Raw genomic sequence first — 98,582 nt, 5'->3', positions numbered from 1 at the left:
GCCTCCACCATCTTATGAATATGCCGTTGTAGCTCAACTGGTAGAGCAACTGACTTGTAATCAGTAGGTTGGGGGTTCAAGTCCTCTCGACGGCACCATTCACTGTAACGAATATGAATTGTCATGGAGCCGTGGTGTAGAGGCCTAACATGCCTGCCTGTCACGCAGGAGACCGCGGGTTCGAATCCCGTCGGCTCCGCCATTCATATTTTATCGTTATAGGGGACAAACTACTTTAAGTACATAAGGCTCGGTAGCTCAGTCGGTAGAGCAGAGGACTGAAAATCCTCGTGTCGGCGGTTCGATTCCGTCCCGAGCCATTGAGATGGTTGTGCTGCCACAACGCAGTACGGTTATCTCGCATCTGGAGGCTTAGTGAAGTGGCTAAACACGGCAGACTGTAAATCTGCTCTCTCCGAGTTCGGTGGTTCGAATCCATCAGCCTCCATTTCCCTAAGAGCCATTAGCTCAGTTGGTAGAGCACCTGACTTTTAATCAGGGTGTCGTAGGTTCGAGTCCTACATGGCTCACTTTTATAAGTGAAAATCAGAAGGCCGTAAGGTCTTTTTTTTATGGGGCGACCGAGAGGTTGCCCCTTATATATTTCCGGTTTGTTGCCTATATCCGTCCATCCGTCAGAAGCGCAAGAGCCGCCCCTGCCAATATTACAAAAAGCCTCCCAATCGGGAGGCTTTTGTCTTACCATTCGGATGTTATTTCAGTTTCTCAGCGACCGATTGCATTTTCTGCGTCATAGAAGCAGCTTTATCGCGCCGGTCATCGATTTTGATCGAGGTGGAGACGCGCTCAGCACCGTTCTTGAAAGGCACTTCATGAACGGCCCGAATCACTTCCAGGATGCGATCCAGAGGGCCTTCCAGAATGGTCCCCATAGGGGTCATTTCAAAGATGATGTCCGTGTGCTTCTCCAGCTCTTTGTGCAGATCGGCGACATAACCGCTAAGGCTGGTGGTTGCTGTTCCGATGGGAATAATCGTGAATTCAGCTATGGCCATTATCGACCGCTCCTTTCATCATTTCAGCTACTTATCATTGTAGAGGAGTAGAGGAGCATAAACAAGTTGTCCATGAAGGCGTGTTTTACGTGCTGGGTGAGTTCCATAATGTAATCGGACGCTCTGGCCGCGAGCGCCGACACCAAGGGGAACGAGTCCCCTCAACGAGCCGGGTATCTTCCCAGCCCTAATTTCTGCATGCTGAACTTAGCGCTAGCGTAATCCTTCTGGTGATCCCGCGGGGGACCGGCACCCAGCACTACGACATCAGGAATTTGCAAGCACGCCTCCCGCGGCACCTGCGCCAACAATCAAGATATCGGCTTCCTGCGCGTATCTCCTTTTCACGGCTCCTTCACAGCCTCCCAAGGGTCGAGATGTCCCAGGTCCGCCCGAACATAGCCGCGAGGATAGGCGGGCCCGCCGTATCCAATTTCGGACCATATCAGCGGATGCGAATAGTAGGCTTCTATGCTGAACTGCAGTAGTTTTTGAAATAGTGCTTTCTGCGGGACGCCGTCCCATTTCTCCGTGTTGGGATATTCATTGCTGGCGATCTGCTGCATGATAAGCCGCTTGTTCGCCGAATCCAATTCGAAGAATGGCTTGCTGCTGTGAATCCATCCGGTTTCATCAATAGCTTCCAGACCATTGCGAACGAGTGTTCGAATCTCTGGAACGTTCTTCTCCCGGTTGCCCTCGCCTTGCCCCTTGGCTAGCACTTCGTCAATATGGGAGAGTACATAGCCGATAATATCCCCTCTGGAATCATCCATAAGGAGCGAGCACCAGGCGCGCAAAGTTTCCGCTTCAAGCGGTGTGATATAGCGATAGCGGTTTTCGCGTAATAATCGGGCGTTGACGATGGAGCGAGTGTGAGCGTCCCATTCATTTTGCTCATCCATAACATTATAAGACGGATAATGGCTTTGATTTGTCATCGTGAAATAAAACCTCCATATATGGCAGTAAGTCCAAACACGTTGAAGAAAGCGAACGGCAGCGGCATGATGACAGGCGACCCCATAAACCCTTTGTAAGACCTCCTGTGGGATGATTCGACCCTTGTACAATTATTTCCAATAATACGCAATTTATGAGCCTGAGGTACTTTCATCCTCATAGCGATTGCATGGTAGAGATTCCATGGGAAGAACGTTTTGGCACCATTACCAATCCTGCGTGCGAGAGGAAACATTTTAGGAATGAAAGGCTTCTGGAAATCATGGTAATCTTGTACTAGATTTTATGGCAATTCCCATTTATACAAACAATTGCGCACTGGAGGAAATAATAATGATAAAGCATCTTGCTAAACGAACACTTGGAATTACAGCTGCCGTAACGATCGCGCTATCTGCGACTACAGCGGTGTCCGCCTACGCGGCGAATGACGATATGGATGCGGTGTCTCTTGCCAAGAAATTGGTCGGCATCGATTATTCCAGAAGCAACGAAACGCCGTCAGCCGGATTCGATTCCTCCGGTCTGATTTACTATGTTTATCAAACGTTGGACTATTCGGTGCCTAGAACGCTAGCCGAGCAGTTTAAGATGAACAAAAAGTCGATCAACGATATCTCCAAAGCGGAGCCGGGCGATATCCTGTTCTTTGGCAGCGGGAAGACGCCGTCTTATGCGGGGATTTATGTGGGGCAAGGGAAGATGGTCATGTCCTCCCAGAGCAGAGACGAAGTCGTCACACGCAACGTCAACGATTATAAGAAGAGCTTCATTGGCGGGAAAAGCATTCTATCCGCTACGGACCGCTTGAAGGCGGAGCTTATTCTTGCGGCTCAAAAATACTTAGGTGTTCCGTATGAGTTCGGTGCGAAATACGGACAAACCAAAACGATGGACTGCTCTTCATTCGTGAAAACGGTGTTCGCCCAATACGACATAACGCTGCCGCGGGTATCCCGTAATCAGGCGAAGGAAGGGAAATACGTAAGTAAAAGCAATTTGGAGGCCGGAGATTTAGTTTTCTTCACAACCCCGGATTCCGGCAAAAGCATCGGGCATGTAGGCATTTATGTAGGTAATGGGAATATGATTCATACGTACGGTGAAGGCGGCGTCAAATTCACCTCCATCAATAAAGAATGGTGGGCGGATCATTATGTGACGGCTCGCCGGATTTTGGACTGATTCAAGGTCAAACCCAAAGAACCCTTCTGCAGCTGAGGCGCGGGAGGGTTCTTTCCCATTCGGGAGCTTACATATGGTACAATAGAGAGATAGAGATAGAAGAAGTCAGGAGTAAGGAGAGAGGCAAATGGATTGGGAGCGAATCAAAGAGCGTTTGGAAGCGGTTTTACAGACACCTATGTACATCGGTTTGATAGCTGAAGCCGATTGGCTGCACTTGGCGGAAGAGCAGGCCGAAACTCCGATCAGCTTCGTCCGGAGCGTTGAGCGCGGCCGGGAGGTGCTGTTTTATTTATCCAAGGAGCACAAAGATATCAGAGTTCTGCAAGTTCCTGGAGCCAAACTCACCCCTTCCGAGCGCAAGCTCGTAGAAATGACGGTCGAATCCAAACAAACGCAGGAGAAGAAGCAGCGAGGAGCTTACCAGTCGGAAGACGAACGAAAAGCCTATCAATTACGAGAATGGCTGCTGCAGCAGATGGAGCTTGGCGCCACCTATGCGGAGCTGCCGGATGCGCTAGCTTCACAGTCCTCTCTGTATTCAACGAAAATTCCACTGCTTCTCTACGGGGATTATTCGCAAAATCAAAGCGTGACCTATACGGAGTTGAAGAAGCTGCTGGAGTCTTTCTTCGAATCGGAAATTACGCTTATTCCTTTGATGGAGAAAGAGTGGCTGATTCTGGCGCCGGAAGGACTGCTGGCAAGCGGCAGTGAAGAAAGAGAAGGCGACGAAGAAGAGAGCGTTGAGCAGATTCTGGATGCGCTAGGCTCTGGCTTATATGAAATGCTGGCGAATGAGTGGATCGGAGAATGCCATCTGGCCATCGATTATCCGGTGAAGCCGGCGAAAGCGCTGTTCGCTACGATTCTCAAATTGAGAGAGACGATCATGCTCGGCCGTTCCTTCCATGTAGGCAGCTTTATTCATCTTCGATGGGAACTCCGCCTGGAGAAACTGCTGCATTTGATAGACGAAGAAGAGAAAAACGAATTCCTGGAGCAGGTGCTCCGCGGCACCGATCATGCGCTGGATGCGGAGACGGTGACGACGCTTGAGCATTTCTTCTCTCTGGACTGCAATGTGAGCGAGACGGCGAAGAAGCTGTATATTCATAGGAATACGCTGTTGTACCGGTTGGACAAGTTTAAAAATGAGACCGGATTGGATGTCCGGACGTTTAATCATGCGGTTTTGGTGCGTCTTGCTACTCTATTGTACAAAGTAACGAAAAGAAAGTGATTTTTTTGTAGGTATTGTGCATAGTCAGTCCGGCCTTCGTGGGGTAAGATGAATGTAGTTAATAGTTGATGAACAAGTAGTGTACATCGATAAACCGTAGGGGGAATGAAACCATGGCAGGCGTACGTTTAAATCATATCGTTAAAAAATATTCCGGTGCAGAAGAATCCACAGTTAAGGATTTCCATCTTGAAATTGAAGATAAAGAGTTCGTCGTATTGGTTGGAGCATCCGGTTGCGGTAAATCCACAACGCTTCGTATGATCGCAGGACTAGAGGAAATTACTGAAGGTGAACTGTACATCGGAGATCGCCTTGTAAACGACGTTGCTCCTAAAGACCGCGATATCGCGATGGTATTCCAATCCTATGCTCTTTATCCGCATATGACTGTTTATCAAAACATGGCATTCGGTTTGAAACTTCGTAAATTCAAAAAAGCAGATATCGATGCTCGCGTTCGCGAAGCAGCGAAAATCTTGGATATCGTTCACTTGCTGGATCGTAAGCCGAAGGCTCTTTCCGGTGGTCAACGTCAACGTGTTGCCTTGGGCCGTGCGATCGTACGTGAGCCGCAAGTATTCTTGATGGATGAGCCGCTCTCCAACTTGGACGCGAAACTTCGTGTACAAATGCGCGCGGAAATCACGAAATTGACAAAACGTCTTGGTGTTACAACCATCTACGTAACGCATGACCAAATCGAAGCTATGACAATGGGCGATCGTATCGTTGTTATGGATAAAGGTATCATTCAACAGGCTGCTACACCTGAAGAAATCTACAACTACCCTGTGAACATGTTCGTTGCAGGCTTCATCGGATCCCCGTCCATGAACTTCATGACAGGTAACTTGACGCAAGAAGGCGGCGGAATCTTCTTCAAAGCAGGTTCTGTTAACGTAGAAGTTCCAGCTGGTAAAGCACAAGTGCTGAAAGATAAAGGCTATGTAGGTAAAGAAGTGATTCTGGGTGTTCGTCCGGAAGACATTCACGAAGAGCCTGTATTCTTGGAAGCATCCCCGAACACTGTCTTCAACGTAAACGTTGAGTTGACAGAGAACTTGGGTCACGAAATGTACTTGTACCTGAACGGTATCGGTTCTAACACAGTCATCGCTCGTGTTGACGGACGTTCCGGCATCAAAGAAGGCACAAACGTGAAATTGGCTTTGGATATGAACAAAGTTCATTTCTTCGATAAAGAGTCCACATTGTCCATCTTGGTAAAATAAGTTGGATCAGAAAAGCCAGCCGATATCGGCTGGCTTTTTTTCTGTTTGGCAACGCGGCAGTTGATTTCAATATCGTATTCCTTTACGATGAAACTAATGGAAAGAAATGAAGACGAGCAGAAGGAACAGGTTGTGCTCAGGCAAAACGCAGAGGGGACAGGACAATGGCCAAAAAAGTGAAAGTTTCCGAATTGGTGGACCAGCTCCACATGGAGGTTCTTGCAGGCGAATCAGGACTTAAACGCGGTATAACGACCGGAGATCTGTACCGTCCGGGTCTGGAGATGGCGGGCTATTTCAATTACCATCCGCGGGAACGCATTCAGATGCTAGGAAAGACAGAAATCACCTTCATGGAAATGTTAACGACGGGGGTTCGCCGAAACCGCGTCGAGCAGCTGTGCGCTCCGGAAGAGACGCCTTGTATCATCGTAACGAGAGGGTTGGATGTTCCGGTCGAGCTGTTGGAGGAAGCGACGAAGCGCGATCTTCCGGTGCTTCGCAGCCAAATGTCGACGACGATCTTTGCAAGCAGACTGACGGGTTACCTCGAAAATAAATTGGCGCCAAGCACAACGATCCACGGTGTACTTGTCGATGTGTACGGCGTGGGCATGCTCATCACAGGCAGCAGCGGCATCGGGAAGAGCGAGACGGCGCTGGAGCTTGTCAAACGGGGCCACCGGCTGATCGCCGACGATGCGGTCGAGATTCGGCAAAACGGTGAAAAAGTGCTGACCGGCAACGCGCCGGAGCTGATCCGCCATCTGCTCGAAATTCGCGGTGTCGGCATCATCAACGTGATGACCTTGTTCGGTGCAGGAGCCATTCGGAATGTGAAGAAGATATCCGTTGTGGTAAAATTGGAAAACTGGCAGCAGGACAAGCAGTATGACCGTCTGGGATTGGACGAGGAATTGACACGAATCATCGATACGGATTTGCCGCTGGTCACCATTCCCGTACGCCCAGGTCGAAACTTAGCGGTGATCGTGGAAGTGGCCGCGATGAATTACCGGTTGAAGCGAATGGGCTATAACGCGGCGCTTCAATTTACGAATAAGCTGACGGAATCGCTGAATGAGGATTATGAGGACTTTGATTGATAGAAGCTGGACGCAGCTTACATTGTGAAGGAGTGAAACTATGCTAGAAAGCGTGGCGTTTTCCCTTGGACCGATTCATGTCCGGTGGTATGGCATTATTTTAGGTACAGCAGCATTGGTTGGATTGTTATTGGCCATTCAAGAAGGGAAACGATTCAAAATCGTTCCTGATTTTTTCATGGATTTATTGCTGATAGGCGTGCCTTCCGCGATTATTGGGGCAAGAATATATTATGTAGCCTTCCAATGGTCCGATTATAAGAACAACTTAGCGGAAATATTTATGATATGGCACGGCGGGATCGCCATTTACGGCGCGCTGATCGGGGCCATAATCGGGGTCTTCTTCTACGTCAGAGCCAAAGGCTACAACTTCCTGCGCATTGCGGACATTTGCGCTCCCGGCTTGATCGTGGGTCAAGCTATCGGACGCTGGGGTAACTTCATGAACCAGGAAGCGCACGGGGGCCCGGTGAGTGAGTCGTTTCTGCGCGACACGCTGCATTTGCCGAATTTCATCGTGAATCAGATGAATATTGAAGGTACTTTCTATCATCCGGCGTTTCTCTATGAATCGCTATGGAATATCGTTGGCCTGTGCGTACTCCTATGGCTTCGCCGCAGACCGTTCCTTCGGGCGGGAGAGCTGTTCTTCAGCTATTTCATCTGGTATTCCATCGGCCGTTTCTTTATCGAAGGCGTACGCACGGACAGCCTGGATTTCACAGGACCGACCTGGCTGGCATCGCTGCTCAACGCATTGTGGTCGCCGATGAAAGTCGTTTTTGAGCCGGGTGTCATGACCTATGGAGGAAATATAAGATTCTCGCAGCTGTTGGCGCTTCTGCTCGTGATTGGCATGGCGATTCTTATCATCGTCAGAAGGAAGAAAGGTTATGCGAACGTACGCTACGCAGATCCGATTGTTTCCTCGAAGCCGGCAAGCACGAAGAAAGAAGTTTCCGAACAAGAGATTGGACAGGATAAAGGAGCAGATTATGATTCAAACCGTACTGTTTGACTTGGATGGCACGATTGTCGATACGAATGAACTGATTGTACAGTCCTTTCTGCATAGCTTGGAGGGCGAAACGCCGGAGCCGGTAGGCCGGGAGCTGATCATTCCGAACATGGGCCGTCCCCTAGTGGAGCAAATGGAGTTTTTCTCCGGACGCAAAGAAGTCGAGGAGCTCATTAAGAAATATAGAACGTTTAATTTAGCCAAGCACGACGAGCTCGTGAAGGAGTTCCCGCATGTGCGGACCGTGATGGCGAAGCTGCACGAGAATGGCGTCAAAATCGGCATCGTGACGAGCAAAATCAGACAAACGACGCTAATGGGTCTGAAGCTGTGCGGACTCGACCCGTATGTAAGCACGATTGTGACCGTTGAAGACGTCAAAGAGGCGAAACCGCATCCGGAAGGTATCCTGGCTGCGATGGCAACGCTCGGCGGTTCACCGGAGACGACGCTGATGGTCGGAGACAGCCATTATGATATCGAAGCCGCGAAGAATGCGGGAGTCGTATCGGTAGGCGTCACCTGGTCATGGAAAGGGCGCTCCTACCTGGAGCAGTACAACCCGGATCATCTGATTGACGATATGTTCGATCTGCTGCCGATCGTTGGGCTCGCTTCGGATGTGGAGGCTCGTTGAGACAAACGGACAAATACCCGGTCGATGGACCTAACGCCCTATGGCAGATCTATCATACCGTCAGCAAGTGGAAGGCGATCCGCAATTTCGTATTCATCCAGATTACGCGGTATTCGCCTTCCCTGCGGATGAAAAACTGGATATACCGGAACATCCTCGGCATGAAGGTCGGCGAGCATACCGCTTTTGCGCTGATGGTTATGGTGGACGTCTTTTTTCCCGAGAAAATACATATCGGCAATAATACGATTATTGGGTATAACACGACGATCCTGGCGCATGAATATTTGACGAAGGAATATCGGCTCGGCGATGTGCGAATCGGCTCCAATGTGATGATCGGTGCGAATACAACCATTCTGCCTGGGGTCACAATCGGCGACCATGCCGTTATCGGCGCGGGCTCCGTCGTTCATAAGGACGTGGCGCCGCACACCTTCGTAGCGGGCAATCCGCTGCAGACGATACGTCAGTCCCCCAATGAGAATTGAGAGAGTTGTGCGCGTGCGAGCGTGCAGCTCTTTTTCTATGCCATTCGAGAAGGTAGCGAATCTTGGGAATACCGGGAACTGGCAATTGACGCTTCTTAAGGTTACATGTTAAAATAGCCGTACATTCTTTATTTTGGTAGCATGGTAGCACGTTAACGTACTAAAGTATCAAACGGAAAACAGGATGAAATTCCTAGATGTTGGGGTGAGACGGTGTCAAAGCCAAAAGTATTTGAAAAGCCGCTAGGGGTCAAGGATTACTTGCCCGAGGCGGTAACGAAACTGCGCAATATAGAATACCGCGTGCTGGCCTGTATGGAGCGCTGGGGTTACAACCAGATTCTGACGCCTACGCTTGAATATTACGATACGGTGGGAGTGGCGAGCTCCACGGAAGATAAGAAGCTGTTCAAATTGCTGGACCGCAAAGGGCAGACCTTGGTATTGCGTTCCGAATTGACGGCTCCGATTGCTCGTGTAGCGTCCTCCTTATTGAAGGAGCATTCCTTCCCATTGCGTCTTTCTTATCATTCGAATGTATTTCGGGCGATCGAGGAGGAGGCGGGCCGGGATTCCGAGTTTTTCCAGACCGGCGTGGAGTTGATCGGCGACGCTTCGTCCGAAGCGGATGCTGAAGTCGTAGCGCTGGCGATCGCTTCGCTGCAAGCCGCAGGCGTCGGCACATTCAAGATTGCCCTCGGCCATGTCGGCTTCTTGAACGGATTGTTCCAGGAAACCCTGGAAGGGCGCAGCGATGCACAGCTGAGCTTGAAGGAGCATTTGCTCGGACGCGATTATGTCGGGTACCGCGAAGCGATCAAATCGCTGGCCCTTACGCCGGAAGTGGAGCGTGAGCTCATCGGTGTCTTGAGGCTGAGAGGCGGAGACGAAATCTGCGCGCAAGCGCGGATGGTAACCCAGCATCCGATCGCACAGGATGCGATCCGACATCTTTGCGAAGTGTGGGATGTGCTGAAGGCCTACGGAGTCAGCGAGCATGTCGTCATCGATTTGACGATGATCGGCGATTTCTCCTACTACACCGGCATGACGTTCGAAGGCTATGCAGCCGACCTCGGTTTCCCGGTCTGCAGCGGCGGACGGTATGACAATCTGCTGAGCCAATTCGGGCGGCCTGCGCCGGCAACGGGCTTCGCGCTGAAGACGAACCGGATTCTTGAGGTAACGGGCGGAGAGGCAGTTCCTTCGCCTAAGCGGGTGCTGATCGGTTACGATGCCGAGCACCGGGAAGAGGCGCTTCGGTTAGCGAAGGCGAAGCGGAGCAGTGATGAAGCGGCTGTGGTCATTACGCAGCTTGTAGGCGATCAGGCAGCATGGAGACAAGCTATGGTGACGAAGCCGGACGGTTCGATTGAGGTGCAAGGCACATTGTATCAGGAAGTTATGACATTGATAGCGAAGTAAGCTCGGAAGGTAGGTTGGAACGGTGGAAGATATTCTTAAAGTAGCGATGCCGAAAGGGCGTATTTATAAACAGGCGGCGAAGCTTTTTCATAAGGCGGGACTGCCCATTCCGGAGGACCTGGAAGAAGGCCGCCGGCTCATTATTCCCGTACCGGAAGCCAGAATGGAGTTTATCCTGGCCAAGCCGGTCGATGTGCCCACATACGTCGAATACGGCGTGGCGGACATCGGGGTTGTCGGCAAGGACGTGTTGATGGAAGAGAACCGCAACGTTTACGAGCTGCTGGACTTGGGCATTGCACGCTGCCGCATGTCGGTCATTGGCTTGCCGGATTGGAAGCAAGTGATCAATCCGCGAGTGGCGACGAAGTATCCGAACGTCGCTTCGCAATATTTCCGCGAGCAGGGGCAGCAGGTCGAGGTCATTAAGCTGAACGGCTCCATCGAGCTGGCGCCGCTGATCGGCCTTGCCGACCGGATCGTGGATATGGTCGAGACGGGCCAGACGCTCAAGGAGAACGGACTCGTTGAGCAAGAAGAAATTTTTCAGATTACGAGCCGCCTGATCGCGAATCGGGTCAGTTACCGAATGAAGAACGATTCCATTCAGCGGTTATGCGATATGCTGCAGGCGGTGCTTCCTGCGCTAACGAAGGTCTAGATAGAGAGGAAGATAGCTATGCGGATACTACCCGCCTCCGAATTTGAATTGAAACGCGAGGTCGAATACGGTTCGCCCGAGCAGAACGAAACCGTCCGCCGCATCATCGATGAGGTGCGGCAGGACGGCGACGCCGCGCTGCGGCGCATGGCGCGGGAGTTCGACCGCGTCGAGGTCGCCGAGCTTCGCGTCAGCGACGAGGAGATCCAGGCGGCGTACACGCAGGTCGACGCCGGGTTCCTGACGGCGCTGCGGCAAGCCGCCGCCAATATTCGTGCGTTCCATGAGAAGCAGAAACGCACGTCGTGGATGGACCTGCAGCCGGACGGCAGCCTGCTGGGCCAAATCATCCGGCCGCTGAAGCGGGTCGGCTTGTATGTGCCCGGAGGGAAGGCGGCATACCCGTCCTCCGTGTTGATGAACGCCATCCCCGCGATCGTAGCGGGGGTGCCGGAGATCGCGATGGTGACGCCTCCGGCCACCGCCGGGGAAGAGGGCATCAACCCGCATATCCTCGTGGCGGCAGCCGAAGCGGGTGTGAAGGAGATTTACCGCGCAGGCGGAGCGCAGGCGGTAGCCGCCCTCGCCTACGGCACGGAATCGATCCAGCCGGTCGACAAGATCGTCGGCCCGGGTAACATCTACGTCGCGCTGGCGAAGCGCTTCGTGTTCGGTGTCGTCGATATCGACATGATCGCCGGACCGACGGACATCGTCGTGCTGGCGGATGAGCACGCCGATCCGGAATATGTGGCCGCCGATTTGCTGGCGCAGGCCGAGCACGACGAGATGTCACCGGCAATTCTGGTGACCCCGTCGCAGGAGCTCGCCGAGTCGGTGCGGCTGGAGCTGTGGCGGCAGCTGGACGTGCTGCCGAAGAAAGCGATCGCTGCGGTATCGACAGCAACCAGAGGCGCGATCCTCCTCGTAGACAGCTTGGACGAGGGCGTTGACGTCGTCAACCGCTTGGCGCCGGAGCACTGCGAGCTGCTCGTGCAAGAGCCGTTCAATCTGCTGCCGCGTATTGAGAACGCCGGCGCGATTTTCCTCGGCGCGTACAGCACGGAGCCTGTCGGCGATTATTTCGCCGGCCCTAACCACGTGCTGCCGACGAACGGCACGGCCCGGTTCTCATCGCCGCTGAATGTGGACGATTTCCTGAAGAAATCAAGCGTCATTCATTATAGCAAGGAAGCGCTCCTCGCGAACGGCGACATGATTATGACGCTGGCCCGCAACGAAGGGCTGGAAGGCCATGCGAGAGCGGTGGAAGTACGACTGAAGAAGGAAGGGAAATGAACCTAATGGCTGAACAGGACAATGCAAGAGTGCGCTCGGCGAGCGTAGCCCGCAAGACGAATGAGACGGACATCAAGCTATCGTTCCAAGTGGATGGAACAGGAATTTCGGAGATTGCGACGGATGTTCCCTTCTTGAACCATATGCTCGATTTATTCACGAAGCATGGCCATTTCGACTTGAAGGTCGATGCCAAGGGCGATATTGAAATCGACGATCATCACACCGTTGAAGATATCGGCATTTGCCTGGGACAGACGCTGCGCGAGGCGCTTGGCGACAAGAGAGGCATCAAACGTTATGCGAACGTGTTCGTGCCGATGGATGAGGCGCTGGCACAGGTTGCGATCGATATCAGCAACCGTCCGCATTTCGAATACCGCGCGCAATATCCAACCGCTAACGTAGGCAGCTTCGAAACGCAGCTTGTGCATGAGTTCTTGTGGAAGCTGGCGCTGGAAGCACGCATTACGCTTCATGTTATCGTTCATTACGGTCAGAACACACATCATATGATCGAAGCGGTGTTCAAAGCGTTAGGCCGTGCTATCGATGAAGCGACAACGATTGATCCTCGCGTGCAGGGGGTTCCTTCGACGAAGGGAGTGCTGTAGTCATGATCGCCATTATTGATTATGGAATGGGCAATTTACATAGCGTCAGCAAGGCGGTTGAACGCCTTGGCTATGAAGCGGTGGTGACCGGCGATGCCGAGCAGATTCTGGCTGCCCAAGGGGCGATTCTTCCGGGTGTCGGCGCATTCGGCGATGCGATGGACCAGCTGCGCGAGTCGGGACTGAATGAGGTTGTCCTGCGTTACGCGGAGTCCGGCAAACCGCTCCTCGGCATCTGCCTCGGCATGCAGCTGCTGTTCACTTCCGGCGAGGAGCATGGCAACCACGAAGGGCTGGGCCTGCTGCCCGGTTCCGTTGTGCGTTTCCGCGGTGACTATAAAGTACCGCACATGGGGTGGAACAAGCTGAGCTATCGGCACAGCGAGAGCCCGATTTTCCAAGGTGTTGAAGAGGGGCACGTATACTTCGTGCACTCCTACCATGCGAAGCCGGAGCGCGAGAGCGATTTGCTTGCGGTCACCGACTATCACCAGCCGGTGACGGCGATTGTCGGACGCGACAACGTATACGGCATGCAGTTTCACCCCGAGAAGAGCGGGGAGATCGGCATGCAGCTGTTGAGAAATTTCCTGGCTCTCTGCCAGTAAGGGGCATGACCGGCGAATGCGCCGCTTCCCCTCCTGAATGGCCGGGCTTGCAAGTTAACTAGGAGGTGCCATCATGTTAGCCAAAAGAATTATTCCTTGCCTCGACGTCAAGGACGGCCGGGTCGTCAAAGGCGTGAACTTCGTGAATTTGCGCGATGCGGGCGATCCGGTGGAACTGGCGGCGATTTACGATAAAGAAGGTGCGGACGAACTCGTATTCCTCGACATTTCGGCTTCGGTCGAAGGCCGTGCGACGATGGTGGAGGTTGTCCGCCAAACGGCAGGGGAGATTACGATTCCGTTCACTGTCGGAGGCGGCATCTCCAGCGTGGACGATATGAAACGCCTGCTGCGTGCAGGAGCGGATAAGATCGGCATCAACACGGCGGCGGTGCGTAATCCGCAGCTCGTCTCCGATGGTGCGCGCAAGTTCGGTTCCCAATGTATCGTCGTCGCCATTGACGCCAAGTACAATGCGGAGTGGGGCGAATGGGAAGTGTTCACGCACGGCGGGCGCAATGCAACAGGCATGAAGACGCTGGAGTGGGCGAAGCGCATGGAAGAGCTCGGTGCAGGCGAAATATTGCTGACCAGCATGGATGCGGACGGCACGAAGGACGGCTTCGATCTGAAGCTGACGCGCGCTGTTTCCGAGCTGTTGACCATTCCGGTGATTGCTTCCGGCGGAGCGGGCCGAACGGAGCACTTCTACGATGTGTTCACGGAAGGCAAAGCCGATGCCGGGCTGGCGGCGACGATTTTTCATTACAAAGAGCTTTCGATTCAAGGGGTCAAGGCTGACCTGAAAGATAAAGGGGTTGAAATCCGATGACATTTTCACTGGAACAGATTAAATATGACGCGCACGGACTTGTGCCTGCCATCGTGCAGGACGCGGTCAGCAAAGAAGTGCTCATGCTCGCCTATATGAACGGCGAATCCTTGCAGCGCACGATACAGACGGGCGATACTTGGTTCTGGAGCCGCTCCCGCGGAGAGCTGTGGAACAAAGGGGCAACCTCCGGTCACACGCAGAAGGTCAAAGCGCTGCGCTATGATTGCGACGCGGACACGCTGCTCGTACTTGTAGAGCAAACGGGACCTGCCTGCCACAATGGCACGTACACCTGCTTCACGCAAAGCATTCCGGTGGAAGGCGCTGCGCAAGAAGGTACGGAGCCGGCAGTCTCCGGAGATCGTTTCGCCATCCTTGGGGAGCTTGAGACGGTCATTGCCTCGCGCGACGCGGAGCGTCCGGAAGGGGCGTATACGACTTACCTTTTCGAGAAAGGTGTCGACAAGATCCTCAAAAAAGTGGGCGAAGAAACGGCTGAAGTCATTATCGCCGCCAAAAATAAAGACAACGACGAGCTTCGTTATGAAGCCAGCGATCTCATTTTCCATTTAATGGTACTTCTGCGCAATAATAAACTGCCTTTGGATGAAATTATGAGAGAGCTTAGAAAACGGCATGTCCAAAAATAAATAAGACGACCTGGAGTGATTCACGATGTTGATTGATTACCATACACATCATGTGCGCTGCGGTCATGCCTCCGGGGAGCTGGAGGAGTACGTCAAACGCGGCATCGAGATCGGGCTCACGCAATTAGGGCTTTCGGATCATATGCCGCTTTTGCATGTGGATCCGCAGACGTATTGGCCGGAGATGGCTATGCCGATGGAGGAGCTGCCCCGCTATGTCGAGGAGTGCCTGCATCTGAAAGAAAAATATAAGGACCAAATCGATATACGCGTCGGTCTTGAAGGCGATTATATCGAGGGCTATGAGAAAGAGATCGAGGCGATTATCAAGGCGTATCCTTGGGATTATGTGATCGGATCGGTTCATTTTCTGGGTGAGTGGGACATTTCGGACTTCCGGCAAATTGCAGGCTGGGAAGGCAAGGATATTTATGAGGTTTATATCCAATACTACGAGGCAGTGAAGAAAGCGGTTCGTACCGGCTTCTATGATTATATCGGTCATATCGACATGATCAAGCGGTTCGGCTATGTGCCGGATCGCGACACGTGGGAGCTCGAGAAAGCGGCATTAGATACGGTGAAGGCATGCGGCCTTGCCATCGAGCTTAATGCATCGGGCCTTCGTCACCCCTGTAAAGAAATGTTTCCCAGCCGCCGTATGCTCAAATACTGCCAGAAGGTGGGAATTCCCGTAACGCTGGGATCGGACGCCCATCAGCCGGAGCGGTTGGCCCAATATTTGGATGAAGCGAGATCGCTGCTCAAAATGATCGGATTTAACGAAATAGCCACATTTCATGCACGAAATCGACATCTTGTGACTTTTTAAATTCGACACCTTTCATGTATAATGAGTAGGGCGTGAACAATTTTATTTAATGAACCTTCGGAGGTAACCATTAACCATGCATAGCGACAATGTTAAAATTTTTTCCGGATCTTCGAATCCGAAGCTTGCGGAACGTATCTGTAAAGAGCTCGGCCAGCCGCTTGGACAAATTAAACTATCCCGTTTCAAAAGCGGAGAAATCTACTGCCTTTACGAAGAGACAATTCGTAACTGCGACGTATTCCTGGTGCAAACCTTTTCCCATCCGATCAATGAACATATGATGGAACTTCTGGTCATGATGGATGCGGCAAAAAGAGCTTCTGCAAGAACGATCAACCTTGTCATCCCTTACTATGGTTACTCTCGTCAAGAACGCAAAGCCGCTCCGCGCGAGCCTATTTCCGCTAAACTTGTAGCCGACTTGTTCAGTGCGGCAGGCGCCAACCGTGTTGTTACGATTGACCTGCATGCGCCGGCCATCCAAGGCTTCTTCAATATTCCAGTCGATCACCTGACGGCTCTTGATGTCATCAGTGATTGCATCAAAAAGAAAAATTTGCATAACCCGATCATCGTTTCTCCGGATGCAGGCCGTGCTACGACTGCGGAGAAAATGGCCAACATCCTCGATGCGCCGTTCGCGATGATGATCAAGAAGCGCCCTGAGCACAACGAGTCCGTTATTACTCACGTAATCGGCGACGTTGTAGGCCGCACGCCGATCATTATCGAGGATTTGATCGATACGGGAACGACGATTGTCAACGTTGTGGAGAGCTTGAAAGAGAGAGGCGCGCTGGACGTTTATATTTGCGCGACGCACCCTGTCTTCTCCGGACCTGCTCTGCAGCGCTTGGATCACCCGAACATTAAGGAAGTTATCATTACGGATTCCATCGCGATTCCGGAAGGCCATTCGGATAAATTCAATGTGCTTTCCGTAGCGCCGCTCTTGTCCGATGCCATCCGCATCATTAATGACGGCGGTTCCTTGTCCTCCCTGTTCAAATACGGCGGCGTGTAGGCCCGATCTATCCGCTGTCCAAGCACGTTTTATAAAAGTAAGATCTTACCTTGGGATTATGTTTTTGGCTTCCCGGCGATCTATGGTATAATTTGAATGTAATCAAATTGCCGGGGGTGTCTTGCTATGGAAAAGATTAAGCGTGTGTCCGAAGCGCCAAAACCAAAAGTGATTTCAATTAACATGGATGCCGCATTCTTTTTCGAGAGAGCGGTTCAATCTTTGGATCGGTTTCATTATGATAAGGCATTGAAATATTTCCGGCGGGCTGCGGAGTACGAGCAGGATAATCCTGTGAATCACTGCAACCTTGCGGGAGTTCTCTCCGAAATGGGCAATTATGACGAGTCGAACCAAATTTTGCAGCATATCCTTGATACGATCGATCCCGAGATGACGGAATGTCACTTTTATATGGCGAACAACTATGCCAATATGGAAAATTTCGAGCAGGCAGAACAAGCATTGGTTCGGTATTTGGAAACTGATCCTACGGGACAGTTCATGGAAGAATCCGAAGAGATGATGGAAATGCTGAGCTACGAGCTTGAACGCCCCGCCCCTCTCACTAGCATCAAGAGTCGAGAAGGGCTCTTCGAGCATGATAAGGCCCGCGCCCTCCTGGAGGAGGGGAAGTTCGCCGAAGCCGTGAGGCAGCTGGAGAAGCTGGTTGAGAATCAACCGGAGTTCACTGCCGCGCGTAACAACTTGGCACTGGCTTATTATTACATGGGGCAGTTCGAGAAAGCGATGGAAACGATTCATGCTGTACTCGAAATCGATCATGGCAATTTGCATGCCTTGTGCAACATGGCCATCTTCCACCAGCATTTCGGCAATAAGCGGGAGCTGGCGGAGCTTACGGACCTCTTATGCAAGACGTATCCGTACCAGCAGGATCATGTGTTCAAGCTCGCTACGACGATGGGCATTCTTTCGCAGCATGAGAAAGCGTATCATCTGTTCAGGCGTCTGCTGAAAGCGGGGGACGGTACGGCCGATCCTTGTCTGTATCATTACGCCGCTGTGGCTGCCTGCCACATTGGCCGGTTCGATGAAGCATACCGGTATTGGAAGCAAGCTCACAAGCTGGATCCCGGCGCGGAAATCTCCAAATTTTATTTGGAGCAGCTGCGTACGCGCGAGAAGGTGGAAGGCCCGCTGACATGGAGCTACCATTACCATCTGCCCTTCGAAGAGCAGTTCCGCGTGCTGGAGAAATCGGCGCAGGGCATACCGGACCAACTGAAGAAAGATCCGCTTGTCCGCTCGTCCTTCTTCTGGGCGCTGCGCCACGGGGATATCGAAACGAAGCTTCAGGTCATTCAAGCTTTCGGTTTGATCGCCGACAACGAGGTGAAGGATGCCTTGCAGGACTTCATTCTGGACCGGGATGAAGATGACTACTTGAAGAAGGTTGCCATCTTCGTGCTGCGCAGCATGGGGATCCGGGAGTCTATCCCGGCTTATCTCGAGAATCAGGAGATTATGGTGGAGGCCTCGCCTTATTCGCCGCATTTGCCCGTCTGGGATGTGAAATGGCAGAACGTCATGGAGATGGCGCTCTCTCATATGCATAAGCGGTATGATATGGTGCAACAGTATGATTTGGAGATTCTATGGGTGGAGTTTCTGACGAAGCTGTATCCGTCCGTGCCGAAGATTCAGAAGTCCGAGGGTTGGGCGGCTGCGTTGGAATATTTGATCGCCAAGATGCATCGCCGCGCGATTTCGTATCAAGAAGTTTCGACGCGCTATGGCGTGACCGTTTCGACGGTGAGCCGGAATGTGAAACTCATTGACGATACTTGCGGTTTACGCGAGAAGATGGAAGCGATCTTCAACAAATTCACAAGTATTTGATCGCTTGGTCATGCCGTGACGCATGACCGGCTTTCATACATATAGGTATGCTTATTACAGATAGCTTTCCAATGGAGAGCATTTAGGAGGGAAACATATGTACAAAGCAGTCGTTGTAGGAACAGGACCATCCGGATTAACAGCAGCCATTTATTTAGCTCGCGCCAACCTGAGCCCCCTTGTCATCGAAGGACCGGAGCCAGGCGGCCAATTGACCACGACAACCGAAGTGGAGAATTTCCCGGGCTTCCCTGAAGGGATCATGGGACCTGAACTGATGGAAAACATGCGCAAGCAAGCGGAACGCTTCGGCGCTGAATTCAAAACGGGCTGGGTGAACTCCGTAGAGTTGACGAACCGTCCGTTCAAATTGCAAGTGGAGGGCTTGGGTGAAGTCGAGACGGAAACGTTGATCATTTCAACAGGCGCTTCGGCCAAATTGCTCGGCATCGGCAACGAGAAAGAGAATATCGGACGCGGCGTAAGCACATGCGCAACCTGCGACGGTTTCTTCTTCCGCGGCAAAAAGATCATCGTTGTGGGCGGCGGAGACTCCGCGATGGAAGAGGCGAACTTCTTGACTCGCTTCGCTTCCGAGGTGCGTCTGGTGCATCGTCGCGATGAACTTCGCGCCTCCAAGATCATGCAGGATCGCGCTCGCGGCAACGAGAAGGTGAAATGGGCGCTGAACAATACGCCGATTGAGGTTGTTTCCGGCGAGAAGGGCGTAACCGGCCTGAAAGTGAAAAATAACGTTACCGGTGAAGAGGAAATCATCGAAACGGACGGTATTTTCGTAGCGATCGGCCATTCGCCGAATACGAAGTTCCTGGGCGGACAAATCGAAACGGACGAACAAGGCTACATTAAGGTGAAGCCGGGGACGACCGAGACGAATATTCCCGGCGTGTTCGCATGCGGCGACGTGCAGGATACGAAGTACCGTCAAGCGATCACAGCGGCAGGCAGCGGATGTGCGGCAGCGCTGGAAGCTGAGAAATTCCTGGAAGGCCACATCGTACACGATTGGAGCCAATCGCTGTAAGACTTTGTACAGCAAACGTGGGAGGCTATGCTTTCCACGTTTTCTTATTTCCTCGGGAAATAGATGAATCTTGACCTGTCTACAGCCTTGTCTTATAGTTGAAAAAGGAGCTTATGCCCGAAAATTTTAAAGATTATTCATGAGGTGACCTTGCAATGTCAAATCAGATTTATATCGGTGTAGATTTAGGCGGTACCAATATTAAAGTCGGTATCTGCGACGAGCAGGGGAAACTGCTGCAAACGTTAGAAGGCCCAACAGGTGCGGAGAACGGTGCGGAGGCTGTTATCGAGCGTATTGCGCAGCAAGTGCGCCAAATTGTCGAAGAATCTCCGTTTGAGTGGGAGCAAGTGGCGGGAATTGGCGCGGGCTTGGCTGGATTCATGGATATTCCGGAAGGTTTCGTCAAATTTTCTCCCAATTTGCAATGGCATAACGTCCCTGCCAAGAAAATGTTGGAGACGCTTCTAGGCAAAACGGTAAAAATCGACAACGACGCGAATGTGGCAGCGCTTGGCGAAGCATGGGCCGGTGCTGGCGCAGGCATTCCGAACTTGGTTTGCTATACGCTTGGAACGGGTGTTGGCGGCGGTATCATTATTAACGGCAAAATCTATCAAGGCGCTGCCGGCATGGCTGGCGAGCTCGGTCATATGTCCGTTGTGCCGGATATCGAAGCTATTCAATGCGGATGCGGACAAATGGGCTGTCTTGAGACGGTATCCTCCGCAACAGGCATCGTGCGCATGGCCAAAGAAGCGGTAGAGCGCGGCGAGCGCACATCTCTTGCGCTGCATGAGAAGATTGAAGCCAAGCATGTATTCGATGCGGCGAAAAGCGGCGACGAAGTAGCCCTGCGCATCGTGAACCGCGCGGCTTATTATCTCGGACGCTCCATGGCGGCTATGGCTGTCGTCATTAATCCGAAGAGGTTCATTATCGGCGGAGGCGTATCCAAGGCAGGAGAGATTCTGTTCCAGCCGATTCGCGACACATTTAAGAAATTTACGCCGGAAACAGCGGCAGAGGGTGTTGAGATCGTTGCGGCAACACTTGGCAACGATGCAGGCGTCGTAGGCGCTGCCGGTCTGAATTTACGTTAGACATACATGCAGGGGTTCGCATGGCTAATGCGGGTACGTGTTAGCCTGCGAAAGCACTCCAAAGGAAGGTGTCGTTCATGGAAGAAAACCACCCTTTAGCGAAGCTGGTCATTATTACGGGGATGTCGGGTGCGGGGAAGACGATTGCCGTGCAAAGTCTCGAGGATCTCGGATTTTTTTGCGTAGATAACTTGCCGCCTGTGCTCATTCCTAAGTTCGCTGAGTTAATCGTGCAGTCGATGGGGAAGATCGGCAAAGTCGCACTGGTGATTGATTTGCGGGGGCGTGAATTTTTCACTGCACTTCAGGAGTCGCTTCGCTATATTCGCGAGAATTACACGCTCAGCTATGAGATTCTTTTCCTGGACGCTACCGACGCAACGCTCGTGCAGCGCTACAAGGAGAGCCGTCGTCGTCACCCGCTGGCACCCGAAGGGGCGCCGCTTGAAGGGATCGGGCTTGAGCGCAAGCTGCTCGAGGAACTGAAGGGTCTGGCTACGCAGGTGATCGATACAAGCTCATTGAAGCCGGTCCAGCTGAAAGAAAGAATTATTTCCCGGTTCACCAATTTGGAAACGAACCGCATATCTATAAATGTAATCTCCTTCGGCTTTAAATACGGTGTACCGATTGACGCTGACTTAATCTTCGATGTTCGCTTCCTGCCCAACCCCCACTATGTGGAACAGCTACGCCCGCAGACAGGCCAAGATCCCGATGTGTACGACTACGTCATGAAATGGTCGGAGACGCAAGAATTCCTAACCAAGCTGCTTGATATGTTGAACTTCTTGATGCCGCAATACAAGAAAGAAGGCAAAAGCCAGGTTGTAGTTGGCATAGGCTGTACAGGAGGCAAGCATCGTTCTGTGGCGATTACCGAGTACCTCGGCAAAGTGCTGGGGAACAGCGAGACGGAAGCCGTGCGATTGAGTCACCGAGATGCCGAACGGGACCGCGTCTAAGCATCTTACGATTAAGGAGTGAAAGAAATTTGAAATATGATAAAACACAGCGCACTCCCAGAATAGTCGTAATTGGCGGCGGTACAGGTCTCTCGGTAATGCTTAGAGGATTGAAGGAGAAGCCGGTCGATATCACAGCCATCGTAACGGTGGCTGATGACGGCGGGAGCTCCGGCATTCTTCGCAATGAGATGCAGATGCCGCCCCCGGGCGACATTCGAAACGTGTTAACCTCTCTGGCTGATGTGGAACCGCTGCTATCGCTCATGCTGCAATATCGATTTCAGGTGGGAACTGGATTAGCAGGCCATAGTCTGGGAAATCTAATCTTAGCGGCCTTAACCGACATTACCGGTGATTTCGTCACGGCCGTTCAGGAGATGAACCGGGTGTTCGCCGTACGCGGCAGGGTCATCCCGGCTTCCAACCAGGCGATCGTGTTGAAAGCCATTATGGAAGATGGTACTTTAGTCGTAGGGGAATCGAAAATTCCGAAGGCTGAAGGGCGCATCAAGCGCGTATTCATCGAACCCGCCAATGTAACGCCTTTGGCGGATGCGGTGCAAGCGATCCGCGATGCGGATGCGATCCTCTGCGGCCCGGGCAGTTTGTACACCAGCTTGCTGCCGAACCTGCTCGTGCCGGGAATTGCCGAGGAAATCGTCAAATCGAAAGCCGTGAAGCTGTTCATATGCAATGTGATGACACAGCCCGGTGAAACCGATGACTACTCGGTAAGCGATCATCTCGATGCGATCTATGATCATCTCAAGCAGCATTTGTTTGATTATGTGATCGTCAACAATGGGGAGATTCCTCCGCAGGTGCAGGCACGATATGCCGAGAAAGGCTCGAAAGCGGTTCATTTGGACCTCGATGAGGTGACGAAGAGAGGGTATCAGGTTATTGCTGACCGGCTCGTGCTGTTCCGCACCTACCTTCGTCATGATGCAGAGAAATTGAGTGACCATATTTATCAGCTTGTCGAAAGCTGGATGTTAAGGAAGAAGTGAGTCTCATGTCCTTCGCGGCAACAACCAAAAAAGAATTGACCCTTATAACGGAATCGGAAGCCTGCTGCGAGAAAGCGGAGCTATCGGCTCTTATTCGAATGAATGGAGCTGTTCAGCTGACGAACCAACGCGTTGTGCTCGATGTATCCACCGAGAATGCGGCTATCGCCAGAAGGATCTATTCGTTAATCAAGAAGACGTACAAACTGCACACCGAGCTGCTGGTGCGGAAGAAAATGCGTCTGAAGAAGAATAACGTGTACATCGTTCGGGTGCCCGGTCAAGTCCAGGAGCTGCTTAGCGATCTGAAGATCGTTTCCGAAGGGTTTATTTTCACCACAGGCATCAACAAAGAGATTATCAAGGGCAATTGCTGCAAGCGCGCTTATTTGCGCGGGGCTTTCATGGCCGGCGGTTCGGTGAACAACCCCGAAGGGTCGTCGTATCACCTCGAAATCGCCTCGATTTATGAGGAGCATTGCAAAGCGCTTGTCCATTTGGCCAACAAGTTCGATCTTAATGCCCGCTTTATCGAACGTAAGAAGGGGTTCGTCCTGTATATCAAGGAAGGCGAGAAAATTATCGAGTTTCTAAGCATCATAGGGGCGCACCAAGCCTTGCTGCGCTTCGAGGATGTCCGGATTATGAAGGATATGAGGAACTCGGTGAACCGGATCGTCAACTGTGAAACAGCGAACCTGAACAAGACGATCGGCGCGGCGGTCAGACAGATCGAGAACATCCGTCTTCTCCAGAGAGAAGTCGGACTTGAGAGCTTGCCTGAGAAGCTCCGAGAGGTGGCCGAGATCAGGCTTCAGCATCCCGATCTGAATCTCAAGGAAGTCGGCGACATGCTGAAGGGCAACGTCAGCAAATCCGGAGTCAATCATCGTCTGCGAAAAATTGACGAATTGGCCGAAAAACAGCGAAATTCCAAGCTTTTGAGCTACTGAAGGGCAACTAAAGAAGTTTTTCTCATTTTTTCTAGTGTACTTCAGGGAAAAATGCTATAATGTTATAACAAGGAATAGCACTGTTATCAGTAGTAAATTCATATAAGCTCCACACTAGGGGGAATTAGTTCCATGTCCAGACGTCCAGTCGTTGTGAAGTTGAGAACAGGACTTCATGCCAGACCTGCGGCATTGTTTGTTCAAGAGGCGAATAAGTTTTCATCCGAGATCTTTGTTGAGAAAGATGAAAAGAAAGTGAATGCCAAAAGCATCATGGGTATTATGAGTCTTGCGATCAGTACAGGGACCGAAGTCTTCATAAGTGCAGAAGGTTCGGACGCAGAGCAGGCTGTAAACGCTTTAGTCACATTAGTCAGCAAGGAAGAGTTGGAAAACCAATAAATCCTTCAAAAGCTTCCTCTCGAGGAGGCTTTTTTGCCGGCAACCGTGAGATCTAGCGGATTCAATCAAGAAGTGTCAAACTTGTTAACTTTTACGGGAAAGTAGCAACCTTTTTCTCTTGGCAGCGTCTAATGAACGTGGTCGATGAAGGAAAGGGCTATTTGCCATTTTCAAATTTATGCATACAAACTGTTAAAGGAGCTAGGGAGAGAAATGAAATGGAATGCTTTAAAGAAAGAAATTGCCGTCATGCTTGCATCGCTGGTATTTCTGGCTAGTGTAATCGCCGCACCTGCCGCGCATGCGGTATCGACAAGTTCGTCCTTAATTTTACTTTATATCGATAAGGCCGAGGCATTCGTGAATGAAGAGCAGATTCACTTGGAATCGCCGGCCACTATTATTAATGGCAGCACATTCGTGCCAGCGAAGTTCCTGGGCGATACGCTAGGCTTCAAGGTCGAGTGGAACGCGGATTCCCGAACGATCCAGATGACCCCTCCGGGCTATAACATCGTGCTGGATGCAGACAACAAGACGATTACGACGAATGGTGAGGATATCCCTTTCGGTTCCGTCGCTTCGATCGTGAACGGGAAGCTGCTGGTGAAGCTGACATGGCTGGCCGACTACATGGGAGCGAAGTACACGTACAACAGTGAATTGCGCCGTGTGGAGATCGTCCATTTTAAAGCGCCTGAGGGCATCTACATTGACCAGGACAGCAATTCCAGACCTGTAGCCAAGTTCACTACGGCGAAGCCTACATACCGCCTTGGAGAGCCTGTGAAGTATTTGGATCTGAGCTACGATCCGGATGCGGAAGGCATTGCGTCCTATGAGTGGGTCGGCAATGAGGAAGCTTTCTTCAAGCCGGGGAAATATCCGGTAACATTGGTCGTGAAAGACCGTCATGGACATGTAAGCAAGCTGTTCAAAAACTATGTAACTGTTGTTGACGAAACGTATCTAAGTCAAATCGAGTACCCGATTTATACGAAGCCGGTTGGCGGATTCATCAAAACGGATTGGGGAACGATCTGGTCTCATTTTAACAATATGCCTCTGTTGCCGAATAAGGTGACGGAAGTGACCGGCCGCACGCTGCTCGTCAGCGACAGCCCGGAAGAGTTCACAGAGAAAGGGATTCTGTACCAGGATAACATCAATGGCAAAGCAAGATTGTATGCCGACCACATCAACGGAACCAAACAGAAGATGACGATGGCGATTTTCGCTACGAATAATACGGATAAACCGGTTACGATCAAAACAACGAACAAAGGCGAAGTATATCCTTCCGTTTATGCCAATCTGATCGGCAGCGAGGCTTCCGTCGACTTCCTGATGAACAATGTGTACACGGATCAGTTGACGGTTCCTCCGCACGAAACGTATATTTACTCGAAGCTCCCTGATTTCTATCCGGGGCAAGGCGTGAATCTGTTCTACGATGTGGAAACGGATGGTGAGCTGCAAATCACCTTCGGTGTAACCGATCAAAGGCTTATGACGTCGACGGTGAAGGAGCTTCCGTACTTGGCGTTCAACGGCCATGTGCGCGGGACGTTCCCGATATCGGAGCTTAAGTGGGATATCGATGCGGCAAGCTTCACGAAGACTTCCGTGCTCACCATAGGTGATAATAAGACGGATCCGTTCGTCAAAGGCTATGATGTGATGCGGAAGCAGAATGTGGAGAACGGCGGAAACTACGGCGTCGTTTATAAGATTCATGCCGATAAGCCGCGCAAAATGGCGGTTATGATGATGGCTAGAGGCGGCGTGTTCAAAGGGCCGTTCAAAATTAACGGCGAGATCATGCCGGTGCCGTGGTCCGGCGTAATTACAGCGTTCGACGGCATGCAAGTGCTGGCGCGCACGACCGGCACGGAAGATGCGCTCGATATCGAGTTCACGCCTCCGGCGGGATCGGCGTTCCCGATCGATTTGATCTTCTACCCGTTGGAAGATAAGAAGTAAAAAGAAGAGCCCAGGAGTGCTCCCGCTGGCGGAATCGCATGATTTCGCCGGGGAGTCTCTGGGGCTCTTGTTTGTTTTGGAGCAGGCAGCTGGCGGCTGGCAGAGGGCTTGCGCAGAGAGGCATTCCGCGGAGAACCTATGGCAGCCCGAGGGGGAGCGTAAGGCTGAAGGCTTGACGGAATCAATTACCGGGAATTTATCATGTTAATTCCTGCGTTATGCCCCAGTTGAAGGGGGGTTACAGGAAATTCTCCCGTTAATTTGCCGTCACGCCGCAGAAATGGGAGAGTTTCTTGGAAATTAACGTGATGATTTCCAGTTAATCAAGCTGGAGACCGCGATGGATTGAAGAATAACGGGAGATATTCCCGTTACGTTATCCATCCGCGAACAGCAAAAAACCAGCCGCAAAGCCGCTCGCAGGAGCGGCTTTGCAGGCTGGTTTCTTCACTTCGTATGGGTTAGACGCGCTCGATGACTTTATCGATAAGTCCGTATTCCATCGCTTCCGCAGCGCTCATGAAATTGTCGCGGTCCGTATCCTTCTCGATGCGCTCGAACGTTTGTCCTGTGCGCTCTGCGAGGATTTTGTTCAGGTTGTCTCTCATCTTTAAAATGCGCTTCGCGCGAATTTCGATGTCGGAGGCCTGGCCTTCAGCGCCGCCAAGCGGCTGGTGAATCATGACTTCACTGTTCGGCAGCGCATAGCGCTTGCCTTTGGCTCCTGCCGTCAGCAGGAAAGCGCCCATGGAAGCGGCCATACCAACACAGATAGTGGACACGTCCGGCTTGATGAACTGCATGGTGTCATAGATCGCCATGCCGGCAGTAATGGAACCGCCAGGGCTGTTGATATATAACGAGATATCTTTATCAGGATCTTGGGCGGCCAAGAAAAGTAACTGAGCAATGATGGAATTCGCCACGACATCGTTAACGCCCGTGCCTAAGAAAATAATGCGGTCCTTCAGCAAGCGTGAGTAAATGTCATATCCTCTTTCACCGCGCGCGTCCTGTTCGACGACCATAGGGATAAAACTCATGAGAATGACCTCCTTGGGTGGGTACATGGTTTAAATGATTAATTCTGGTGCATACTTTTTACAGTATCTACAAGTATGATAACGAAAAAACATCCAAAGGTCAAGAAAGGTCAAACTAACATCAAAAAAAATCAGTCGACCGACTGATTTCTCTTGTGTTTGTGCTTATTCTGCTGTAATACGCGTTATTCACACTAGTACGCGCCCGAAAGGAATCGAACCTTTATCTCAGGCTTCGGAGGCCTACGTCATATCCATTGGACCACGGGCGCACAAGAATTAAAAAAAGCGAAGCAAGGGTTATTATATGTCACCTCCGCGCAAAAAGCAAGACATTCCCTGATTCGCACATTTTTCAGAAAATTATATGAACAATTGTTGAATGTTCTGCCGATATTGGTTATAATAAAAAACGAGCAAGGCCAATTTTTTTTACCCGGGTGGGACACAAAATGTAGACCCGGGACATAAAACGTCCATCACGGAATCAGGAGCGTCAGAGGTCGTCATATGAGAGAAATTCTTGACATTCAGAAAAAGCTCTTGCCGGATCTCATGGACATCATGAAGAAGCGGTACTCCATTCTCCATCATATCTTGGTCTCCGGTGTAGTCGGACGCAGAACGCTAGCTTCTTCGCTCGACATGACGGAGCGGGTGCTCCGCGGTGAAGTCGAATTCCTGAAGGAGCTAGGACTTCTGGAATCAGATGCCTCAGGGATGAAGATTAGCGAGACCGGTCGTCAGCTGCTGGAAGATATGCAGCCGATCGTCAAGATTGCTTTCGGACTGACGGATCTGGAGGAAAGCATCGAGAAGGCGTTCGGCCTCAAGCAAGTCATCGTCGTTCCGGGCGATACGGACACTTCGGTCTTCACGAAGAAGGAGCTTGGACGCGCAGGAGCAGCAGCCTTGCGGAAATACGTGGCCAAGGGCGATATTATAGCCGTTACCGGCGGTTCGACCATGGCGCAGATTGCGAACAATTTGGCGATATCCTCGTCCATGAAGGGCAACTGGTTCGTACCGGCCCGGGGAGGACTTGGCGAAAGCGTGGATATGCAGGCGAACACCATCGCTTCCATTATGGCCAAGAAGACAGGCGGGAAATACAGGCTGCTTCATGTGCCGGATCATCTGGGTGAGGAAGCGTACCAGACGCTAATCCAAGATCCGCAGATTAAGGAAGTTGTTGACGCCGTGCGGAGTTGTCGCATCGTAATACACGGTATCGGAGATGCTATGGTCATGGCTCGAAGGCGTAAGGTGGATGCCGACACGACGCGCAGCTTGCAGGCAGACGGTGCTTTGGCGGAGGCGTTCGGATATTATTTTGACCGCCAAGGAAATGTCGTGCACAAGATGCCTACGGTTGGATTGCGCTTGGAGGATCTGCAGCGGACGGAAGTCGTCATCGGCGTGGCTGGGGGCAAGAGCAAAGGAGAAGCGATCGCTTCTGTACTCCGGCATGGCCAAGAGCATGTGCTGGTCACCGATGAAGCGGCAGCCATTGAGATTATGAAACATGTGTAAGCGAGACATCATAACGTAGGCTTGTATTAGATGCGTTTTGAAATAAATACAATTTGTTAATCTTAGGAGGAATTCCAAATGGTAAAAGTAGGTATTAACGGTTTCGGACGTATCGGTCGTAACGTATTCCGCGCAGCTCTGAACAACCCTGATGTGCAAATCGTAGCAGTAAACGATTTGACTGACGTGAAAACTTTGGCACACTTGCTGAAATACGACACAACTCATGGTAGACTTAACGCTACAGTCGAAGCAGGCGAAGGCGAACTGATCGTGAACGGCGTATCCGTGAAAGTATTCGCTGAGCGTGACCCTGGAAACCTTCCTTGGGCATCCGTAGGCGCTGAAATCGTTGTTGAGTCCACAGGTATCTTCACAGCGAAAGAGAAAGCTTCCCTTCACTTGAAAGGCGGCGCTAAGAAAGTTATTATCTCCGCTCCAGCTACAGACGAAGATATCACAATCGTACTTGGCGTGAACGAAGACAAATACGATCCGGCTGTTCACACTGTAATCTCCAACGCTTCCTGTACAACAAACTGCTTGGCTCCATTCGCTAAAGTAATCAACGATCAATTCGGAATCGTTAAAGGGATGATGACAACTGTTCACTCCTACACAAACGACCAATCCGTTCTTGACGTTCCACATAAAGACCTTCGCCGTGCTCGCGCAGCAGCTGAGAACATCATTCCTTCCAGCACTGGCGCAGCAAAAGCAATCGGTCTGGTATTGCCAGAACTGAAAGGCAAATTGAACGGTATGGCAATGCGCGTTCCTACACCTAACGTTTCCGTAACGGATCTGGTTGTAGAAACTAAAGTTAACGTAACAGTTGACGAAGTTAACGCTGCTCTGAAGGCTGCTGCTGAAGGCCCTCTGAAAGGCATCTTGAACTACTCCGCTGAGCCGCTTGTTTCCAGCGACTACAATGGTGATCCAGCTTCCTCTACCGTTGATGCATTGTCAACAATGGTAGTTGGCGACAACATGCTGAAAGTGGTTTCCTGGTACGACAACGAGTGGGGCTACTCCAACCGTGTAGTTGACTTGGCTGCTTTCATCGCCAAAAAAGGTCTGTAATTTCATAACATACACACACTAACAACCACATGAAGAGGAGAAGCGATTCTCCTCTTTATGTGCGATTTTCCCCTATATAACCAATGATCGGAAGTTCGGAAGTTAACCATACACACGTTCAGGAGGCTTTGACTTATGAGTAAGAAAAGTGTTCGCGATGTTGAAGTAGCTGGTAAAAAAGTTTTCGTTCGCGTTGATTTCAACGTACCTGTAGAAAACGGTCAAATTACGGACGATACACGGATCAGAGAAACGCTGCCGACGATTAAATATTTGATCGACAAAGGCGCGAAAGTTATTCTTGCAAGCCACTTCGGCCGTCCTAAAGGTCAAGTTGTGGAAGAATTGCGTTTGACACCGGTTGCGGCAAGATTGGCTGAGCTGATTGGCAAGCCGGTTGTGAAAGCGGATGAAGCGGTTGGCGAAACGGTAAAAGCGCAAGCGGCTGCTCTTGAGAACGGCGATGTGCTATTGCTGGAGAACGTACGCTTCTACGAAGGCGAAGAGAAGAACGATCCGGAATTGGCCAAAGCTTTCGCAGATCTGGCTGACCTGTTCGTGAATGACGCATTCGGTGCTGCTCACCGTGCGCACGCTTCCACTGCGGGGATTGCGGCTTACATACCGGCTGTATCCGGTCTTCTGATGGAGAAAGAGCTGGATGTCCTGGGCAAGGCGCTGAATAACCCTGAGCGTCCTTTCACAGCGATTGTCGGCGGATCCAAAGTCAAAGACAAAATTGCGGTCATCGAGAACCTCCTGAACATTGCAGACAACGTCCTGATCGGCGGCGGTCTATCCTATACATTCCTGAAAGCGCAAGGCTATGAAATCGGCAAATCCCTTCTGGATGAGTCCAAGCTTGATCTCGCGTTAAGCTTTATTGCCAAAGCGAAAGAAAAAGGCGTAAACTTCTTGCTTCCGGTGGATATCGTAGTTGCCGACAAATTCGGCGCAGATGCGAACACGCAAATCGTTAACATTGACAGCATTCCGGCTGACTGGGAAGGCATTGACATCGGACCGAAAACGCGGGCTATCTACGCAGACGTCATCGCCAAATCCAAGCTTGTTGTTTGGAACGGACCGATGGGCGTATTCGAAATCGAGCCATTCTCCCACGGTACGCGTGCTGTAGCGCAAGCGTGTGCAACAACCGAAGGTTACACGGTAATCGGCGGCGGTGATTCCGCAGCAGCAACTGAGAAATTCCACTTGGCTGAGCAAATGAACCACATGTCCACAGGCGGCGGAGCTTCCTTGGAGTTCATGGAAGGTAAAGCATTGCCAGGCGTTGTAGCCTTGAACGATAAATAATTTATTATCAAAGGAGCATAGATCCCATGAGCAGAAAACCGATTATCGCGGGTAACTGGAAAATGTTCAAAACCGTTTCCGAAGCCGTTAGCTTCGTGAACGAAGTAAAAGGCAGTACAACTGAAGGCGTTGAGAGCGTCATTTGCTCGCCGTTCACTAACCTGCCGGCGCTGGTTGAAGCTGTCAAAGGCACAGACCTGCATGTAGGTGCGCAAAACCTGCATTTTGAAGACAACGGTGCATTCACAGGCGAAATCTCCGGCGTTATGCTGAAAGATCTGGGCGTGGAGTATGTTATCATCGGTCACTCCGAGCGCAGAGCTTATTTCGCTGAAACGGATGAAATCGTGAACAAGAAAGTTGCAGCGGCTTTCAAACACGGCTTGAAGCCAATCCTGTGTGTAGGCGAGAAGCTGGAAGAGCGCGAAGCGGGCCAAACGAAGGATGTTTGCAAAGTGCAAACGGAAGCGGCTCTGTCCGGTCTGAGCGCAGAGCAAGCGGCGCAAGTCGTTATCGCTTACGAGCCGATCTGGGCGATCGGAACAGGCAAATCTTCCACAGCGGAAGATGCGCAAGACGTGATCGGTTACATTCGCCAACTGGTTGGCGACCTGTACGGCGCTTCGGTAGCGGCGGCAGTGCGCATTCAATACGGCGGCAGCGTGAAGCCGAACAACATCGCTGAGTACATGGCACAACCGGACATCGACGGCGCGCTTGTAGGCGGAGCGAGCTTGGAGTCCGCATCCTACATTCAACTCGTCCAGGGGGCGAAGTAACATGTCCAGACCGAAACCGGTAGCACTCATCATTCTCGATGGCTTCGGACTCCGCTCGGAAGAGCAGGGGAATGCGGTTGCTCATGCCAAAAAGCCGAACTATGACCGTTACTGGTCAACGTTTCCACATACGACGCTAACCGCTTGCGGTGAAGCCGTAGGTTTGCCTGAAGGCCAGATGGGGAACTCTGAAGTGGGACACCTGAACATCGGCGCAGGCCGTATTGTTTATCAGGATCTGACGCGGATTTCGAAATCGATTCGTGACGGCGAATTTTACGACAACGAAACGATCGTAGGCGCTGTGCGCCACGCCAAAGAGAACGGCAAGAAGCTGCACCTGTACGGACTGCTTTCCGATGGCGGCGTACACAGCCACATTCAGCACTTGTTCGCTTTACTGGACTTGGCGAAGAAAGAACAGTTCCAAGATGTGTACATCCATGCCTTCCTGGACGGCCGCGACGTGGCTCCGGACTCAGCGAAGAGCTACATGGCAAGCCTTCAAAATAAAATTGCGGAAGTCGGCGTAGGCCATATTGCGACCGTACAAGGCCGCTATTATGCGATGGACCGCGATAAGCGTTGGGAGCGTACGGAGAAATCGTACCGCGCCATGGTTTACGGGGAAGGTCCGACATATACGGATCCGATGAAAGCGATCATTGAATCCTACGAGAAATCGATCTTCGACGAGTTCGTCATGCCGACGGTTATCGTCGGTGCCGACGGCAAGCCGGTCGGTCTCGTGGAGTCCGGCGATGCCGTAGTCTTCTTCAACTTCCGTCCTGACCGCGCGATTCAATTGTCGCAGGTCTTCACGAATGCAGACTTCCGCGGCTTCGACCGCGGCCCTAAAGCCGCTAAGAACCTATACTTCGTATGTTTAACGCTGTTCAGCGAGTCCGTTGACGGCTATGTGGCCTACAAGCCCAAAGATCTCGACAACACGCTCGGCGAGGTGCTGGCTCAGAACGGCCTCACGCAGCTTCGCGCAGCGGAAACCGAGAAATACCCGCACGTGACGTTCTTCTTCAGCGGCGGCCGCGATGCAGAGCTTCCGGGTGAAACACGCCTGCTGATCCCTTCGCCGAAGGTCGCAACCTACGACCTGAAGCCGGAGATGAGCGCTTACGAGCTCGCGGATGCGGTCGTGAAAGAGATCGAAGCGGAACGCCACGATGCGATCATCCTGAACTTCGCCAACCCCGACATGGTTGGTCACTCCGGATTGCTGGAGCCGACTGTGAAGGCGATCGAAGCGACGGACGAGTGCCTGGGCAAAGTCGTCGAGGCGGTTCTTGCCAAGGGCGGCGTCGTCTGCATCACGGCCGATCACGGCAACGCCGATGTGGTCACGAACGCGGACGGTTCCCGCAATACGGCGCACACGACGAATCCGGTCCCTTTCATTGTGACGGACAAATCTGTTACACTAAGAGACGGTGGAATTTTGGCAGATATTGCCCCAACATTGCTGGATTTCTTACAGGTTAAACAGCCGGAACAAATGACCGGAACATCGATCCTTAAGAAATAGCAACCAAACTTATATTATTTAAAGGAGTGTTTTCTGCAATGACTATTATTTCTGATGTTTACGCACGCGAAGTACTGGATTCCCGCGGTAATCCAACGGTTGAAGTTGAAGTATATCTGGAGTCCGGCGGCTTCGGACGCGCTATCGTCCCTTCTGGCGCTTCCACAGGCGCATACGAGGCTGTTGAGCTTCGTGACGGAGACAAAGGCCGTTACCTGGGCAAAGGCGTTCTGAAAGCCGTTGAGAACGTGAACGAAATCATCGCTCCTGAAATCATCGGTTTGGACGCTCTTGACCAAGTCGGCATCGACTCCAAAATGATCGAGCTTGACGGCACGCCGAACAAAGGCAAACTGGGCGCTAACGCGATCCTGGCTGTTTCCATGGCTGTAGCCCGCGCAGCTGCCGACGCTTTGGATGTTCCACTGTACACATACCTTGGCGGATTCAACGCCAAAACGCTTCCGGTTCCAATGATGAACATCATCAACGGCGGAGCGCACGCAGACAACAACGTTGACGTGCAAGAATTCATGGTTCTTCCGGTTGGCGCACCGACATTCAAAGAAGCTCTTCGCATCGGCGCAGAGATTTTCCATAGCTTGAAATCCGTATTGAAAGAAAAAGGCTTGAACACGGCTGTTGGCGACGAAGGCGGCTTCGCTCCTAACTTCACATCCAACGAAGAAGCGATCACAACGATTCTTGCGGCGATTGAGAAAGCCGGCTTCAAACCAGGCGTTGACGTATTCTTGGGTATGGACGTAGCTTCCACTGAGTTCTACAAAGACGGTAAATATGTGCTTGAAGGCGAAGGCAAATCCTTCACATCCGCTGAGTGGGTTGACTTCTTGGCTGCATGGGTTGACAAATACCCAATCATCACAGTTGAAGACGGCTGTTCCGAAGACGACTGGGAAGGTTGGAAATTGCTTACTGAGAAATTGGGCGGCAAAGTTCAACTTGTTGGTGACGACCTGTTTGTTACAAACACAGAGCGTCTATCCACGGGTATTGAGCAAAACATCGCAAACTCCATCTTGGTTAAAGTTAACCAAATCGGTACGCTTACCGAAACATTCGATGCGATCGAAATGGCAAAACGCGCTGGCTACACAGCGGTTATCTCCCACCGTTCCGGTGAGAGCGAAGACAGCACAATCGCCGATATCGCGGTTGCTACGAACGCCGGCCAAATCAAAACAGGCGCACCTTCCCGTACGGACCGCGTAGCGAAGTACAACCAGCTTCTTCGTATCGAAGACGAGTTGTTCAACGTGGCTCAATATGCAGGCAAAAAAGCATTCTACAACTTGAGAAACTTTAAGTAAGATCGAAACGTAGTAATAACTAAATAATGCCGGGCGGGCCGGTGGCAGTGCCACCGGCTTGCCCATGCAACCTTAGGGGGTCATTGCATGAGCAATTGGGTGAAGACTATTTTATTTTTGATAGGGTCCGCACTGCTCACGCATTGGATCCCCTCTTCTTTTTTCCGCAACCTGGACACGATGGTCCATGAGTTCGGGCATGCCGTCATGACGCTCGCGCTTTCTGGGCAGGTGCAGCGAATCGAGCTTTATGCCAACCACAGCGGGGTCACGTTATCGGCCATCTCACAGGCGAGATCATGGTCCATAATTCCCGTCGCATTGGCTGGGTATATGACCGCTTCTTTATTCGCCTGGTTCCTGTTCTCCGTCTTCGCCAAAGGCAGGCAGCATATCGGGTTTATGGTTATGATCGCCATATCGGCGGTTTCATTGGCTTTGTTCGTCCGCAACGGGTTCGGGATGTTATTCCTGATCGGCTTCATCGGACTGACAGGCGTTATGATGGCTGTGCCTTTCAAATGGATGCGGGACTTCTACTATCTGCTGCTCGCCTTCTTATGCTTGGAGGAATCGGTATTCGGACCGATCACCTTGGTTCAATTGGCTTGGATGAATGCGAGGCAGGCAGGGGATGCTACGAACTTGGCGCTGCATACGGGAATACCGGCCATGGCGTGGGCGATCATGTTCACCTTGTTCGCCTTGTGGTGCGCGAAGCAGGCGGTTCAAGCTTTCCTGGGACGGGGACGAAGAGCAAGGAGTATGGGGCGTCCGGCTCCCTCGACCACTTATCGAGAGTAGGCATTAGGGAGCTGGCTGGGCTCTTTATTGTATTCTAGGACGAACTGTGTTAAAATACTCATGCTAGTTATAGAAGCAAAAGTTCAGGCAATTGGGGTGCTAATAAATGTTAATCTTTATGAAAATTTTGTTGATCATAGCTTCCGTTGGATTGATTGCGGTTGTCCTCCTGCAAAAAGGGAAAAGCGCAGGTTTGTCCGGTGCCATTTCCGGTGGTGCGGAGCACTTATTTGGTAAACAAAAGGCACGCGGTTTGGAGCTTTTCTTGTCCCGTTTCACGATGGGGCTTGCTGCTGCATTTTTCATTCTTTCCATTGTCGTAGCTTACGTAGTGAAATCCTAACACACATAAAACGATAACAGCAGGGGAAATCTACTCCTGCTGTTTTTTCATTTTAAGCGGGCTTGCAGGCAGGAGATGTTCAAGATCGAGAGCAGAATTTACAAGTCAACCGAGCCTTTTTACTGGACAGGCAGTGGTAGGAACCAAGAGATAGGCATATTAATGATTCATGGGTTTACAGGATCCCCTTCGGAGTTCCGAAGAATCGGCTACGAGCTGAAGGATCAAGGGTACACCATAGAGGCCGTCAGGCTGCCAGGCCACGGCACGTCACCCGAAGATATGATACGAACCGGATGGACGGATTGGTATGGGCATGTGCTGGAGAGCTACGACAAGCTGGCAAACACTTGCAAAAGCGTAGTCGTTATGGGACATTCAATGGGAGGCTTATTGGCCTTGAAGCTGGCCGTAGAACGCCAAGTGGCGGGCGTTATTTCGCTTGCTACGCCCATTTATTTGACTTCCAGGAAATCGGCGCTTGCGTTCGTCGTCCAATACTTTGTCAAATATATAAACAAGAAGCCTCGTGCTTTCTCCACGATTTTAGATGAGTCATGTGCATATACCAAAACGCCGATTCGCTGCGTCGTCAGCTTGCGAAAGCTGTTAAGGCATGTTAAGAAGCTGCTCCCCCGGGTAGCGGTCCCGGTCTGGATCGGGCAGGGGAACAGGGATGGTGTCGTCCATCGCGACAGCGCCGCCTATCTGTATGAACGGATTCGCTCCACCGTGAAGGAACTTCGCTACTACCCGAAGTCTTCACACGGTCTGCTGCTGGATCAAGAGCGGGAGCATGTATATGCGGATATCTCGGCGTTTATCCTTTCTCTGCAAGTGGCATACTATGGAGTAAAGAAACAAGTACGGTGAATTTGAGCTAGGCTCAACAACAAGAAAAGGTGAAAAGTATGGTAAAAGATCAAGATATTATCGCTTTAATGCAAGATGAGGCTTATAAGCCTATGTCCTACAAAGAGCTCGAGAAACATTTTGGGATTACAGGGGCAAACGAATTTAAAGATTTTATCAAGTTATTAAATCAGATGGAAGAAAGCGGGCACGTCGTTCGCGCCGCGAATGACCGCTACGGCGTACCGGAACGGATGAATCTGGTCAGAGGGAAGCTGCAAGCGCACGCTAAGGGCTTCGCTTTCTTAATTCCGGAGGACCGCGATCATCCTGATGTGTACATTAATGCGCACGACTTGAATACCGCGATGAACGGCGATACGGTATTCGTGAAGATTACGTCGAGAAGTGCCGGCGGAGGCCGATTGGAAGGCGAGGTCGTGCGGATCATATCGCGTGCCAATACGCAGATCGTAGGCGTTTTCCAGGGACAAGAGACATATGCATTCGTTATTGCGGACGATAAGCGGGTAACGCGGGACATTTTCATTCCTCAGCATGCTTTCAACGGGGCGGTCACAGGACAGAAGGTCGTTGTGAAGATCGTGAATTATCCGGAGGGGCGCTCGGCTGCGGAAGGGGAAGTCATCGAGATTCTCGGTCATAAGGATGATCCGGGCGTTGATATTCTGGCCATTGTGCGCAAGTTCCAGCTGCCTGAGGCATTCAGCGAAGAAGTGCTTGCGGAAGCGGATGCCGCTCCGGACTCCATTACGGAAGACGAGATCGTCAGCCAAGGACGCCGCGATCTGCGTTCCAAGCGCATTGTTACGATTGACGGCGAAGACGCCAAGGACTTGGATGATGCGGTGAACGTCGAGGTTCTGGACAACGGTCATTACAAATTAGGCGTTCATATTGCGGATGTCAGTTATTATGTTCGCGAAGGCACGGCGCTTGATATCGAGGCCTATAACCGCGGCTGCTCGGTGTATCTCACCGATCGGGTGATTCCGATGCTGCCGCACCGGCTGTCGAACGGCATATGCTCGCTTAACCCGCGGGTGGACCGGCTCACTATGTCCTGCGAGATGGAGTTTGACGAAAATTTAAAAGTCGTGAATCATGAGATTTTCACCAGTGTCATCAGGACTAGCGAGCGCATGACTTACACGAATGTCCGCAAACTGCTGACCGGTGAAGCGGAGCCGGAACTTGTGGAGCGCTATGCGTATTTAATGGAAGACTTTAAGCGGATGGAAGAGCTGTCTGCGAGATTGCGGTCCAGAAGGATGAAGCGCGGAGCGATTGATTTCGATTTCGAGGAATCCAAAATTATCGTAGATCCCGAAGGCAAGCCGACGGATATCGTGAAGAGAGAGCGTTCCGTCGCGGAAATGATGATTGAGGAGTTCATGCTGGCGGCTAATGAAACAGTAGCCGAGCATTTCTCGTGGATGAAAGTGCCTTTCTTGTACCGTGTCCATGAGGATCCGGATGCCGAGAAGCTGATGAATTTCATGGAATTCGTGACCAACTTCGGATACGCCGTCAAAGGCAAAGGCAATTCGGTACATCCGCGCGCACTGCAGACCTTGCTGGAAGATATCAAGGGGACGCCGGAGGAGACGGTCATCAGTAAGGTAATGCTTCGTTCGATGAAGCAGGCGCGTTATGATGCGCAGAGCTTGGGGCATTTCGGCTTGGCTGCCGAGTTTTACTCGCATTTTACTTCGCCGATTCGCCGCTATCCGGATCTGATTATTCATCGGGTCATTCGTGAAGTGCTGGAGAGCGGGACGCTGTCGGATACGCGTCATGAGTATTTAGCTTCCCGCATGAACGATATTGCTCAGCAATCGTCCGAGCGTGAGCGCGTAGCGGTCGATGCTGAGCGGGAAACCGAGGCGTTGAAGAAGGCGCAGTACATGCTGGATAAGGTCGGCGAGGAGTTCGAAGGCATCATTTCCAGCGTAACCGGCTTCGGCATGTTCGTGGAGTTGGATAATACGGTGGAAGGCTTGATTCGCTTGAGCGATCTTACCGACGACTATTACAACTATCATGAGCGCCAGCATGCCTTGATCGGCGAGCGTACCTCCAAAATTTATCAAATCGGGGACAGCACCAAGGTACGAGTAGCCCGTGTGAATATGGATGAGCATACGATTGACTTCGAGCTCGTGGATATGAAGCCTCGCAAAGAGGGCGGATTCAGCCGCGGCGGCGGTGGCGGCAAGTTCAAAGGCGCCGGCGGGTTCAAGGGCTTCCGCAGCGGCAAAGGAAAGCCGGAGAAGGGCAAAGGCGGCTATACGAAGGGTAAAGGCGGTTTCGCCAAGTCTCCTGGCGGCGGCGAAGCAGCGAAAGCAGGCCGCGGAGGAGCCTCTATCGGCGATAAATCCGCTGAGGGAGGGCGTTTGCGCCAAGGCGATGCGGCAATCCCGGCAGGCAAACCGCGTCGCAGCAAAGCTGGCGGCGCACCGCTGAGCGAGAGCCGCAGCAAACGCGGCAAGCGCGGTCCCAAGCTGAGCGAAGGCGGCAGCTTGAGCGCAAGGCTGGAGTCTGTCGGCGCCGGGCGGACAGACAGCGGTGTGGGCCGCAGCGAAAGCAAGCGCGGCCGCGGCGGCATTGCGCTGGGGGGTGGCGAAGCCCCGGCGAGCGATTGGGCGAGCGGCGTGAACGCGCTCGCCAAGGGCGGCCGCCGGCGGAGCGAGGACGGCGGTAGCGGTAAGAAGCGGCGGAAATAACGCCGCTTCTTGCTTTTCGGGCTTGATCTTGCTACAATAGGATGCACATTGTAGCAGTATTTACCTGCGTCATTAATGTGCGGGAGGAGGATCTCACGTGGCAACGAAGAAGGCGGACGGCAAGGTGCTTGCCCAGAATAAGAAGGCATCGCATGACTACTTTATTGAGGAAACCTATGAAGCGGGTCTTGTCCTGACCGGCACGGAGATCAAGTCCTTGCGAGCGGGTAAAGCGAACATCGGTGATAGTTTCTCGACGATCCGCAATGGGGAAGCCTTTGTACATAACATGCACATCAGCCCTTTCGAGCAAGGAAACCGCAGCAATCCGGAGGATCCGACGAGGACACGGAAGCTGCTCCTGAAGAAGGTGCAGATTGCCAAGATGCTCGGGCAGGCCAAGCAGGAAGGTTACACGCTTGTGCCTCTGAAGGTGTATATCCGCAACGGATACGCCAAGCTTCTGATCGGCATCGGCAAAGGGAAGAAGCAGTACGACAAGCGCGAGTCCGCGGCTAAGAAGGATGCGCAGCGCGACATCCAGCGGGCGCTGCGGGAGAAGCAGAAGGTCGCCAGATAGCTTGCAGCTGTCTTTCTGGGTATTCTGGAAGGCTGCACCTTGCTTTCCACAAACCTGACCGTTCATTTTTGCGCAGCTTGTGCTATACTAGGTTTACAGCAAGTGATTCACCAAATGAATGACAGATTCGCACTGAATCTGATTCAAGCAATTTGGCTCTCAACTGCTCGTCTTTTACCTTCTCCGCCTGACAGCGGATATGAAGGCAATCCGGGGGTGTTCTTGGATTCGACGGGGATAGTTCGAGCGCGGGTTGCGGGTAGTGGGGACGCGTCCGCTTCAACAACGCTAAAGCCTATTAAATGGCAACCAACGTACAACTTTAGCAGCAGCTTAATAACCTGATCTGCTAAGCTTCTACCTCGCATCGCCCATGTGCTAGGATAGGGGCCCAACCTTAGTGGGATACGCCGCTCGGTCTCCGCCTGGGGTCGACGGAAGAAGATAATCAGGCTGACCTTGGACATAGCCGGTTACGGGGCGCTGGCCTTGGTGACATCAAAACTGTGACTACACCCGTAGATGCCTGTGTGGCGATATTTTCGGACAGGGGTTCGACTCCCCTCACCTCCATACTGAGAACCCGCTCTGGGAGCGGGTTTTCGCCTTTTTATGAGTGAAATTACAGTGACTCAAAGTCATTTGCAGAAGCTCGTCTCCAACATACATAACCACGTATCTAATCATCAATTGTCTGTGGTTATTGTCTAAATTAAGCCTTGGGAGGCGATTGAATATGATAACAGTGCTCAATGTGGATGGTCAGAAGTTGACCCCTTGCGTGCTTGACCGGGCTTGGCGGGAAGTTAACCGAGCTCGTGCCGTCTGGATTGACGACCAGACAATCCAATTACTCTACAACCCCTTCTCATTTCGAGACTATCGCAAAACGGCATTGAAACGGGATAAATACACTTGTTTGTGGTGCGGACGTCCTGCAACAACGGTAGATCACATTGTCCCCTCAAGCAAAGGCGGCTCCGATCTTCCCCAAAACTTATTCGCAGCTTGCATGGAATGCAACACGAAACGAGGAAACCGTTCAGCGTTCTCCTATTTTATAGATAAAGTATTTTCCGTGCCGAATCTTGTAAAGCTCTCTTACCGCATCATGAAAGCGAAACATCATCATCGTCAAACGAACCGACGTAAGTACTTATACACCGCCTGAGGGCGGTTTTTTATTTTTATTGGGCGTTCAAACGGAATAGTGTGGGATGTTAGGGAGGGCACTACTCTAGGGTTCAGTCGAAGCTAGGCAAGAAGAGATGAATTTGAGAAAATAAAAGCACGTACCACTCAATCATTTAACTTTTAAATAGTATATTTAATATACGTATGTGGTAGATTGGTGATGAACTGCAAAAGATTAAGTTAAACTAATTATTGGAAAGGTGCTGATCGAAATGAAATTAATGGACGAGCTTATTGATGCTTATTTAGATAACAACATGGAGCATCCGTACTATTTGGATTTACATACTGGACTCGTTATTTTGGATATGGACGAAGCATATACAGGGGAACCAGGCATTGACTGGGATGATGAGGAAAACGAAGAGCGGTATATCGGCATTCCAAAGATTGATTCCAATGAGGCGTTTGTCGTCATGACGAAATTTGCGAAGCAAACCAAATCTGATCCTGAAGATTTGTTATTCGAGGCACTCAATGGTAGCAAACCTTTTCGAAAGTTTAAGGACATGCTCTATCAATTAGATATTTGGGATGAGTGGAACAAGTTTGAGAACAAGTACGCAGAAGAAGCAATTCAATGGTGGATAGATCAGTCTGAGCTCAATTACGATGAATTAAGTGAGAAATACACAAAAAATTGCAGCATCGGCTGAGATTACATCGAGGGCAATATTGGAGTTAGACCGGAGGGTACTGATCGAACAGCCATTATTCATGGTGTCGGCGGAACGGAGATTGTGTTTACAAAGTGGTTTGATGCTGTTGTTTTAGGTGATTGGAGAGTGAATGAGTGTAAGGTTGAAATTGGCGCTATGGATTATGGCATACATATTGACGGTATCCCAGGGTTTGATTTCATTCGAAACGCGGGACTCAACAGATAGCAGAATTTTATCGAACCAGTTCGCATGGAAGAAATCAAAGAGACACCTCAAGAGGTGTCTCTTTTTCATACAACGAGCCAGCAAGGAGTCGCCCCTCACTGTTATAGAAAAATCGCCCCTGCAATCCCGCTTAATATACCAAGCCCAATGACAGAAACGGTAACCATTAGGATAACCTTCTTGGGGAAGGATCTGGAAATCATGAGCAGGGAAGGCAGGCTGACGGCCGGAAGTGTAAGCAGCAGTGCGGCTGCCGGTCCCGTCCCCAGACCGAAGGACATTAAAGTTTGGATAATAGGGATCTCTGCCGCTGTGGGGATTACGAACAGTGTGCCCGCGATCGCCAAACCGATAATCAGCAGAATATGATTACCCGAGGATTCCTGAACGGCAGGAAATAGCCAAGCTCTGCTTGCCCCTAAGACGAGCACTGCGATGATATAGGACGGAACGATATGAAGAACCATGGACCCTATACTTTTCAACCATCTTTGTACGAATGAGCCGGATGGTTCGTCTTTCAGTTCTTCCGGCTGTACAGCCAGGCTCTCCGGGACTTCCGCTTTCCCGGCAAAAAAGTTAGCCAAATAGCTGATACCGAAGGTTAGCACGAGTCCGAATAGAAGCCGAATCAAGGTGAATTTCCACGACAAAACAAAGGTCATAAACACCAAGGTTGCCGGATTAATGGTCGGATTCCCGAGCCAGAACGCCAGGCTGGCGCCAACGGACACATTTTTCCGGCGTAATCCTACAGCTAGAGGCGCAGCGCAGCATGTGCACATCATACCAGGGATGGACGAGATTCCGCCGATTACGGTGCTTTTGAAGGTCGTTTGGCCGAGTACCCTAAGCAGCCATTTGGACGGGAGTAGCACCTGGACGAGAGAACCGAGGAGTATGCCGAGCAGTGCGGCCTTCCAAACCGATTTGTAGTAAGCCAGGGCATAATCCCATGCAGCTTGCCAAGAAGGAGCGGGAGCTGCCGGCTGTTGGCCGGAAACGATGGACGACCCGATGGAGTGTTTCGCTGCCGCATCGAATGCTTTATGATAATACGGCAGCCATTTCACATACGTTAAACCAACAATAGCGATAATCGCAAAAAGAATGACGGACAGAACGACTTTCTTGTTGATGGAATCAGTTTGATTTGAACTATTGGCAGTTGTCATAGGATTCTCCGAAAATTAGATTAGACGAGCTAAATAGGTTATTATTATAACACATCCTGTAAGTGCTGAAGGTAAAAATGAGACAATTCCTGTTGCATACAGAAAGGAAGAGGAACGATGACGACCTCCGATAAAATTAAACTCACCTCTTATTCTACTAAGGGTGGCTGCGGCTGTAAAATAGGTCCGGCAGATCTGTCCGAAGTTATTAAGACATTACCCTCCGCCATACCGAACCCGAACCTCCTTGTAGGCATAGATACGAGTGATGACGCCGGTGTTTATCAATTGAGCGAAGATCTGGCTCTGGTACAAACGGTTGATTTCTTCACTCCGATCGTCGATGATCCGTACTCGTTCGGACAGGTTGCTGCCGCGAATGCGATAAGCGATATTTATGCTATGGGAGGCAGACCGCTAACAGCGCTTAATATTGTTGCCTTCCCGATACGTACTCTAGATAAGCAAGTGCTCGCTGAGATCTTACGGGGCGCTGGAGATAAAATGAATGAAGCAGGCATTACACTGGTCGGCGGCCATTCCATTGACGACAATGAGCCGAAGTTCGGACTTGCCGTAACCGGACTGGTCCACCCTCAGAAGGTGCGAACCAATGCGGGAGCGATTCCGGGAGATAAGTTAATCTTAACCAAGCCTATTGGAGTAGGTATTCTGACAACTTCAATTAAGAAGGACCGGTTAAGCGAAGAGGAAGTTAAGCGGGTTACAGAAGTCATGGCCACACTTAACAAGACCGCTGCGGAAACAATGGAGCCTTACGATGTACACGCCTGCACGGACGTAACCGGCTTCGGGTTGATCGGACACTCTCTCGAAATGGCCAAAGGGAGTAAGGTGGGCATTCGCATTACCGCAAGCGATGTACCCGTACTGCCGAGAGTCAGGGAGTTGGCGGAAGAAGGGTTTGTTCCCGGAGGCACCAAAAATAATTTCGCCCATGTGCAGAATGCAATCACGTTCCCGGAAACTTTGGACCAAATCGGGCAATGGATTTTATGCGATGCGGTAACGTCCGGAGGGCTTCTCATTGCTGTAGCCGCAGACCAGGCTGATGAGCTGCTTGGCAAATTGAAGCATGCCGGGGTCGAAGCCAGCATCATCGGAGAAACGACAGATGAACATCCGGGCCGTATCGTAGTCATCTAAAGGAGCGATATGCATTGTTTCAAGATATCAACATAGAAGAACTTCTAGCTCTTAAGGATAGCAAGGAACTAGTTATGATTGACGTTCGGTCGCCTTCCGAATTCCAGGACTCCACGATTCCGGGCAGTATCAATATTCCGTTTTTTGATGATCAGGAGCGGGCGGAGATTGGAACCATTTATAAGCAAGTTAGTGTTCAGGCGGCCAAAGACAGAGGGCTTGAGATCATTTCGGCCAAATTGCCGGCTTTTGTCAAAACATTTGAAAAGATCAAAGGGCAGAAGGCGGTTTTCTGTTGGCGCGGCGGCATGCGAAGTCATACCTCTGCAACGGTTCTTTCCTTGATGGGGATACGAACCTATCGTTTAACAGGGGGCTTTCGCGCCTATCGCAAATGGGTCGTCGAAACGCTGGAGACGATGGATTTCAAGCCCCGCGTCTGTGTTATTTCCGGGAATACAGGAGCAGGCAAAACGGCTATTCTAAGGAAGCTCCAGGAGGAAGGCTATCCGGTATTGGATTTGGAAGCCATATCAGGGCATAGAGGATCTATTTTTGGCCATGTCGGACTCCGAGCCAACAATCAGAAGACGTTCGAAGCTCTGCTCGTTACCAACCTTCTGAGGTTGAAGGATTCTCCTTATTTTTTAGTTGAGGGTGAAAGCAAACGAATCGGCAAAGCGGTTGTTCCCGAATTTATCGTCAATAAGAAGGAGACGGGCACCCAGCTTTTGATTGAAATGCCGCTTGCTGAACGTGTTCGTCATATCATTGAAGATTACCGCCCTCAGGAGAACAAAGCAGAATTGCTTCAAGCCTATCGGCATATTAAGGACCGCATTCATACCCCAATCGCCAAGGAGATCGAAGCCGCGCTTCACGAGGACCAATTTGAGCATGCCGTCCGTCTCTTATTAGCGTATTACTATGACCCGCGGTATGAACATGCGATGAAGAAGTACGAGCAAGAGAAAGTAATCATTCAAGCCAAGACGATTGACGAAGCGGTTACGGCTGTGAAGGAATATTTGACAACAGCGAATTTTATGTAAAAGATTGGCGAACCACGGAAGCACCGTGCCGGCAGAAGAAATTCTTCTGCGGCATGCGTGCTTTTTTTGTTTGGCTATGTCCGGGTAAGCTGTATACGACTAGAAAACAAATCCATTTGTTGCTATACTGATACATAGTGTATCAGAAAATGGAGGATAGATGACGTATGACTTTCGGACTCATGCAAAAGATTCGCAACAAGCTGGCTATTCTGCTAGTCACAGCCCTAATGGCAACTTCCGTGATGCCGGCAGCGGCTGAAACATCGATAGCAAGCACGGGCAATTCGATGTCCTCTGTAACGGAGACTGTCTATGATAGGGTCTATGCACCGCTAGTCCGGCCAGCGGCTGCGGCAGCCCCGCTATCGTGGAATGTCCTCTCCAAGCTGAGCCGCGGCCTCCTGAGTATGACGTATGCGGCGGCAAACCGCCCGATATCGGAGCTAAGCGCGGACGAAAGGTACTTGGCTTTTCTAACGTACGATCTGACCGCTGATGCAGGAGCGGGCCGGATCGTTGTGCAAATTCAGGACCGGCGAACGGGGGAAGTACGACGTATCCAAACACCGTCGGAGACCGGGTGGGTGCATCACTTTGATATGACGCCGGATGCCCGGTACATAGCCTACAGCTACAGCGAGGAGCTCGTGAGTCCAAATGTGAAGGTGTACTTGTACGACAGAGTCTCACAGTCATTAACGACTATTAATGCTGTGGGTGCGTCCCAAGGCTTTCCGGATTTTGACAGCGAGAAGGTAGCCGTCAGCGACGATGGCCGATTCGTAGCTTTCGATACGGCAGCTAACGGTTTAGTCTCCGGGGACCAGGACGGGAAGCGTGATGTTTATCTGTACGACCGGGATGCCCCAGGTGCCAAATTGCAGCGACTTAGCACCCCGATTGATACAAATAGTAGCGATGAAAGTCTGGACCCTTCGATTAGCGCAGACGGTAGCAAAATCGCGTTCGTCTCCAAGTCGAAGCTGACGGCGCAGGATGACTATATCGGTACGGAGAGCCTCTATTTGTTCGACCGAACCGCAGCAGACGGACAGCAGTTGAAGCGAATCACGCAAGGGTACACGCCTTCGCTCAGCGGTGACGGCCGATTGATGGCGTTTACGACTTACCGGGATGACTTGGGAACCGTTGATACGAATGGTAAGAATGACATCTATGTCTATGATGATGCCGACGGCAGTTTCCGGCGAGTATCCTTCAAGGCGGACGGTACGGAGTTTGACCAAGATAGCTCGCACCCTTCCATCAGCCGCAGCGGCGCTTACGTAGCCTATGAAACGGTAGTGTTGGTGACGGACGATACGGGGGATGTGGATGAGGAGTCGGAAGTCTATGTATCCGACAGCCAAGGGCTGAACTCCGCGAGGGTCGCTGTGCCCGGAGCGCCTTATTCCTTGATTCCCCCGGGCGAACGCCCTGCGGTTTCAGATACGGGCACCGTTAATTTCTACTCTTTCAACCTAGAGCGGTTCGGCGGAACGGAAATCCCATTCCCTGATTATTTCATCGCTGCTAACGGCACCATGCCGGTTTGGCCGGCCGGCAGCAGTCTGCAGGCGTCGGATGCGGGGAAGGATCATATCACGCTAAGCTGGCCGGGAATCTCCGATCCGGATGGCGTTACGGGTTATGCCCTCTATAAGAACGGCATTCCGATCCAGTACATTCCGGCTACCGGTCAAGCGAGCTATTCGGTCGCTTTGACCAATCAGGTGCGGGAAGAGGCTATAGATGACGTATTCCAAGTGGAGGCAATTGACGGCAAGTACCATTGGAGCTCGAATGGACCGACGTATACGTGGGAATCTGATGGCGGAAGCAATCCACCCCCAACGGATCTGATGTTGAACTGGAGAGGGGAACGCAGCAATGCGAACGGTCCGTTGAAGAATGAGAGTACAATCAAGATTATAGCAAGCGGCATGCCGGGTCTCGAAACGAAGGTGGAATGGACGTATAAGGAAGAGCTCAACGGTACGGAGACTACTCAAAAGGCATCGGTACCGTTAACCGAGGGTGCGGCGAATACCGGCATCTATCAAGGTGCCTTTAAAATGTCTCCAAACGCGACGGAGCTTACTTCCATCTTGCTGAAGCAGAGGAAAGCCGACGGCACGGAGATGGTGGAGCGAGCGGAAGATCTCCCAATTCCTGTAGGGGGAACTCTCCAAATTCAGTTTGCAAACGCGAGCTTGGAGGAGCTTCAAGGTGCAATCCTGACCGTCTGGGGGCCAGAGGGAGAGCGCAGCTTGACCGTAGGCGATAAAGGCGTTGAACCGCTGACAGGCTTAATGCCGGGCGATGAGTATCAGATCTACTTGCATACGAGTAATTACCAGTACGAGATGGGCAGGCAGGAAGGCATAACCATTAGACCGGGCAGAACCAGTACGGCTATCTTGCCCGTAACGGTCCCGGCCCAAGTCCGGGTGAAAGTGGTGAATGCCGAAGGGAAACCGGTGGCGAACGTTCCCGTTACCCTATGGGATGCGGAACGCGAGCTTCTGATGATGTCTTCGACGGCAGTTGACGGCATGACGTTTGCTTACGACGGACTGTTACGTGATCAAATCGTGACCGCAGAACTCGATCTTGGCGACTTGTTCTATGAACTAGCTCCAGGTACGAAGCTGAACTTGAAGCTGGAGGGCGGGGAGAATGTTCTGACTGTTCACCTCATCTCTCCTGACAGGGGCATGATGGAGCTGACGGTGAGGGATCCGGCCAATAAGCCGGTATTCAACGCCTATGTGACCGCGACTCAGACCTACAAAGGCCAACCGGTCGTCACGAAGGCGCGTACCAGTCTGGACGGGAAGGTTCGGATGGAGCTTTTTGCAGGGGAGGTGCTGTTAGAAGCCACCGAAACCTCCAATCTGTACAATTCCGGTCAGATCCACACTACGGTAGCGGCCAATACAACGACAATCATGGACATTCCCGTCAGACAGCCAGGACAGGGGATCGTGAATCTCCGGGTGTTCAAGAAGGCCTTGGATACCGAGTGGCAGGGGCCGCTGAACATGGAGAACGAGATGTTCTTATCCCACGTCCAATCGAAATTCGGATGGGTAAGCACGTATTTCTCCAATGCGGTTTCCATTGGCGGAAGTCCGGGAACGCCGGTTAATGTCTGCGTATCGGGTGCGATTTATGCCTATGTAAGCCAGTGTAAGGATTTCATCCTGGACAATAACTCCAATGCCACAGCTGAGATCAGGTTGGAGGAGACGGGGGCCCGCGTTCAGGGCAAGGTGGAGCTGGGACGAAATATTTACTATGGCGCGACGGTTTATGAATTAAAAGATAACGGCAGCAAGGTGTATGTGTCGAACGCCTGGGATAACAACTTCCAGACCGATGTTTTTAACATCAATGTGCCTCGCAGCGGCCATTACCGTCTGGAAGCCAATCGCAGCATTCGGGATGCGAATTACCGCTACCGCTATGAATATGCGACCGTGGATTTCTCCATCGCGGCGAATGAGATCAAAAATTTGGGCCAGATCACCTTCAGCCCAGCCCGGTATTTCGCCAATCAAACAGGCAACCATTTGATGGCGCAGACCGTTAGTGCAATGCCTGGAAGTACGATATCCCTGCGGGCTTCCTACCGGAACAACAATAACGCGTCTGCAGAGAATGCACTGCTGGTATTGGACATTCCGGAAGGCACGTCGTTGGTTACCGACAATCTTGGGAACAAGGCGGTAACAGGGGCCAAAGGGCCGATCACCGTGGCGGGGAATACGTTGAGCGTACCGCTTGGGAATCTGGCTAAAAATGATGAGGGGTCAGTCGTGTATAAGCTCGCCGTTTCTTCTGCGTTTAATCGTGACGTATTAGTTTCAGCTGCGCGTATCCAAGCGACGCTGGGGTCCGAGACGATAGAGGAAAAGCTGGGAACGGTTTACATGGATGCGCCGAAGGTGACCCTGGAAGCGCCGGAGCGGGTATCCGACCCTGAGAGGGCCGCCGTATTGACCGGGTTTGCTCCTGCGGGCAGTACGTTAATGATCTATGATTCCAATGTCCGAATCGGCGGGGCGGTTGCCAACGCGTCAGGCGTATGGAAAACACCGGTTACCTTAGCGGATCTGGACGGTCCCGGCTATCATGTTCTATGGGCGGAGACTTCGGTGAATGGAGTCGGCCTGAAATCAAGCAAAGTGTACGTTATGTACGATGCGAATGGACCGCAGCTGCTGCGAATGGCGATGGCTCAAGCGCCGGCAGGGCGTTGGGTGACGGCCGCAGCCGGCAAGGAGGTGCCTGATTTTGCATACACTGTTGTTCCCGGGAACCCCTTCCTGCTGGATTTCGAATTCTCGAATCCTGACCAGGTGGAGAATGTCCGCGTCTATATGGACGGACAGGAAGGCGATCCGATTGAAGCCGTGCGGGAAGGCGAGTTATTCCGGGCTACGGTGCCGACCACACATGATGCGTTAGGCGGCATTTACATCGATTATGATGTGAAAAAGCCGGAGCGCGTCTATGACGGAGCCATGCCGGACCTCGATCAAGTACGGGCATCGCTTCCTCCGATGATGAGAGATTTCGAAGTCGTCTCGAAGACCCCGTTCGAGCTTGCGAATGGCGTTTATTCGGGGACGGTGGTCCTGAAATTCCCGCAGCTCGGCAACAAGGTGATGACTATTACGCTTACGGTAGATCCCGATTCGAACTACAGGCCGACGGAGTCGGAGAAAGAATTGGCAGCACGTTCCGGCGTTCCGGCGATTCAGTCCGGATTCGAGGTCAGCGAAACGGAGACCTCTCTCAGTATCAAGACCCGCGGGTACATGCCTAGCAATCTGATCTCCGAGGAATTCACAGGCCTTGCAGGGTTGCGAGCTTTTGGCCGTCCGGCCAAGGCAGGGGACTGGGGGCACACAGCCGAGTACTTCATGGAAATCAAATCCGATGTGGATGAAGTGAAAGGTCAAATTGATGAATTCAAGGGCCAGTATGAAGATTACATGGGCTTTGCCGGCAAAGTGAACAAAATCATGTACAACGTAGAGACCAGCGGTCTGGACTGTCTGGAGGAGCTGCCGGCTACCGTTAAGCAAGGCGGTAAGGCTCTGGCGGCGCTGGTTGTCGGCGAGGTGGCCAAAACCGCTTTGGGCGCATGGACGGGAGCCATGGCGCTGACGGGAGGCGGTGCCGTCGTGGCCGGTTTCGCTACCGGCGTGCTGGAAGATAAAATCGATAACTATGTGGACGAACAGATCGATGCGATAGGATCCGGATATAACAAATGCAGCGATAATCCGGATAGGAAAAAGAATAAAGGCCGCAAAATTGCAAGGCCGAAATGGATTTACGATCCAAGCGGCTACGTATACGAAGCGGTGAAGAGCAATCCGCTTCCGGATGTAAAGGCGACAGTCTCGTATCTGGATAAGAACTCGGGGGTTTGGGAGTCCTGGGACGCTAAGGAATATGATCAAATCAATCCGCAGCTGACGGATGCCGCCGGTAAATACGGCTGGGATGTGCCGCCGGGCAGATGGAAGGTCACTTGGAGCAAGAAGGGCTACCAGACTATGTCCAGCGATGAGCTTGACGTGCCGCCTCCGCGGACGGAAGTCAACGCAGGGATGATCTCAAGGGATGCTCCAACGATTTCTTCGGTAACAGGGGTTACCTATGCCGGCGGTAGTTATGTGGATATCACGTTCTCCAAGTATCTGAAGGTGGTCGGTTTGAAAGCTGGGGCCGTAACCTTAACACTGAACGGTCAGGAGTTGGAAGGGATAGCTGCCTTCATCCAGCAGGAGGCAAGCGCATCGGATGAAACAGTCATGCTTTCCAGAACGATACGGTTTACACCGAAAGCTCCGTTAACGGGGAATGGAGTCAAATACGAACTGCAGTTGGACCCTGCGTATGTCACTAGCTATGCAGGCGTGAAGATGACGGCGGCAACTAGCTTCGTACAGGAGTTTACCCCAACCGCTCTCGACACGGCAGGACCGGCATTAGCTGCTGTAAAAGTGGAAAGCGGAGGCCGCATTCTACGCCTTACTTATAATGAGCCGATCGCTGCGACTGCGGATCCCGGCAAGATCCGATTGAATGGGACCGAGGGACTGATTACTTCGGCTGTCGCAGTCACGCAGCGCGATCAAACCGAAAGCCGAGAGCTGCTATTGACCGTGGATGGAAAAGTACCGGCGGCTTCCGTACTTACGTTACTGGAAGGTGCTGTGAAGGATCTTCAAGGAAACGCTTCGCCGGCTGCTACAGCGAATCTGGCACCTGACAGCAATCCGCCCACACCCTCTTCGTCTTCAGGCGGCGGCTCACCGGTTCCTTCCACTAAGGATCCCTTGGATCTGGGTGAGAAAGCGGTAGTGGAGAAGAAAACGTCTTCCACGGGCGGAACGATCCTGTATCTGACGATTGGGAAAGAGGCAATAACGGAAGCCCTGAAACAATTGAAGCCGTCTCAAGAGCTTTATATCGGGGTCAAAGAGCCTGCTGACGAGATCATCCTGCAGTTCCCTGCAGAGAGTATCGGCCCAATGGCGGATGCACACGCTATTCTTCGAGTGACATCCGACCATACGAGCATCAAGTTGGACCCTTCCGCATTCTCGATCAGGGATGAGGAAGAGGGGGCGAAGGTTCGAGTAACCTTACATCTAGCGAAAGGTCAGCTGAGCAAAGAAGCGGAGGAAGCAGCCCGTAAGGTGAGCTTGGATCCGAATTCGATAGCGGGGGCCGCAAGTGTCGTCATCGAAACGGTGAACGGGGCCAAAGTCGTGCTTGTGCCTCTCTCCAAGGCGAATGCTATAGAGGGCAACTTCTCAGGACTTCAAGGGAAATCTCTGGATATTTACCGGTACGATCCTGCAGCCGCAGCCTGGTCGTACGTGCGCAGCAAGCCGAACGGCGATCAAGGGCTGAAGTTTGATATGAGCGGCGGCGGCATCTTTGCGGTCATGAGCTATGCGAACAGCTTCACGGACACACACAACCATTGGGCGATGGAGGAAATCGATTGGATGGCGCGGCGACTCTTGGTGAACGGGGTCTCCCCATCCGAATTCCGGCCGGAGGGTGCGGTCAGCAGGGCGGAGTTCGCCGCCATGCTCGTCCGGGCTTTGGGAATAAAGGCGCAGGGGACTCCATCGCATGTGACCTTCTCCGACGTGAGCGAGACCGCCTGGTACTATCGGGAGGTTCTTGCAGCGGCGCAGAGCGGTCTTGTCAATGGCTTGGAGTCCGGGCGATTCGCGCCTGACGAGAACATAACCCGCGAACAAATGGCGGTTATGATGGCCCGCGCTTACAGCTTCGTAACCTCAGGCAAGAGCGCCCTATCTGCGGACACTTCTACCGATAAATTTAAGGATAGTGACCGGATTCAGAGCTGGGCGAAGGATGCTGTGGCGCTGGTCGTGAAGATGGGCATTATGCAGGGGATGACGGACGATACTTATGTGCCGGAAGGCATCACAACCCGTGCACAAGCAGCAGTCGTGTTGAAGAGATTCCTAATGAAACAAGAACAAGAATAGCAGAAACGAATAGCCTCCTTCCCTGGCATGTCAGGGCAGGAGGCTATTGCTGTATGTAATGGGGTTTGCCGTTATTCAACGCCGGATTCCTTTGTAAATAAAATCGATAACTTCTTGCTCAATCGGGTAGTTATTGCTTTCCGTTTCACCGATGATGACTTCCATCATACCAACCTTGGAGACGGAAACCATGCTCATACATCCAAGGATGAGGCGCAAAGCATTCGATGTGGATTGGTATTCAAAAACGCCTTTGGCTCTGCCGTTCTCCAGAATGCTCTTTAATTTATTCGTGGAGTTTTGGATGAACGTAATGATTTTGTCCGCTCGTGTGCTGTTCATGGCCAGTTCTTGCCGGATGATTTGTGAAATTTCCCGTTCCCGCTGGTAGAAAGCAATCATCACCTCAAGGTAATTTTGCAAATCTTGCTTGGGATCCCCCGTCTCGGGAGTAAAGGGCAGCTTCTCGAGCGGTTCGAGTATGGCCAGAAAGACGTTCTCCTTGCCTCCGAAATGATACGAAATAAGCGGCAGCGACACGCCGGCTTCGTCACAAATTTTTCTGACGCTCGTTCCTTCATACCCCTGCTGGGCGAACAGCTTCTTAGCAGATATGATAATTTTATGCTTCACATCGAGTTCTTGTTTGCTCATCGAGGAATCGACTGCACCTCCGTTTAACAGTTGTTAGCAGCATCTGTTTTAACGAATTTTATAGGAGAATATCACTGAAGTCAAACGCCTGCGAGTCCTGCCAACGGACCGCGGGCTTCTTTCATTTAAGGTCTACTGGTAATCTGGAAATTTTTCATTGACGGTCTGAGGAAGAGGACCTATAATTACCTCCATGTAGTTTAACAACTGTTAAAAACGATTGTTAAAAACAATTGTTCAAAGGGCGAGGGGGAGGAGAAACATGAAACGAAAAATTATGTTGTATGTCATTTTGACGATTATCGTTATTGGCGGAGGCGGGATTGCCGGTTATTTCTGGTATGAGGGCCAAAATTATATCTCGACCGAGGATTCCCGGCTGGCAGGGGATATCTATAAAGTCATGCCGCGTATTACAGGCAAGGTGACCTCCTTGCAGGTTGAAGAGGGCGCGCATGTGCTCGCCGATCAGATTATCGGACAGCAGGATATCAATAATCTGGCTACGAGCAGTATGGATCAGGCGGCGTTGAGATCGCCTATCGACGGCACCGTCATCAAGACTTTGATCAAGACCGGGGAAGTTGCGTCGGTTGGTCAGGCCGTTGCGATGGTTGTCGACTCCAGCAGGCTGTTCGTGTCTGCCAATATCGAGGAGACGGCGATCAATAAAGTCCATGAGGGCCAGAAGGTCGACATCAAGCTGGATAATTTTCCAGGCAAAGTGCTAACGGGGAAAGTACAGGAAATAAGCAGGGCCACAGCCTCGACTTTCTCGCTGCTGCCTGCTACGAATACGAGCGGTAATTTCACCAAAGTCACTCAGCGCATTCCGATTAAAATAGCGATCGAAGATCATCAGGGCCTTGATTTAATGCCTGGCATCAGCTCGAACATCAAAATTCACTTGAAGAGCAATTAGACAAGGAGGAGCCATTCCAATGAATAGATTAAACAAATTAATTGTTCCTGCCGCTTTGCTGCTTGCCGCTATTACCGTGCTTCCCGCATGCGGGGCTATAGAGGCGGAAGAAGCGGGTGCGGCGGCCGTTCCTGTTCAAGTGATCAAGCTGGGACCTAGTGCGGCTGCAAGTCTGAACGGCAAAGTGATTCCCGACCAGAGCATTAATATCGTATCGAAGGTATCCGGCAAAGTTGCTGAAGTTCGTGTGCAGGAAGGCAGTAAGGTGAAGAAGGGCGATGTACTCGTGCAATTGGAGACGACGGAGTTGATTCAGCAAGTGAAACAAGCCGAATCTTCCAGCAGCGCAGCTCAGGCTAAGCTGGCCGATACGCAAGCGGGTGCCCGTAAACAAGAGATTGCCGGACTACAAAGCGCCATCACTGCAGCGAGAGGGGCATACGAGCAGGCAACGGCGGCTGTCGAACAGGCCAAGGCGGGCTTCGACCTCGCCGCAAGCACATATAACCGGCTTCGCAATGCATTCGAGAGCAGCTCCAATGTGTCGCAGGATGATATGGACAAAGGAACCTTCGAATTCGAGAAGGCCAATGCAGCTTATGAGCAAGCACAGGGCGCACAGAAAGCCGCTGAAGCACAGTGGAGAGGAACCGAAGCCAAGCTGGAGCTTGCCATCAGCGGTCCGACGGAAAATACGCTCAAAGCGCTTCAAGCGGACGTCGAACGCCTGAATGCGAGTCTTGAGCTTGCCAACAGCGGGCTGAGCAATGCGACCATTACCGCTCCGATTGACGGAGTGATCGTGAAGAAGGGCATTTCGCCGGGTGAGCTGGCGCAGGCCGGGGCGCAGATCCTCTCGTTAGTTAATATGGATCAAGTCCAAGTGGAGCTGAGCGTAGCGGATAACCAAATTACACAAGTGAAGGAAGGCATGAACGTAGACGTTACGATACAGAACGTGCCGGGTAAAAGCTTTCCGGGCGTGGTTTCATTCGTCAGCCCGGTCGCGAACACCAACAGCAATTCATTTCCTGTGAAGGTGAAGGTTGATAATAAAGAAGGCTTGCTGTTTGCCGGGATGGTAGCGGAGGTTAACCTGCAGGCTTCGCAGCAGAGTCGTCTGGAAGTGCCCAAAAGCGCTGTGATCCGCAAAGACCAGAAAGATTATGTGTTCACGGCGGACAACGGCATGGCGCATCTCGTTGAAGTGCAAACCGAAGTGAAGAACCAGGACTGGCTGTATGTGGCGTCTAACGGAAGCATCAAGGCCAATCAACAAATTATCGTGAAGCCTGCGGATAGCTTGACTGAAGGCACGAAGGTTAAAGCCGAATAGGAGGCGCACTCATGGCCGATGGATCGGTAGTAACACAACCAAAATCAGAGGGCAATGGCCAGATGTGGCTGTCGCTAATTGCTATCGTTACGGGGACTTTCGTAGCTGTACTGAACAGCAGCCTAATGAACGTAGCTATGAACAAATTCGTTGCGGTTTTCGGTTCGGACCTCGCGACGATGCAGTGGATCATAACGGGATATACACTGGCTTCCGCTATGGTGATTCCCATGAGCGGGTATTTGGGCGCGAGATTCGGCAATAAAAATTTATTTATCTATTCCGTAGCCGGGTTTACGATATTTTCCGTTCTATGCGGTTTGGCGTGGAGCGCCAACACCATGATCATATTTAGGATCATTCAAGGGTTCGCCGGCGGTTTCATCATGCCGGTGGGGATGTCGATTATTTTCACGACTTTTCCTAAGGAGAAAACAGGTACGGCAATGGGACTATGGGGGATCGCGGCCATGGTGGCGCCCGCTCTCGGGCCGACGTTCGGGGGGTATCTCATCCAGAATTTCAGCTGGCGGCTTCTCTTTTTCATCAATGTCCCGATCGGAATTCTGGCTGTTGTACTCGGTAAGATACTGATGAAGGAGTCTCCTCGGGCGTCCGGGTTGAAATTTGACACGCCGGGGGCCGCCTTATCCATGATTTTCTTCGGGAGCCTGCTGCTCGCCTTGAGCAAAGGACAATCGGAAGGCTGGACGTCCTTGTTCATTGTCAGTCTGTTATTTATTGCACTCTCCAGTTTCATGCTGTTGATTTGGGTGGAGCTTGGAGCCAAACAGCCTGTTCTGGACTTGAGCTTATTCAAAAATGTGAAATTTACGATCAGTGTCGTTTCCGGCAGCCTGGTGATGATGGCCATGATGGGCGGCACTTTCCTGGCGCCGGTGTATCTCCAAAGCATTCAAGGGCTTAATGCCATGCAGACGGGTATTCTCTTGATGCCGCAATCCATCGCGATGGCGGTGATGATGGCTGTCAGCGGCAAATTGGTAGAGAAATTCGGGGTTGTTCCGGTTTGTATCGCCGGTCTGGCGATCTTAGGAATAACGACCGCGGAACTGCATCTATTGACGGCAGATACGCCGAATCATTGGCTGAACTTCATGCTCACGATCCGCGGGATTGGCATAGGCGTTTGCCTGATGCCGCTGACCTCTGCGGGCATGAATGCGGTCGCACCGGAGCAAATCGGTAACGCCTCGCCGCTCTCGAATGTGCTTCGCCAGGTGGCGGGATCGCTGGGGATTGCTATATTTACCGCGATTATGGGCAATCGTCAGATCGTCCATTATCAGCACATTACCGAAAGCGTGCCTGTCGATTCCGTGATGGCGAACACTACCGTATCGACGCTTACCGGAGCTATTTATGCTTGGGCGGTGGATAGGGCTACGGCTACGGGAACAGCGACCTCTTATCTTGCCGGCTTCATGCAGAAAGAGGCCTACGTCAGGTCTATTGCAGATACTTTTTTTATCTCGGCCATTCCGGCCTTCGTATGTATTCCGTTCGTTCTATTCTTCATTAATCGGAGAAAGAAACCCGTTGAAGTCAAAGAGCAGACCTAAGCGCATGCGGATGTAAGATCGATATATGATGGGAGGCACTAAACAATGAAGAAGAGTTTATCGGTTATAATCAGCGCGTGTATGGCTGTTACCCTGCTATCATCGGCAGCGAAAGCCGCTGCTTCGCCTAAATCCTCCTCCGATTTCAGCGATTTGAGTCAGCTGGATGCCGGAACGAGGGCTAAGTTCGATGCCATGATTGCTGCGGGCATTTTTGACGGTTTGGGCGAGGGGGTGTTCGGCCTGCATGAGAAAATGAACCGCGCCCAATTCGCGAAAGCCGCCGCGTTGATTTTCAAACTGAAGGTGGACACTTCACTAAGTGTCTCAAGCTTCAGCGATGTGAGTGCAGCCGATCCTGCCAATGGGTATGCGCTGCCGTATATCGAGGCATTGAAGGCAGCGAATCTGACGGACGGCTTCGGTGCAGGCACCTTTCATCCCGCGGGCGAAGTAACCAAAGAACAACTGGCCGCCTTCTTGATCCGGGGCTTGAATAAAGAGACTGAAGCGCAATCGAATCCAGGTGGAAACGACGATACGGTATCCGAATGGGCCCGAGGGTATGCCGCAGCGGCTGTTCGAATGAATTTGCTTGGCAACCTGACCGACGGCAAGTTCGGCGGAGTATCGCCCGCAACCCGGGAATTGCTGGTGACTTCTTCTTATGAAGCGAAGCGGCTGTATGTACCGGCGGCTGCGGCGGCTATATCCGAGCTTCCGGCAGAAACGCCGCAAGAGTATACCCTGACCGACAACGCCCGTGCTCATATCAAGAGCATTTTCCAGGAAAACTCGCCAGAAGGTTGGCGGGTTGGAGCAGCCATTACGTTAACGAACACATCCGGAACTACGATTCGAATCCCGGACTACGAGCTTCGCATCCGTACTGCGGATGGCACGGTCTACACCTTGCAGCCAAGCGCCGGCAATGCTCGTTCCATCCTTCCTCAAGGCAATGTGACGCTGAGCTATATGACGGATATCGGTGTGAAAAAGGATGTGCAGTTAACGAATCTTCTATGGGTCGATGTCGATCAGAATGTGTATCCTAAGCAGGAAACGCTTCTTGCGGATGCGGCAATCGATTCCATCGTATGGCGCGGCCAAGATGCCGTCATTGAAGATTCGGCCCGACTGGGCGATTGGGGTGTCCGATTCGCTCTTCCAGGTATCGATTCGGACTTGAAGTATTCGGCTGTGAAGCTATCCAAGCAGTTTACAGGACAGACGCCGGCCTACATCGTGGAGATTCAGGCGGAGAACCAAGGCAGCTATGCGGAAACGATTCCGGATTTCACCTTGAGCGGGAAGTCGGCGGGCCAAGCCTTCATCGGGAAACGGGTGGAAGAGGCTCCTATCAGCCTGGATGCCGGAGGTAAGAAGTCGATTCATTTTGCTATAACGACCGATACGAATACGACGCTGGATGCCTTATATGTCCTAACACCGGAGAGCTTCTTGAAGCAAGGTCAGAATGCGCCGCTGCAATACTGGACAGGGCGTATCGGATTCCGGCTGCCTGCTAACGCAGGGACGATTGCAGGACCGGCTGCAAACACGTATCTGTTCGGCAGCCCGATGGCATTTACCCAAACGAATGACTTCATTAATCCCAGTTTGAACGTTTCGCTGGAGGAGCTGCACATAACGGATAACGAAGAGACCGGGAATCAAACAGGACTGGCTAAGTTCAAATTGTTCAACAAAAGCGATAAACCGATTCCGGTTCCGGCTTTCGGAGCGGAATTAGCGGGAGATGCCGGCAATGCGTATGCAGGCAGACGCCAGACGGTAAGTGCGGAGGATATAGCTCCTGGAACGGGAATGATCGTCAGCTACGGCTTCACCCTGCCATCCACCGAACAAAGTGAACAATTTCAATTGAATGTACAGAAAGTATTGTCTAATTCTTCCTATGAGTCGACGATTGCCAGTTATCCTGTGCAGGTTCAAACCGAGACGGATCACAATAACATCTCCTTGTATCCCTTTAAGCTGAATTTGAAAAGCTGGACGCTATCGCAGCTGACGGCGATGGGGGCGACCGGCTTCTCCTACACGTACAAATTAAATTTGGATATGGACATGGAACGTGTTTCCGAAGTTGTGCTCGATACCGCTTTTTCCAAACTGAAATTTGAACTGGTTGATCCGTTAGGGCGCTCCCTGGGTTCGAGCTCTTTCCCGTTTACCGGTGCCAACCGCTTGGTCAGCGGCACTCAGAAGCTAACCTTCAGCAATCTGACGCAAGACCAAATTCAAGGCAACATTTCGGTTAAGGTCTATGAGACCATCCTTACGCCAACCGGTGAAATGGATCGATTCATTACGGAATTGAAATAAGCGAACGGAACCAGCAGCAGGAATAATGTTCATAGTACGTTTAGAAAAGGGGTAAGCTAACTAGCAAAAAAGGAGCGTACGGACATGAATGTGATGGAAGTGCTCAATGATGCGATCAAGCCGTTTCTGGACGGTGAGAAGCCCCCTTTGAACGTCGGTGAAGTCATGAACCTGTGGTTCTATTTAACGGCTACGGAGCAGACGATGCGCGGCGAACAGGTCTCCTTCAATATCGTGCATGATGAAGAGCTTCGGGATAAGCTGGAAGAAGTGATTAACGATGTTCATCGGCCGATCTTTGAGGAACTAACGGCCTTCCTGAAAGCTGAAGGCATACCGCTGCCGCAGGTATCTCCCGATAAGCCTGTGGGCGATTTCCGCGGTATTCCCGAGGGTTCCAGGCTATCCGATGACGAAGTAGCCAATCTGCTTAGCTTCAATATTGTGCTGGGCATCAATTATGCTTGCCGCGGGTTGACGGAGTCCGTCAGGCCGGATGTAGCCGCGATGTTTGCCAGGTTTCAAATCAAAAAGTTAACGTTCTCCATTGTGCTCAAGGATCTTATGGTGAAAAGAGGGTGGTTAAAAGCACCGCCGTATTATAAGCCGGAAGCGATTGGAGATTAAGCAAGAAAGCACTCGTCTAGGACGGTTGGCCATCTAACCAACGGTTCCGTACGGGTGCTTTTTTTGGCGCCGCGGATAATTGCGGTCATCCGGTTTACAACATTCTGAGCCCAAGACTGCGTATCAGTTCTTCCTGGGTAAAGGACCCTTCTCTTCCCCAATGGATGACTCTGACCATATAGGGTTTAACGGGATCCTTCATATGATAAAAGCCGGGAACGCGCATGACTCTGGTCAGATTGGTAATCATCGGATCGGAGCCGAATTTGTCGGACAGCGCTTTCTGAATCGGGACGAATGGACCGACGCTTCCGCTCAGGAGGGGCCAATAAATGTGATAGCCGTTTTTGGTTTCGACGATCATAGCTTTCTTGATGTGGTGCCAATGCTTCCGGAGGAATACTTGCTTCAATTGTGTTACGCGCGCCTCGGTTCTCTGCGCTTTCAAGACATAATCACCCTGTTTGCTACGCGTAAAGTTGATGGAGGCCAATTTCTCGGCCGGATCGGATTTCAACCGCTTGATCGTGTGCCGGAGCAGTTCTCTAGTCGGAAACTTGCCGGATACTTTGTTCAGATCCACATCGATGAACTGGGCCCGGATTTCTGCGATGTCCCCGTCGTTTCCTCTGCGGTTGATTTCCATGAAAACAGCGTAGCCCTGGGCATTGTGACTAAGCAGGTGGATAGGTTTATTCTGTTTGGAGATCAGCCGGATTTGCGGTACCTGCTTCTCGAGCAGGAGAAGAGGTTTGTGCAGCGGGATCGCTTGCTTGCCGCCGGCCGTATTCAAGGAGTTGAGCGAATGGGCTGAGTTCGCATGGTCTCGCCTGTCGCACTCGGAATCGTGGACGAGCAGAAAGCGAAGATGCTCATTGCCCTTGAGGCAGAGCTTGTTGATGAAACGGTGCATTTGGCTGGAGCTGCGCTGCATCCGTCTGGAGTAAGGCGTAGTCTTGGTTGTCATCGAGCCACTTCCCTTATATATGGGTTTGTGTCACACGTTGTTTGATACGCTAAACAATCATATTCGGAAACCGTGCGACAAGTGTGAAGGCAGGGACCCAATTTTGGACGAGGTACGGCAAAACGAGCGTACAAATTGTACATGTCCAAAAATGGGAACAAATGTTTGTGTTTCTGAGCGTTTAGAGTTACAATAAAAGCGGAAAAATAAACTATAACCATTTTATAGGGCTCGATTCTATGTCGAAGTACTTAGACAAATGGTAATATGTTGAAATGTCCGGAATCCATATTTCACAAGGTAGAGGAGGAATGAAGTTGAACGTCTCAAGCGAAGCGGGTCACGCTTCAATCGATTTGAGCAAGATCAAGCGGGGGCCGATCGTAGCTGCACTTGTCATCGGAGCTTTCGTGGCCATCTTGAACGAAACGCTGCTGAACATCGCCTTTCCCGATCTGATGAAAGAGTTTGCCATTGAGCCTGCAACTATCCAGTGGCTATCCACCTCGTATATGCTCGTTATCGGTATTCTCGTGCCTGTTACTGCACTTCTTCAACAATGGTTTACAACGAGGCAAATGTTTCTGTCCGCCATGATTCTGTTTCTGGCGGGAACCGTCATCTGCGGAATTGCGCCTGCATTCAGCTTTCTGCTGTTCGGCAGAATCATACAAGCCTTAGGAACGGGACTTATGCTGCCCGTCATGATGAACACGATACTCGTCATCTATCCGCCTGAGAAAAGGGGAGGAGCGATGGGAATGATCGGGCTCGTCATCATGTTCGGGCCGGCGATCGGACCTACGCTGGCAGGTCTGATTATCGACCAGTTGAGCTGGCGTTGGCTGTTCTATCTAGTCATTCCGCTTGCGGCCTTCTCCATTATCTTCGCCACGGCGTATCTTCGCAACGTGTCGGATCTGACAAGGCCGAAGGTGGATATTCTCTCCATTCTGCTTTCCAGCATCGGATTCGGCGGCATCGTGTATGGCTTCAGCAAAGCGGGCGAAGGCTCGTGGAACGCTCCGGAGGTCGTGTGGACGATCGCCGTCGGTGCCGCAGCGGTCATCTTGTTTGTTATTCGCCAGCTCGTCATGAAAGAGCCGATTCTTGATCTTCGCGCTTTTAAGTTCCCGATGTTTTCCCTGGTGACGATCATGATGCTCGTGCTTATGATGACGCTGTTCTCGACGATGATTTTGCTGCCGCTATTTTTGCAGACCGCGCTGCTGATGTCAGCATTCAAGGCCGGATTAACGCTTATGCCTGGCGGTATTATCAATGGCATCATGGCGCCGATATCGGGCAAGCTGTTCGATAAATACGGGCCGCGCGTCCTCGTCATTCCTGGCTTAATTTTGGTGCTTCTGGCGATATGGTTGTTCACGGGCATTTCTGTCACCACTTCGACCGGACATGTCGTCACGCTTCATATCATTCTATTGATCGGAATTTCACTTGTTATGATGCCTGCCCAGACAACCGGGCTCAATCAACTGCCGCGTCATCTGTATCCGCACGGAACAGCGATTCTGAACACGCTGCAGCAAGTGGCGGGCGCTATCGGTACAGCGCTCTTCATCAGCATCATGTCATCCGGTACGAAATCCTACTTCATCGCCAATCCGAAAGGTAACCCCGCCGAGGGGCTTGTCGCCGGACTCCATAATGCATTCGTCACGGCGTTCTGGGTCGGCTGCCTCGCGTTGATTCTCGGTTTCTTCATCAAGCGCGTTCATGCGCCCCAAGAAGGGGAAAAGGGACTGGCTTAAGTCCGCTTGAAAAGGGCTGTCCGCAAGCAGGTAATCTGCTTGGGACAGCCCTTCGTGTTTGTTCAAGGTATTAACGCCGAACTTGGCCGCGAATTTCACCGTTCGGGTTCTGGATCGTATGAACATTCGCATAGGCGTTGCCGGTTTCGAATTCGTTGATGAGGTCTTGAAGGGTCTTCCCCTGCAGAGGACCCACGAGATCCTGGCTTGTAAGTACGCCTCGAACGACCCCGCGTCTGACGGAAATGCCGAATTTGGACGGGCCGAACAGGAAGGCAACGACGGGACCGTTGTGGCCGGCTTGTCCAAGATGTATATGGCCTTGTGTCACCCGGGATATATTGCGTACGATCAGTGCGAATCGCAACTGGGTTTCGCTGTTGTTCAATTCGAATATGGCATCGCCGGTTGCGGCGGAACGAACAGGTGGCACCTCGTTTCGACTTTTAAGTAAGGCTCGGAAGATAGTTGCCAAGGGTCACCACTCTCCTTTTCTAGTAATACTTCTATGTATTCAGAATTTGCGAGAGTTGCTTATTCATAGGCCCAGATGATAGAAAAATTAATAGTTTCGGGTCGTGGCGAGATGGAAAAAGCACCCGTTGCCGGGTGCTCCAATTTGCATCAAATCTATGAATCCTTTATGCCGTTTGGCGCTCATACCGATTGAACATCAGATGGTACAAGCCGGCCGACAGCACGGCGATTCCCGCCAGCAGGAGGAACGTCCATGTGAAGCCGATCCACGAGGAGACCGGGATCGACAGCGGAGCCAAGGTTCGTCCAAGTGTGAACCGCAGGCTCCCTGCGGCGAAGTATTGGCCGCGCATATGCTCGGGAGCAAGCCGCGAGACGAAGGCTTGCTGGGGTCCGGCCGACATGAGCTCGGCCAGGGTGAACACGGCGATAGCCAGCGTAAAGCCCCAGAAGGTGGACATGGAGCCGAACATCACGATGCCTATCGCGTAGAAGAGCGCACCGCCAATGAACACGTAGCGGTCCCGGTAGGCCAGCATCCACTTGGTGACAATAACCGTGAATAGGGCAACGAACAAGCCGTTCTCCGAAACGATCAGCCCGAACAGCTGCTTGCCCGTTAACTGCAGGCTCCACTCTCCGTAGGAGAAAATCGTTGCGAGAGAGACGGTTTCCTCCATGAAAACGGGAAACAACAGATCGAGCTGCATGAATGTCTGAGAGAGCAGCACGCCCGCAAGGATGAACAGCAGGAAGACCCGGTCGGCAGCGATGATCTTGTAATCCCGCAGCTGCGCGGCCAGGAATCGGTACCAAGGCTCGCCGCTGCTAGTGCGTTGACGGCTTGCCAGCTGTTCCGGCAGCGTCTCGTGCAAGGTACGGCTCATCGTCAGCGAGAGGATGAGGCAGAATACGGAGGCCGCGGTCAGCACGACGTACGGGTTATCGTCATAGGTGATCGATCCGATCAGCGGCCCGATAACGACAGATATGTTCGCCGCCGTATAGAAAATGGCGAACACGCTGGAGCGGTGCTCTTCCTTCACCACGTCCGCTACCATTGCCTGACTGGCCGGCCAGTACAAGGAGCCGGCCATACTGGCGAAGCTGAAGCCGAGGAATCCAAGCGCAGGCATATCCAGCAGCGGCGACGCGGCCAAAGCGAAGAGCCCGTATCCGATGCTCTGCCCGAGAGCTGCAAGAACCATCATCCGCTTCCGGCCGAACCGGTCCGCACAATAGCCGCCAAGCAGATTAGCCAGCACGGAGAGCGCTTGTGATAGAATAAGAAGAAAGCCTGTCCAACCTTTCCCGAAAGCGCTAGCGAAGTAGATCGAAAGAAACGGAAAGAACGTCCAGAAAATAACGTTGAAAGCAGTTTCGCCGCCAAGGCGAATTTTTAAATTCATATCCCAATCTTTCATTCTCATCTGCAAGTACCTCTAGTTGTAAGTAAAATAACTTATCTATCATACAACCAAACTTCAAAGCAGAACAAGGGAAAGGAAAGAAGTGGGGATTGTCGGGATAAAGGATTTCGCATCGGTCTTAAGGCGGAGACGGAATCTAACCAGCGTCCGAATGATTATCATCGGGGATGCGATATAATGATAAAAAAAGCAGCAACAGGAGGAACAGCGATTATGAACATAGAAACGTTAGTCGGGTACGGAGTAGCCGCCCTGGTCATCATCTTGGTGATCTGGCTCAAAACCAGAGGCAGGAAACGCCCGATTAAAAACAAAGGGATCGGCATCTTGCTCCCGGTCATCTTGCTGCCGGTCTTGTTCGGCTTCTCCATCTATTCGCTAACGCAAATTCCGGACCATCCGTTTCACTTGCCAGTGCTTTGGGAAATGCTGTGCGCAATTGTGCTTGGTATCGGGTTGGGGAGCATCATGCTGTATCATACGGGCTATGAGAAGCTCGAGGACGGCTATGTGTATGCGAAGCCGAATAAAAACTTCAAATACGTCCTTATCGCGATCGTAGCTCTTCGTATCGTCCTTTCCCAATATTTCAAAGGACTCGATTATACGGAATTTACGGTGCTTACGATGTTAATGGCGTATTTATATATTTGCGTGTGGCGTGTAGGAAGCTTCATTAAGTTTCGCAGAGCTAGCGCAGGTCTTTGACCTTGAAGGAACTGCTCTCAGGCGAAAGCCCGGGGGCTTTTTCAATTGTGTCAGGGATGATCTACCAATATACGACATGAGACTTTCTCTAGAAGATCTTGCCTATATGCTGTAATATAAATTACACGAGGGTTACATATTTTTACTATGGACAAGTATGATAGGGGTGTCACATGAAATTTTTGATTTATTTTGCCCAATGCAGCGCATTAATCGTGACATTTGTATTTTTGTTAAGGTGGCTGTATCCCTACTACGTCAAATGCTCGAGAAGAGCGCAGTCGATCATGTTCGGGGTCGCTTTCGGAATTTTCGGCCTTATCATTATGCAGATGCCTCTAAATGTAGCGTATGGATTACATATGGATGTCAGACTTGTAAGCGTTATTTTCTCAGGCATTTTCGGGGGACCGCTAGCCGCTGTCATCACAACGGTTATGATTGCTGTTTATCGGATCAGCTTGGGGGGCGCGATGCTCTTTCCGCTTGGTGCGCTCGTGACGACAACGCTCATTAGTATACTTGTACATAGACGAAATGTGAAAAATAGAAAGTTCGTAGAGAAATACGGCTGGCTGCTGGGGCTCGTAATCGGCTTTCAGACCGTAGGCTGGGCGCTGCTGGCGCCGCGGGAAACGATGAACTATTTCATGAACGAGTTCTCGATTACTTATGTCATTTTCCATGCGGTAGCCATTCCTTTGTATTATTCTTTAATCTCTTATGAGATGAGAAGCTTCGAGACGGAGAGAAAGCTGCGCGCAAGCGAGGACAGGTATCGAACCTTGGTGCAGAACTCCCCGGATCTCGTTTATTGCTGCAGTCTGGATGGGACGATTACCCAAGCGAATAATAAGATGTCCAAATTTTTGAAAATGAGAGAACGCGACTTGCTCGGGCAAAATTTGCATGAGCTGATTGTTGAGGAGCAGACCCGCGAGCAATGGGAAAGTGCCATGAACGAAGTGCTGAGCACGGAGGAATCCATAGCTTTCGAAGCGGAGCGGATATTGCCAGACGGTGAAAGCCAATGCATGCATTATACGATATCGCCTATATTCAATCAGCGCGGGGAAATCGTCGAAGTCACCGGAACTGGCCATGATATTACGGAATTAAGGCAGCAGGAGAAGGCGCTTCAGCAATACAAAGAGCATCTGGAAGATTTGGTGGAGGCTCGGACCGCTGAGTTGGCTGAAGCGAAAGAAATGGCGGAGTACGCCAACCGTGCCAAAGGCGAATTTCTCGCCAATATGAGTCATGAAATCCGGACGCCCATGAATGCGGTTATCGGGCTGAGCTATTTGCTTCAGCAAACGGAGTTATCGGAGCAGCAGCAGGTGTATGTGGATAAAACGATTATTTCCGCGAAAAATTTGCTTACCCTCATTAACGACGTCCTGGACTTCTCGAAAATCGAGGCTAAGAAGCTGGTGATCGAGCAGGTGGAATTCGATTTATATGATGTACTCAATCAGATTTCGAATCTGGTTGGGATGAAAGCTTATGACAAAGGATTGAAGCTGCATTTCTCCATCCATCACGAGGTGCCGCAGATGCTTGTCGGAGACCCGTTCCGGTTGAATCAGATCTTGGTCAATCTGGCGAATAACGCCGTGAAGTTCACAGATGAAGGTGAAATTTCATTTGAAATTTGTCTCGTGACCCGAACCGACCGGAGTGTCACCATCGGCTTCACAGTACGCGATACCGGAATCGGGATTACGGATGAGCAGCAGCAAGAGCTCTTTCACCATTTCACCCAGGCGGATATGTCAACTACACGCAAGTACGGCGGTACAGGGCTGGGGCTCGTGATCAGCAAAAATCTCGTAGAATTGATGGGCGGGGCGATTGGCGTCGAGAGTGTTGCCGGGGCGGGAAGCTCCTTCTACTTCACGGCGGAATTCGGCCATAGCACGGGAACGCGAATGACGGCGGTGCACAAGGATTCCCAATTGAAATTGCTTCGCGTATTGCTGGTTTGTGATGATGCGGATATGCAGCTGGTCCTTAAGGGTCAGTTGGAGCAGTTCCAATTCATCGTGCAGACGGCGGATTCCGAGAACAGCGCGATCGAGCAAATCTATCGCAATGGCCGTTACGATCTGGTCATCGTCGACTGGAAGCTGAAGGACTCCGTCGCCGTGCCGTTGGCGGAGCGCATTCAACTCGAATTCTCCACGCCGACGCAAGTCATCGTCATGATCACGGCTTATCATGAGCCTGCCCTGCAGGATGGCGTTCGTTCGCAGGCGATTGATAAGGTGCTGTACTATCCGCTCAGCCAATCGCAGCTGTATAACGAGCTGATCGCTTTGTTTCAGCAGCATTTTGTGGCCAAGCAGTCCATGGTGGTCGACTCCGAGCGCGCGGATCGGTTCAAGGCACTGCAGAATGCCCGTGTTTTGCTTGTTGAGGATAACGAAATCAATCAATTGGTTGCCACGGAAATGCTGAAGGACGTAGGGGTGCTGGTGGATGTGGCCGGAAACGGGCTCGAAGCGGTGACGCGGGTCAAGCAGGAATATTATGATGCCATCTTGATGGACTTGCAGATGCCGGTCATGGGCGGCTATGAGGCGACCAAGCATATTCGGAAGCTGGAGCATGCCCAAGATACGCCTATTATAGCCATGACGGCCGATGCCATGAAGGGTGTGAAGGAGGAAGTGCTCGAAGCGGGAATGAACGGATATATCACGAAGCCGTTTGACCCTATTCAGCTGTTCGGACTGCTGCAACGGCTCATTCAAACCTCGAAGATGCGAGGGTACAAACAAATAGCGGCCTCGGCCGAGGTGACTGGCGACGAGTAGCAGACAAAAGGGTGTCCAAGCCGATATGGCTGGGGCATCCTTTTGTCATGCTTGCAGACACCATCCTCCTCCACACACGCACACGCATTCGCCCTTCGCATCCGCCCGCACATGGCCCCGAACTCGCAATTATCGCTTATAGCTCCACAACCAGACCGTCATAAGCCACTTCAATGCCATGAGGCTGGAAAATAGCAACCAAGTCCTCATGCAGCAAGCCTGCATTATGCGAGAAGTGAGTGACGATGACCTGCGCCCCGGGTTTTAAGACGCCATGCGTCTCCATCCACTGCTTCGTCTCGACAACCGCATCCACATTCATATGATTGTTCCGGTGAGCGCTGCGCCCTGTCGTGCATTCGAGGATGACGAGATCGAACTGCCTATCTTGCAGCCAAGCCCAAGTCTCATCCGGAAACCAGCCGCTGTCGTTACCGTACAGAATGGATTTGCCGTTCTTCTCAATCGCATACAGCAGGCACGTTTCTAGCGGGTCATGATCCGCCAGCAGAGGAACGATCGTAGCCGTCTGCGTTTGTACGGGCTGGAACGGAAGCACCCGGTGGAACCTATAGTGATGATCGAGCCCGTTAAGTGCCTGGAAGCATAACCGGAAGGGAACGTCATGGCCGTAAACATGCATGATGCCGTCGCCTGCCTGGGCATAACCCCGTGCGCGAATGGCCATATCTTCGGCATACAAATGGTCGGAGTGCGAGTGGGTGATGAGCAGATCCTTGACACTGTTCATATCGAGCCCGTATTGAAACGAATGAAACAAGGTATCCGGCGGGAAATCCACCTTCAGATCGTGATCGATCATGACCGAAGTGCGGGAGCGAATATTTTTTCCTCCGCGTTCGCGTGCTTGCTTGCAGGTCAAACATTGGCAGAAGAGGGACGGAATTCCCTCGAATGCTGCCGTTCCAAGAATGTGGACCTTCATCGACGAGCCTCCTGCATAGTTTTTATTTTCAGCCTGTGGTGAAACTATTCCCTTGGAATTATGTTGTTTTGTTGCATATGTAATGTTGTATCATGATCAATTCTTGTTGTTTATTGACAATTGTATCCCCGCACGACGATACTGTCAACGCAGAAAAATGATTACTAAGGTTCCAAACAAAGGGAAGAATACAACTAATAAATCCCTTTTATTTGGAGGTCATCTGCAATGAACACACTTTTCAAATTGAAGGAAAGAGGCACAACCGCGGCGACGGAGCTTATGGCGGGGGTCACCACATTTTTGACGATGGTCTACATTGTCATTGTGAATCCGGGGATTCTGAGTAAAGCGGGGATGGATTTCCACGGCGTTTTCATTGCAACGGTGCTTGCCAGCATTGTGGCCACACTGATCATGGGGCTCTTCGCGAACTATCCGATTGTAATTGCGCCAGGTATGGGCCTGAATGCATACTTCGCTTTTAGCGTTGTGGGAGGAAGCGGGATCAGCTGGCAGGTTGCTCTTGGCGCCGTATTCGTAGCAGGCGTCTTATTCATATTGCTATCTCTGACGACGTTCCGCTATATGCTGCTGGATGCGATTCCGACAAGCTTGAAGCACGCCATAACAGCCGGTATCGGTTTATTCATCACATTCATCGGGCTGCAAAATGCCAAAATTATCGTTGCTTCTCCGTCAACGCTAATCACCTTGGGCAATCTGAGAGATCCTATGACAGCCTTAACGATCGTTGGTCTTATCACATCGCTGATTCTGATGGCGTATGAGGTGAGGGGCTTCCTGTTCATCGGAATGCTCATTACCGCCGTGCTGGCTTGGATGATGGGGCTGCTGGCGATGCCCGAGGCGTTCGTTGCCGTGCCGACGGGACTGTCGGCTACTGCATTTCAGCTGAATATCTATGGCGTGTTCTCCGAGGGGTTATATGCCGTTATTTTTACTTTCTTATTGATCACCCTCTTTGATACGACAGGCACGATGCTTGGGGTTGCGGGGCAAGCGGGGCTGCTCAAGGACAATAAGTTCCCCCGTTCCCGAGGCGCCCTTCTGGCTGACGCTATCGGCACAACGACGGGAGCCGTTCTAGGGACAAGCCCTACCTCCGCCTATATCGAATCATCTTCCGGCGTTGCCGTAGGCGGAAGAACCGGTCTCACGGCTGTAACGGTTTGTGTGCTGCTGGCATTCACGCTGCTGTTCTCGCCGGTTATTGCGGTTCTCGCCAGTATTCCCGCGATAACAGCCCCTGCGCTGATCATCGTCGGATTCCTGATGATGAATGTGCTGCGGCAGATTGAGTGGTGGGATCTCGAGGAAGCTTTCCCGGCTTTTCTGATCGTCGTGCTGATGCCGTTAACTTATAGTATCGCGACAGGGATCGGCATCGGGTTTATTGTCTATCCGGTGCTGAAGCTGCTGCGCGGGAAACGAAGCGATGTGCATCCGATTTTTTTATTGTTTGCCGTTTTGTTTTTCATTCAAATTGTGTTTTTCAGCCATTGAAGGTTGAATGCGGAACTCGAAATATTCGGAGAGGAAGCGGTTGATGCAAATGCAGAAGGAAGATGACAAAAGACAGCTCGTCCGAGGTTTGAAAGCACGGCATATGACGATGATCTCGCTGGGCGGATCGATCGGGACAGGTTTGTTTCTGGCCAGCGGGGGTGCCATTCAATCCGCAGGCCCGGGCGGCGCGCTTCTTGCCTATGCGGCGATAGGGTTTATGGTTTATTTTCTGATGACTTCCCTCGGTGAAATGGCCGCCTACATGCCGGTGGCGGGGTCTTTCAGTACTTATGCTGGCCGGTTCGTCGATCCTGCACTTGGTTTCGCCCTGGGGTGGAATTATTGGTTTAACTGGGCCATTACGATCGCTGCGGAAATTTCTGCGGCCAGCATCATCGTGAGCTATTGGCTGCCGGATACATCTCCATTGCTCTGGAGCGCGTTATTCCTCGGCGTTATGGTGCTTATTAACTATTTGTCCGTGAGAGCGTACGGGGAATCCGAGTTCTGGTTTTCATCGATTAAGGTCATTACCGTCATTGTCTTTATCGCGGTCGGTGTCCTGATGATCATTGGCATCATCGGCAGCCAGCGAGTCGGACTCGGTCATTTCAATGAAGGCGGCACGCCGTTTCACGGCGGCTTCATGGGACTGCTGGGCGTCTTCATGGCGGCCGGTTTCTCCTTTCAGGGAACGGAGCTGATCGGGATTACGGCGGGAGAGAGCGAGGATGCGGCCAAAAATGTGCCGAAAGCCGTAAAGCAAATATTTTGGCGTATTCTGCTGTTTTACGTGCTCGCCATCTTCGTCATCGGCTGTCTCATCTCCTATCAAGACCCTGCCTTGTTACAAGCCGACATCAATCACATTACCGTCAGTCCCTTCACCATTGTGTTCGAGAAAGCGGGCTTTGCCTTTGCAGCTTCCGTCATGAATGCCATCATACTGACTTCGGTGCTGTCGGCCGGCAGTTCGGGAATGTATGCCTCAACGCGTATGCTGTGGTCCTTGGCCGAAGAGGGGAAAGCTCCGGGCTGGCTCAAGTATTTGAATAAGCGCGGGGTTCCCCTTGCTTCGCTAGCGGTGACAGCGGCTATCGGGATGCTTGCATTCTTCGCCTCCCTCTTCGGGTCAGGTGTTGTGTATACGTGGCTGCTCAACGCCTCCGGGATGTGCGGCTTTCTCGCGTGGCTTGGCATATCGATCAGCCATTACCGCTTTCGCCGGGCCTTTCTTGCCCAAGGACGTTCTTTGGAGCAATTGCCCTACCGCGCAAGATGGTTTCCTTTCGGGCCGATCGTCGCTTTCGTCATATGTTTGTTCGTCATCGTAGGGCAGAGCATGACCGCTTTCCAGAACGGGCAAGTGGATTGGTACGGACTGCTGGCTGCTTACATTGGTCTTCCTTTATTCCTGATCGTATATGTGCTGTATAAATGGAAGCATAGGACGAGCTTAATCCCTCTTGGGGCGTGCCGGTTTGAAGATTAGGCGTTTCTGTGTCTGTTAGCCGGCAAATAGGACGAAAATTAACACGTGGTTAATACTTTCTATCATTTTCTGCTAACATCTTACCGATAAGATTAGCTGGGGATGGCCCGAAGCCAAGCGGGCTCTTCTAGACTAATACGACTTCGGAGGATATACATGCACTCGTCAGCCAAATTACTTCAAAGATTGACAAAAAGACGAATGAAATTAAGTCTTAAACAAAAATTAATCGGATCCTTCGCAATGCTCCTTCTATTCATGGGCATTCTTAGCTTGAGTGATATGTCACGAATGAGCAATATGAAGCATGATATAACGGAAATGGTCCAGCGGTGGATGAAAGGAACTCAAGCCATTGAGGACTTCAGTTACTGGACGGAGCATTTTGCCAAAGATTTGATGGGCGTGCATAACCTCAAGGATCCTTCGGAGAAATTGCAGCTTGCGCTTGATATCGACGCGACGATCATTAAAGGCGACAAGTCGCTTGAAGTGTATAAGGGGACGGCGGGAGGCGAAGAAGATGCGAAAAACTTCGCCATGCTTCAAGAGCGATGGGATTCGCTGAAGAAGAACTATGTAAAATATAAACGGGCTGCAACCGGCGAAGAAGCGGCTGCCATATACGAGGACCTCACGCAAAATTATAACGATGTGCAAAGTATTTGCCGCCTCATGGTAGTGTTCAATCAGAAGGGGGCGGAGAGCAGCGTACAAGAGAACGACGCCTTATATCGCAGCAGCATCTTGAGCACGATTATTTTCTTGAGCTGCGCGGTGCTGCTGTCCGCATTCATCGTCTGGGTCATTGTGCGCAATATTACACGTCCGGTCATTGCCGCTTCCCAAGCGCTTGACCGCATGGCTGCCTGCGACTTGACCGTAGAGCCGCTAACATTCAAAAACAACGATGAGATCGGCGTACTCATTCAGGCTGTTAATGGCATGACGCTTCAAATGCGCGAAGCGATGGGCCGCTTGCAGGAGTCTTCCAGCAGCGTTGCGTCTTCCTCGGAACAGCTGTACGCCAGCTCGGAGCAGAACAGCGAGGCTTCCCAGCATGTAGCCGGAGAAATTCAAACGATTGCCTCCGAGGCCGAATCGCAGCGCTTGAACGCGCTGGAGTGTGCCAAAGCAATGGACGGAATCGCGGTGGGTGCGCAGCGGATTGCGGAAACGACGTCCGATGTATCCCATCTGTCGATGCAAGCGTCGGAGCAGGCCAGACAAGGACAGCTGGATGTGCATCAGGTAACGAAGACGATGAACGCTCTAAGCGCTGCTGTGGCGCAAGCGAACGAGACGATTCTTCAACTGGCGGAACACTCCCGTAATATCGGCCAAGTGTCTCAAATGATCGGCGAGATTGCGAGTCAAACGAATCTGCTGGCACTGAATGCGGCAATTGAAGCGGCGCGCGCCGGAGAGAGCGGCAGAGGCTTCGCCGTCGTAGCCGGCGAGGTGCGCAAGCTGGCTTCGCAAACGGAGCAGTCCGTTGGCGCTATCTCGCAGGTCGTGTCGAATATTCAGAAGGATACGCAGGTGGCCGTACAGGCGATGGACGCTGGATTAACAGAGGTGGAGAAAGGGCTGCAGTATGCCACACAGACGGAGAGCAGCTTCGGCGCAATCGTTCAATCGGCGGAGGAGGTAACCGCGAAGATTCAAGAGACGGCGGCGGCTGCGCAGCAAATGGCGGCAAGCTCCCAGCAGGCGGCGGCGACGGTGACGAATATGGAGGACGTTTCGAGGCGTACGTCCGAATTGGCGCAGAACGTGGCCGGTTCGACCCAACAGCAGCTGGCCTCCTCGCAAGAAGTGACGTCTTCTTCGCAAATGCTGGCAAGCATTGCCCAGGATTTGCAGGACTTTATTAATACGTACAAAATGAACTGAATGATAGAAGAGAGGCACCTTAACGGGTGTCTTTTCTAATTCGTTACTGTTGAATGTCAGCCAGCTTGTCGCTGACGGTAGTCTCCAGCTTATAGATTCGCTGTTTTTCTTCGTTGATCTGACGCAGGATGGTGACCATGGCGGAGAGTGAGCTTTGGACACCGTTCGCGTCCGCTCTTTTGGCGTTTTGCTTGAAAGCACTCCAGTGAGGCGATAAGCCTCGGCGGATTGTTGTCAGGGCACTTTGCTTAGCTTTGATCTGCGTGTTGATGGGGGTAACCTCTTGTATATGGCCTCGCAGCTTTATGGATGCTTGGGATGCTGCTTCTTTCGCGGTTTGATAAGTCTTCTCCTTCGCACGAATGTCTGCGCGAGCGAGCTGAACAGGGATTTTCAAGGCGGTGGCTTGCATTTTGAGCAAAGTATTCAAGCCTTTGCTTTTCAGCAGCCTGGCCGCTTCGACCTGCTTATTGATTGCAGTATAACGGGATATTAGCGGTTTGTACCGCTCCTTTATTTGCATAACCTCCTGCTCCAATTGCTCCAACCGTGCCTCGTCAATATGCTTGGTTCGCTTGCTTAACACGTTATATACTTCTTTGTTCTGATTGTGCTGTGTCAAAATCTTAGCGTTCCATTCCTGCTCTACTTTCTGAAGCGCGGACAGCTCCTGCTGCAAGGCTTGGATGCGGCTGGCTTGGGATGGCGTGGCTGTGGCCATCGTTCTCTCAAGGAGCTTAGCCGTGACTTCCATCGGAGCTGCGGCGGAAGCTTCTGCCGTGAAGGCATAAGCAAGGGTAAGAGCGATGAGCAGCGAAGCGACATGTCTCAAATGAGTTCCTCCTTTATTGGGCGGAAGCACCAAAAAAGCACCTGCAAGAAAGGCGTGAGCCTTATCTTACGGGTGCTTCCAGTAAGCTTCCAATATTTACAATTATTATACCGGGGGAATCTCTCCGTTGTCAATGCGAACGCCAAATTTGCTCCTTGGGCCTCGCGTGCTTTACACTAATGATGACAGGTAAAATAACCGCAACCCAAAGGATGGAACTGCTATGATGAATCAACTTTCCATGCACGACTTGAAACGATTTAAGAATGAGATCACGCGCTTTATGATGACCTACAAATTCGCACTGGACGCGATGGAAACCCGTATAGAAATTCTTGTGCAGGAATTCGAAATGCTGCATGAATATAACCCGATCGAGCATACCAAATCCCGTTTGAAATCGCCGGAGAGCATCTTCCAGAAGCTGATCCGGAAAGGCGGAGACATGTCCTTCGAAGGGATCAGGGAAAGCGTGAAGGATATCGCCGGTATGAGGATCACATGCTCGTTCCTCTCCGATATTTATGTCATCTCCAATATGCTCAAAAAGCAAGGCGATCTGAAAGTGCTCGGGGAGAAGGACTATATTAAGCACCCGAAACCGAACGGCTATCAGAGCCTGCACCTGCTTATCGAAGTGCCTGTACATATGTCGGACAGGGAGGAAAGTGTATGCATCGAGGTCCAGATTCGGACGATTGCGATGGATTTCTGGGCTAGTCTTGAGCATAAAATTTTCTACAAATTCAACGAGGGTAACCAAGCAGTGCCGGCACGCCTTCTGGAGGAGCTCAAACAAGCGGCCGTTGCCGCCAGTAGTCTGGATCGGCAGATGGAGCGTCTGCATGCGGAAATTGCAGAGATTAAGGAGGAGCAAACCGCAGACGCGGTTGCCAGCGATAAGCTTAACCGAATTGTTATCAACAACCAGCAGTTTGCGCTTCCGCAGGCCTTGCTAGGTCTTCTGAACGAAGATGATGTCTGATCGGAATCGTAACTATAATTGCCTCCATTTGCCTCATAATTCTTATCCCTTCTGTGCTATAATGGAAAGATTGGAACAGAAGGGTGAGGCTGCGACATGCAAGAATTTCAAGATTGGAATCAAAAAGTAAAAGCAACTTTCAATGCGACAAGCAATGAAGTTGTCTTGACGGTGATGGAAGCGGGAACGGCCTTAGGATTAACGAAAGATCAGATGAAGCAATATGTCGACAAAAATAATCTAACCAAAGTGCCGATAATGAGAAGTGTTCATCGGTACTTGCTGCTGAAAAGCGAGATCGATGAGATTGTTGGGAAATGATTATAGAAAGAGACACGTCCTTGTCAGGAACGTGTCTCTTTTATTTACTTGCCGCTGCGCAGACGCTCTCTGCGCAGCAGATATATGAAATACGGCGCGCCGATGACAGCCGTCATGATCCCCACGGGCACTTCGCGCGGCAGGATCACGAGGCGGCCGAGCAAGTCGCCCAGCAGCATCAGATCCGCGCCGACGACGGCCGCCAGCGGGATCAGCCACTGATGCCGCGCACCGGCAAGGCTGCGGGCGATATGCGGCGCGATCAAGCCGACGAAGCCGATCGCGCCGACAGCCGACACGGAGATGCCGGCCAGCGCAACGGCGAGGAGCAGCAGCAAGAAGCGCTGCTTCACGAGGCCAAGCCCCAGCGAGGCGGAGATATCGTCGCCAAGCTGGAACACGTTCAGCTTGGCGTAGCTCGCCCACACGACGGGCAGCAGCACGCCGATCCACGGCAGCAGCGTGAATACGTCGTGCCAGCTGCGGCTCCACAGGCTGCCGGCCAGCCAAAGCAGCGCCATGTTAATGTCGCTGGGGTGCCTTACAATCAGATACTGTGTGCCGGCTTGGAACACAGTTCCTATCGCGACGCCAACGAGCGCCAACGAGGCGGGAGACATCGTCAGGCGGCGGCTTAACAGGAGGAGCAGCAGGAACGCCGCCAGCGCGCCGGCGAAAGCGGCGATCGGCAGGACGTACCCCGGCGATCTGGGGAACAGGAAGATCACGGACGCCGCTACGAAGCCGGCCCCTTTCGTAATGCCCACCACATCCGGGCTGGCCAGCGGGTTCCTGACCAAGCCCTGCAGAATGACGCCGCCGACCGCCAAGCCGAAGCCGGCCAGCATCGCCACCAGAACGCGCGGCAGGCGCACCTGATGGACGATGAAATAGGAGGGGCTTGCGGTATCCGCAAGCCCGGCCCAAACTTCGGCAAGCGGTACGCGCACGGCGCCCACATGGACATACAGGACGGCCAGCAGGATCATGATCACGATGGCTGTAAGCAGGGAGAGCGCAGGTTTGTTCACTTGGCACCTCCTTGCTTTCTAGCCAAATAGATGAAATATGGCGCACCGAGCGCAGCGGTGACGATCCCGACCGGCGATTCGAACGGAAATGCGATGAAGCGGCTGAGAAAGTCCGCATACACGAGCAGAATGCCGCCGAGCAGCGCGGTGAACGGGCCGAGAATATGCAGGTTCGGTCCTACCAGTGCGCGGGCGATGTGCGGCACCAGCAAACAGACGAAGCCGATCGGACCGCATAAGGCGACGGCGGAACCGGCAAGCGCGAGGACGAGCGCGATGCTAATGGCGCGCACGACACTCACGCGCTGGCCCAAGCCTGCTGCAATGTCGTCATCGAGCAGCAGCAGCTTGAACGCCGGGATCATGAGGCTGAACAAGGCCATCCCGCCGATGAAGAAGGGGGCGATGATCCGTACATCGCTCCAACCCGCCTGGTTCAGTGACCCGACCAGCCAGAAGATCATGCTGTCCGTGGCATGCTGATTCATAATAATGAAGCCTTCCGTTAAGGAAGACATGAGGAAATGAATCGTGATGCCTGCCAGCGCCAGGCGCACATACTGCTGGCGCCCTGCGCCCGCAAGCGACCAGATGAGCAGCGCGCTGAGCGCGGCTCCTCCGAACGCGAAGCCGATAAGTCCGAAGTTGCCGAGCTGCGGCAGCGCAACAAGCCCGATCACGACGGCGAGCGCGGCTCCGGCGTTAATTCCGAATATATGCGGCGAAGCCAGCGGATTCTTGGTTGTCATCTGGGTCAGCATCCCGGCCAGAGCCAGCTGCATGCCTACGAGGCATGCCATGATAGCGCGCGGCAGACGCAGCGTTTGGATGTAGAGATGCGTTTTATCGCTGCCCCGGTAAGTGACCGCTTCGAATAAAGTGCGCCAAGTTACCGGAGCCTGCCCCCACTTCAGGCAGCAGACGACGCCGATGAGCATGACGAGCACAGCGGCACAAAATAGGAAGAGCAGAGGCCATTTCCGGCTCTGCTTCTCAGTTATAGGATTCATCGGACTATTGCCCCAGGTTTTTCACGATATCCTCTAGGATTTTCTCCGAACCGAGGAACCCGCGGGATAAAGACCAGTCGCGGCGCTCTACCGTGAACACTTTCTTATTTGCGACAGCGTCGATTTTCTGCCAGAGCGGGTTCGTCTCCCACTGCTGAACGATCGTCTCTTTCTCCGTCGGCATCAGGAAAAGCACCTGCGGATTCGCTTCAACCAGCTGCTCCAGCGTGATTTGCGGGTAGGCGGCTGCGTTCTTCACAGGATCGGTATAGCCGAGCATGGCCAAATAGGAACCGCTGTATGCGTGATCCGAATGAGCGAAGAAACCTTTCGGATTCACAACAGCCGGAAGTACGCGGAGGTTCGTGGAACCGAGCTTTTTCTTCAAAGTCTCGACTTTATTTTGATGCTCGGCCAGACGCTTCTTGCCTTCTTCTTCTTTGCCTACGGCTTTGGCGATAATGCCTACGTTCTTCAGCATTTGATTATAGTCCGCTTGGAAATCGTCCAGCACGAGTACAGGGGCAATCCCTTTCAGCTGAGGAATGGCATTCTTGTGTTTATTCATGTCGGCGATGATCAAATCGGGCTTCAGCGAAGCGATCAGCTCAATGTTCGGTTCATAGCGCGACCCGACGGACTTATAGGAAGCCAGCTGGCTCTTCACGGAGTCCATCAGAAGATCCGGGCTGTTGTCGTCGGCAACGCCTACTGGCTGTACGCCTAATGTGACCAGGATGTCGGTGAAGCCGAATTCCATGGCGACGATGCGTTCCGGTTTTTTAGGCAGCTCCAATGTGCCGGCAGCGTCCTGAACGGTAATCTTGCCATCCGTCTGTGCGGCAGGCTTCTGTGTGGCTGCGGCAGGCGCGGTTGTCGCTGCAGCAGATTCCGTATTCGTTGATTTAGCGCAAGCTGCAAGGCTTAGCGCGAATACCGCTACCAGTGCGATCAGGCTAAAGCGTGAAAAAAAGTGCTTCATTTGTTCTATTCCCCCGTGACAATGATTATTATTCTCATTTGAAATGATACTCCCAAAACGAAAGAAGGGACATGTCTGATATGCAGAATCGACATGTCCCTGAGTTAGATTTAATTGCGACCGGCGAGAAATTCGGATGGCGTGGTACCGGTTTTTTTCTTGAATACTTTGCTGAAGTGGAAATAATCGACGAAACCGACGCGTCCGGCGACTTCCTTGGCGAGCATATCGGTTTGCAGGAACATTTGCTTCGCTTTCTCGATGCGCAGAGTGTACAAGTAGTTCATCATCGTCATCCCGGTCCGTTTCTTGAAAAGCACGGTGAAATAACCGACACTCATGCCCGCTCGCCTGGCTAACATCGGCAGTGTAAGCTCCAGCATGTAGTGCTCGTTCATATAGGAAAGAATCTCTTCAACGGCTTCCAGGGAGGACTTCTTGTCCTGAGTCAAATGAGATTCATATAAATAAATGAAAAGAATGCGCTCCAGCATCATACGCTTACGAAATGTATGAGCGGCCTCTTTCTCCGCCGTTAGCGGGTGGAGGTCTTGCGTCGTACGCAGCAGCTCGTCGAGCATATATAATATTTTGATCTCACTCACCGTTGTGAGAGGGCCGTGCAAGGACCAGTTATGGTTCTCGGGAAACATGCTGTACGTCATGACGACGTATTCGGCTGGTTTCGTTCTTGGAACGTGGATATGATAAGGCCCATGGTCGGGATGACAAGCATACCCTTGCGAGCATATGTAAGATTCCTCATCGCGCTGATGTATGGTAATATGGCCACGGCGAACGATAATCAGGCGGTAGGTGCCGGCCGGGCACTCCAACGAGAGAGAGGCGGAGCTCGTTTCGATCTCTTGGATGAGAGGGACGATAGGAATGAGTTGTTGAAAATTCATCGTGAAGGATCCTTTCCATCCGGAGTCAGCTTATCTATTGATAGTGACATAGAACGGCTTTCGCAACAAGGAAAAAAACATGGAAAACGCTGCAAAAGAGCCAAGCGGTTTATGCGCTTGGCTCTTTTGTTTCATTCTATAAGGCGTAGACGCTACGCATAATAATTTCCGGCAGCTCGGCATGGTGAGCTTGGTACTGCTCAGGCGTAATGCTGCCGCTGAAGAGCCGCTCCTGGAGCTGCTCGGTCAGCTCTGCGAGCTGGAGATCGATCACTTTCTGGACATCGACATGATTGGCTTGAGCGATATCAGCCAGTGATCGCCCATTATATTGGGCGTTATAAATTTCGTCCTCGGATACTAGTCCGAGCAGATGCAGCAGGTCGTTTTGGGAGGATATGAAATTTTGGCTCATACTGGATAACCACCATAAGATGAAAATTATGCACGGGCAGTCCGTTCGGACTGACGGCATGGCCCCTAAGGTCTTGTTTCATTATATGCAAGAGTTCGCCGATTGGTATGGGGACTTATCTTATTACACCAAATGTGCGGAGATGAAACAGAGTGGTGTCTGCCAGCCGAGGAGACGGCCTGCCGGGTCGCATCAAGCCTGCAGGCGGAACCGGCTAACGGACACAGCGGTCCTTATTCACCGGATCTGGGCCGCCTTGCCTGTCTAACGGACACCACAGCCGCTATTTGCTCATTTCGGCGAGTTCTTCGCCTCACAATCGGCAAATAAGCGCACTGGTGTCCGTTAGATCAGCGGCGAGGCCGTACTCGCCGAAATAACGGCCGTGCAGTCCGTTAGCCGGCTCTCTCCCTGGCGGGGCGCGGCGCTTGGTGGCGGCAGCTCCGCTAGGAGACGGCCTGCCGGGTCGCATCAAGCCTGCAGGCGGCATCGGCGGGTCCGGCGGCACCGGCTAACGGATACAGCGGTCCTAATTCACCGGATCTGGGCCGCCTTGCCTGTCTAACGGACACCACAGCCGCTATTTGCCCATTTCGGCGAGTTTTTCGCCTCACATTCGGCAAATAAGCGCACTGATGTCCGTTAGATCAGCGGCGAGGCCGCGTTCGCTGAAATAACGGCCGTGCAGTCCGGTAGCCAGCCCTCTCCCGACGGGGCGCGGCGCCACTGGCGGCTGCTCCGCGGAGGAGCACGGCTGCGGTCACTTTTCGACAAGTTCTGGTACGAAAGTATACCTTCTTCCTTATCCGATCGTAGCAGAAATAAATTACTCTTGCGTATGAAGTCACAAAACGGATGGCGGGATACAATTGGTTTGTAAGCAAGAGCTGAACAAGAAGGAGGCAAGCAGCACGATGATCCGTTTGAAACGAAAAGTGATAACTGTTTCATTGAGCCTCTCGACTTTCCTCGTCATGGGTACGGCCTATGCGTACTCCGATGCAGGCATACCGCTGCAGAATTGGTACAAAGCTAGCTTTCAACAGGGGAAGAATGAAGTGAACACCAATGCCTTGCTTGGTTTGAACGAAGCGGACCATAGCCTGAGAACAGCGGCGAATGCGACGGTCTTCACGGCCAAGGCCAGCCTCAAGCAAGTGCAGGTTGACACGATCGGCCAATCTACGGAACGCATTGACGCGGTCAATCGACAATATGCGAGCCAAATTGATGCCGTTGCGTCTGAGATTGCGGAAACGGAAGCGCCCGATCGCTTCAATCAGTATGTCAGTACCGCAAACGGCGAGATTGAAAGTGAGATCGATCAATATGCCGTGGACGTGCTCCGGGAATTATCGGAAAAGCTGGGTAAGTAGTCAGTCATTGTGAGTTATGGGTCACCAAATACAAAACTAATTTAAGGGAGATTGATGAACGATGAAAGCATTGAAAAGTAAATTGGCAATTGGTGTTATCACAACAGGTTTGGTAGCAGGTATGGGGACGGCATTCGCTGCGACAGACGCTGGCGGACAACTGCAAAGCTGGTACAACAGCGCAACGAAGGTAACGAAAGCACTCGTAGCCGGCGACGTTGCAAGCTTCGTAGCTTCGAACAAAGATAAATTGGTTGAAGACTACAACACAATCAACAAAACGGCTGTGAACGATGTGAAAACAGCGGGTACGACTGAAACGACTCGTGCTAACACAGGCATTAACAACCAACTGAGCAGCTACAGCAACCAACTCGATACAACAAAAGGTGCTATTGCTGGAGCAATGCCGGCTGAGTACGACAAAGTTGTAAGTGATGCAAACAAAATCAACAACACGGCTGTGGAAGTTTTAGGCGCTCTTGGTAAGCTCGATATTGCTAAAGATGTTAACAACCAAGGGAAATCCTCGCTGAAAAGCGTAGATACAGATGTAACTGCAACTAAATCCGCTGCAGCTACTGCATTGACAAGCAAAATTGAAGCGACAAAAGCAGATTTGAATAAATTGCTTGCTGATGAAAGAACGGCCGCTTCCCAAGAAATCAAAGATAACTTGACTGCCAAAATCACAGCTAAGCTAGCCGAGCTTCAGAAGCTTGCTGATGAACTGGAAGCAACTAACGTGAAAGCAATTACGGACAAAGGCGCTTCCATTGAGACTGCAAGCAAAGCAGAATTGGAAACAATCGTTCTTAACGGCTTGAAATAATTCTACTAAGCGGACGGGCCCCGGTTACGGGGCCTTACGCTTACTTTAAGAAGAGGGAGGAATCGCAAGATGAAGAAATCGGATAGACGGAGCAGCTTGAAACCGAAGCGGATCGTCGCAGCTGGAATTGTTTCTTTAACGGTCGTCCTGTCGGCTTCCGCCGGAGTATCCTATGCGGATATCGATGTAGCCGGCGTTATGGCTTCGTGGTTTAACAAGAAGACGGAGCAGGTCATCCAAGGATTGGATGCATCCATGGAGTCGGAGACTGATGCACAGAAAGAACTCTTGAAGAAAGAATTGCAGCTTCGACTTGAAGCATCCACGCGAAGCCTCGAATCCTTCACGGATGAACAGAAACGGCTTCATCTGCAGGCTCTGGGACAATACGCCCAAAGCTTGCTGGCTAGCACGGACATTAAGACCGAACAGGATCGTGCACAAATTATGAATAAGCTGCAGACGATTCTTGACAGCGCCAAGGATGCCATGGACACACTGGCGGATAGCTATGTGCCGCCTGCAATGGTATTCGCACCGGCAGCACCGGTCATCATTGCCCCGCCAAGCGTGCCTGCACAGCCCGCACCTGGCATTCCGTCGCCGGCAGCACCAGCGCCAGCGAATCCGCAGCCTGCGGCACCGGCACCAGCAACACCAGCAGGGTCAGCACCAGCAGCACCGGCAACACCAGCAGCACCGGTTCCTGCGGGACCCGCGCCCGGCTTGCCCGCAGCGCCTGAAGCGAATCCGGCTCCGCCTGCGGCACATCAGCCGACAGTGAGCGATGATGTGTACGGACGTTAGTCTGCGGCTGGCGTTCATACAGTTACAAGCAGTTACAAGCAGCAGGACATGTAGTAGCAGTTAAGAGCGATGAAGGTGGGAATTCGTAATGACGGAAGAAGTTGTGGAACCTAGAAAGCAGCCTGTGAATAAACAAAAGAGCGAATTCTGGGGTTGGGTACGGTTCATATTGCTGCTTGGATTGGCCTATATATTGATCAATAATATGATCGGACTGACCCGGGTTTCCGGAAATTCCATGAATCCCACTTTGCAGAACGGCAACATTTTGCTCATGAATAAGCTTTCTTTATTTTTCTCGAAGCCGGAGTACGGCGACGTGGTGGTCATTAAGGATGACCGGATGGGCGGCATCAGCATCATCAAACGCGTCATCGCCGTAGAAGGCGATAGCGTATTCATCCGTGACGGCGTGATCTATGTGAACCAAACGCCGCTGCCTGAGCTGTATACGGCGGGGAAATCCGAGGACATGGACGTGGTTAACGTACCAAGCGGCCATCTGTTCGTCGTCGGCGATAACCGCAATTTGGGGGAAAGCAAGGACAGCAGAGATCCGGCGCTAGGTCCCGTTCATATTCGTGATGTTAAGGGCTACGCCTTGTTTTCTTTGTTCCCGATGCATAAGATCGCGGAACCGCTCGACCTCTAAAGTGAGAAAGATCCGGCGGGTATTCCCGGCGGATCTTTCGTGTATGATGGCTATCGCTGCATTTCGAATTGGACAAGTCCTTTGGATAAGGCGTACAGAGCGGCCTGTGTCCGGTCGGCCAGCTCCAGCTTGGCCAGCACCTGACTGACATGCTTCTTCACGGTGAACTCTGTGATGTAGAGGGCGTTCGCAATCTCCTTGTTGGAGCGCCCCCTTCCGAGCGACATGAGCACTTCCAGCTCTTTGGGCGTCAACTCGGACAGATCGGCTTCCTCCTTGCCGGACTTGTCACCCATCATGGAGCCCATCAACACGGGATCGTAATACTTCCGGCCGCGCGCGACGGCTTCAACCGCATATAGCAGATCTTCAGGGAATGCTTCTTTCAGGCAAACGCCTTCAATCTGCATGGATTGTGCAAGCTGAAGCTCACTGCGTGTAATCGATGAAGTGAGTATCATATATTTGCAAGCATGACCTCTCTTACGAGCCTCTTGGATGAAGTCCAAACCGTTACCGTTCCCCAAATTTAAGTCTACGAGCACAAGGTCCGGGCATGTCTGACCAAGCAGCCGTAGAGCCTCCTGTGCATTCGCCGCTTCCCCGACAACGTGCATCGATTGTCCCGATGAAATAACCGTACTGATGCCTTTGCGGACAAGGGGATGGTCATCAAGAATGAACATATTAATCAAATGAGTTCCCTCCAAATGGTTAGGATCTATGATATACTGAAATAGGTACAATTACCTAGTACTATATGCCTATGTTTACTTGGCTTGCTTCATTGTATAACAAAAAACGACGAAAAACCATTAAGAATTCATAAAGTTTAGGAGCAGTTCAACATGTTTTTACTTAACAGAACGAGCTTGTACGTTTTTTTTGGATGCAGATGGGTGCTGCTATTAATGGGACTGTTAATTTATACGAAATCAGGGAGTGTGACGCCAGGTCTGCTGCTATCCGCGGTTCTTGTCCAAACGCTATACAGCCTATTGTTCTTGAACAGGAGCCGGCCGATCACGGCCGCCGCAGCTTCCGCAGGAGATATGGTCTTCGGCTCGTATTTGCTCTGGTTGACGGGCGGGCTGTCATCGCCATTCATGATTTATTGCTTTACGGGACTTCTGATGGTGAAACGGTTCTCCTCATGGCGTAAGTTTTACGGGATTTCTCTCAGTTACGCGCTTCTGCTTCCGGTTATTTTTGCTTTGGCCGGGGAGGGGCCGGCGTATAAGTATATGCTGAATCATTTTGATTACAGCTTTTTCGTATTAGCCTTCTTCTGTGCTCTCAGCCTTGTGCAATATCTGTTTAACGATCTGCGCAAACAGATGCGCAAGCTGGTGCTCATTTATTCGTCGCGTTTGGCGGACAGGCAGCCGCATATGCAGGGAACGATTCCTTGCATGGAAGGGTTGCTGAAACAGATCCTGGATGATCGCGAAGTGATTCTGTGCGTGGCAAACGAAGGCCGCTACGAGAACAAAGTGCAGAGTTGGAAGCATACGTATTTCACCAATTATTTGATGCAGAACAGGCCGCAAAGACAGAAGCTGTACACCAAGCTGCCGTCTCCGACAGGGGAAGCGGCGTCCTTCTATATCCTGACTTTGCTCGATCGCACGAGAGAGTCTTATGGGTGGCTGATGGTGAAGAGCGAGAAGAATGAGCTGTCCGTGCTGCACAAAATCTACATCCAATTCCTGCTGATGAAGCTGGAAGCCATTCATTTCAACGACCAGCAGCTGCTGGACGCGGAGGAAACGGCGATCGCCATCGAGCGGAATACCATTGCCCAGAATATTCATGACGGCATCACACAGGAGCTCTTCTTCATATCGATTCAGCTGTTTCAGCTGAAGAACGCGATCCCTGCACATGCGCGCGACGAAGTGCTTCCCTATGTGTCGGACATTGAGAAGAAGGTGAAAGAGAGCCATCGGGATATCCGGCAATTCATCACCGAGCTCAAGAACGAGAAGCGCAAATTCAATCTGCATCACGCCATCGACAAGCTGCTGCAGCGAATTACGGAGCACACGGACGTGAAGCCGGTTTTCGAGAATGTCGGTTGGGTGGCACAGGAGCAGCTCGATATTGAAGAGGCGATCTACCATTTGGTGGAGGAAGCCGCGAACAATGTCATGAAGCATGCCTGCGCGAAGCAGCTGTACGTGAAAATTGAGGTTACCAGCGTGCAGTGGACGATTACGGTCAAGGATGACGGGATCGGGATGCGGAATGCCGAAGTTCATGGGCAAGGACGCTTCGGGCTTGGCGGTATGGAAAGCCGCATTCGAGCCTTGAACGGGGCGATTTCCTTCCAATCCGAAGTAGGCGCTGGGACGACGGTGAAGGCTTATATTCCGCGAGAGAGGAGTATCGCTTATGTATAAAGTAGTCATAGCAGACGACCGTTCGATTGTTCGGGCGGGATTACATATATTGCTGGACAGCTGCGGGGCTTATGCGGTTATGGGCGAAGCGGCTAGCGGTACCGAAGCAATTGAGCAGACGCTGGCGCTAGCGCCGGATCTGTTGCTGACCGATTTGAAAATGCCCGGCACCTCGATCATTGAGGGAGCCAAGACGCTCAAGGATACTTACCCTCATATGAAAATTATTATATTAACTGCATTCGATGAGAGCGAGGATATTTACCGCGCTTTTAAGGCCGGAGTGGACGGCTATTTAATGAAAGACACGAGTCCGGAGGTTATTCTCGCCGCCATCGACGACGTGATGAAGGGCGCCTCCTGCTTTCAGCCCAAAGATTCCGGAGAGCATTCTGATTTCAAAAGGAGTTCGTTCCAATGAACTTACAACGCATCGCAAGCTTGCCCATTCACCAATTGCTTATCCTGATTATCGGCAGTATGGCTTCGATCTGTGCGTTGAGCGGAATCGGCTATTGGCTGGTTGTCCACAATTCGGAGTCGTACCTCTATATGGCGACTTCCTTAACGGTTTCTTTGTTTGCATGGGGAATCTACGGCATTCAAAGCGCGATCCCTCCAGATAATGCATATACGAAGCTGCTGTCTCCCGTCATTATTTTTGTGGTTGTGGTCGTTACTACATTGTACAATCCGCTTTCGTTGCAGCATATGTGGATTGCGCTAGCCTTTTACCCGATTTTGCTTAGTTTGCTGGTAAATTTCAAAATGTATGTATATGGCTGCGCGATATTTCTGCTATACTTCGTCTTTTATTATGCATTCGGGCCATCGAATGTCGCCATGGGGGACGAATCCCCCGTGATTGTAGCGACGACCAAAGCCGTCTATACATTGGGAAGTATTATTTTGGGCGGAGTCATCCTCGCAGCACTCGACCAGCATCGAAAGCGCGTTGAGGCGCAAGCCTTCCAGCGGCAGAAACAGCAGGTCATTAACCTTCTGCAATGTTTCATCCCCGTCGGAGAACGGAAAACCCAGACTTCACGCAAAGAGATCGGTGAAATGAGCGCTCTGCTCAAGTCGCTGGTTCAAGCTTACGATAGCGGAATGACCGTGCAGAATTGGGAAATTGATCTGTTGTCGCTGCTGCATTTTATCAGCCGGGTGAAGCTGCCCGATTATATGTTCGAGAAGGAAGGGAAGCTCTCCGAATTCGAGTTCGAGGTGGTGCAGGAGCACTGCTATATGGCGAAGGAGCTGTGTGAGGGCATCCCTGACTTTGCCGAGGTGGAGAACGCTTTCTTGTACCATCATGAGAAAGTGGACGGCACCGGCTACCCTTATCGGTTGGCGGGTGATCAGATTCCGCTGCTATCGCAGATGCTCGGACTGGTCGAAGTTTTCTTGGCGTTGACGACGCCGCGTTCCTATCGACCGGCTATGTCGCAGCGCGAAGCCTATGCCGAAATTCAGAAGTTGGCGGGACAATCCTTCCGCACCGACTTGGTCGAGGCATTCGGGAAAGTAATCGATTGACCTGCCCGGCAAGCTCCATCCAATATTACCCTGCTCATGATACGCCTACTCCGGCCTGCTCTGTGGCATATTAGTAACAGCTTATGGATCAAACCACAGAAGGCAAGGAGTGAATCTGTAACCGTGAACTACATCCGTATCCTTACAGTCGTGCTGGTGATGCTGTTCGGACAGGCTGCGCTCGTCCATGCAACCGCTGATGGAACGTATCATTTCGGTTTCAAAAAGAGCACCAACGGAGGACGCCCGTCCATTGATGAGGAAGGTTTCAAAAGCCTGCTGAAACAGCATGGGGCCATCTTCACGGGCGATATGTCGGTCAAAGAGTTGTATCTAACGTTCGACAACGGGTATGAGCAGGGATACACCGGCAAGATTCTAGATGTGCTGAAGGAAAAGCAAGTGCCGGCCATCTTCTTCGTAACCGGTCATTACATCAAAACCGAGCCCGAGCTGCTGAAGCGCATGGCGTCCGAAGGGCACTTGATCGGCAACCATTCTTGGAGCCATCCGGATATGAGTCAAATTTCAGCGGAGCGCATCCAGAAAGAGCTGAATCAGGTCAAAGAAGAAGTGGCGACCGTTACCGGGCAGAAAGAGATGCGCTATCTGCGTACGCCGCGGGGCATCTTCAACGGCAGGTCGTTAGCCGTAAGCGAGCAGCTGGGCTATACGAACGTATTCTGGTCCGTCGCGTACCGCGATTGGGAGCCGAAGCAGCAGAAGGGCTGGCAGTATGCGTATAAAAACGTGATGGCGCAGCTGCATCCCGGCGCTGTGATTCTGCTGCACTCCGTGTCGAAGGACAACACGGAGGCGCTTGGCAAAATCATTGACGATGCCCGCAGTCAGGGGTATCAGTTTAAAAGTCTCGACGAGATGAAAGCTCGGACACCTTAATAAGATCTCAAGAAAGAAGCCCTTAGCCTTCCAATTCGGAAGAGCCAAGGGCTTCTCTATTTTTAGGCTTTGCTCAAATAATTCTCAACCGTCGATTGCGACTTTTTCTCTTGCAGCCATGTCGTGGAGAGCGATGCCAGCTTCTGCGTTGTGATCGCAGATTTGATTTCTTCCTTCTTCTCGTCCAGCGTCGGCGTGGCGGCCGCTTTGCGGTCCGTTACTTTAATGATGTCGTAGCCCGAGCTAGTCTGAACGGCGCCGCTCGTTTCACCTGCTTTCAAAGCGAAAGCCGCGGTATCGAACGCTTCATCCATGGTGCCGCTGGCGATATAGCCGAGAGAACCGCCGTTATCTTTGGTCGCCGTATCCGTAGACTTGGATTTGGCGAGCGCAGCGAAGTCCGAACCGTTCTTCAGCTCTGCCAGAATCGCATCCGCTTCCTCTTTGGTTGCAACGGTAATGTGAGACGCCTGAATTTGCTCCGGTGTTTTCAGCGTTTCGAGATTTTCATCATAATATTTCTTAATCTCATCATCGGTGATCGTTACTTGCGGTTTTAAAATCTTCTTCAAAAGCACCTGCGACTTCATGCTCTTCTTCAAATCGTCGATCGTCATGCCGTATGACGTGAGAGCTTGCTGAAACTCAGCTTCGGAACCGTAGGAGCCTTGAACGGAGGCGATCTCCTTCTCGATGTCCTCATCCGTCACTTGGATGCCGGCCTTCTGGCCTTCTTGGTTAATCAGCTCCTCGGAGATTAACGAATCGAGCGTTTGCTCGCCGCCGCTGGTCAACATGGCTTGATACAGCTGGTCAGACGAGATGCTGACGCCATTCACTTTGGCGACAGGGTCGGTGGCAGCTGCTTGACCGTTGTGTTTGACAGGCGGATAAATAGCGATATAAGTAATAAGACCGAGCAGCAGGACAGCGGAGACCCATTGCCAGGTGCGATTCGATTTTTTTTGATGTGCGGTCATGTTGTTTGCTCCCTTCGTTGTAAGCCCCTTCGGACATGAGGCTATTATCGCAGGGAAAGCTGAAGCTTACATGAAGTCTAACTGAATGTTTGATGAATACGCAGGCGGGTTGTGGAAGAACGGGAAAGTCCAGACAACGGAGCACGCAGTTGCGGCCATTTAAATTGTGTGCAATATAGTTGTTGACAAAGTAATTGGATCTTGGTATGATCTTCTCATAAGATTTGCTTCAAATTTATTTGCGAACAAGTTAATTACTCCGTGATATGGATGAAAACAGACGAGGAGGCCTTCCTATGCATTATAAAGCAATTATTATCGGTACTGGTCCCGCCGGTCTAACGGCAGCAATCTATCTGGCAAGAGCCAATGTCGCTCCGCTTGTTATTGAAGGAATTCAACCCGGCGGCCAATTGACGACAACAACCGAGGTTGATAACTTCCCGGGGTTCCCGGACGGGATTATGGGTCCTGAACTGATGGATAACATGCGCAAGCAGGCGCTGCGCTTCGGAGCTACGATTCAGTCAGGACGGGTGGCGGAAGTGGACATGTCCAAGCGGCCGTTCACGCTGTTCTTGGAGGATGGCGCTCAATTGACAGCTGACTCGCTGATTATTTCGACAGGCGCATCGGCCAAGAAGCTGGGTATCCCCGGCGAGACCGAGAATATCGGCAGAGGTGTGAGCACCTGTGCAACCTGCGACGGCTTCTTCTTCCGCAACAAGAAAATCATCGTGATTGGCGGCGGAGATACCGCGATGGAGGAGGCGCAATTCCTGACCCGGTTCGCATCCGAGGTTCGCGTCGTGCATCGCCGCAATGAACTGAAGGCTTCGAAGATCATGCAGGATCACGCGCGTGGCAACGAGAAGGTCGCCTGGAGCCTGAACCGGACACCGCTCGAAGTAACGGCGGGTCCGATGGGTGTCAGCGGACTGAAAGTGCGCAACAACGATACGGGCGAAGAGGAGCTGCTGGAAGCCGACGGAATTTTCCTGGCGATCGGCCACACGCCGAATACAGGCTTCTTGGGCGGGCAGCTGCCAACCGATGAGCTCGGTTACCTGCAAGTCATTCCAGGCACATCCCAAACCGCTATCCCTGGCGTGTTCGCCTGCGGCGACGTGCAGGACCGCATTTACCGCCAAGCCATTACGTCGGCAGGCAGCGGTTGTATGGCCGCGTTGGATGCGGAACGGTTCTTGTCCGAGCAGCACGCTTAATATTTTCACATAACTGAATCTCAATTATTCAACCATTCATAAGGGAGGCAAATGCCATGTCAGTTCAACAGATAACAGATGCTACTTTCCAAAATGAGACCGCAGCGGGTACTGTGCTCGTCGATTTCTGGGCGCCTTGGTGCGGACCCTGTAAAATGATCGCTCCGGTACTGGACGAATTGTCCGCCGAGATCGGCGATAAAGCCAAAATCGTAAAAATCAACGTGGACGACAATCCGGAATCCGCGGCCAAGTATAACGTCATGAGTATCCCTACCTTGTTAATATTCAAAGACGGGCAAGTCGTGAACCAACTCGTCGGCGTGCAGCCGAAAGATCGATTGAAGGCCGCTATCGAGCAGGCCTGAGAGTCAGCAAACAACACCCATTCACCATATTCCACTTAGGAGGCAGCAAACATGACACAATTACAAGAACGTACAGGAGTAGCGACATTAGGAGGCAACCCGATTACACTGCTGGGGCCGGAGATCAAAGTTGGGGATCAGGCACCGGACTTCACGGTAAATAAAGATCTGATGACAGAAGTCCATCTGTCCGACTATGCGGGGAAAGTGAAGCTGATTTCCGTCGTCCCTTCCGTCGACACGGCGACTTGTGACGCACAGACGCGCCGATTCAACGTGGAGGCCGATAAATTAGGCGATGATGTCGTCATTTTGACCATCTCCGCAGACCTTCCATTCGCCCAGAGCCGTTTCTGCGGGGCATCCGGCATCGATAAAGTCGTGACTTTATCCGATTACAAAAGCCGCTCCTTCGGTCAGGCGTACGGAGTGCTGATCAAAGAGATCCAGCTCGATCAGCGTGCAATTTTTATTGTAGATGCGAATGACACGGTGCGCTACGTCGAGTATTTAACGGAGATGAGCGCACATCCGAATTACGAGGCGGCTCTTCAAGCTTTGAAGGAGCTCGTATAAAGCCGGTTGAATGCGCGGAATGCTAACGGACCACAGATACCCTATTCGCCGGTTTCGGAGCCGAAATCACGGGTAACAAGGGGAATAACGGCGCTGACTTCCGTTAGCGGTCGAGAGCGGTCAAGGGCCGCTGGGCATCCCCAAAAAGAACAAAAGAGCTAAGCTCATAAGCGCTTAGCTCTTTTTGGTGTTTGCACCGGCAACCATCATGTAACCCACGGGCGGGCAAGCGTGCGCCTGCCTAGCGGGCAAGCGGAACGAGCCTGCTGCCCTTAACCATGGCCCTGCCGCACAGGGGGCAGGCCTTCTCCGTTCGCCGCGCCTCCTGCGGCGAAGAGATCCGCGACCAGGCCTTGCAGCCGGCCTGGCCGCATACCCATGCCGCGACCGACTCCGTCGCGGCGGAGCCCGCAGCAGCCGCGCGCGGCACGGCTGCCCGCACAGATACAGCCGCCGCAGGCTTGCGGCTGCTTGCCGTGTCCGCGCAAGGAAACGCGGACAGCAGGAAGCGGGAAGGCTCCGCCTTCTTCCCGCGGAAATACGCCGGCGAGCTGATCAGCAACTCAGCCTTGGCGCGTGTGACGGCGACGTAGGCGAGCCGCCGCTCTTCTTCAAGCGCGGCGGCGGACTTGTCGCCCCCCGCGGTGCCGGCCATCTGAATGTCGTTCAGATGGTTCGCTTCCAGGGCCGAGGCATGCGGCATGTTGCCTTCGATCGCGCAGAGCAGGTAGACGACCTTGAACTCAAGCCCCTTGGACTTGTGGATCGTCATCAGCGAGATTTTGTTCGCGGCTTGATCTTTGGGCATCGCGCTCAGCTCCGTGCGTTTTTCTGCGACTTCATGGATAAAATAAAGAAATTGCTCCACCGTGTCGAACCGCTTGGCGGAGGACTCCAGTTCATCCAGAGTTTCCTTCAGCATTTCCCGGTGATGCGTCAGCTTGCTGCGCTTGTTCGTCTCTAAGAAAGCATCGTAGAAATCCTTGCGAATAGCTTGTATCGCTTCAAGCGGCTTCATCTCGGCAAGCGATTTAATGAGACGGATGCGGCTCTTGAGCTTATCCTTCTGAAAATCTTTCAGCTGCGGCAGCCCCAGCAGATGGATCAGCGGCCACTTTTTGGCCTGAATCGCTTCCTGCTCCTGAATAATTCGCATGCCTTGGTCACGCCCTATATATAATGAGGGTAGGATCCCCTCGATGGCTTCGAAATTGCGGCGTTCGTGGGCGATCCGCAGATGGTCGACGATCGGCTTCACCATCCACTGCTCATAGAAGGAATCACTGGTGCCGTAATCGACAAAAGGCAAGTTGTGCAGAATCAGCTGTTCGACGATAGCTCTGGCGTTGCTCTGCGTCCGGTATAGAATGGCAAAATCGCCGTAAGAGAAGCCGCCGTCCGCGACCTTGATCCGCAGATCGTTAATAAGCCAATCGGCCTCATCGTCGCTGCTTGCGGGCCTCACGTACATCGGCTTCGTTTCGCTTTGCTTGGTGGCCAGGAGCGTTTTGTTTTTGCGCTGAACGTTATGCTTGATAATGGCATTGCCCAGTCCGACGATGCTTGACGTTGACCGGTAGTTAATATCGAGCGTGATCGTCTTCGCTGCGGGGTACTGCTCGTGGAATTGCAAAATAAACGCATTACGCGCCCCGTTGAACGAATAAATCGTCTGGTCGTCATCGCCGACAACCATTAAGTTTTGATGATTTTGCGCAATCATTTGGATGATCGCATACTGCACCGTATTCGTATCCTGAAACTCGTCGACGCTGATATAGGTGAATTTACGCTCAAGTGACCGCAAAATATCCGCATTTTCCTTCAACAGCCGGTAAGCAAGGAGAAGAATATCGTCGAAATCGATTTTCATTTGTTCCATCTTCCATTGTTCGTACTGCAGGAAAATTCGTTTCATCTCCTGATCCTCTTCGGTCTCCTCGGGGAGGTCGTCGACTTCGATCAGCTGCATTTTGTAGGAGGACAACATGGAGATCAGCACCTCGGGCTGGTAGGCATCCTGCAATCCCATGCTCAGCATGATTCGTTTGAAAACGATCTGCTGAAAGCGGCTGTCGCTCAGAATGTCTTGTTGAAACCCGTTCATCCGCAGAAGGCGGAGGCAGAAGGCGTGGAACGTCCGAACCTGCATCGTCTGAGCCGCCTGGGCGTCCAAGCCCGGCAAGGAAGCGAGCCGTTCCCGCATTTCTTCGGCGGCTTTCTTCGAGAACGTGATGAGCAGCACATTCGACGGATGGACCCGGTGAACCCGCAGCAGATAGGCTACCCGGCACACCAGCACCGTCGTCTTCCCGGAGCCGGCTCCGGCTAGGGTCAGAAGCGGGCCTTTGAAATGGCGCACAGCCTGTACTTGCGATTCATTCAGCAGGATTCGATGGCGCTCCAAATCGCGGAAAAAATAAGCATCCCGGTCCGCATCAGGCACAAAATCCGAGCTATTCGACAATACGGCCATCCGGGCATGCGGAATCGCTCGTTCTGTGGCGGGTTTAGCGCCTAACGGGGTGGGGTAAATAGTAAGAGAGTTCATGGTTATCACCTGTTTCATGGCATGACTGAACTACCTATTTTATCACAATTCCTGTGCAAAGAAAGGACAAGTCCGCTTATGGGTAAATCTAACTTGAAATTGCTCTGGCAGCAATTCCAGAAGCACGACGCCACGGGACTCGCTGCGCAGTGCGCCTATTATTTTTTACTGTCGCTGTTCCCGTTCCTGCTGTTTATTCTAAGCTTGCTCGCCTACCTGCCGTTCTCCTCGAACGATGTCGTCTTGCTGATCAAGGAATATATCCCGGGTGCCGTCTCCTCCTGGCTGGAAGAAACGCTCAGCAGCCTGCTCGATGTGAAAAGGGGCGGCACGCTGTCCTTCGGGCTCATACTCGCATTGGTGAGCGCCAGCGCGGCCATGAACGCCATCGTCATTGCCGTGAACAAAGCGTACGGACTGCCGGAGCGCAAAAGCTTCATACACTCGCGCTTCCTCGCGGTTATGCTTACTTTGGGCATGCTGATCGTCATCGCCTCTGCGCTCGTTCTAAGCGTGTTCGGGCACTGGATCGGGGATTGGGTGCAGGCGCATGTCCATACCGCGTCGACCATGGTGAACCTGTGGAACAAAATCCGCTGGGTGGTGAACTTTATCATTTTGTTCATCGTGTTCACAGGCATCTATTACATAGCTCCCAATACCTGCTTAACGTGCAAAAGTGTGCTCCCTGGGGCTTTATTCGCCTCTCTCGGGTGGCAGGGGACGTCGCTCGGCTTCTCCTTCTATGTTAATAATTTTACGAATTATAGCGCGACTTACGGCAGCGTCGGGGGCATTATCGTTCTGATGACGTGGTTCTATATATCGGCCTTGCTGATTATTATCGGGGGAGAGATCAACGCTTTGCGGCATGTGAAAAGCCAGGAGCACATTCATGTGATCCCGGTGGATAAATATATTCGGTAAAACGGATCCGGCTACCATGTCAGAACGCCTCCGTCAAGCCGCTTCATGCCGCGAACCTTGCTGAGGTCCTCGGCAAGCTTGAACAAGGCGAGATCCTTCATCTTCGCCTCGATCATGACATCGATACGGTCCAGACCGGCTTCCTTACAACTTTTCAAGAAAGTGATAAGCATCTCGGGCTCGATATAATCGGCGTGCGAACGGAACTCCTTCGTTTCCTTCGGGGATTTGGGCGAGGAGACATGAATTTTCATCGGGAGGCCGCTCCATGTTGTGGCAATCTCCGGCAGCAATTCCTGCGGCGAAGCCTCCGAAGGGTTGCACCAGTCGTGGTGCAGGTCCAGCATGCAGGGACGCCCCAGCTTCCGGGCCACGGCGAGCGTTTCCGCCAAGGTGTAAGTTTTGTCGTCATTCTCGAAGGTGAGCCGCTGCATGATGGACTCCGGCACTTCCGGGATCTTGGCGTACAGCCGCTCCGTCGCCGCCACCTTGTCGCCGTATACGCCGCCGACGTGAATATTGATGATCGCGGACTCGTCCAGCCCCATGCCGTCAAGGATGGCGGCGTGGTAGCGCAGATCCTGAATCGCCGCGGCAACGACAGAATCGCTTCCGTTCAGAAGCGTAAACTGGTTCGGATGCATGCTGAGGCGGATGTCATGCCCCTTGGCATAATCGCCGAGCTGCTTGAGCTCGGTGCGGTACTCGGCCGCCACATCGATCTGCACGTCCGGGTGCGTAGCTAACGGGACCAGCGACGAGGACAAGCGGAACAGACGGATGCCATGCGCGGCATTGTAGTATAGAATGCGCCGTGTGGCCTCGAGGTTTTTGCGTCCGATGTCGATGGCCCGCTGCATGGCCTCCTCGCGGGGACGCTGGGAGAACAGCTTGTACGTGAAGGTGGAGCTGGGGGTGTTATTATAAATCGCGAGAGCGATGGATACGAATCCGAGCCGGATGATCATGGAACAGAACCTCCCGTTATGATGTAGCTATACAGTTAATGTACCCCCTGCATGCGGTTTTCAGGCAAAGGCCGCACCACGAACAAAAACGCCCTGCAAGGGGGCGGCCGGGTTATAACCGGCGCCCATCATGCAAGGCGTCCAATCCGATCTAGATCTTCTTTCCCTTAGCTTCAGGGAACTTCAGTCGAACGTTACACCCGCTCAACCTTCAACAGGTTGGTCGTTCCCGACTTCCCGACCGGCACACCGGCGGAAACGACGGTCAGATCTCCCTGCTTCACATAGCCGAGCTTCTCCGCCAGCCCGATCGCCGTGCGGATCATTGCGTCCGTCGACTCGCAGAATTCGCCGCGAATCGGGATGACGCCCTGCACCATGCTCAGCAGGTTGATCGCGGACTCGCTCGCCGTCACGGCGATAATCGGTGCTTCCGGACGGTACTTGGCGATCATCCGCGCTGTGAAGCCGCTCTCCGTCGGCGTTAGAATCGCCGCCGCCTTCAGTTTGTTCGCGGATGATACGACCGCTTGGCACAGGACTTCCGTCACTTCGTTGTTGGATTGCAGCTGTGCGTCAACGAGAGAGCTGCGCTCCATCGTTTGCTCCACGCGCTCGGCAATCGTCGCCATCATCGTCACGGACTCAACAGGGTATTTGCCCGCCGCAGTCTCGCCGGACAGCATGACCATGTCGCTGCCGTCCAGTACGGCATTCGCAACGTCGCTCACTTCGGCGCGCGTCGGACGCGGATTCCGCTGCATGGAATCAAGCATTTGCGTCGCCGTAATAACCGGCTTGCCGGCCAGGTTGCACGCGCGGATCATATCCTTCTGAGCGATCGGAACTTCCTCCGTCGGAATCTCCACACCGAGATCGCCCCTCGCAACCATGATGCCGTCGGAAGCTTCCAGGATGGAAGCGAAGTTGGTCATGCCTTCTTCGTTCTCGATTTTCGAAATGATCGGCGTAGCTCCCGCGCCATGCTGCTCCAGGATGCCGCGTACCTCTTGAACGTCGTTCCCGTTGCGGACGAAGGACATCGCGATAATGGAGATGTTCTCTTCGATCCCGAATTTGATGTGCATCACGTCGCGTTCAGTTACCCCTGGCAGGGACGTGCGAACGCCGGGCAGATTGACACCTTTGCGCTGCTTCAGAACGCTGTTGTTCAATACGGTACAGATCACTTCCGTCCCGTCAATCGTTTCAACGCGCAGCTCGATCGAGCCGTCATCAATCAGCACAAGGTTGCCTGGCTGTACGTCCTGCGGAAGCCCAGGATAATTCACGGCAACGCGGCTGCCGTCTCCGACGATCTGCTCGGTCGT

General features: G+C 52.1%; 87 protein-coding genes, 6 tRNA genes, 1 other RNA gene and 1 pseudogene (1 of these 95 cut by a window edge). 73 read left to right on the top strand and 22 right to left on the bottom strand.

The features are described from left to right. Window positions 1-22 precede the first annotated feature (22 nt). The 5 genes from J2X61_RS23600 (at window position 23) to J2X61_RS23580 (ending at window position 530) form a co-directional block, all read left to right on the top strand. Window positions 23-98 (top strand) — tRNA-Thr (locus tag J2X61_RS23600). Between the two features lie 27 nt (window positions 99-125). Beyond that, window positions 126-202, top strand: a tRNA-Asp gene (locus tag J2X61_RS23595). A 45-nt stretch (window positions 203-247) separates the two neighbouring features. Beyond that, window positions 248-320: transfer RNA gene (locus J2X61_RS23590), tRNA-Phe, on the top strand. Between the two features lie 46 nt (window positions 321-366). Next, window positions 367-448, top strand: a tRNA-Tyr gene (locus J2X61_RS23585). Between the two features lie 9 nt (window positions 449-457). Further along, window positions 458-530: transfer RNA gene (locus J2X61_RS23580), tRNA-Lys, on the top strand. A 183-nt stretch (window positions 531-713) separates the two neighbouring features. Here the strand turns inward: J2X61_RS23580 and J2X61_RS23575 are convergent. Together J2X61_RS23575 and J2X61_RS23570 are read right to left on the bottom strand one after the other, a co-directional pair. Further along, window positions 714-1,016, bottom strand: coding sequence for an MTH1187 family thiamine-binding protein (locus J2X61_RS23575; protein WP_274472010.1), 303 nt, complete (start codon window positions 1,014-1,016; stop codon window positions 714-716). 344 nt (window positions 1,017-1,360) lie between these two features. Beyond that, entirely contained in the window at window positions 1,361-1,957 is a 597-nt protein-coding gene (locus J2X61_RS23570; protein ID WP_310191036.1) for a gluconate 2-dehydrogenase subunit 3 family protein, read from the bottom strand. Window positions 1,958-2,312: 355 nt separating this feature from the next. Between J2X61_RS23570 and J2X61_RS23565 the strand changes: the two genes are divergently transcribed. The 24 genes from J2X61_RS23565 (at window position 2,313) to J2X61_RS23450 (ending at window position 26,175) form a co-directional block, all read left to right on the top strand. Next, window positions 2,313-3,164, top strand: coding sequence for a C40 family peptidase (locus J2X61_RS23565; RefSeq protein WP_274472012.1), 852 nt, complete (start codon window positions 2,313-2,315; stop codon window positions 3,162-3,164). A gap of 127 nt (window positions 3,165-3,291) precedes the next feature. After that, on the top strand, window positions 3,292-4,407 hold the full coding sequence (locus tag J2X61_RS23560; protein WP_274472013.1) for a PucR family transcriptional regulator: 1,116 nt from the start codon (window positions 3,292-3,294) through the stop codon (window positions 4,405-4,407). Between the two features lie 113 nt (window positions 4,408-4,520). Continuing rightward, window positions 4,521-5,642: an ABC transporter ATP-binding protein gene (locus J2X61_RS23555; protein WP_274472014.1), complete on the top strand. Its 1,122-nt coding sequence runs from the start codon at window positions 4,521-4,523 to the stop codon at window positions 5,640-5,642. 164 nt (window positions 5,643-5,806) lie between these two features. Beyond that, window positions 5,807-6,748, top strand: coding sequence for an HPr(Ser) kinase/phosphatase (gene hprK, locus J2X61_RS23550; RefSeq protein ID WP_274472015.1), 942 nt, complete (start codon window positions 5,807-5,809; stop codon window positions 6,746-6,748). Window positions 6,749-6,788: 40 nt separating this feature from the next. Continuing rightward, a complete protein-coding gene (gene lgt / locus J2X61_RS23545) occupies window positions 6,789-7,769 on the top strand; it encodes a prolipoprotein diacylglyceryl transferase (protein WP_310191030.1) in 981 nt (326 codons plus the stop codon). Next, window positions 7,747-8,406 carry a pyrophosphatase PpaX gene (gene ppaX / locus J2X61_RS23540; protein WP_310191027.1) on the top strand — a complete coding sequence of 220 codons (660 nt, stop codon included), beginning with the start codon at window positions 7,747-7,749 and terminating at the stop codon, window positions 8,404-8,406. Before lgt ends, ppaX begins: the two co-directional genes overlap by 23 nt. Beyond that, on the top strand, window positions 8,403-8,897 hold the full coding sequence (locus J2X61_RS23535; RefSeq protein WP_274472018.1) for an acyltransferase: 495 nt from the start codon (window positions 8,403-8,405) through the stop codon (window positions 8,895-8,897). Before ppaX ends, J2X61_RS23535 begins: the two co-directional genes overlap by 4 nt. Window positions 8,898-9,110: 213 nt before the next feature. Then, window positions 9,111-10,322 (top strand): ATP phosphoribosyltransferase regulatory subunit, encoded by a 1,212-nt coding sequence (locus J2X61_RS23530; RefSeq protein ID WP_274472019.1) that lies wholly within the window; start codon window positions 9,111-9,113, stop codon window positions 10,320-10,322. 22 nt (window positions 10,323-10,344) lie between these two features. Then, window positions 10,345-10,983: an ATP phosphoribosyltransferase gene (gene hisG / locus J2X61_RS23525; RefSeq protein WP_274472020.1), complete on the top strand. Its 639-nt coding sequence runs from the start codon at window positions 10,345-10,347 to the stop codon at window positions 10,981-10,983. 18 nt (window positions 10,984-11,001) lie between these two features. Further along, window positions 11,002-12,282, top strand: coding sequence for a histidinol dehydrogenase (hisD, locus tag J2X61_RS23520; protein ID WP_274472021.1), 1,281 nt, complete (start codon window positions 11,002-11,004; stop codon window positions 12,280-12,282). A 5-nt stretch (window positions 12,283-12,287) separates the two neighbouring features. Then, window positions 12,288-12,896, top strand: a complete 609-nt coding sequence (hisB, locus tag J2X61_RS23515; protein WP_274472278.1) for an imidazoleglycerol-phosphate dehydratase HisB — start codon at window positions 12,288-12,290, stop codon at window positions 12,894-12,896. Window positions 12,897-12,898: 2 nt separating this feature from the next. Further along, the gene (hisH, locus tag J2X61_RS23510) at window positions 12,899-13,504 is read left to right on the top strand and encodes an imidazole glycerol phosphate synthase subunit HisH (protein WP_274472022.1); all 606 of its coding nucleotides are present in this window, start codon (window positions 12,899-12,901) and stop codon (window positions 13,502-13,504) included. 73 nt (window positions 13,505-13,577) lie between these two features. Further along, on the top strand, window positions 13,578-14,336 hold the full coding sequence (gene hisF / locus J2X61_RS23505; protein ID WP_274472023.1) for an imidazole glycerol phosphate synthase subunit HisF: 759 nt from the start codon (window positions 13,578-13,580) through the stop codon (window positions 14,334-14,336). Further along, the gene (gene hisIE, locus J2X61_RS23500) at window positions 14,333-14,989 is read left to right on the top strand and encodes a bifunctional phosphoribosyl-AMP cyclohydrolase/phosphoribosyl-ATP diphosphatase HisIE (RefSeq protein WP_310191021.1); all 657 of its coding nucleotides are present in this window, start codon (window positions 14,333-14,335) and stop codon (window positions 14,987-14,989) included. Before hisF ends, hisIE begins: the two co-directional genes overlap by 4 nt. Before the next feature lie 25 nt (window positions 14,990-15,014). Then, on the top strand, window positions 15,015-15,821 hold the full coding sequence (gene hisJ / locus J2X61_RS23495; protein WP_310191018.1) for a histidinol-phosphatase HisJ: 807 nt from the start codon (window positions 15,015-15,017) through the stop codon (window positions 15,819-15,821). Window positions 15,822-15,897: 76 nt separating this feature from the next. Further along, window positions 15,898-16,848 carry a ribose-phosphate diphosphokinase gene (locus J2X61_RS23490; protein WP_274472026.1) on the top strand — a complete coding sequence of 317 codons (951 nt, stop codon included), beginning with the start codon at window positions 15,898-15,900 and terminating at the stop codon, window positions 16,846-16,848. 126 nt (window positions 16,849-16,974) lie between these two features. After that, the gene (locus J2X61_RS23485) at window positions 16,975-18,711 is read left to right on the top strand and encodes a tetratricopeptide repeat protein (protein ID WP_274472027.1); all 1,737 of its coding nucleotides are present in this window, start codon (window positions 16,975-16,977) and stop codon (window positions 18,709-18,711) included. A gap of 97 nt (window positions 18,712-18,808) precedes the next feature. Further along, the gene (trxB, locus tag J2X61_RS23480) at window positions 18,809-19,756 is read left to right on the top strand and encodes a thioredoxin-disulfide reductase (RefSeq protein ID WP_310191014.1); all 948 of its coding nucleotides are present in this window, start codon (window positions 18,809-18,811) and stop codon (window positions 19,754-19,756) included. A 155-nt stretch (window positions 19,757-19,911) separates the two neighbouring features. Further along, window positions 19,912-20,859, top strand: coding sequence for an ROK family glucokinase (locus J2X61_RS23475; protein WP_274472029.1), 948 nt, complete (start codon window positions 19,912-19,914; stop codon window positions 20,857-20,859). Window positions 20,860-20,936: 77 nt separating this feature from the next. After that, the gene (rapZ, locus tag J2X61_RS23470; protein ID WP_274472030.1) at window positions 20,937-21,824 is read left to right on the top strand and encodes an RNase adapter RapZ; all 888 of its coding nucleotides are present in this window, start codon (window positions 20,937-20,939) and stop codon (window positions 21,822-21,824) included. A 29-nt stretch (window positions 21,825-21,853) separates the two neighbouring features. Further along, window positions 21,854-22,837: a gluconeogenesis factor YvcK family protein gene (locus tag J2X61_RS23465; RefSeq protein WP_274472031.1), complete on the top strand. Its 984-nt coding sequence runs from the start codon at window positions 21,854-21,856 to the stop codon at window positions 22,835-22,837. Window positions 22,838-22,842: 5 nt separating this feature from the next. Continuing rightward, window positions 22,843-23,790, top strand: a complete 948-nt coding sequence (gene whiA, locus J2X61_RS23460) for a DNA-binding protein WhiA (RefSeq protein ID WP_274472032.1) — start codon at window positions 22,843-22,845, stop codon at window positions 23,788-23,790. 132 nt (window positions 23,791-23,922) lie between these two features. After that, on the top strand, window positions 23,923-24,192 hold the full coding sequence (locus J2X61_RS23455; RefSeq protein WP_028555561.1) for an HPr family phosphocarrier protein: 270 nt from the start codon (window positions 23,923-23,925) through the stop codon (window positions 24,190-24,192). A 159-nt stretch (window positions 24,193-24,351) separates the two neighbouring features. Continuing rightward, a complete protein-coding gene (locus J2X61_RS23450) occupies window positions 24,352-26,175 on the top strand; it encodes a stalk domain-containing protein (RefSeq protein WP_396135486.1) in 1,824 nt (607 codons plus the stop codon). A gap of 461 nt (window positions 26,176-26,636) precedes the next feature. Here the strand turns inward: J2X61_RS23450 and clpP are convergent, their stop codons facing one another. Beyond that, window positions 26,637-27,218: an ATP-dependent Clp endopeptidase proteolytic subunit ClpP gene (gene clpP, locus J2X61_RS23445; protein WP_274472034.1), complete on the bottom strand. Its 582-nt coding sequence runs from the start codon at window positions 27,216-27,218 to the stop codon at window positions 26,637-26,639. A 200-nt stretch (window positions 27,219-27,418) separates the two neighbouring features. Continuing rightward, window positions 27,419-27,490, bottom strand: a tRNA-Arg gene (locus tag J2X61_RS23440). 238 nt (window positions 27,491-27,728) lie between these two features. On the opposite strand from J2X61_RS23440, the gene J2X61_RS23435 reads away from it, so the two are divergent. The 14 genes from J2X61_RS23435 to J2X61_RS23370 all read left to right on the top strand — a co-directional run bounded on the left by J2X61_RS23435 (window position 27,729) and on the right by J2X61_RS23370 (window position 41,977). Beyond that, window positions 27,729-28,751 carry a sugar-binding transcriptional regulator gene (locus J2X61_RS23435; protein ID WP_274472035.1) on the top strand — a complete coding sequence of 341 codons (1,023 nt, stop codon included), beginning with the start codon at window positions 27,729-27,731 and terminating at the stop codon, window positions 28,749-28,751. A 78-nt stretch (window positions 28,752-28,829) separates the two neighbouring features. Then, on the top strand, window positions 28,830-29,834 hold the full coding sequence (gap, locus tag J2X61_RS23430; RefSeq protein WP_274472036.1) for a type I glyceraldehyde-3-phosphate dehydrogenase: 1,005 nt from the start codon (window positions 28,830-28,832) through the stop codon (window positions 29,832-29,834). Window positions 29,835-29,969: 135 nt separating this feature from the next. Further along, window positions 29,970-31,151 (top strand): phosphoglycerate kinase, encoded by a 1,182-nt coding sequence (locus tag J2X61_RS23425; protein ID WP_310191007.1) that lies wholly within the window; start codon window positions 29,970-29,972, stop codon window positions 31,149-31,151. 26 nt (window positions 31,152-31,177) lie between these two features. Continuing rightward, the gene (gene tpiA, locus J2X61_RS23420) at window positions 31,178-31,930 is read left to right on the top strand and encodes a triose-phosphate isomerase (RefSeq protein ID WP_274472038.1); all 753 of its coding nucleotides are present in this window, start codon (window positions 31,178-31,180) and stop codon (window positions 31,928-31,930) included. Between the two features lies 1 nt (window position 31,931). Next, on the top strand, window positions 31,932-33,470 hold the full coding sequence (gene gpmI, locus J2X61_RS23415; protein ID WP_310191004.1) for a 2,3-bisphosphoglycerate-independent phosphoglycerate mutase: 1,539 nt from the start codon (window positions 31,932-31,934) through the stop codon (window positions 33,468-33,470). Between the two features lie 38 nt (window positions 33,471-33,508). Beyond that, on the top strand, window positions 33,509-34,801 hold the full coding sequence (gene eno / locus J2X61_RS23410) for a phosphopyruvate hydratase (RefSeq protein WP_274472040.1): 1,293 nt from the start codon (window positions 33,509-33,511) through the stop codon (window positions 34,799-34,801). Window positions 34,802-34,888: 87 nt separating this feature from the next. Next, window positions 34,889-35,605 carry a M50 family metallopeptidase gene (locus tag J2X61_RS23405; protein WP_310191003.1) on the top strand — a complete coding sequence of 239 codons (717 nt, stop codon included), beginning with the start codon at window positions 34,889-34,891 and terminating at the stop codon, window positions 35,603-35,605. A 106-nt stretch (window positions 35,606-35,711) separates the two neighbouring features. Continuing rightward, on the top strand, window positions 35,712-35,948 hold the full coding sequence (gene secG, locus J2X61_RS23400) for a preprotein translocase subunit SecG (protein WP_274472042.1): 237 nt from the start codon (window positions 35,712-35,714) through the stop codon (window positions 35,946-35,948). A 162-nt stretch (window positions 35,949-36,110) separates the two neighbouring features. Beyond that, window positions 36,111-36,821 (top strand): alpha/beta hydrolase, encoded by a 711-nt coding sequence (locus J2X61_RS23395; protein WP_310191001.1) that lies wholly within the window; start codon window positions 36,111-36,113, stop codon window positions 36,819-36,821. Window positions 36,822-36,859: 38 nt separating this feature from the next. Beyond that, the gene (gene rnr / locus J2X61_RS23390) at window positions 36,860-39,547 is read left to right on the top strand and encodes a ribonuclease R (RefSeq protein WP_310190998.1); all 2,688 of its coding nucleotides are present in this window, start codon (window positions 36,860-36,862) and stop codon (window positions 39,545-39,547) included. Between the two features lie 97 nt (window positions 39,548-39,644). After that, on the top strand, window positions 39,645-40,127 hold the full coding sequence (gene smpB, locus J2X61_RS23385; RefSeq protein ID WP_274472045.1) for an SsrA-binding protein SmpB: 483 nt from the start codon (window positions 39,645-39,647) through the stop codon (window positions 40,125-40,127). A gap of 212 nt (window positions 40,128-40,339) precedes the next feature. Continuing rightward, window positions 40,340-40,703: a transfer-messenger RNA gene (gene ssrA, locus J2X61_RS23380) on the top strand. A gap of 160 nt (window positions 40,704-40,863) precedes the next feature. Then, window positions 40,864-41,298, top strand: a complete 435-nt coding sequence (locus J2X61_RS23375; RefSeq protein ID WP_274472046.1) for an HNH endonuclease — start codon at window positions 40,864-40,866, stop codon at window positions 41,296-41,298. A gap of 235 nt (window positions 41,299-41,533) precedes the next feature. Further along, complete coding sequence (locus J2X61_RS23370; protein ID WP_274472047.1) at window positions 41,534-41,977, top strand: UPF0158 family protein; 444 nt, start codon at window positions 41,534-41,536, stop codon at window positions 41,975-41,977. Between the two features lie 332 nt (window positions 41,978-42,309). On the opposite strand, the gene J2X61_RS23365 is transcribed toward J2X61_RS23370, so the two are convergent. Further along, on the bottom strand, window positions 42,310-43,383 hold the full coding sequence (locus J2X61_RS23365; protein WP_310190992.1) for a permease: 1,074 nt from the start codon (window positions 43,381-43,383) through the stop codon (window positions 42,310-42,312). Between the two features lie 117 nt (window positions 43,384-43,500). On the opposite strand from J2X61_RS23365, the gene selD reads away from it, so the two are divergent. From selD to J2X61_RS23350, 3 genes are all read left to right on the top strand, one after another. After that, on the top strand, window positions 43,501-44,550 hold the full coding sequence (selD, locus tag J2X61_RS23360) for a selenide, water dikinase SelD (RefSeq protein WP_274472050.1): 1,050 nt from the start codon (window positions 43,501-43,503) through the stop codon (window positions 44,548-44,550). A 14-nt stretch (window positions 44,551-44,564) separates the two neighbouring features. Further along, window positions 44,565-45,602: a tRNA 2-selenouridine(34) synthase MnmH gene (gene mnmH, locus J2X61_RS23355; RefSeq protein ID WP_274472051.1), complete on the top strand. Its 1,038-nt coding sequence runs from the start codon at window positions 44,565-44,567 to the stop codon at window positions 45,600-45,602. A 167-nt stretch (window positions 45,603-45,769) separates the two neighbouring features. After that, window positions 45,770-53,158 (top strand): S-layer homology domain-containing protein, encoded by a 7,389-nt coding sequence (locus tag J2X61_RS23350; protein WP_310190989.1) that lies wholly within the window; start codon window positions 45,770-45,772, stop codon window positions 53,156-53,158. Window positions 53,159-53,233: 75 nt separating this feature from the next. Here the strand turns inward: J2X61_RS23350 and J2X61_RS23345 are convergent, their stop codons facing one another. After that, complete coding sequence (locus tag J2X61_RS23345; RefSeq protein WP_274472053.1) at window positions 53,234-53,812, bottom strand: TetR/AcrR family transcriptional regulator; 579 nt, start codon at window positions 53,810-53,812, stop codon at window positions 53,234-53,236. Window positions 53,813-54,074: 262 nt separating this feature from the next. On the opposite strand from J2X61_RS23345, the gene J2X61_RS23340 reads away from it, so the two are divergent. The 5 genes from J2X61_RS23340 to J2X61_RS23320 all read left to right on the top strand — a co-directional run bounded on the left by J2X61_RS23340 (window position 54,075) and on the right by J2X61_RS23320 (window position 60,626). After that, a complete protein-coding gene (locus J2X61_RS23340) occupies window positions 54,075-54,734 on the top strand; it encodes an HlyD family efflux transporter periplasmic adaptor subunit (RefSeq protein WP_310190984.1) in 660 nt (219 codons plus the stop codon). 19 nt (window positions 54,735-54,753) lie between these two features. Next, window positions 54,754-56,070 carry an efflux RND transporter periplasmic adaptor subunit gene (locus J2X61_RS23335; RefSeq protein ID WP_274472055.1) on the top strand — a complete coding sequence of 439 codons (1,317 nt, stop codon included), beginning with the start codon at window positions 54,754-54,756 and terminating at the stop codon, window positions 56,068-56,070. 11 nt (window positions 56,071-56,081) lie between these two features. Beyond that, complete coding sequence (locus J2X61_RS23330; RefSeq protein WP_274472056.1) at window positions 56,082-57,653, top strand: DHA2 family efflux MFS transporter permease subunit; 1,572 nt, start codon at window positions 56,082-56,084, stop codon at window positions 57,651-57,653. A gap of 45 nt (window positions 57,654-57,698) precedes the next feature. Further along, window positions 57,699-59,999, top strand: coding sequence for an S-layer homology domain-containing protein (locus tag J2X61_RS23325; protein WP_310190977.1), 2,301 nt, complete (start codon window positions 57,699-57,701; stop codon window positions 59,997-59,999). Window positions 60,000-60,083: 84 nt separating this feature from the next. Further along, window positions 60,084-60,626 carry a DUF3231 family protein gene (locus J2X61_RS23320; protein ID WP_274472058.1) on the top strand — a complete coding sequence of 181 codons (543 nt, stop codon included), beginning with the start codon at window positions 60,084-60,086 and terminating at the stop codon, window positions 60,624-60,626. 94 nt (window positions 60,627-60,720) lie between these two features. On the opposite strand, the gene J2X61_RS23315 is transcribed toward J2X61_RS23320, so the two are convergent. Next, complete coding sequence (locus J2X61_RS23315) at window positions 60,721-61,593, bottom strand: hypothetical protein (protein WP_310190973.1); 873 nt, start codon at window positions 61,591-61,593, stop codon at window positions 60,721-60,723. Between the two features lie 350 nt (window positions 61,594-61,943). On the opposite strand from J2X61_RS23315, the gene J2X61_RS23310 reads away from it, so the two are divergent. Next, window positions 61,944-63,365: an MDR family MFS transporter gene (locus J2X61_RS23310; RefSeq protein WP_396135485.1), complete on the top strand. Its 1,422-nt coding sequence runs from the start codon at window positions 61,944-61,946 to the stop codon at window positions 63,363-63,365. A gap of 70 nt (window positions 63,366-63,435) precedes the next feature. On the opposite strand, the gene J2X61_RS23305 is transcribed toward J2X61_RS23310, so the two are convergent. Both J2X61_RS23305 and J2X61_RS23300 read right to left on the bottom strand, forming a co-directional pair. Next, window positions 63,436-63,831, bottom strand: a complete 396-nt coding sequence (locus J2X61_RS23305) for a CHRD domain-containing protein (RefSeq protein ID WP_310191049.1) — start codon at window positions 63,829-63,831, stop codon at window positions 63,436-63,438. 175 nt (window positions 63,832-64,006) lie between these two features. Further along, the gene (locus J2X61_RS23300) at window positions 64,007-65,272 is read right to left on the bottom strand and encodes an MDR family MFS transporter (RefSeq protein ID WP_274472061.1); all 1,266 of its coding nucleotides are present in this window, start codon (window positions 65,270-65,272) and stop codon (window positions 64,007-64,009) included. A 213-nt stretch (window positions 65,273-65,485) separates the two neighbouring features. Here J2X61_RS23300 and J2X61_RS23295 point away from each other — a divergent pair, with 213 nt between their 5' ends. Further along, the gene (locus tag J2X61_RS23295) at window positions 65,486-65,980 is read left to right on the top strand and encodes a CcdC protein domain-containing protein (protein ID WP_274472062.1); all 495 of its coding nucleotides are present in this window, start codon (window positions 65,486-65,488) and stop codon (window positions 65,978-65,980) included. Window positions 65,981-66,153: 173 nt separating this feature from the next. Then, the gene (locus tag J2X61_RS23290) at window positions 66,154-68,799 is read left to right on the top strand and encodes a response regulator (RefSeq protein WP_310190962.1); all 2,646 of its coding nucleotides are present in this window, start codon (window positions 66,154-66,156) and stop codon (window positions 68,797-68,799) included. Between the two features lie 136 nt (window positions 68,800-68,935). On the opposite strand, the gene J2X61_RS23285 is transcribed toward J2X61_RS23290, so the two are convergent. Beyond that, on the bottom strand, window positions 68,936-69,745 hold the full coding sequence (locus tag J2X61_RS23285) for an MBL fold metallo-hydrolase (protein ID WP_274472064.1): 810 nt from the start codon (window positions 69,743-69,745) through the stop codon (window positions 68,936-68,938). Between the two features lie 228 nt (window positions 69,746-69,973). Here J2X61_RS23285 and J2X61_RS23280 point away from each other — a divergent pair, with 228 nt between their 5' ends. The 4 genes and pseudogenes from J2X61_RS23280 (at window position 69,974) to J2X61_RS36445 (ending at window position 74,663) form a co-directional block, all read left to right on the top strand. Further along, entirely contained in the window at window positions 69,974-71,272 is a 1,299-nt protein-coding gene (locus J2X61_RS23280; protein ID WP_310190959.1) for an NCS2 family permease, read from the top strand. A gap of 43 nt (window positions 71,273-71,315) precedes the next feature. Next, window positions 71,316-72,767, top strand: a complete 1,452-nt coding sequence (locus tag J2X61_RS23275; protein WP_379240798.1) for an amino acid permease — start codon at window positions 71,316-71,318, stop codon at window positions 72,765-72,767. Window positions 72,768-72,869: 102 nt separating this feature from the next. After that, window positions 72,870-73,718 (top strand): annotated as a pseudogene (locus tag J2X61_RS36450) (MCP four helix bundle domain-containing protein); the annotation flags it as partial. Beyond that, entirely contained in the window at window positions 73,713-74,663 is a 951-nt protein-coding gene (locus tag J2X61_RS36445; RefSeq protein WP_396135484.1) for a methyl-accepting chemotaxis protein, read from the top strand. The pseudogene J2X61_RS36450 and the gene J2X61_RS36445, both read left to right, overlap by 6 nt. A gap of 43 nt (window positions 74,664-74,706) precedes the next feature. On the opposite strand, the gene J2X61_RS23265 is transcribed toward J2X61_RS36445, so the two are convergent. Continuing rightward, the gene (locus tag J2X61_RS23265; protein WP_310190954.1) at window positions 74,707-75,495 is read right to left on the bottom strand and encodes a hypothetical protein; all 789 of its coding nucleotides are present in this window, start codon (window positions 75,493-75,495) and stop codon (window positions 74,707-74,709) included. 226 nt (window positions 75,496-75,721) lie between these two features. On the opposite strand from J2X61_RS23265, the gene J2X61_RS23260 reads away from it, so the two are divergent. Next, window positions 75,722-76,480, top strand: coding sequence for a GTP pyrophosphokinase (locus J2X61_RS23260; protein ID WP_274472281.1), 759 nt, complete (start codon window positions 75,722-75,724; stop codon window positions 76,478-76,480). A gap of 96 nt (window positions 76,481-76,576) precedes the next feature. Beyond that, a complete protein-coding gene (locus J2X61_RS23255; RefSeq protein WP_274472068.1) occupies window positions 76,577-76,801 on the top strand; it encodes a DNA-binding protein in 225 nt (74 codons plus the stop codon). A 44-nt stretch (window positions 76,802-76,845) separates the two neighbouring features. Here the strand turns inward: J2X61_RS23255 and J2X61_RS23250 are convergent, their stop codons facing one another. The 5 genes from J2X61_RS23250 to J2X61_RS23230 all read right to left on the bottom strand — a co-directional run bounded on the left by J2X61_RS23250 (window position 76,846) and on the right by J2X61_RS23230 (window position 81,147). Continuing rightward, window positions 76,846-77,790, bottom strand: a complete 945-nt coding sequence (locus J2X61_RS23250) for a FecCD family ABC transporter permease (RefSeq protein ID WP_379240881.1) — start codon at window positions 77,788-77,790, stop codon at window positions 76,846-76,848. Between the two features lie 38 nt (window positions 77,791-77,828). Continuing rightward, on the bottom strand, window positions 77,829-78,842 hold the full coding sequence (locus J2X61_RS23245) for a FecCD family ABC transporter permease (RefSeq protein WP_310190952.1): 1,014 nt from the start codon (window positions 78,840-78,842) through the stop codon (window positions 77,829-77,831). Between the two features lie 4 nt (window positions 78,843-78,846). Continuing rightward, window positions 78,847-79,824, bottom strand: a complete 978-nt coding sequence (locus J2X61_RS23240; protein WP_310190949.1) for an ABC transporter substrate-binding protein — start codon at window positions 79,822-79,824, stop codon at window positions 78,847-78,849. Window positions 79,825-79,934: 110 nt separating this feature from the next. Further along, complete coding sequence (locus tag J2X61_RS23235; RefSeq protein ID WP_310190947.1) at window positions 79,935-80,732, bottom strand: AraC family transcriptional regulator; 798 nt, start codon at window positions 80,730-80,732, stop codon at window positions 79,935-79,937. 136 nt (window positions 80,733-80,868) lie between these two features. Next, the gene (locus J2X61_RS23230; protein ID WP_274472073.1) at window positions 80,869-81,147 is read right to left on the bottom strand and encodes a hypothetical protein; all 279 of its coding nucleotides are present in this window, start codon (window positions 81,145-81,147) and stop codon (window positions 80,869-80,871) included. A gap of 58 nt (window positions 81,148-81,205) precedes the next feature. Between J2X61_RS23230 and J2X61_RS23225 the strand changes: the two genes are divergently transcribed. Beyond that, window positions 81,206-81,415 carry a hypothetical protein gene (locus J2X61_RS23225; protein WP_310190943.1) on the top strand — a complete coding sequence of 70 codons (210 nt, stop codon included), beginning with the start codon at window positions 81,206-81,208 and terminating at the stop codon, window positions 81,413-81,415. Between the two features lie 178 nt (window positions 81,416-81,593). Here the strand turns inward: J2X61_RS23225 and J2X61_RS23220 are convergent, their stop codons facing one another. Next, a complete protein-coding gene (locus J2X61_RS23220) occupies window positions 81,594-81,719 on the bottom strand; it encodes a hypothetical protein (RefSeq protein WP_310190941.1) in 126 nt (41 codons plus the stop codon). A gap of 297 nt (window positions 81,720-82,016) precedes the next feature. Here J2X61_RS23220 and J2X61_RS23215 point away from each other — a divergent pair, with 297 nt between their 5' ends. The 4 genes from J2X61_RS23215 to lepB all read left to right on the top strand — a co-directional run bounded on the left by J2X61_RS23215 (window position 82,017) and on the right by lepB (window position 84,814). Further along, window positions 82,017-82,523, top strand: coding sequence for a hypothetical protein (locus J2X61_RS23215; RefSeq protein WP_310190939.1), 507 nt, complete (start codon window positions 82,017-82,019; stop codon window positions 82,521-82,523). A gap of 61 nt (window positions 82,524-82,584) precedes the next feature. Further along, a complete protein-coding gene (locus tag J2X61_RS23210; RefSeq protein ID WP_274472076.1) occupies window positions 82,585-83,355 on the top strand; it encodes a hypothetical protein in 771 nt (256 codons plus the stop codon). A 69-nt stretch (window positions 83,356-83,424) separates the two neighbouring features. Beyond that, window positions 83,425-84,162, top strand: a complete 738-nt coding sequence (locus J2X61_RS23205; protein WP_310190935.1) for a hypothetical protein — start codon at window positions 83,425-83,427, stop codon at window positions 84,160-84,162. Window positions 84,163-84,250: 88 nt separating this feature from the next. Continuing rightward, entirely contained in the window at window positions 84,251-84,814 is a 564-nt protein-coding gene (gene lepB, locus J2X61_RS23200) for a signal peptidase I (protein WP_274472078.1), read from the top strand. A gap of 50 nt (window positions 84,815-84,864) precedes the next feature. Here lepB and J2X61_RS23195 read toward each other — a convergent pair whose 3' ends face one another. Then, window positions 84,865-85,500, bottom strand: a complete 636-nt coding sequence (locus J2X61_RS23195) for a response regulator (RefSeq protein WP_310191043.1) — start codon at window positions 85,498-85,500, stop codon at window positions 84,865-84,867. A gap of 162 nt (window positions 85,501-85,662) precedes the next feature. On the opposite strand from J2X61_RS23195, the gene J2X61_RS23190 reads away from it, so the two are divergent. The 4 genes from J2X61_RS23190 (at window position 85,663) to pdaA (ending at window position 89,655) form a co-directional block, all read left to right on the top strand. Continuing rightward, window positions 85,663-87,216: a sensor histidine kinase gene (locus tag J2X61_RS23190; protein WP_310190932.1), complete on the top strand. Its 1,554-nt coding sequence runs from the start codon at window positions 85,663-85,665 to the stop codon at window positions 87,214-87,216. Next, window positions 87,209-87,637: a response regulator gene (locus J2X61_RS23185; RefSeq protein ID WP_274472080.1), complete on the top strand. Its 429-nt coding sequence runs from the start codon at window positions 87,209-87,211 to the stop codon at window positions 87,635-87,637. Before J2X61_RS23190 ends, J2X61_RS23185 begins: the two co-directional genes overlap by 8 nt. After that, the gene (locus J2X61_RS23180; protein WP_274472081.1) at window positions 87,634-88,755 is read left to right on the top strand and encodes an HD-GYP domain-containing protein; all 1,122 of its coding nucleotides are present in this window, start codon (window positions 87,634-87,636) and stop codon (window positions 88,753-88,755) included. The genes J2X61_RS23185 and J2X61_RS23180 overlap by 4 nt, the downstream gene beginning before the upstream one ends. 159 nt (window positions 88,756-88,914) lie before the next feature. Continuing rightward, window positions 88,915-89,655 (top strand): delta-lactam-biosynthetic de-N-acetylase, encoded by a 741-nt coding sequence (gene pdaA, locus J2X61_RS23175; RefSeq protein WP_310191040.1) that lies wholly within the window; start codon window positions 88,915-88,917, stop codon window positions 89,653-89,655. Between the two features lie 62 nt (window positions 89,656-89,717). Here pdaA and J2X61_RS23170 read toward each other — a convergent pair whose 3' ends face one another. After that, complete coding sequence (locus J2X61_RS23170; protein WP_310190926.1) at window positions 89,718-90,635, bottom strand: peptidyl-prolyl cis-trans isomerase; 918 nt, start codon at window positions 90,633-90,635, stop codon at window positions 89,718-89,720. A 296-nt stretch (window positions 90,636-90,931) separates the two neighbouring features. On the opposite strand from J2X61_RS23170, the gene trxB (J2X61_RS23165) reads away from it, so the two are divergent. Genes trxB (J2X61_RS23165) through tpx form a run of 3 tightly spaced genes read left to right on the top strand, consistent with a single transcriptional unit; the run spans window position 90,932 to window position 92,805 of the window. Further along, complete coding sequence (trxB, locus tag J2X61_RS23165; protein ID WP_274472083.1) at window positions 90,932-91,861, top strand: thioredoxin-disulfide reductase; 930 nt, start codon at window positions 90,932-90,934, stop codon at window positions 91,859-91,861. A gap of 56 nt (window positions 91,862-91,917) precedes the next feature. After that, window positions 91,918-92,229: a thioredoxin gene (gene trxA / locus J2X61_RS23160; RefSeq protein ID WP_274472084.1), complete on the top strand. Its 312-nt coding sequence runs from the start codon at window positions 91,918-91,920 to the stop codon at window positions 92,227-92,229. Between the two features lie 51 nt (window positions 92,230-92,280). Further along, complete coding sequence (tpx, locus tag J2X61_RS23155; RefSeq protein ID WP_310190922.1) at window positions 92,281-92,805, top strand: thiol peroxidase; 525 nt, start codon at window positions 92,281-92,283, stop codon at window positions 92,803-92,805. A gap of 241 nt (window positions 92,806-93,046) precedes the next feature. On the opposite strand, the gene J2X61_RS23150 is transcribed toward tpx, so the two are convergent. After that, window positions 93,047-95,356, bottom strand: a complete 2,310-nt coding sequence (locus J2X61_RS23150) for a UvrD-helicase domain-containing protein (RefSeq protein ID WP_310190919.1) — start codon at window positions 95,354-95,356, stop codon at window positions 93,047-93,049. Window positions 95,357-95,449: 93 nt separating this feature from the next. Between J2X61_RS23150 and J2X61_RS23145 the strand changes: the two genes are divergently transcribed. Continuing rightward, on the top strand, window positions 95,450-96,283 hold the full coding sequence (locus tag J2X61_RS23145; protein WP_310190917.1) for a YihY/virulence factor BrkB family protein: 834 nt from the start codon (window positions 95,450-95,452) through the stop codon (window positions 96,281-96,283). A gap of 11 nt (window positions 96,284-96,294) precedes the next feature. On the opposite strand, the gene uvsE is transcribed toward J2X61_RS23145, so the two are convergent. Then, window positions 96,295-97,251: a UV DNA damage repair endonuclease UvsE gene (gene uvsE / locus J2X61_RS23140; protein WP_310190914.1), complete on the bottom strand. Its 957-nt coding sequence runs from the start codon at window positions 97,249-97,251 to the stop codon at window positions 96,295-96,297. A 194-nt stretch (window positions 97,252-97,445) separates the two neighbouring features. Then, window positions 97,446-98,582: the 3' portion of a pyruvate kinase gene (gene pyk / locus J2X61_RS23135; protein WP_274472089.1), read on the bottom strand. The gene runs 276 nt beyond the window's last position; only the last 1,137 of its 1,413 coding nucleotides appear in the window; the start codon falls outside the window, past its right edge; it ends in the stop codon at window positions 97,446-97,448.

The organism is Bacillus sp. 3255, assembly GCF_031456485.1.
Classification (GTDB): domain Bacteria; phylum Bacillota; class Bacilli; order Paenibacillales; family NBRC-103111; genus Paenibacillus_E.
Note: the sequence above shows the minus strand (reverse complement) of the source record. Positions and strands in the feature narration are given on the sequence as shown.

What these genes read in the sequence shown, in the direction of transcription:
- J2X61_RS23575 (WP_274472010.1), bottom strand. Translation starts at nt 1,016, where the DNA reads ATGGCCATAGCTGAATTCACGATTATTCCCATCGGAACAGCAACCACC.
- J2X61_RS23570 (WP_310191036.1), bottom strand. Translation starts at nt 1,957, where the DNA reads ATGACAAATCAAAGCCATTATCCGTCTTATAATGTTATGGATGAGCAA.
- J2X61_RS23565 (WP_274472012.1), top strand. Translation starts at nt 2,313, where the DNA reads ATGATAAAGCATCTTGCTAAACGAACACTTGGAATTACAGCTGCCGTA.
- J2X61_RS23560 (WP_274472013.1), top strand. Translation starts at nt 3,292, where the DNA reads ATGGATTGGGAGCGAATCAAAGAGCGTTTGGAAGCGGTTTTACAGACA.
- J2X61_RS23555 (WP_274472014.1), top strand. Translation starts at nt 4,521, where the DNA reads ATGGCAGGCGTACGTTTAAATCATATCGTTAAAAAATATTCCGGTGCA.
- hprK (WP_274472015.1), top strand. Translation starts at nt 5,807, where the DNA reads ATGGCCAAAAAAGTGAAAGTTTCCGAATTGGTGGACCAGCTCCACATG.
- lgt (WP_310191030.1), top strand. Translation starts at nt 6,789, where the DNA reads ATGCTAGAAAGCGTGGCGTTTTCCCTTGGACCGATTCATGTCCGGTGG.
- ppaX (WP_310191027.1), top strand. Translation starts at nt 7,747, where the DNA reads ATGATTCAAACCGTACTGTTTGACTTGGATGGCACGATTGTCGATACG.
- hisD (WP_274472021.1), top strand. Translation starts at nt 11,002, where the DNA reads ATGCGGATACTACCCGCCTCCGAATTTGAATTGAAACGCGAGGTCGAA.
- hisB (WP_274472278.1), top strand. Translation starts at nt 12,288, where the DNA reads ATGGCTGAACAGGACAATGCAAGAGTGCGCTCGGCGAGCGTAGCCCGC.
- hisH (WP_274472022.1), top strand. Translation starts at nt 12,899, where the DNA reads ATGATCGCCATTATTGATTATGGAATGGGCAATTTACATAGCGTCAGC.
- hisF (WP_274472023.1), top strand. Translation starts at nt 13,578, where the DNA reads ATGTTAGCCAAAAGAATTATTCCTTGCCTCGACGTCAAGGACGGCCGG.
- hisIE (WP_310191021.1), top strand. Translation starts at nt 14,333, where the DNA reads ATGACATTTTCACTGGAACAGATTAAATATGACGCGCACGGACTTGTG.
- hisJ (WP_310191018.1), top strand. Translation starts at nt 15,015, where the DNA reads ATGTTGATTGATTACCATACACATCATGTGCGCTGCGGTCATGCCTCC.
- J2X61_RS23490 (WP_274472026.1), top strand. Translation starts at nt 15,898, where the DNA reads ATGCATAGCGACAATGTTAAAATTTTTTCCGGATCTTCGAATCCGAAG.
- J2X61_RS23485 (WP_274472027.1), top strand. Translation starts at nt 16,975, where the DNA reads ATGGAAAAGATTAAGCGTGTGTCCGAAGCGCCAAAACCAAAAGTGATT.
- trxB (WP_310191014.1), top strand. Translation starts at nt 18,809, where the DNA reads ATGTACAAAGCAGTCGTTGTAGGAACAGGACCATCCGGATTAACAGCA.
- J2X61_RS23475 (WP_274472029.1), top strand. Translation starts at nt 19,912, where the DNA reads ATGTCAAATCAGATTTATATCGGTGTAGATTTAGGCGGTACCAATATT.
- rapZ (WP_274472030.1), top strand. Translation starts at nt 20,937, where the DNA reads ATGGAAGAAAACCACCCTTTAGCGAAGCTGGTCATTATTACGGGGATG.
- whiA (WP_274472032.1), top strand. Translation starts at nt 22,843, where the DNA reads ATGTCCTTCGCGGCAACAACCAAAAAAGAATTGACCCTTATAACGGAA.
- J2X61_RS23455 (WP_028555561.1), top strand. Translation starts at nt 23,923, where the DNA reads ATGTCCAGACGTCCAGTCGTTGTGAAGTTGAGAACAGGACTTCATGCC.
- clpP (WP_274472034.1), bottom strand. Translation starts at nt 27,218, where the DNA reads ATGAGTTTTATCCCTATGGTCGTCGAACAGGACGCGCGCGGTGAAAGA.
- J2X61_RS23435 (WP_274472035.1), top strand. Translation starts at nt 27,729, where the DNA reads ATGAGAGAAATTCTTGACATTCAGAAAAAGCTCTTGCCGGATCTCATG.
- gap (WP_274472036.1), top strand. Translation starts at nt 28,830, where the DNA reads ATGGTAAAAGTAGGTATTAACGGTTTCGGACGTATCGGTCGTAACGTA.
- J2X61_RS23425 (WP_310191007.1), top strand. Translation starts at nt 29,970, where the DNA reads ATGAGTAAGAAAAGTGTTCGCGATGTTGAAGTAGCTGGTAAAAAAGTT.
- tpiA (WP_274472038.1), top strand. Translation starts at nt 31,178, where the DNA reads ATGAGCAGAAAACCGATTATCGCGGGTAACTGGAAAATGTTCAAAACC.
- gpmI (WP_310191004.1), top strand. Translation starts at nt 31,932, where the DNA reads ATGTCCAGACCGAAACCGGTAGCACTCATCATTCTCGATGGCTTCGGA.
- eno (WP_274472040.1), top strand. Translation starts at nt 33,509, where the DNA reads ATGACTATTATTTCTGATGTTTACGCACGCGAAGTACTGGATTCCCGC.
- J2X61_RS23405 (WP_310191003.1), top strand. Translation starts at nt 34,889, where the DNA reads ATGAGCAATTGGGTGAAGACTATTTTATTTTTGATAGGGTCCGCACTG.
- secG (WP_274472042.1), top strand. Translation starts at nt 35,712, where the DNA reads ATGTTAATCTTTATGAAAATTTTGTTGATCATAGCTTCCGTTGGATTG.
- J2X61_RS23395 (WP_310191001.1), top strand. Translation starts at nt 36,111, where the DNA reads ATGATTCATGGGTTTACAGGATCCCCTTCGGAGTTCCGAAGAATCGGC.
- rnr (WP_310190998.1), top strand. Translation starts at nt 36,860, where the DNA reads ATGGTAAAAGATCAAGATATTATCGCTTTAATGCAAGATGAGGCTTAT.
- J2X61_RS23375 (WP_274472046.1), top strand. Translation starts at nt 40,864, where the DNA reads ATGATAACAGTGCTCAATGTGGATGGTCAGAAGTTGACCCCTTGCGTG.
- J2X61_RS23370 (WP_274472047.1), top strand. Translation starts at nt 41,534, where the DNA reads ATGAAATTAATGGACGAGCTTATTGATGCTTATTTAGATAACAACATG.
- J2X61_RS23365 (WP_310190992.1), bottom strand. Translation starts at nt 43,383, where the DNA reads ATGACAACTGCCAATAGTTCAAATCAAACTGATTCCATCAACAAGAAA.
- selD (WP_274472050.1), top strand. Translation starts at nt 43,501, where the DNA reads ATGACGACCTCCGATAAAATTAAACTCACCTCTTATTCTACTAAGGGT.
- J2X61_RS23350 (WP_310190989.1), top strand. Translation starts at nt 45,770, where the DNA reads ATGACTTTCGGACTCATGCAAAAGATTCGCAACAAGCTGGCTATTCTG.
- J2X61_RS23345 (WP_274472053.1), bottom strand. Translation starts at nt 53,812, where the DNA reads ATGAGCAAACAAGAACTCGATGTGAAGCATAAAATTATCATATCTGCT.
- J2X61_RS23340 (WP_310190984.1), top strand. Translation starts at nt 54,075, where the DNA reads ATGAAACGAAAAATTATGTTGTATGTCATTTTGACGATTATCGTTATT.
- J2X61_RS23335 (WP_274472055.1), top strand. Translation starts at nt 54,754, where the DNA reads ATGAATAGATTAAACAAATTAATTGTTCCTGCCGCTTTGCTGCTTGCC.
- J2X61_RS23330 (WP_274472056.1), top strand. Translation starts at nt 56,082, where the DNA reads ATGGCCGATGGATCGGTAGTAACACAACCAAAATCAGAGGGCAATGGC.
- J2X61_RS23325 (WP_310190977.1), top strand. Translation starts at nt 57,699, where the DNA reads ATGAAGAAGAGTTTATCGGTTATAATCAGCGCGTGTATGGCTGTTACC.
- J2X61_RS23320 (WP_274472058.1), top strand. Translation starts at nt 60,084, where the DNA reads ATGAATGTGATGGAAGTGCTCAATGATGCGATCAAGCCGTTTCTGGAC.
- J2X61_RS23315 (WP_310190973.1), bottom strand. Translation starts at nt 61,593, where the DNA reads ATGACAACCAAGACTACGCCTTACTCCAGACGGATGCAGCGCAGCTCC.
- J2X61_RS23300 (WP_274472061.1), bottom strand. Translation starts at nt 65,272, where the DNA reads ATGAGAATGAAAGATTGGGATATGAATTTAAAAATTCGCCTTGGCGGC.
- J2X61_RS23295 (WP_274472062.1), top strand. Translation starts at nt 65,486, where the DNA reads ATGAACATAGAAACGTTAGTCGGGTACGGAGTAGCCGCCCTGGTCATC.
- J2X61_RS23290 (WP_310190962.1), top strand. Translation starts at nt 66,154, where the DNA reads ATGAAATTTTTGATTTATTTTGCCCAATGCAGCGCATTAATCGTGACA.
- J2X61_RS23285 (WP_274472064.1), bottom strand. Translation starts at nt 69,745, where the DNA reads ATGAAGGTCCACATTCTTGGAACGGCAGCATTCGAGGGAATTCCGTCC.
- J2X61_RS23280 (WP_310190959.1), top strand. Translation starts at nt 69,974, where the DNA reads ATGAACACACTTTTCAAATTGAAGGAAAGAGGCACAACCGCGGCGACG.
- J2X61_RS23275 (WP_379240798.1), top strand. Translation starts at nt 71,316, where the DNA reads ATGCAAATGCAGAAGGAAGATGACAAAAGACAGCTCGTCCGAGGTTTG.
- J2X61_RS36445 (WP_396135484.1), top strand. Translation starts at nt 73,713, where the DNA reads ATGACGCTTCAAATGCGCGAAGCGATGGGCCGCTTGCAGGAGTCTTCC.
- J2X61_RS23260 (WP_274472281.1), top strand. Translation starts at nt 75,722, where the DNA reads ATGAATCAACTTTCCATGCACGACTTGAAACGATTTAAGAATGAGATC.
- J2X61_RS23255 (WP_274472068.1), top strand. Translation starts at nt 76,577, where the DNA reads ATGCAAGAATTTCAAGATTGGAATCAAAAAGTAAAAGCAACTTTCAAT.
- J2X61_RS23250 (WP_379240881.1), bottom strand. Translation starts at nt 77,790, where the DNA reads ATGATCCTGCTGGCCGTCCTGTATGTCCATGTGGGCGCCGTGCGCGTA.
- J2X61_RS23245 (WP_310190952.1), bottom strand. Translation starts at nt 78,842, where the DNA reads ATGAATCCTATAACTGAGAAGCAGAGCCGGAAATGGCCTCTGCTCTTC.
- J2X61_RS23240 (WP_310190949.1), bottom strand. Translation starts at nt 79,824, where the DNA reads ATGAAGCACTTTTTTTCACGCTTTAGCCTGATCGCACTGGTAGCGGTA.
- J2X61_RS23235 (WP_310190947.1), bottom strand. Translation starts at nt 80,732, where the DNA reads ATGAATTTTCAACAACTCATTCCTATCGTCCCTCTCATCCAAGAGATC.
- J2X61_RS23230 (WP_274472073.1), bottom strand. Translation starts at nt 81,147, where the DNA reads ATGAGCCAAAATTTCATATCCTCCCAAAACGACCTGCTGCATCTGCTC.
- J2X61_RS23225 (WP_310190943.1), top strand. Translation starts at nt 81,206, where the DNA reads ATGGCCCCTAAGGTCTTGTTTCATTATATGCAAGAGTTCGCCGATTGG.
- J2X61_RS23210 (WP_274472076.1), top strand. Translation starts at nt 82,585, where the DNA reads ATGAAAGCATTGAAAAGTAAATTGGCAATTGGTGTTATCACAACAGGT.
- J2X61_RS23205 (WP_310190935.1), top strand. Translation starts at nt 83,425, where the DNA reads ATGAAGAAATCGGATAGACGGAGCAGCTTGAAACCGAAGCGGATCGTC.
- lepB (WP_274472078.1), top strand. Translation starts at nt 84,251, where the DNA reads ATGACGGAAGAAGTTGTGGAACCTAGAAAGCAGCCTGTGAATAAACAA.
- J2X61_RS23195 (WP_310191043.1), bottom strand. Translation starts at nt 85,500, where the DNA reads ATGTTCATTCTTGATGACCATCCCCTTGTCCGCAAAGGCATCAGTACG.
- J2X61_RS23190 (WP_310190932.1), top strand. Translation starts at nt 85,663, where the DNA reads ATGTTTTTACTTAACAGAACGAGCTTGTACGTTTTTTTTGGATGCAGA.
- J2X61_RS23185 (WP_274472080.1), top strand. Translation starts at nt 87,209, where the DNA reads ATGTATAAAGTAGTCATAGCAGACGACCGTTCGATTGTTCGGGCGGGA.
- J2X61_RS23180 (WP_274472081.1), top strand. Translation starts at nt 87,634, where the DNA reads ATGAACTTACAACGCATCGCAAGCTTGCCCATTCACCAATTGCTTATC.
- pdaA (WP_310191040.1), top strand. Translation starts at nt 88,915, where the DNA reads ATGCTGTTCGGACAGGCTGCGCTCGTCCATGCAACCGCTGATGGAACG.
- J2X61_RS23170 (WP_310190926.1), bottom strand. Translation starts at nt 90,635, where the DNA reads ATGACCGCACATCAAAAAAAATCGAATCGCACCTGGCAATGGGTCTCC.
- trxB (WP_274472083.1), top strand. Translation starts at nt 90,932, where the DNA reads ATGCATTATAAAGCAATTATTATCGGTACTGGTCCCGCCGGTCTAACG.
- trxA (WP_274472084.1), top strand. Translation starts at nt 91,918, where the DNA reads ATGTCAGTTCAACAGATAACAGATGCTACTTTCCAAAATGAGACCGCA.
- tpx (WP_310190922.1), top strand. Translation starts at nt 92,281, where the DNA reads ATGACACAATTACAAGAACGTACAGGAGTAGCGACATTAGGAGGCAAC.
- J2X61_RS23150 (WP_310190919.1), bottom strand. Translation starts at nt 95,356, where the DNA reads ATGAACTCTCTTACTATTTACCCCACCCCGTTAGGCGCTAAACCCGCC.
- uvsE (WP_310190914.1), bottom strand. Translation starts at nt 97,251, where the DNA reads ATGATCATCCGGCTCGGATTCGTATCCATCGCTCTCGCGATTTATAAT.